The 115343-nt window shown below is 71.5% G+C and carries 91 protein-coding genes, 6 pseudogenes and 2 riboswitches (1 of these 99 cut by a window edge); of the genes and pseudogenes, 41 read left to right on the top strand and 56 right to left on the bottom strand.

Annotated elements, in window-relative coordinates; all coding sequences use genetic code 11:
* The 3 genes in view from V2W30_RS24425 to V2W30_RS24415 are tightly spaced (at most 19 nt apart) and all read left to right on the top strand, a layout consistent with a single transcriptional unit that may run on beyond the window.
* Positions 1-165: the 3' portion of a succinate dehydrogenase hydrophobic membrane anchor subunit gene (locus V2W30_RS24425; RefSeq protein ID WP_338699752.1), read on the top strand. 330 nt of this gene lie to the left of the window's left edge; only the last 165 of its 495 coding nucleotides appear in the window; its start codon lies beyond the left edge, outside the window; the stop codon is at positions 163-165.
* A gap of 19 nt (positions 166-184) precedes the next feature.
* A complete protein-coding gene (gene sdhA, locus V2W30_RS24420) occupies positions 185-1939 on the top strand; it encodes a succinate dehydrogenase flavoprotein subunit (RefSeq protein WP_338699750.1) in 1755 nt (584 codons plus the stop codon).
* On the top strand, positions 1939-2715 hold the full coding sequence (locus V2W30_RS24415) for a succinate dehydrogenase iron-sulfur subunit (protein WP_338699748.1): 777 nt from the start codon (positions 1939-1941) through the stop codon (positions 2713-2715). The genes sdhA and V2W30_RS24415 overlap by 1 nt, the downstream gene beginning before the upstream one ends.
* A gap of 65 nt (positions 2716-2780) precedes the next feature.
* Here the strand turns inward: V2W30_RS24415 and V2W30_RS24410 are convergent, their stop codons facing one another.
* Together V2W30_RS24410 and V2W30_RS24405 are read right to left on the bottom strand one after the other, a co-directional pair.
* Positions 2781-2903, bottom strand: coding sequence for a hypothetical protein (locus V2W30_RS24410; RefSeq protein ID WP_338699746.1), 123 nt, complete (start codon positions 2901-2903; stop codon positions 2781-2783).
* Between the two features lie 44 nt (positions 2904-2947).
* Positions 2948-3394 carry an Lrp/AsnC family transcriptional regulator gene (locus tag V2W30_RS24405; RefSeq protein ID WP_338703742.1) on the bottom strand — a complete coding sequence of 149 codons (447 nt, stop codon included), beginning with the start codon at positions 3392-3394 and terminating at the stop codon, positions 2948-2950.
* An 85-nt stretch (positions 3395-3479) separates the two neighbouring features.
* Here V2W30_RS24405 and V2W30_RS24400 point away from each other — a divergent pair, with 85 nt between their 5' ends.
* The 6 genes from V2W30_RS24400 (at position 3480) to V2W30_RS24375 (ending at position 7950) form a co-directional block, all read left to right on the top strand.
* Positions 3480-4409 (top strand): SMP-30/gluconolactonase/LRE family protein, encoded by a 930-nt coding sequence (locus V2W30_RS24400; protein WP_338699744.1) that lies wholly within the window; start codon positions 3480-3482, stop codon positions 4407-4409.
* A 40-nt stretch (positions 4410-4449) separates the two neighbouring features.
* A complete protein-coding gene (locus tag V2W30_RS24395; RefSeq protein WP_338699742.1) occupies positions 4450-4860 on the top strand; it encodes a VOC family protein in 411 nt (136 codons plus the stop codon).
* A gap of 108 nt (positions 4861-4968) precedes the next feature.
* Positions 4969-5376: a hypothetical protein gene (locus V2W30_RS24390; protein WP_338699740.1), complete on the top strand. Its 408-nt coding sequence runs from the start codon at positions 4969-4971 to the stop codon at positions 5374-5376.
* A gap of 63 nt (positions 5377-5439) precedes the next feature.
* Entirely contained in the window at positions 5440-5907 is a 468-nt protein-coding gene (locus V2W30_RS24385; RefSeq protein ID WP_425244697.1) for a thiol-disulfide oxidoreductase DCC family protein, read from the top strand.
* Positions 5908-5989: 82 nt separating this feature from the next.
* Positions 5990-6631 carry a TetR family transcriptional regulator gene (locus V2W30_RS24380; protein WP_425244696.1) on the top strand — a complete coding sequence of 214 codons (642 nt, stop codon included), beginning with the start codon at positions 5990-5992 and terminating at the stop codon, positions 6629-6631.
* A gap of 122 nt (positions 6632-6753) precedes the next feature.
* On the top strand, positions 6754-7950 hold the full coding sequence (locus tag V2W30_RS24375) for a D-alanyl-D-alanine carboxypeptidase family protein (protein ID WP_338699736.1): 1197 nt from the start codon (positions 6754-6756) through the stop codon (positions 7948-7950).
* A 156-nt stretch (positions 7951-8106) separates the two neighbouring features.
* Here the strand turns inward: V2W30_RS24375 and V2W30_RS24370 are convergent, their stop codons facing one another.
* Entirely contained in the window at positions 8107-10521 is a 2415-nt protein-coding gene (locus V2W30_RS24370; RefSeq protein ID WP_338703740.1) for an MMPL family transporter, read from the bottom strand.
* A 169-nt stretch (positions 10522-10690) separates the two neighbouring features.
* Here V2W30_RS24370 and V2W30_RS24365 point away from each other — a divergent pair, with 169 nt between their 5' ends.
* The gene (locus tag V2W30_RS24365) at positions 10691-11413 is read left to right on the top strand and encodes a response regulator transcription factor (RefSeq protein WP_338699735.1); all 723 of its coding nucleotides are present in this window, start codon (positions 10691-10693) and stop codon (positions 11411-11413) included.
* Complete coding sequence (locus tag V2W30_RS24360) at positions 11410-12909, top strand: ATP-binding protein (RefSeq protein WP_425244588.1); 1500 nt, start codon at positions 11410-11412, stop codon at positions 12907-12909. Before V2W30_RS24365 ends, V2W30_RS24360 begins: the two co-directional genes overlap by 4 nt.
* On the opposite strand, the gene V2W30_RS24355 is transcribed toward V2W30_RS24360, so the two are convergent.
* From V2W30_RS24355 to V2W30_RS41640, 6 genes and pseudogenes are all read right to left on the bottom strand, one after another.
* Positions 12873-13271 carry an ATP-binding protein gene (locus V2W30_RS24355; protein WP_338699732.1) on the bottom strand — a complete coding sequence of 133 codons (399 nt, stop codon included), beginning with the start codon at positions 13269-13271 and terminating at the stop codon, positions 12873-12875. The two genes, V2W30_RS24360 and V2W30_RS24355, sit on opposite strands and share 37 nt — an antisense overlap.
* 246 nt (positions 13272-13517) lie before the next feature.
* Positions 13518-15071, bottom strand: a complete 1554-nt coding sequence (locus V2W30_RS24350) for an ABC transporter substrate-binding protein (RefSeq protein ID WP_338699731.1) — start codon at positions 15069-15071, stop codon at positions 13518-13520.
* 133 nt (positions 15072-15204) lie between these two features.
* A complete protein-coding gene (locus V2W30_RS24345) occupies positions 15205-16461 on the bottom strand; it encodes a metallophosphoesterase (RefSeq protein ID WP_338699730.1) in 1257 nt (418 codons plus the stop codon).
* A gap of 9 nt (positions 16462-16470) precedes the next feature.
* Positions 16471-16713 (bottom strand): SCO4848 family membrane protein, encoded by a 243-nt coding sequence (locus V2W30_RS24340; RefSeq protein ID WP_338699729.1) that lies wholly within the window; start codon positions 16711-16713, stop codon positions 16471-16473.
* 395 nt (positions 16714-17108) lie between these two features.
* Entirely contained in the window at positions 17109-18851 is a 1743-nt protein-coding gene (locus V2W30_RS24335) for a recombinase family protein (protein WP_338699727.1), read from the bottom strand.
* A 54-nt stretch (positions 18852-18905) separates the two neighbouring features.
* A pseudogene (locus tag V2W30_RS41640) lies at positions 18906-18980 on the bottom strand (SCO4848 family membrane protein); the annotation flags it as partial.
* Positions 18981-19089: 109 nt separating this feature from the next.
* Here V2W30_RS41640 and V2W30_RS24330 point away from each other — a divergent pair.
* Positions 19090-20322, top strand: a complete 1233-nt coding sequence (locus tag V2W30_RS24330; protein ID WP_338699725.1) for a D-alanyl-D-alanine carboxypeptidase — start codon at positions 19090-19092, stop codon at positions 20320-20322.
* 15 nt (positions 20323-20337) lie between these two features.
* Here V2W30_RS24330 and V2W30_RS24325 read toward each other — a convergent pair whose 3' ends face one another.
* The 4 genes from V2W30_RS24325 to V2W30_RS24310 are packed head-to-tail and all read right to left on the bottom strand — an operon-like array spanning position 20338 to position 23181.
* On the bottom strand, positions 20338-21246 hold the full coding sequence (locus tag V2W30_RS24325; protein ID WP_338699723.1) for a YihY/virulence factor BrkB family protein: 909 nt from the start codon (positions 21244-21246) through the stop codon (positions 20338-20340).
* Positions 21234-21689 (bottom strand): GtrA family protein, encoded by a 456-nt coding sequence (locus V2W30_RS24320; RefSeq protein WP_338699721.1) that lies wholly within the window; start codon positions 21687-21689, stop codon positions 21234-21236. The genes V2W30_RS24325 and V2W30_RS24320 overlap by 13 nt, the downstream gene beginning before the upstream one ends.
* An 8-nt stretch (positions 21690-21697) precedes the next feature.
* A complete protein-coding gene (locus V2W30_RS24315) occupies positions 21698-22666 on the bottom strand; it encodes a decaprenyl-phosphate phosphoribosyltransferase (protein ID WP_338699719.1) in 969 nt (322 codons plus the stop codon).
* A complete protein-coding gene (locus tag V2W30_RS24310; protein WP_338699717.1) occupies positions 22663-23181 on the bottom strand; it encodes a phosphatase PAP2 family protein in 519 nt (172 codons plus the stop codon). Before V2W30_RS24310 ends, V2W30_RS24315 begins: the two co-directional genes overlap by 4 nt.
* A 111-nt stretch (positions 23182-23292) precedes the next feature.
* Between V2W30_RS24310 and V2W30_RS24305 the strand changes: the two genes are divergently transcribed.
* Both V2W30_RS24305 and V2W30_RS24300 read left to right on the top strand, forming a co-directional pair.
* Positions 23293-24684 (top strand): FAD-binding protein, encoded by a 1392-nt coding sequence (locus V2W30_RS24305; RefSeq protein ID WP_425244587.1) that lies wholly within the window; start codon positions 23293-23295, stop codon positions 24682-24684.
* Between the two features lie 28 nt (positions 24685-24712).
* The gene (locus V2W30_RS24300) at positions 24713-25468 is read left to right on the top strand and encodes a decaprenylphospho-beta-D-erythro-pentofuranosid-2-ulose 2-reductase (protein WP_338699714.1); all 756 of its coding nucleotides are present in this window, start codon (positions 24713-24715) and stop codon (positions 25466-25468) included.
* A 12-nt stretch (positions 25469-25480) separates the two neighbouring features.
* Here V2W30_RS24300 and V2W30_RS24295 read toward each other — a convergent pair whose 3' ends face one another.
* Both V2W30_RS24295 and trpS read right to left on the bottom strand, forming a co-directional pair.
* Positions 25481-26062 (bottom strand): 2'-5' RNA ligase family protein, encoded by a 582-nt coding sequence (locus V2W30_RS24295; RefSeq protein WP_338699713.1) that lies wholly within the window; start codon positions 26060-26062, stop codon positions 25481-25483.
* A 54-nt stretch (positions 26063-26116) separates the two neighbouring features.
* The gene (gene trpS, locus V2W30_RS24290; RefSeq protein WP_338703739.1) at positions 26117-27127 is read right to left on the bottom strand and encodes a tryptophan--tRNA ligase; all 1011 of its coding nucleotides are present in this window, start codon (positions 27125-27127) and stop codon (positions 26117-26119) included.
* A gap of 195 nt (positions 27128-27322) precedes the next feature.
* On the opposite strand from trpS, the gene V2W30_RS24285 reads away from it, so the two are divergent.
* The gene (locus tag V2W30_RS24285) at positions 27323-28000 is read left to right on the top strand and encodes a hypothetical protein (RefSeq protein ID WP_338699711.1); all 678 of its coding nucleotides are present in this window, start codon (positions 27323-27325) and stop codon (positions 27998-28000) included.
* Between the two features lie 20 nt (positions 28001-28020).
* Here V2W30_RS24285 and V2W30_RS24280 read toward each other — a convergent pair whose 3' ends face one another.
* Entirely contained in the window at positions 28021-29463 is a 1443-nt protein-coding gene (locus V2W30_RS24280; protein WP_338699709.1) for a glycine hydroxymethyltransferase, read from the bottom strand.
* Between the two features lie 29 nt (positions 29464-29492).
* A riboswitch (ZMP/ZTP riboswitch) is annotated at positions 29493-29579 on the bottom strand.
* Between the two features lie 128 nt (positions 29580-29707).
* Here V2W30_RS24280 and rocD point away from each other — a divergent pair.
* Positions 29708-30913 (top strand): ornithine--oxo-acid transaminase, encoded by a 1206-nt coding sequence (gene rocD / locus V2W30_RS24275; RefSeq protein WP_338699707.1) that lies wholly within the window; start codon positions 29708-29710, stop codon positions 30911-30913.
* A gap of 13 nt (positions 30914-30926) precedes the next feature.
* Here rocD and V2W30_RS24270 read toward each other — a convergent pair.
* A pseudogene (locus tag V2W30_RS24270) lies at positions 30927-32110 on the bottom strand (glutathionylspermidine synthase family protein).
* 5 nt (positions 32111-32115) lie between these two features.
* A complete protein-coding gene (locus V2W30_RS24265) occupies positions 32116-32442 on the bottom strand; it encodes a hypothetical protein (protein WP_338699705.1) in 327 nt (108 codons plus the stop codon).
* Between the two features lie 140 nt (positions 32443-32582).
* Here V2W30_RS24265 and V2W30_RS24260 point away from each other — a divergent pair.
* Positions 32583-33386: pseudogene (locus V2W30_RS24260) on the top strand (hypothetical protein); the annotation flags it as partial.
* 161 nt (positions 33387-33547) lie between these two features.
* Here V2W30_RS24260 and V2W30_RS24255 read toward each other — a convergent pair.
* Positions 33548-34981, bottom strand: coding sequence for a PLP-dependent aminotransferase family protein (locus tag V2W30_RS24255; RefSeq protein ID WP_338699703.1), 1434 nt, complete (start codon positions 34979-34981; stop codon positions 33548-33550).
* Between the two features lie 46 nt (positions 34982-35027).
* Between V2W30_RS24255 and V2W30_RS24250 the strand changes: the two genes are divergently transcribed.
* From V2W30_RS24250 to V2W30_RS24240, 3 genes are read left to right on the top strand one after another with little or no spacing between them, the layout of a single operon-like run.
* The gene (locus V2W30_RS24250) at positions 35028-35534 is read left to right on the top strand and encodes a carboxymuconolactone decarboxylase family protein (protein WP_338699701.1); all 507 of its coding nucleotides are present in this window, start codon (positions 35028-35030) and stop codon (positions 35532-35534) included.
* Positions 35531-35980: a carboxymuconolactone decarboxylase family protein gene (locus V2W30_RS24245; RefSeq protein WP_338699699.1), complete on the top strand. Its 450-nt coding sequence runs from the start codon at positions 35531-35533 to the stop codon at positions 35978-35980. Before V2W30_RS24250 ends, V2W30_RS24245 begins: the two co-directional genes overlap by 4 nt.
* On the top strand, positions 35974-36705 hold the full coding sequence (locus tag V2W30_RS24240; RefSeq protein ID WP_338699697.1) for an isocitrate lyase/phosphoenolpyruvate mutase family protein: 732 nt from the start codon (positions 35974-35976) through the stop codon (positions 36703-36705). The genes V2W30_RS24245 and V2W30_RS24240 overlap by 7 nt, the downstream gene beginning before the upstream one ends.
* Before the next feature lie 72 nt (positions 36706-36777).
* Here V2W30_RS24240 and V2W30_RS24235 read toward each other — a convergent pair whose 3' ends face one another.
* The 9 genes and pseudogenes from V2W30_RS24235 to V2W30_RS24195 all read right to left on the bottom strand — a co-directional run bounded on the left by V2W30_RS24235 (position 36778) and on the right by V2W30_RS24195 (position 48171).
* Positions 36778-37740, bottom strand: a complete 963-nt coding sequence (locus tag V2W30_RS24235; RefSeq protein WP_338699695.1) for an ABC transporter substrate-binding protein — start codon at positions 37738-37740, stop codon at positions 36778-36780.
* A 3-nt stretch (positions 37741-37743) separates the two neighbouring features.
* A complete protein-coding gene (locus tag V2W30_RS24230; protein ID WP_338699693.1) occupies positions 37744-39717 on the bottom strand; it encodes an ABC transporter permease in 1974 nt (657 codons plus the stop codon).
* Positions 39714-40850 carry a glycine betaine/L-proline ABC transporter ATP-binding protein gene (locus V2W30_RS24225; RefSeq protein WP_338699691.1) on the bottom strand — a complete coding sequence of 379 codons (1137 nt, stop codon included), beginning with the start codon at positions 40848-40850 and terminating at the stop codon, positions 39714-39716. The genes V2W30_RS24230 and V2W30_RS24225 overlap by 4 nt, the downstream gene beginning before the upstream one ends.
* Complete coding sequence (locus V2W30_RS24220; protein ID WP_338699690.1) at positions 40850-42412, bottom strand: GMC family oxidoreductase; 1563 nt, start codon at positions 42410-42412, stop codon at positions 40850-40852. Before V2W30_RS24220 ends, V2W30_RS24225 begins: the two co-directional genes overlap by 1 nt.
* A gap of 81 nt (positions 42413-42493) precedes the next feature.
* Positions 42494-43996: an aldehyde dehydrogenase family protein gene (locus tag V2W30_RS24215; protein ID WP_338699688.1), complete on the bottom strand. Its 1503-nt coding sequence runs from the start codon at positions 43994-43996 to the stop codon at positions 42494-42496.
* A 262-nt stretch (positions 43997-44258) separates the two neighbouring features.
* A complete protein-coding gene (locus tag V2W30_RS24210; RefSeq protein WP_338699686.1) occupies positions 44259-45251 on the bottom strand; it encodes a malate dehydrogenase in 993 nt (330 codons plus the stop codon).
* A 267-nt stretch (positions 45252-45518) separates the two neighbouring features.
* Positions 45519-46555: pseudogene (locus tag V2W30_RS24205) on the bottom strand (helix-turn-helix domain-containing protein).
* 346 nt (positions 46556-46901) lie between these two features.
* Positions 46902-47318 (bottom strand): DUF3017 domain-containing protein, encoded by a 417-nt coding sequence (locus V2W30_RS24200; protein ID WP_338699684.1) that lies wholly within the window; start codon positions 47316-47318, stop codon positions 46902-46904.
* Positions 47308-48171: a bifunctional methylenetetrahydrofolate dehydrogenase/methenyltetrahydrofolate cyclohydrolase gene (locus V2W30_RS24195; protein ID WP_338699683.1), complete on the bottom strand. Its 864-nt coding sequence runs from the start codon at positions 48169-48171 to the stop codon at positions 47308-47310. The genes V2W30_RS24200 and V2W30_RS24195 overlap by 11 nt, the downstream gene beginning before the upstream one ends.
* 141 nt (positions 48172-48312) lie before the next feature.
* Between V2W30_RS24195 and V2W30_RS24190 the strand changes: the two genes are divergently transcribed.
* Positions 48313-48966: an RDD family protein gene (locus tag V2W30_RS24190; protein WP_338699681.1), complete on the top strand. Its 654-nt coding sequence runs from the start codon at positions 48313-48315 to the stop codon at positions 48964-48966.
* Positions 48967-49061: 95 nt separating this feature from the next.
* On the opposite strand, the gene purH is transcribed toward V2W30_RS24190, so the two are convergent.
* Positions 49062-50636, bottom strand: coding sequence for a bifunctional phosphoribosylaminoimidazolecarboxamide formyltransferase/IMP cyclohydrolase (gene purH / locus V2W30_RS24185; RefSeq protein ID WP_338699679.1), 1575 nt, complete (start codon positions 50634-50636; stop codon positions 49062-49064).
* Entirely contained in the window at positions 50633-51262 is a 630-nt protein-coding gene (purN, locus tag V2W30_RS24180; protein WP_338699677.1) for a phosphoribosylglycinamide formyltransferase, read from the bottom strand. Before purN ends, purH begins: the two co-directional genes overlap by 4 nt.
* Before the next feature lie 312 nt (positions 51263-51574).
* Here purN and V2W30_RS24175 point away from each other — a divergent pair, with 312 nt between their 5' ends.
* The gene (locus V2W30_RS24175; RefSeq protein ID WP_338699675.1) at positions 51575-52405 is read left to right on the top strand and encodes a hypothetical protein; all 831 of its coding nucleotides are present in this window, start codon (positions 51575-51577) and stop codon (positions 52403-52405) included.
* A gap of 6 nt (positions 52406-52411) precedes the next feature.
* Here V2W30_RS24175 and V2W30_RS24170 read toward each other — a convergent pair whose 3' ends face one another.
* Positions 52412-53860 carry a DUF6350 family protein gene (locus V2W30_RS24170; RefSeq protein WP_338699674.1) on the bottom strand — a complete coding sequence of 483 codons (1449 nt, stop codon included), beginning with the start codon at positions 53858-53860 and terminating at the stop codon, positions 52412-52414.
* A gap of 122 nt (positions 53861-53982) precedes the next feature.
* On the opposite strand from V2W30_RS24170, the gene V2W30_RS24165 reads away from it, so the two are divergent.
* The gene (locus V2W30_RS24165) at positions 53983-55182 is read left to right on the top strand and encodes a sigma factor-like helix-turn-helix DNA-binding protein (protein WP_338699673.1); all 1200 of its coding nucleotides are present in this window, start codon (positions 53983-53985) and stop codon (positions 55180-55182) included.
* 66 nt (positions 55183-55248) lie between these two features.
* On the opposite strand, the gene sucD is transcribed toward V2W30_RS24165, so the two are convergent.
* The 6 genes from sucD to V2W30_RS24135 form a co-directional block, all read right to left on the bottom strand.
* Positions 55249-56130 carry a succinate--CoA ligase subunit alpha gene (gene sucD / locus V2W30_RS24160; RefSeq protein ID WP_338699672.1) on the bottom strand — a complete coding sequence of 294 codons (882 nt, stop codon included), beginning with the start codon at positions 56128-56130 and terminating at the stop codon, positions 55249-55251.
* 21 nt (positions 56131-56151) lie between these two features.
* Complete coding sequence (sucC, locus tag V2W30_RS24155) at positions 56152-57330, bottom strand: ADP-forming succinate--CoA ligase subunit beta (protein ID WP_338699671.1); 1179 nt, start codon at positions 57328-57330, stop codon at positions 56152-56154.
* A gap of 583 nt (positions 57331-57913) precedes the next feature.
* On the bottom strand, positions 57914-59065 hold the full coding sequence (locus V2W30_RS24150) for a hypothetical protein (RefSeq protein WP_338699669.1): 1152 nt from the start codon (positions 59063-59065) through the stop codon (positions 57914-57916).
* A 1315-nt stretch (positions 59066-60380) separates the two neighbouring features.
* On the bottom strand, positions 60381-61574 hold the full coding sequence (locus tag V2W30_RS24145) for a VWA domain-containing protein (RefSeq protein WP_338699667.1): 1194 nt from the start codon (positions 61572-61574) through the stop codon (positions 60381-60383).
* A 329-nt stretch (positions 61575-61903) separates the two neighbouring features.
* Complete coding sequence (locus tag V2W30_RS24140) at positions 61904-64168, bottom strand: DUF5682 family protein (RefSeq protein ID WP_338699665.1); 2265 nt, start codon at positions 64166-64168, stop codon at positions 61904-61906.
* Entirely contained in the window at positions 64165-65274 is a 1110-nt protein-coding gene (locus tag V2W30_RS24135; RefSeq protein ID WP_338699663.1) for an AAA family ATPase, read from the bottom strand. Before V2W30_RS24135 ends, V2W30_RS24140 begins: the two co-directional genes overlap by 4 nt.
* A gap of 190 nt (positions 65275-65464) precedes the next feature.
* Here V2W30_RS24135 and V2W30_RS24130 point away from each other — a divergent pair, with 190 nt between their 5' ends.
* Positions 65465-66940: an SWIM zinc finger family protein gene (locus V2W30_RS24130; RefSeq protein ID WP_338699661.1), complete on the top strand. Its 1476-nt coding sequence runs from the start codon at positions 65465-65467 to the stop codon at positions 66938-66940.
* 199 nt (positions 66941-67139) lie between these two features.
* Positions 67140-68727 (top strand): annotated as a pseudogene (locus tag V2W30_RS24125) (DUF5691 domain-containing protein).
* Between the two features lie 128 nt (positions 68728-68855).
* Here V2W30_RS24125 and V2W30_RS24120 read toward each other — a convergent pair.
* The gene (locus tag V2W30_RS24120) at positions 68856-69272 is read right to left on the bottom strand and encodes a cobalamin B12-binding domain-containing protein (RefSeq protein WP_338699659.1); all 417 of its coding nucleotides are present in this window, start codon (positions 69270-69272) and stop codon (positions 68856-68858) included.
* A gap of 347 nt (positions 69273-69619) precedes the next feature.
* Here V2W30_RS24120 and V2W30_RS24115 point away from each other — a divergent pair, with 347 nt between their 5' ends.
* Together V2W30_RS24115 and V2W30_RS24110 are read left to right on the top strand one after the other, a co-directional pair.
* Positions 69620-70534, top strand: coding sequence for a lipase family alpha/beta hydrolase (locus V2W30_RS24115; RefSeq protein ID WP_338699657.1), 915 nt, complete (start codon positions 69620-69622; stop codon positions 70532-70534).
* 231 nt (positions 70535-70765) lie between these two features.
* On the top strand, positions 70766-72214 hold the full coding sequence (locus V2W30_RS24110) for a peptidoglycan DD-metalloendopeptidase family protein (protein WP_338699655.1): 1449 nt from the start codon (positions 70766-70768) through the stop codon (positions 72212-72214).
* A 126-nt stretch (positions 72215-72340) separates the two neighbouring features.
* Here V2W30_RS24110 and pcrA read toward each other — a convergent pair whose 3' ends face one another.
* Both pcrA and V2W30_RS24100 read right to left on the bottom strand, forming a co-directional pair.
* The gene (gene pcrA / locus V2W30_RS24105) at positions 72341-74815 is read right to left on the bottom strand and encodes a DNA helicase PcrA (protein ID WP_338699653.1); all 2475 of its coding nucleotides are present in this window, start codon (positions 74813-74815) and stop codon (positions 72341-72343) included.
* Positions 74816-74919: 104 nt separating this feature from the next.
* Entirely contained in the window at positions 74920-76026 is a 1107-nt protein-coding gene (locus V2W30_RS24100) for a ScyD/ScyE family protein (protein ID WP_338699651.1), read from the bottom strand.
* A 269-nt stretch (positions 76027-76295) separates the two neighbouring features.
* Positions 76296-76477, top strand: a riboswitch (cyclic di-AMP (ydaO/yuaA leader).
* A gap of 8 nt (positions 76478-76485) precedes the next feature.
* On the opposite strand from V2W30_RS24100, the gene V2W30_RS24095 reads away from it, so the two are divergent.
* The gene (locus V2W30_RS24095) at positions 76486-77673 is read left to right on the top strand and encodes an NlpC/P60 family protein (RefSeq protein ID WP_338699649.1); all 1188 of its coding nucleotides are present in this window, start codon (positions 76486-76488) and stop codon (positions 77671-77673) included.
* Between the two features lie 92 nt (positions 77674-77765).
* On the opposite strand, the gene V2W30_RS24090 is transcribed toward V2W30_RS24095, so the two are convergent.
* Positions 77766-78119: a hypothetical protein gene (locus tag V2W30_RS24090; RefSeq protein WP_338699647.1), complete on the bottom strand. Its 354-nt coding sequence runs from the start codon at positions 78117-78119 to the stop codon at positions 77766-77768.
* 353 nt (positions 78120-78472) lie between these two features.
* Between V2W30_RS24090 and V2W30_RS24085 the strand changes: the two genes are divergently transcribed.
* Positions 78473-79570, top strand: coding sequence for a C40 family peptidase (locus V2W30_RS24085; protein ID WP_338699645.1), 1098 nt, complete (start codon positions 78473-78475; stop codon positions 79568-79570).
* 134 nt (positions 79571-79704) lie between these two features.
* Positions 79705-80585: pseudogene (locus tag V2W30_RS24080) on the top strand (sigma-70 family RNA polymerase sigma factor).
* A 211-nt stretch (positions 80586-80796) separates the two neighbouring features.
* Here the strand turns inward: V2W30_RS24080 and V2W30_RS24075 are convergent.
* Entirely contained in the window at positions 80797-81459 is a 663-nt protein-coding gene (locus V2W30_RS24075) for a TetR/AcrR family transcriptional regulator (RefSeq protein ID WP_338699643.1), read from the bottom strand.
* 169 nt (positions 81460-81628) lie between these two features.
* On the opposite strand from V2W30_RS24075, the gene V2W30_RS24070 reads away from it, so the two are divergent.
* From V2W30_RS24070 to V2W30_RS24045, 6 genes are all read left to right on the top strand, one after another.
* Positions 81629-82558, top strand: a complete 930-nt coding sequence (locus tag V2W30_RS24070) for an ABC transporter permease (protein ID WP_338699642.1) — start codon at positions 81629-81631, stop codon at positions 82556-82558.
* Positions 82551-83384: an ABC transporter ATP-binding protein gene (locus tag V2W30_RS24065; protein ID WP_338699641.1), complete on the top strand. Its 834-nt coding sequence runs from the start codon at positions 82551-82553 to the stop codon at positions 83382-83384. Before V2W30_RS24070 ends, V2W30_RS24065 begins: the two co-directional genes overlap by 8 nt.
* A gap of 93 nt (positions 83385-83477) precedes the next feature.
* Positions 83478-85598: a glycosyltransferase family 2 protein gene (locus V2W30_RS24060; protein WP_338699640.1), complete on the top strand. Its 2121-nt coding sequence runs from the start codon at positions 83478-83480 to the stop codon at positions 85596-85598.
* Between the two features lie 134 nt (positions 85599-85732).
* The gene (locus tag V2W30_RS24055; RefSeq protein WP_338703738.1) at positions 85733-87058 is read left to right on the top strand and encodes a CDP-glycerol glycerophosphotransferase family protein; all 1326 of its coding nucleotides are present in this window, start codon (positions 85733-85735) and stop codon (positions 87056-87058) included.
* 1 nt (position 87059) lies between these two features.
* Entirely contained in the window at positions 87060-89258 is a 2199-nt protein-coding gene (locus V2W30_RS24050; RefSeq protein WP_338699638.1) for a CDP-glycerol glycerophosphotransferase family protein, read from the top strand.
* Positions 89258-90931 (top strand): glycosyltransferase family 2 protein, encoded by a 1674-nt coding sequence (locus V2W30_RS24045; RefSeq protein ID WP_338699636.1) that lies wholly within the window; start codon positions 89258-89260, stop codon positions 90929-90931. The genes V2W30_RS24050 and V2W30_RS24045 overlap by 1 nt, the downstream gene beginning before the upstream one ends.
* Positions 90932-90961: 30 nt before the next feature.
* On the opposite strand, the gene V2W30_RS24040 is transcribed toward V2W30_RS24045, so the two are convergent.
* A complete protein-coding gene (locus V2W30_RS24040) occupies positions 90962-91819 on the bottom strand; it encodes an oxidoreductase (protein WP_338699634.1) in 858 nt (285 codons plus the stop codon).
* A gap of 73 nt (positions 91820-91892) precedes the next feature.
* Here V2W30_RS24040 and V2W30_RS24035 point away from each other — a divergent pair, with 73 nt between their 5' ends.
* Positions 91893-92528 carry a DNA-binding response regulator gene (locus V2W30_RS24035; RefSeq protein WP_338699632.1) on the top strand — a complete coding sequence of 212 codons (636 nt, stop codon included), beginning with the start codon at positions 91893-91895 and terminating at the stop codon, positions 92526-92528.
* Here the strand turns inward: V2W30_RS24035 and V2W30_RS24030 are convergent.
* The 4 genes from V2W30_RS24030 to V2W30_RS24015 all read right to left on the bottom strand — a co-directional run bounded on the left by V2W30_RS24030 (position 92518) and on the right by V2W30_RS24015 (position 100363).
* Positions 92518-94041: a hypothetical protein gene (locus V2W30_RS24030; RefSeq protein ID WP_338699630.1), complete on the bottom strand. Its 1524-nt coding sequence runs from the start codon at positions 94039-94041 to the stop codon at positions 92518-92520. The two genes, V2W30_RS24035 and V2W30_RS24030, sit on opposite strands and share 11 nt — an antisense overlap.
* Complete coding sequence (locus V2W30_RS24025; RefSeq protein ID WP_338699629.1) at positions 94025-94510, bottom strand: GtrA family protein; 486 nt, start codon at positions 94508-94510, stop codon at positions 94025-94027. The genes V2W30_RS24030 and V2W30_RS24025 overlap by 17 nt, the downstream gene beginning before the upstream one ends.
* Positions 94483-95265 (bottom strand): polyprenol monophosphomannose synthase, encoded by a 783-nt coding sequence (locus V2W30_RS24020; protein ID WP_338699628.1) that lies wholly within the window; start codon positions 95263-95265, stop codon positions 94483-94485. Before V2W30_RS24020 ends, V2W30_RS24025 begins: the two co-directional genes overlap by 28 nt.
* A 172-nt stretch (positions 95266-95437) precedes the next feature.
* Positions 95438-100363: an NAD-glutamate dehydrogenase gene (locus V2W30_RS24015; protein WP_338699626.1), complete on the bottom strand. Its 4926-nt coding sequence runs from the start codon at positions 100361-100363 to the stop codon at positions 95438-95440.
* A 435-nt stretch (positions 100364-100798) separates the two neighbouring features.
* Here V2W30_RS24015 and V2W30_RS24010 point away from each other — a divergent pair, with 435 nt between their 5' ends.
* Positions 100799-101365: a DJ-1/PfpI family protein gene (locus V2W30_RS24010; RefSeq protein ID WP_338699624.1), complete on the top strand. Its 567-nt coding sequence runs from the start codon at positions 100799-100801 to the stop codon at positions 101363-101365.
* A gap of 280 nt (positions 101366-101645) precedes the next feature.
* On the opposite strand, the gene V2W30_RS24005 is transcribed toward V2W30_RS24010, so the two are convergent.
* From V2W30_RS24005 to V2W30_RS23990, 4 genes are all read right to left on the bottom strand, one after another.
* On the bottom strand, positions 101646-103946 hold the full coding sequence (locus tag V2W30_RS24005; RefSeq protein WP_338699622.1) for an ATP-binding protein: 2301 nt from the start codon (positions 103944-103946) through the stop codon (positions 101646-101648).
* A gap of 156 nt (positions 103947-104102) precedes the next feature.
* A complete protein-coding gene (locus tag V2W30_RS24000; protein ID WP_338699620.1) occupies positions 104103-104780 on the bottom strand; it encodes an HAD family hydrolase in 678 nt (225 codons plus the stop codon).
* A 3-nt stretch (positions 104781-104783) separates the two neighbouring features.
* Complete coding sequence (locus V2W30_RS23995) at positions 104784-105740, bottom strand: IS481 family transposase (protein ID WP_338699619.1); 957 nt, start codon at positions 105738-105740, stop codon at positions 104784-104786.
* Between the two features lie 139 nt (positions 105741-105879).
* On the bottom strand, positions 105880-106395 hold the full coding sequence (locus V2W30_RS23990; protein WP_338699618.1) for a DUF6912 family protein: 516 nt from the start codon (positions 106393-106395) through the stop codon (positions 105880-105882).
* Between the two features lie 281 nt (positions 106396-106676).
* Between V2W30_RS23990 and V2W30_RS23985 the strand changes: the two genes are divergently transcribed.
* Entirely contained in the window at positions 106677-107099 is a 423-nt protein-coding gene (locus V2W30_RS23985) for an Rv3235 family protein (protein WP_338699617.1), read from the top strand.
* Positions 107100-107106: 7 nt separating this feature from the next.
* Here V2W30_RS23985 and V2W30_RS23980 read toward each other — a convergent pair whose 3' ends face one another.
* Both V2W30_RS23980 and secA read right to left on the bottom strand, forming a co-directional pair.
* On the bottom strand, positions 107107-107352 hold the full coding sequence (locus V2W30_RS23980) for a hypothetical protein (protein ID WP_338699616.1): 246 nt from the start codon (positions 107350-107352) through the stop codon (positions 107107-107109).
* 278 nt (positions 107353-107630) lie between these two features.
* The gene (secA, locus tag V2W30_RS23975) at positions 107631-110447 is read right to left on the bottom strand and encodes a preprotein translocase subunit SecA (RefSeq protein WP_338703737.1); all 2817 of its coding nucleotides are present in this window, start codon (positions 110445-110447) and stop codon (positions 107631-107633) included.
* Positions 110448-110644: 197 nt separating this feature from the next.
* Here secA and V2W30_RS23970 point away from each other — a divergent pair, with 197 nt between their 5' ends.
* Positions 110645-111217 carry a GNAT family N-acetyltransferase gene (locus V2W30_RS23970; RefSeq protein WP_338699614.1) on the top strand — a complete coding sequence of 191 codons (573 nt, stop codon included), beginning with the start codon at positions 110645-110647 and terminating at the stop codon, positions 111215-111217.
* Between the two features lie 87 nt (positions 111218-111304).
* A complete protein-coding gene (locus tag V2W30_RS23965; RefSeq protein WP_338699612.1) occupies positions 111305-112534 on the top strand; it encodes a winged helix-turn-helix domain-containing protein in 1230 nt (409 codons plus the stop codon).
* On the opposite strand, the gene V2W30_RS23960 is transcribed toward V2W30_RS23965, so the two are convergent.
* From V2W30_RS23960 to V2W30_RS23950, 3 genes are all read right to left on the bottom strand, one after another.
* Positions 112531-113286 carry a response regulator transcription factor gene (locus V2W30_RS23960; protein ID WP_338699610.1) on the bottom strand — a complete coding sequence of 252 codons (756 nt, stop codon included), beginning with the start codon at positions 113284-113286 and terminating at the stop codon, positions 112531-112533. The genes V2W30_RS23965 and V2W30_RS23960 overlap by 4 nt on opposite strands.
* Positions 113287-113516: 230 nt before the next feature.
* Positions 113517-114212, bottom strand: coding sequence for a ribosome hibernation-promoting factor, HPF/YfiA family (gene hpf / locus V2W30_RS23955; protein ID WP_338699608.1), 696 nt, complete (start codon positions 114210-114212; stop codon positions 113517-113519).
* A gap of 336 nt (positions 114213-114548) precedes the next feature.
* Entirely contained in the window at positions 114549-115331 is a 783-nt protein-coding gene (locus V2W30_RS23950) for a ComF family protein (RefSeq protein ID WP_338699606.1), read from the bottom strand.
* Positions 115332-115343: the final 12 nt, after the last annotated feature.

Here is a 115343-nt window from a genome sequence, read left to right as displayed (position 1 = left end):
CTCGCGATGCTGCACGGCGCCAACGGCCTGCGCACGGTCATCAACGACTACGCAGAGCGCCCCCAGACCCGCCTGTGGCTGAAGGGCCTGCTGTACGCCGCGACGGTCTTCACCGTCCTGCTGGGCACGCTGGTGATCTTCACCTTCGACCCGAACATCCGTTAAAGCCGAGGCGAGCGAACCCGTGAAGATTCACAAGTACGACACCGTCATCGTCGGCGCCGGTGGCGCGGGCATGCGCGCGGCCATCGAGTCGACCAAGCGCAGCCGCACCGCCGTGCTGACCAAGCTCTACCCCACCCGCTCCCACACGGGCGCCGCGCAGGGCGGCATGGCCGCCGCGCTGGCCAACGTGGAGGAGGACAACTGGGAGTGGCACACCTTCGACACGATCAAGGGCGGCGACTACCTGGTCGACCAGGACGCCGCCGAGATCCTGGCGAAGGAGGCCATCGACTCGGTCCTCGACCTGGAGAAGATGGGCCTGCCGTTCAACCGCACGCCGGACGGCACCATCGACCAGCGCCGCTTCGGCGGTCACTCCCGTAACCACGGCGAGGCGCCGGTCCGCCGGTCCTGCTACGCCGCGGACCGCACGGGCCACATGATCCTCCAGACGCTGTACCAGAACTGCGTCAAGGAGGGCGTGGAGTTCTTCAACGAGTTCTACGTCCTCGACCAGCTGATCGTCGAGGAGGACGGCGTCAAGAAGTCGGCGGGCGTCGTCGCGTACGAGCTGGCCACCGGCGAGATCCACGTCTTCCAGGCCAAGGCGGTCATCTACGCCTCCGGCGGCACCGGCAAGTTCTTCAAGGTGACGTCGAACGCGCACACGCTGACCGGCGACGGCCAGGCCGCCTGTTACCGGCGCGGGATCCCGCTGGAGGACATGGAGTTCTTCCAGTTCCACCCGACCGGCATCTGGCGCATGGGCATCCTCCTGACGGAAGGCGCCCGCGGTGAGGGCGGCATCCTCCGTAACAAGGACGGCGAGCGCTTCATGGAGAAGTACGCGCCGGTCATGAAGGACCTCGCGTCCCGTGACGTCGTGTCCCGCTCCATCTACACGGAGATCCGTGAGGGCCGCGGCTGCGGTCCCGAGGGCGACCACGTCTACCTCGACCTCACGCACCTGCCGCCGGAGCAGCTCGACGCCAAGCTCCCGGACATCACCGAGTTCGCGCGCACGTACCTCGGCATCGAGCCCTACACGGACCCGATCCCGATCCAGCCGACCGCGCACTACGCCATGGGCGGCATCCCGACGAACGTCGAGGGTGAGGTCCTCGCGGACAACACCACCGTCGTCCCCGGCCTGTACGCCGCCGGTGAGGTCGCGTGCGTCTCCGTGCACGGCGCCAACCGCCTCGGCACCAACTCGCTGCTCGACATCAACGTCTTCGGCAAGCGGGCCGGTATCGCGGCCGCCGAGTACTCCCACACGACCGACTTCGTCGACCTCCCGGAGAACCCGGCGTCCATGGTCGAGGAGCTCGTCGAGCACCTGCGGAACTCCACGGGCACCGAGCGCGTCGCGGTGATCCGCAACGAGCTGCAGGAGTGCATGGACGCCAACGTGATGGTGTTCCGCACCGAGCAGACGATCAAGACGGCCGTCGAGAAGATCGCCGAACTGCGCGAGCGGTACCGGAACGTGGCGATCCAGGACAAGGGCAAGCGGTTCAACACGGACCTCCTCGAGGCCATCGAGCTGGGCAACCTGCTCGACCTCGCCGAGGTCATGGCGACCTCCGCGCTGGCGCGCAAGGAGTCCCGCGGCGGTCACTACCGCGAGGACTTCCCGAACCGCGACGACGTCAACTTCATGCGCCACACCATGGCGTACCGCGAGGTCGGCGACGACGGCAGCGAGTCCATCCGTCTCGACTACAAGCCGGTCGTCCAGACCCGCTACCAGCCGATGGAGCGTAAGTACTGATGGCAACCCCGATCATGGACAAGGCGGAGGCGGCCGGCCAGGCCGAGCCCGGGTTCGCCGACTCCCCGTACATCACCGTCACCTTCCGGATCCGCCGGTTCAACCCGGAGATCTCGGCCGAGTCCACCTGGGAAGACTTCCAGCTGGAGATCGACCCGAAGGAGCGTGTCCTCGACGCCCTTCACAAGATCAAGTGGGACCAGGACGGCTCGCTGACCTTCCGCCGCTCCTGCGCGCACGGCATCTGCGGGTCCGACGCGATGCGCATCAACGGCAAGAACCGCCTTGCCTGCAAGACGCTCATCAAGGACCTCAGCCCGGAGAAGCCGATCACGGTCGAGGCCATCAAGGGCCTGACGGTCCTGAAGGACCTGGTCGTGGACATGGACCCGTTCTTCCAGGCGTACCGCGACGTCATGCCGTTCCTGGTGACGAAGGGCAACGAGCCGACGCGCGAGCGTCTGCAGTCCGCCGAGGACCGCGAGCGCTTCGACGACACGACCAAGTGCATCCTGTGCGCGGCGTGCACGTCGTCGTGCCCGGTGTTCTGGAACGACGGCCAGTACTTCGGTCCGGCCGCCATCGTGAACGCCCACCGCTTCATCTTCGACTCGCGTGACGAGGCCGGGGAGCAGCGCCTGGAGATCCTCAACGACCGTGACGGTGTGTGGCGCTGCCGCACGACCTTCAACTGCACGGACGCGTGCCCGCGTGGCATCGAGGTCACGAAGGCGATCCAGGAAGTGAAGCGCGCGCTCATCACGCGCCGCTACTGACCCGCACGATCGCACTGCCGGGCCGCGGGCCCCGCTCCTTCACGGGAGCGGGGCCCGCGCCCGTTTCACCGGCGTATCTGGCTGAGGATCGTCGGGTCGGTGATCTTCGTGTCGTCGGCGAGCATCAGCGCCTTGCTGAGCACGACGGCGAGGGTACGGTCGCCCTCGAAGGGCAGACAGCGACGCACGTCACCGTTGCCATGCCGAGGACAGTAGGACCCGGCACTGACAATCAGCCGGTGAGATCCGCGGCCACCCCGCGCTCGAAGAACGTCTCCAGCACCACCGTCGCCTGCGTGCCGCTCACGCCCTCGATCCCGTAGAGCCGTCGCAGCACGTCCTGGAGCCGCTCGGTCGTCGCCGCCCTGACCTTGACGAGGACCGAGGCGCTGCCCGCGATGACGTGGGCCTCGACGAGTTCGGGGATCGCCGCGAAGGCCGCCGCCGAGTCGCCCATCCAGGCCGAGGAGTCGACCATCACGTACGCGAGGACGCCCTGGCCGAGCGCGGCCGGGTCCACGTCCACGGTCGTCCGACGGATCACACCGCGCTCGCGCAGCTTCCGTACGCGCTCGTGGGCGGCGCCCGCCGAGAGGCCGACCTCCTTGCCGAGCGTGGCGTAGGCGGTGGTCGCGTCGCGTTGCAGCGCGGCGATCAGCTTCCGGTCGATGTCGTCCACGATCTCCATGGCGTAACCGTATCTCGTTCTGCCATAGTCGAGCACAGCTGAACGAGATTCTGCCTTGCGGCCTTGGAGGATGACTGTGTCCACAGAGCGTGTCCCCGTCTCGTACGACATCCTGGACGAGCGCTTCCGCACCGGACGGTGCGCCAACGGCGATGACTTCTTCGAGGTCCTGCACACCGGCGGGCGCTGGGCCGAGGGGCCCGTCTACCTGCCGGCCTGGCGGCAGGTCATCTGGAGCGACATCCCGAACGACCGGCTGCTGCGCTGGGACGAGACCAACGGCGTCGTGAGCGTCTTCCGCTCCCCCGCCGGGCACGTCAACGGCAACACCGTGGACCGCGAGGGCCGGCTGATCCACTGCGAGCAGGGCAACCGGCGCGTGACCCGGACCGAGCACGACGGAACGCTCACCGTGCTCGCCGACCGCTGGCGGGGCAAGCGGCTCAACAGCCCGAACGACGCCGTGGTGGGGTCCGACGGCACGGTGTGGTTCTCCGACCCCGACTTCGGGATCACCAGCGACTACGAGGGGTTCCGCGCCGAGTCCGAGATCGGCGCCAACCACGTGTACCGGATCGACCCCGGCAGCGGTGAAGTGACGCTCGCCGCCGACGGGTTCGGGGCGCCGAACGGGCTCGTCCTCTCGCCGGACGAGAGCCGGCTGTACGTCTCCGACACGCGCGCGGGCGCGATCCGCGTCTTCGACGTACGGGACGACGGGACGCTGTCCGACGGCAAGGTCTTCGCCGAGACACGCGAGGGGCTCGGGCGGTTCGACAACATCCGGTTCGACGACGGAGGGCGGCTGTGGGCGGCGGCCATGGCGGGCGGCGTGCACTGCTACGACCCCGACGGCACGCTGATCGGGCGGCTGCTCACCCCGGAACCCGTCGCCAACATCGCGTTCGGCGGCCCCCGGAACAACATCATGTTCCTCGCCGCGTCGACCTCCCTGTACTGCCTGATGACGGCCGTCACCGGAGCGCCACGCATTCGCCGCCGATGACATGAGGGGTGTTTGCCCGATGCATGGCTAATCTGACGGTATGTCACTTGAGACGCCCGATCTTCAGATCCTCGGCTTCGACAACACCCTGCTGCCGGTCGGCGACCTGCCCGAGGCCGTCGCCTTCTACGAGCGCGCCGGATTCCCCGTGAAGTTCCGGCTGGACGAGGCGGGGATCGCCCTGCTCGGCGTCGGCAAGGAGACACCGGGGCTGCTGCTGCGCGCCGAGGAGGGCTTCGGACACCGGCCTCCGTCGTGGCCGTCGGCCCGGCTGTGGCTCGAGGTCCCCGACGCCCGCGCCGCCGCCGACCGACTCTGCGCCGCGGGCATCGAGCCGCTCGACGCCCCCTTCTCCACCTCCACCGGGTACGTCGTGGAGATCGCCGACCCGTGGGGCAACGTCGTCGGGTTCACCGACTACCTCAAGCGGCCCGAGCTGGCCCGCAGTTGACCCTCTGAGACCCACGTCACGTACGACGACTCTCGCTTGAACGTGTTCAAAAACAGGTCTACATTCATGCCTGTCAGCGTTTTTGAACGCGTTCAAGGAGGGTGGGGCATGGACCTCACAGTCGTCGCATACGTCGTCTACCTCGTCGTCAGCATCGGGCTGACCATCTGGGTGGCGCGCACCCTGAGCCGCAACGGCCGGATCTTCCTGGCCGACGTGCTGCACGGGAACGAGAAGCTCGCCGACGCCGTGAACCACCTTCTGGTGGTGGGCTTCTACCTGGTCAACCTCGGGTTCGTCGCCCTCTACCTGAGCGGGGACGAGGACATCGCGACCACCCGCGAGGTCTTCGAGGCCCTGTCGACCAAGCTCGGCGTCGTCCTCCTCGTGCTCGGCGGGATGCACCTGGGGAACGTGTACGTCCTCAACAAGATCCGGCGGCGCGGCGTCATGGACCGCGAGCAGCAGCCGCCGGTCCCGCCGCAGGGATGGGCCGCTCCGGCGGCCCGGGCGTGACCGCGGCGGGCAGCACGGGGACGTGGTGGACCGGGGCGCCCGGGGGACGCCCCGGTCCGCCGGCTGACCGTGCTGTACGACGCCGAGTGCCCGCTCTGCACGCACCTGAGGGACTGGCTGGTGAAGCAGCGCCAACTGGTGCCGCTCGACCTGGTGCCCGCCGGGCACTCCCGGGCCCGGGAGCTCTTCCCCGGCCTCGACCACGCCGCCACGCTCAGCGACATCACGGTGATCGCGGACGGCGGGCAGGTCTACCGGGGCCCCGCCGCCTGGATCGCCTGCATGTGGGCGCTGCGCGACCACCGGGCCACCGCCCACCGGATGGCCACCCCCGCCGGGATGAGGATCGCCAAGCGGGTCGTCCTCACCGCCGCCAAGTACCGGACGGCGCGCTGGGAGGAACAGGCCTGGGGCGGCGCCCCGTACCGGCGCCAGGACGGGTGGACGTACGACCGCGAGGACGGCTGGCACTACGAGGGCCCCCGGGACGAACCGGCCGCCTGTGACAGCGACTGCCGCCCGGCCGATTAGGCTCGGGGCCGTGGCAGCAGAGAAAGCCGAGGGCAAGGGCGCGAAGAGCGAGCAGACGCGCGCGCTGATCCTGGAGACCGCGATGCGGTTGTTCCGGGAGCGGGGCTACGACAAGACCACCATGCGGGCCATCGCCCAGGAGGCGGGGGTCTCGGTCGGCAACGCGTACTACTACTTCGCGGGCAAGGAACACCTCATCCAGGGGTTCTACGACCGGATCACCGCCGAGCACCTGGCGGCGGTCCGGTCCGTCCTCGACACGGAGACCGATCTCCAGACGCGGCTCGCCGGTGTGCTGAAGGCGTGGCTGGAGATCGCGGAGCCGTACCACGAGTTCGCGGCGCAGTTCTTCAAGAACGCGGCCGACCCGGACTCGCCGCTCAGCCCGTTCTCGCAGGAGTCGGAGGGCGCGCGGGAGGTCGCCATCGGACTGCACCGCGAGGTGCTCGCCGGATCGAAGGCGAAGGTCCCGGCCGAACTGGCCGAGATCCTCCCCGAGTTGATGTGGCTCTCGCAGATGGGGCTCGTCCTGTACTGGGTCTTCGACTCGTCGGAGGGACGCGAGCGCAGCCGCCGGCTCGCCGAGCGCGGCGCCGCGCTCACCACCCGGGGCGTGGCGCTCGCCCGCTTCCGGGTGCTGCGGCCGCTCGTCCTGGAGGTGCACGAGCTCTTCATCGACTTCCTGCCGGGGATGACGCAGCGGGTGGCGGGGACGAAGGCGTAGCGCCGGCGGGCGCGATCGCCTCCGCGGGATCACCGGGACGCCTCCGTGTGATCCGGGGCCGCGGAAGGGGAGCGGAGGACCCCTCTTACCTTTACCTCAGCTTTGACCGGTACGTTCGCGGGATGCCCGGCACAGCCTCGTCACAGCAGTTCAGCCGCCGTACCGCCCTCGGCATCGGCCTCGGTACGGCCGCCACCCTCGCCCTGCCCGCGCAGTCGGCGTCAGCGGCCTCGGCCGTCGGGGGGTCGCGCCTCGCCGCTCCCGGGGTGCAGGTGCGCCGCGCGGCCGGGGCGCCGAAGCTGCCGAAGCTCGCCGCGAAGGCCTGGCTCGTCGCCGACAACGACACCGGCGAGGTGCTCGCGTCGTTCGGCGCGCACCGCGCGCTGCCGCCCGCCTCGACGCTGAAGATGCTGTTCGCCGACACGGTCCTGCCGGAGTTCGCGCACGACCTGAAGCACAAGGTGACGGCCGCCGACCTGGCCGGAATCCCGTACGGCTCCAGTCTCGTCGGCATCCAGGCCGGCACCACGTACACCGTCCACCAGCTGTGGCAGGGCGTCTTCCTGCGGTCCGGGAACGACGCGGTGCACGTCCTCGCCTCGATGTACGGCGGCGTGGGCAAGACGGTCGCCGCGATGCAGGCCCGCGCGAAGGACCTCCAGGCGAACGACACGCACGTCGTCAGCCCGGACGGCTTCGACCACAAGGGGCAGGTCTCCTCCGCGTACGACCTGACGCTCTTCGCCCGCGCGGGCCTGAAGAACAGCGACTTCCGCGGCTACTGCGCCACGAGGACCGCCGACTTTCCCGCGGGCGGCGGCAAGACGTTCCAGATCCAGAACACCGACCGCCTGCTCACCGGCCAGGGCGTCGCCGCGTACCAGGGCCTCATCGGCGTCAAGAACGGCTACACCTCGCACGCGGGCAACACCTTCACCGGCGCCGCGACCCGCGACGGCCGCACCCTCCTGGTCACCGTGATGCACCCGAAGTCCGGGTACGAGGCGGTGTACGAGGAGACGGCGGCCCTGCTCGACTGGGGCTTCGCCGCGGGCGACAAGGTGAGCGCGGTCGGCGAACTGGTCACGCCGCTGAGCGAGCGGCCCGCGTCGTCGTCCTCGGCGGCGTCGGCGTCGGCGTCACCGGCGGCGGGGCGCCGGCCGCCGCGGTGTCCTCCGGCGGCGGGGACGGATGGGCGTTCGGCGGGTCCGCGGCGCTCGCGGCGGTGGCGGGCGGGAGCCTGCTGGCGCTGCGGCGGCGGGCTCGCCCCAAGGGGCGGCGCCGGGCCTGAGCGGGTGCCTTTGGGCGGCTGTCTTTGAGGGGCCGTCTTTGAGGGCTGTCCTTGAGGGGGCGCCTTTGAGGAGCCGTCCTTAAGGGCCGTATTTGAGGACCGTCCTTGAGAGGCCGGTGGGCCGGTCGCGTCGTGTCCCGCGACCGGCCCGCCACGCCCCCTCCACCTCGTCGCCGCACGACGCCTACGGCGAGACGTCCACGTCGTCCGACAGTTCCACGTCGTACACCAGCGGCGCCTCCCCCACCGTGATGTGCCGTGCCACCGGCGCCGACTGACGGGCCGTCACCGCGAGGACGTACGCGCCGGGTTCCGGCACCGCCACGATGTACGAGCCGTCGGCCAGGGAGTCGACCCGGTCGAGCTGGCGGCCGCCTCGGGAGATCAGAGTGACGGTGGCGTCGCCCAGCGGCTCCCCGTCCGGGCCGCGCAGGAACCCGTGCACGACCGTCGCCCCCGTCGCGGCCGTGGCCTCCGGCTGCGGCGCCGCGGGCGTCTCGCGCGGCTCCACCGCCAGGTGCGGCAGGCGGCGGTCCAGTCCGGCGGGCAGCCACCAGTTGGAGCGGCCGAGCAGGTGCATCGCCGCCGGCACCAGCGCCGTACGGAGGATGAACGCGTCGAGGGCGACCGCCGCGGCGAGGCCGATGCCCGCCATCGCGCCCTCCATGTCGCCGCTGAGGACGAACGCGGAGAACACGCAGACCATGATCAGCGCCGCGCAGTTGATGACGCGGCTGGTCTCGGCGAGGCCGACGCGGACGGCGCGCGCGTTGTCCTTCGTGTGCACCCACTCCTCGTGCATCCGGCTGACCAGGAACACCTGGTAGTCCATGGAGAGACCGAAGAGGAGCGAGAGCATGATGACCGGCAGGAACGCCGTGATCGGGCCCTCCTTGCCGAGACCGAGCGCCTCCGCGCCCCAGCCCCACTGGAAGATCGCGACGAGGACGCCGAAGGAGGCCGCGGCCGCGATCAGGTTCATGAGGGCCGCCGTCAGCGGCACGACGAGCGAGCGGAACGCGATGAGCAGGAGCAGGAACCCGAGGGCGATGATCGTGCCGACGAAGTAGGGCAGCCGGTCACCGGTCACCGCCGCGAAGTCCTTGAAGACGGCCGTGACACCGCCGACGTGCGCTTCGACCCCGGCGGCCGGGATCACGTCGTCGCGCAGCCGGTCGATGAGTTCGTCCGTCCTGGCCGACTGCGGTGACGTCGTCGGGACCACCTGGATCACGGAGACGCCGTTCGCGGGCGGGGCGGCGGCGACCTGCGCGACGCCCTCGGTCGTACGGATCGTCGCGACGAGGTCCGTGGCGTCGGCGCCGCCGGGCACGACGACCTGGAGCGGGCCGTTGAAGCCGGGGCCGAAGCCCTCCGCGAGGAGATCGTAGGCCTGGCGGGTGGTCGTCGACTCCTTGTGGTTGCCCTGGTCGGTGGCACCGAGGCGCAGCGAGAGCACCGGGATCGCGAGCGCCAGCATGACGACGAGGGCCGCGGCGCCGATCGCGCGCGGCCGCTTCTGGACGTACGTCGCCCAGCGCGCCGCCAGACCGCTCGCCTCGGCCGACTCGGGCCCCTCCGCGGCCAGGCGACGGCGCTGCCGGCGGCTGAGGACGCGCGGGCCGAGGATGCCGAGCAGGGCGGGCAGCAGGGTGACCGCGGCGAGCACGGACAGGACCACCGTCAGGGACGTGGCGACGACGACACCGTCCAGGAACCGCATGTCCATCACGAGCATTCCGGCGAGCGCGATGCAGACGGTGCCGCCCGCGAACAGCACGGCACGGCCCGAGGTGTTGAGGGCCTGGACGGCCGACTCCTCCGGCTCCAGGCCGCGTTGGATACCGCGGCGGTGCCGGGTCACGATGAACAGGGCGTAGTCGATGCCGACGCCGAGCCCGATCAACGAGCCGAGCAGCGGCGCGACTTCGGGAACGTCGGTGACGTGGCTGAGCAGTGTCGTCGCCATCGCGCCGGTGCCCACGCCCATGACCGCGATGACGATCGGCAGTGCCATCGCGAACAGGGAGCCGAACGCCAGGAACAGGACCACGGCAGCGGCCGCGATGCCGACCAGCTCGGACAGGCCCTGCGGCGGCTCCTGGACGCGCGTGATCGCCTGGCCGCCCAACTCGACCTGCACGCCTTCCTGTTCGGCCTGCTGTGCCCGGTCGACGACATCCTCGACGAGGCCCTTGGGCACCGAGTTCGCCTGCTCGGCGAAGGTCACCTGGGCGTAGGCGATGGTGCCGTCCTCGCTGATCTGCGCCGCGCCCCGCGGACCCGCGTAGGGGCTCGCGACATCGCCGACGCCCTTCATCCCGGCGATGTCCTTGAGCGCGGGCTCGATCCGGGCCCGTACGGACGCGTCCCGTACCGTTCCGTCCCCGACCTTCCAGACGACGGTGTCCGTGTCGCCGGAGCGTTCGGGGAACGCCTTCGTCATCTCGTCGTAGGCCGTCGTGGAGTCGGTGTCGGGCAGCGAGAAGACGTTCGAGTAGTCGGTCCCCGCCGTCGTGCCCGCGGCCCCCAGGCCGAACAGTGCCCCCAGCCACAGCACAAGGACCACGAGCCGGTGCCGATAGCACCACCGTGCCAATGCCGTCACGTGCTCACTCCTGTCGATGCGTCGTTCGTCGGCCGTCCCCCGGGCCTGCGCCACAGCATCGACCGCGGAGCCCGCCGATTTCCGCGACGCGCCCATGACTCTCAAGGAACTCCAAGGAGGAGCGGGCCGGTTGACGCCGGGGCGCGCCGATACTGGGCTCATGACGGTCAACGGGACGGATCAGGAGCAGGAAACCCCCGCGACGGTGCTGGTCGTCGAGGACGAGCCGAGCATCGCCGACGTCCTCGCGATCGCCCTGCGCTACCACCGCTTCGACGTGATGACGGCGGGCACCGTGCGCCAGGCCCTCGCGCTCACCGAGCGGACCCGGCCCGACGCGGCGCTGCTCGACATCATGCTGCCGGACGGTGACGGCCGGGCGCTGGCACACGAACTGCGCTCCCGGCAGCCCGAGTTGGCGCTCGTGTTCCTGACCGCGCGGGACGCCCCCGCGGAGGTCGTCGGGGCGCTCGGCTTCGGCGACGACTACATCACCAAGCCGTTCAACATCGACGAGGTCGTCGCCCGGCTGCGTGCCGTGCTGCGCCGCACCCGCTCCGTCGACGTCCTGCCGCAGCGGCCGCCGCTGACGTACGGGGATCTGGAGCTGGACGAGGCCACGTACACGGCCCACCGGGCGGGCCGGAGCGTCCAGTTGACGCCCACCGAGTACGCGCTGCTGCGGTTCCTCGTGCGCAACGGCGGCCGGATCGTCACCAAGGAACAACTCCTGCGTCACGTCTGGCAGTTCGAGCACGCGGCGACGGCCGAGTCGACCGTCGTCGAGACGTACATCAGCTATCTGCGCCGCAAACTCGACGCGCTGGGACCGCCGCTGATCACGACACGGCGCGGTGTCGGGTACGGGCTCGCCGCCTCATGAGGGCGCTGATGAAGCACCACCGCCGCGGAGTGCACTCGCTGCGCGTGAAGCTCACCGTCGCGAGCGTGGGACTGCTCGCGCTCGGCATGATCGCCGCCACCGCGATCAGCCTGATGGCCATGCGGCACTACCTGATCGACAGCATCGACGAGGAACTGAAGGCGTCCCGCACCTCGATCCAGCGCACCGGGATCACCCTCAAACAGGTGCAGGCCCTCAGCGAGTTGGGAATCGCCCTCGACAAGATGCAGCCCTCGGACGGCGCGGGCGCCCTGCCGCGCTCCGGGTCCGTGTTCGTCGCCGTCGACCAGGACGGTCACCCGGTGCCCGTCGGCACGCTCCGGCCGACGCCGCGCCAGCGCGCGCTGGCCGGCGCCGTCGACGACCCGGCCGGTCTCGCCCGCCGCGACACACCCCGCGAGGTGTCGTTCGACGGCGGCCCCTACCGCGTGGTCGGCGCCCGGCTCGCCGACGACACCACCGTCCTGATGGCGACCTCCACCGGCGCCCTGCACTCCGGCATCCACAAGGTGCTGCGCGTCGATCTCGCCGCGGGCGTCGTCCTGTTGCTGCTGCTCGGGGTCCTCACGATGATCGGCGCGCACCGGCGGCTGCGGCCCCTGGAGGACATGGTGGAGACCGCGTCCGCCATCGCCGAGGGCGATCTGACCCGGCGGGTGCCGCAGCGCCGCGACCCCGTCCAGGAGACCGAACAGCTCCGCCTCGCCCTCAACTCCATGCTCCACCAGGTCGAATCGGCCTTCGAGACCCGCGAGCGCAGCGCCGCCCAACTGCGCTCGTTCGTCGCCGACGCCTCCCACGAGCTGCGCACCCCGCTGTCGGCGATCCGCGGCTACCTCCAGCTCTACGACAAGGGCATGCTCCGCGACCCCGACGAGCGGGCCCGCGCCTGGCGCCGGGTGAACGCGGAGGCCGACCGCATGCAGCGCCTCGTCGACGAACTGCTCACCCTGGCCCGCCTCGACCAGCAGCCCGAACTACGCCTGCGCAACGTCGACTTGAGCCGTCTCGTGCGTGACGCGGCCGACGACCTGCGGGTGCAGCAGCCCGAGCGGCCGGTGTCGGTGACCGCCGAGGGCGCGGTCCTCGTACAGGCCGACGAATCGGGGCTGCGGCAGGTCCTCGGCAATCTGCTCGGCAACGTACGCGTGCACACGCCCGCGGACGCGGCGGTCGCTCTGCGCGTCACGCGGGAGGACGGGGTGGTGCGGCTCGCCGTCGCCGACGAGGGGCCCGGACTCGCGGACGAGGACGCGGCGCGGGTCTTCGACCGGTTCTTCCGCTCCGGCGGGGCCGCGGGCAGCGGGCTCGGCATGGCGATCGTGCAGGGCGTCGTCACGGCTCACGGGGGCACGGTGGCCGTTCGGTCGGGCGACGAGGCGGGAGGGGGACTGACGGTGACCGTGTCCCTGCCCGCCGGTACGGACACGAGCGCGGGTCAGGAACGCACCAGCGCCCACACCGTCTTGCCGTAGCGGCCCCGGTGCCACACGCCCCACGCCTCGGCGAGGGCGTCGACGATGTGCAGGCCGCGGCCGTGCTCGTCGTAGGGGGAATGAGGCAGGCGCGGCTCGGGGTGCGCACCGGACTCGTCGGACACCTCGATGAAGCAGGAGCCGTCCGCGAGAACCGTCACCGCGACCTCGAACTCCCGCTCCCGCAGGGGCCCGTGGCGGATCGCGTTCGTCGCCAGTTCCGAGACGAGCAGGACCGCCGTGTCGAGACCGTCGGCCGGCCCCGTGTGCCCCCACACCTCCAGATGATCACGCACGCGCGTCCGCGCCACACCCACCGAGGCCGGGTGGCGCGGCAGCCGGAAAGCACTGCGCCGCAACACACGTAGCCACCTCCTCCGCATCTTCTTCCGTGCCCTCGGCAACTTCTCCCGCATTCACCCACATGGTGAACACGACGAACACGGATTTGACACATGATGCAGCGTGGCGACCGCCGTGTATGTCATGGCGGTCACTTTCCCCTCCGCGGAATCCGGACAGATCCAGAAGGGTCGGATCCAGCCTCTTCCGAACCGAAGCGGAGCGAACCCGAACCGAACCGGACGGGCCAGGTGAGCGAGGTCAGGTCAGATCCAGTCGAGGCTCCACAGCCGGAACACGCCCGTGCCGTCGGAGAGGTACTGGCCGCCGGTGATGTCCTCGATGCTGAGCACGTACTCCTTGCGCTGCCACAGCGGGATCAACGGCACGTCCCGCGCGACGAGTTCCTGGAGCGTGCGCAGGTCGCGCAGGGCGCGGCTGCGCTCCTCGTACTGCTGGCTCGCCACGATCAGAGCGTCGACCCGCTTGTTGCTGTACCCGTTGTGCATGCCGGAACCGGTGCGCACGAGCTGCGCCGTGAAGGTGTCCGGGTCCGGGAAGTCCGGCAGCCAGCCGACCGCGTACGCGTCCAGCTCGCCCGCCGTGTACCGGGCCTGGAACTTCTCCCAGTCGTAGTACGTCGTCGTCACCGAGAACAGCTTCGTGCCGTCCAACTGCCGTTTGATCTCGGCGGCTTCGGCCTTGGAGGCGGCGCCGCGCGAGTACGCGAACTCGAAGCGGACCGGTGTCGCCACCCCCGCCTCCCGCAGCAGCTTCCGCGCCCGTGCCACATCCCGCTTCGGGTACGCGTCGAAGAACGACGTCGTGTGCCCGGTGATACCGCGCGGCACCACGGAGAAGAGCGAGTCGACGGTCCCCTGGTACACCGACTCCACCAGCTCGTCGCGGTCGACGACCGACGCGAGCGCCTGGCGCACCCGCCGGTCGTGCAGCGGCTTGCCCTCGCGCACGTTCAGGACGAGGTTGCGGGTCTCGGCACCGTCGACCTCGGTGAGCCGCTGCTTCGGATCGCTCGTCGACAGCTTCGCGAGCGGACCGGGCGGCAACTGCCGCGCCGCGACGTCCACGGCCCGCTGCTCCCACGCGGACTGCAACGCGGCCGAGTCCTTGAAGTAGCGCAGGACGGTGGAGTGGGCGGGCACCTTCGCGGGGCCCCGGTACCGGGAGTTGGGCGCGAGCACGGCCTTGCTGCCCGGGGTGTACGACGTCAGGGTGTACGGGCCCGTGCCGTCGACACTGTCACCCCCGCGCAGCGCGTCCGCCGGGTACACGTTCCGGTCGACGAGCGACCCCGCGCCCGTGGCGACCTTGAACGGGAACGTGGCGTCCGGCGACGACAGGTGGAAGGTGACCGTGCGCCCGCTCGCGTCGATGGAGCCGAGCGTGTCGAAGAGCGAGGCCGGACCGACCTTCGCGTCGATCTTCCTGACCCGGTCGAAGGAGAACTTCACGTCGGTTCCGGTCATCCGGCGCCCGCTCGGGAAGCGCAGGTCGGCGCGGAGCGTGCAGCGGTACGTGCGCAGGCCGCCGCCGGTGAACCGGCAGGACTCGGCCGCGTCGGGCACCGGCTTGGTGCCGCCCGGGTCGAAGGTCAGGAGGGTCTGGAACACATTGCTGAACAGTGCCCACGACCCCGCGTCGTACGCGCCCGCCGGGTCGAGCGAGGTGACGGCGTCGGTCGTGCCGACCGTGACCGTCTTCCCCTCGGCGCGCTCCTGCGGCAGCAGTTGCCAGGCGCCCACCCCCGCCGCGACGAGCACCATCAGCGACGCGACGATCCGCATGCGAACCCTGCGCATGACACATCCTCCCCCGGCCACTCCCCAGTGACCGAGGTCACTGAACCACAGGAGTTTGATCGGTGGGAAGAGAGGTTGGTGAGGTATTCGAGGCGTGAGACGTGCGGGGCCCCGAAGGGCTCCGCACCAGGGATCAGGCCTGTTTCGAGGCGAGTTCGACGACCGTCACGTCGGAGGGCGCGCCGACCCGCACCGGCGGACCCCAGGCGCCCGCGCCCCGGCTGACGTAGAGCTGGGTGTCGCCGTAGCGCTCCAGGCCGGCGAGGGTCGGATTGGCCGCGTCGGCGATGAAGTTGCCGGGCCACAGCTGGCCGCCGTGGGTGTGCCCGGAGAGCTGGAGATCGACGCCGTGCTCGACCGCTTCGTGGATCATCACGGGCTGGTGGGCGAGGAGGACGGCGGCGCGGGAGCGGTCCCGGTCGCCGAGCGCCTTGCCGTAGTCGGGGCCGTCGCCGTAGCTCTCGCCCGCGACGTCGTTGACGCCGGCGAGGTCGAAGGCGCCCAGCTCGACACGGGCGTTCTCCAGCGGCCGCAGACCCAGGGCGCGGACGTGCTCCACCCATGGTTCGGCGCCGGAGAAGTACTCGTGGTTGCCGGTGACGAAGAACGTCCCGTGCCGTGCCCGCAGGCCGGCGAGCGGTGCGACGGCCGGGGCGAGATCGTCCACGGTCCCGTCGACCAGGTCGCCGACGACCGCGATCAGGTCGGGCTGCGTCGCGTTGATGGTGTCGACGACGCGCTCCGCGAAACCCCGGCCCAGCACGGGCCCGAGGTGGATGTCGCTGACCACCGCGATCCGGAACCCGTGCGCGGAGCGCGGGAGTTTCGCCAGCGGCACGGTGACCCGCTTCACCTTCGGCCCGCGCAGCACGCCGTACGCGCCGTTGCCCACGACACCGGCGGCGGCCACGGTCGCGGCGACACCGACGGTACGGGCGAGGACGAGCCGCCGGGTGGGGGCGGCGGCCTCCGGCTCCGAGGACGCCTCGGGCACCTCGGGCTCCGGCTTCGAGGCCGCCTCGGACTCGGCGGTCGCCGCCGCCTCCGCCGCCGTGGTCTCCGCCGCCGCCCCGCGCTCAAGGACGCGCCGCAGCAGTGGCCGTACGAACTCGCCCACCAGCAGCGCGATCACCAGGTACAGCGAGAACGCCATCCACAGGAACCCGGGCCACGCCAGCACCTGCTGGAGCGGGAACGGCGCCTCGGCCCGCTCGGCCACCAGCGCCCCGAACATCGCCACGGGCCCGGCCACGAACACCGCGGCACCGACGCGTCTGGGCCACCCGGGCCCCGCCGTCGCGTCCCGCACCAGCCGCCGCCAGGCGTAATAGTGCAGCCCGGCGAAGGCCGCGAGCACGGCGACGCCGATCAGTACATAGAGAACGATCACGCCGGCCGCCTATGCCGTACGACGCAGTGCGCGCACTCCGCGCAACCCGATGACCCCGACGATCGTCCCCAAGACAAAGGAAACGACGGCGAGCGTCAGGTGCACCCAGAAGTACGCGGTCGGATCCCCGGCGTCGTCGAAGGCGAGGCCGCTGCCGTCCTGCCACAGGTTCTTGACGAAAGTCACCCAGATCACCCAAGACCAGACGCCGAACGCGAGCAGGAACCAGGAGACGCGGCGGCTGAGCTTCATGGGGTGTCCTCCGGGGTGGGATGGCCGTGCCCTGCCAGTATCGAACGGGCCTGTGGTGATCTTGCGGCAGGGTCTCTGTACTGAGAGGCGTGCGAGCGAACGCGGGCAAGTAGAAGCCCCGCCCACGCGCCACGAGGGAAGCGCACGGACGGGGCCGCCGGGGAGTCGTCCCGCTCAGTGCTCGCGCCGCCGGACCGGCTGACGGGTGGCGGCGTCGCGCGACCACCGCAGCCCCGGCAGGCATCGCGAGACCGAAGTGCGCCCCGCGCGTGGTGCACGGGCAGAGCTGCGAGAGAGCGGGCACTCGGTCCGCCGAAGGGCCCCGCCCACTCCGTGTGCGGGCATCAGAAAGCCCCGGCGGCCCGGAAAGGGACTACCGGGGCTTGGCTTGGGCGTCAGAGGGCGGCCAGAGTCTCTTCGTCGTCCTCGTGGTCATCGTCCGACTCAAGGCTCCGCCAGTTGAGCGTCACCCGGTCCTCTACGGCGATGTACTTCCGGGTCTCCAGGTCCCTGCCGGGGCCGACCGAGACGCCCTCAAGGAAGAGGTCGAGGAACTCGCGGCGCTTGAACACATCCCACGTCGCCCAGGGCGAGCCGGGGCCCAACGGGTCCTCCCCCGGTTCGTGCCATTCCGTCGGGACCTGGATCGCTGCGGCGGTCTGTTCGTTCAGAACCTCAAGCCTGGCCGTGCACTGGTCCTCGAAGGTCCGGTACTGCTCCATCGTCGCGCGCCACATCGACAGTTCGTCGCGGCCTCGGTAGACGCCCGCCTTGCGGTCGGCCTGGAGTTCGGTGATGGAGTCGCGGACGTGCTCCAAGTGGGCTTCCGTTTCTCGCCGTTCCTCCTGGACTCCGGAGAGATCGCGCTGAAGCGCGAACCGGAGTGCCGCCTGCGCGAGCCACTCCCTGTCCGCGTCGTTGTCCGGGTCCGCCGTGGTCAGGCGCGCCCATACCGAGCGGGCCACGTGGTCGTCGGCGTCCTTGCGCTTGATGCTCAGCCCGCCATGGCCCTTCGGGTTGGCGCACATGTAGTAGTCCTGGCCGCCGTTGTTCTTGCTCTGGCCCACGGAACCCGTGCAGACCTCGCAGGTCGCGAAGCGCCAACCGCTGAGGAGAGTCGGTGTCGCCTCACCGCCGGGCTGCCGGTTGGCTTTGGTGCGCTTGTTTCGCTTCTCCTGGAGTGCGAGCCACCTGGCGCCCGCAACAATGCCCCGGTGAGGTGTCAGGGGTGCGCCGCCCTCATCCCGGGCGATCACGTTCACGTACGCCTTGCCCCGCTTCACGCGCTCGCTCGCGAAGCCTCCGACGGCCGGGTGGGAGAGGATCCAGCGGACCGTCTGGGCTCGCCACCGGATGGGGCTGTCGTCGTGCGACACACGGCGCTTCTTGATGGAGCTCATGCGCTTCTCCGTCGCCCGGCGCTCGGCCTCCCCCGGGGCCGGTACGTCCTCTGACTCCAGCGTCGTCGCGATCCTGTTGTCGGGGATTCCGGCGAACGACATCTCCACCATGCGCTCGACGATCGCGATGTGGTCCGGGTTGTCCTCGTCCGGCTCCAGGACGGAGACGACAAGGTTGCCGATCTTCTCGCGGACCGCCCGCATGCCGTACGGCGCGGAGCTGGAGTGCCGGCCGCCGACCGCCCTGATCTCGTCCTTGGCTCCGCGCAGGCGTTCCGCCTTGATGTCGCTGTCCTGCTTCGCGAGCGCCGCGATCAGCGCGAAGATCGCCACGCCGATCGGGTTCGAGGTGTCGAGGAACGGTTCGAGGACGGAGACGAACCGCACACCGTACTTCTTGAACTCCTTGTCGATCTCCAGGGCGTCGTGTGCGCCCTGCCTGGTCAGCCGGGACAGTTCGTTGACCACCACGGCGTCGACCTCGCCCGCGCGCACGGCGGCCATGAGGTTCTCGAAAGCCGGACGGACCACTTGTGGATCCCAACCGGACCTTCCGACGTCTTTGAAGGTGTGAACCACCTCCCACCCCCGGCTCGCGGCCAGCGCCTGGCCGGACGCCAGCTGCGCTTCCGGGGACGCCTCGGAGGAGTCCGGGCGGGCTGTGGACTGCCGTGCGTAGACAGCCACCCGCACCGTGTCCAGATGCTCGGCTCCCACAGGGGAGACGAAGGGAGTCATGGCCTCTCACCTGCTCTTCCGTGTCGTTGAAGCGCCAGCAATTAGTCACACGTAGAAAGTGATCCAGATGAACCAGCTCCACACCCCGAAGGCGAGCAGGAACCAGGAGACGGGGCGGCTGAGCTTCATGCGTTCAATATCGCCAGCGGGTATCGCGCACCGCCGCCGGGGTGGGGACAAGGAGACACAGAACACCTCGGCGGAGACTTACGGGCCGGGTACATGTACGTTCACGTCCGTGCCTGCCACCCATGCGTCGTATTTTTTGAAGAAGTCCGCGGTCACCGCCGCCGCCGTCGCGCTCAGCGCCTCCGGGCTCGCCCTCTCGGCGACGGCTCCCGCGGCCGCGGCCGACAAGCCCCCGGCTCGGATGTCGACGGTCGGTGGTGCGCAGCTCGGCAAGCCGGGCACCCAGGTGAACCTGGGGGCGGGCGCCCCCGTGCTGCCCAAGGAGCTGACGGCGAAGTCCTGGATCGTGTCCGACGCCGAGTCGGGCGAGGTGCTCGCCGCGCACAACGCGCACTGGCGGCTGCCCCCGGCGAGCACGCTGAAGATGCTGTTCGCGGACACGCTCCTGCACAAGTTCCCGAAGACGCAGAAGCACAAGGTGGAGCTGTCGGACCTCCAGGGCGTCGGCACCGGCTCCAGCGTCGCGGGCATCAAGGAGGAGTACACGTACACCGTCCGTGACCTGTGGCTCGGTGTCTTCCTGCGGTCCGGCAACGACGCGGTGCACGTGCTGTCCGCGATGAACGGCGGTGTTCCGCAGACCGTCTCGGACATGCAGGCCCACGCGGACGAGCTGGGGGCGAAGGACACGCATGTGGTCACCCCCGACGGCTACGACGAGAAGGGCCAGTACTCGTCCGCGTACGACCTGACGCTGTTCGCCCGCTCCGGTATGCAGAACGGCGACTTCCGCGAGTACTGCTCGACGGTCACGGCGAAGCTCCCCAAGAAGCAGAAGAAGGGGAAGACGACCGAGACCTTCGAGATCCAGAACACCAACCGGCTCTTCACCGGCGAGGGCGACCTCTCCCCGTACAAGGGCATCGCGGGGGTGAAGAACGGCAACACGACGAACGCGGGCGCCACGTTCACGGGCGTCGCCCAGCGCGACGGCAAGGTGCTGCTCGTGACGGTGATGACCCCGCAGAACAGCAAGGAGTCGCACGCCGTCTACAAGGAGACCGCGCGGCTGCTCGACTGGGGTTTCGCGGCGGACGGCAAGGTCACTCCGGTGGGGCGGCTCGTCGGGGCCGAGGGGACCGAGTCGCCGGCCGCGGGGGCGTCGAGTCCCACGGGTGACGCTGGTCCCGCCGCGAAGCCGGCCGCGCACGCGGCGGTGTCGACGTCCGGTGGCTCCAGCGGTATCGGGATCGCGCTGGCGATCACCGGTGGTGTGCTGGTGCTCCTGGCGGGTGCGGTGTTCGTGGTCCGCAAGAAGTGGCCGCTGCGGACGAACGACTGACGGGGCGGGGCGCCGTCAGTCGACGGGCGGCGCCGCCGCTTCCTCTTCGGGGTCCGCCGCTCCGGGAGCCGCGGACTCCTTCTTGTGGGTGGCTGTCCACGCCGAGCAGAACAGTACGAGCTTCGCCATGAAGTTGATCCACAGGAGCAGGGCGACCGGTGTGCCGAACGCGCCGTACATGCTCTTGGCCGCGACGCCCTTCATGTAGCCGCCGAGCAGCAGTTTCAGGAGTTCGAATCCGGCGGCGCCCATCAGGGCCGCGATGACCAGGTCCCGTCGTGGCGGGTGCACTCCGGGCAGGAGGGCCAGGACGTAGGTCAGGACCAGGAAGTCGGCGAGCACCGCGATCGCGAAGGCCGCCACCTGGAGCAGGACGCCGCCCCAGCCGTTCTCGTCGATGCCGAGCCGGTCCGCGGTCCAGCCGACGGCGGTGGACGCCGAGGTGGACGCGGCGACCGAGGCGAGTCCCGCGGCGCCGAGTCCGACGAGGACGCCGGCGTCCTTGACCTTGCGCAGGATCGGGTTCTCCTCGCTGTCGGGCATCTCCCACACGTCGCGCAGGCAGTCCCGCATGGAGCCGATCCAGCCGATGCCGGTGAACAGGAGCAGGGCGCCGGCGACGAGGCCGATGGTGCCCGCGTTGTCGACGAGGGAGGCGATGTCGAGCTGGTCGGAGATGCCCGGGACCTGGTCGCTGAGCTGGTCCTCCAGTTTCTGCTGCTGGGCCGTGCTGAGTGTGCCCGCGGCGACGGCGGCGGCCACAGTGAGCAGGGGGAACAGCGCGAGGAAGCTGATGAAGGTCATCGCGGCCGCGAGCCGTGCCCATTTGACCTCGTCGAGACGCTCGTACGCCTGCCAGGCGTGGGTCCGCATCAGGCGGACGACGAGCGGCCCGATGACGGGAAGATTCTTCAGCCAGTCCATGACCCCACCCTGTAGTGCGTCCGAGGTCCCGTGCGAAAGACCAGGGTCCGGGTACCCCAGAACCGCAGGACCGTGGCCAGTGCCATGCCGATGCCCGCGCCGGAGATCGTGTCGGCCCGCTGCGAGGTGAGGCCGAGGCCGTAGTGGGAGACGGCGATGCACAGCAACTGGACGAGCGCGCCCGCCACGTTGACCGCGAAGAAGACGCCGTACTGGCGCAGTCGTGACACCTGGGCGGTCTTGCGCCGGTAGGTGCCGAGGGCGTTGCCCACGTAGGCGACGGAGCAGCCGGCGACGAACGACAGGGCTTTGGCGGTGAGCGGGTCCATGCCGACGGGCCCGCGCAGCCAGATGAAGAGGCCCAGGTCGGCGGCGTACGCGCAGACTCCGGCGGCCGCGAAGCCGAGCAGTTCGGGGCCCAGTCGTCTGAGGCGTTCGCGCATGGGGTGCCTCACCAGTCCGCGACCGCGAGTCCGTACATGGCGATCCAGACGAGTCCGATCACGGCGAGGGCCCGGTCGCGCAGGACGACGTCCTCGGGTTCTCCGGCGGTGCCCCGGTCGGCGAAGACGGCGTAGCGCAGGACGGCGAGGAGGAACGCGACCACGGAGAGCTGGCGCCAGGGCAGCAGGCTGCTGCGTGCGACGCCGCCTTCCTCCATGGCCCACAGGCAGTAGGCGAGGACGGCGACGCCGGCCGCCAACTGCCAGACGAAGCGCAGGTAGCCGGTGGTGTACTCGGTGAGCAGGGCGCGGGTCGCGCCGTCCTTGCCCGCCATCTGGACCGCTTCGGAGTAGCGCTTGGCGGAGACCATGAACAGGGCGCCGAAGCCGGTGGTGATCAGGAACCAGCGCGAGAGCGGGATGTCGAGCGCGAGTCCGCCGATCATCGCGCGCATCAGGAAGCCGGTGGTCACCACGACGAGGTCGACGACGAGGACGTGCTTGAGGCTGACGCAGTAGGCGAGTTGCATGGCCACGTAGGCGGTCAGCAGGGCGGCGGTGGCCGGGTTGCAGAGGATCGCGGCGGCGGCCGGGGCGAGGACGGCGAGGGCGCCGCCGACGGCGTAGGCGACGGGTACGGGGACGTGTCCGGCGGCGACCGGGCGGTTGCGTTTCACGGGGTGGGCGCGGTCGGCGTCGGCGTCGCGGGCGTCGTTGACGAGGTAGACGGCGGAGGCGGCGGCCGTGAACAGGGCGAAGACCAGGGTGACTTGGTGGAGGGCGTGGCGGGAGAAGAGTTCTCCGGCGGCGGCGGGCGCGGCGACGACGAGGACGTTCTTGACCCATTGGCGTGGGCGGGCCGTCCTGAGCAGTCCGGCGGGCAGTGCGAGCGGTGTGACGCGTGGTGCGGTCCGCCGGGCTTCGCGTGGCCTGTCGAGGACGGCGAGTCGTTCGGTGCGTTCGGTGCGTTCGGTCATCGGGCCGCTCCCCCGGTCATCCAGCGTGCGCCCAGGCGTGCGGTGAGGGCGCCGAGTGCGGCGCCCGCCGCGACGTCGGACGGGTAGTGCACGCCGACGACCATCCGGGAGACGCACATGGCGGCGGCGAGGGGCGGTACGACGTGGGCGCCGACCGGGCGCAGCGCGCCGTAGGCGACGGTCGCGGCCGCCGCGGAGGTGGCGTGCGAGCTGGGAAGGAGTGCCGGCCCGCGGTCCGTACGAGGGGTCTCGACGCCGATGCCCGCTTCGGGGCGGGGCCTGCGTACGACGCGTTTCACGCCCATGCTCGCCAGGTGCGCGCCGGCGGTGAGTGCGGTGCCGCGCAGCCAGGCGGAGCGGCGTTCGCGGTCGGCGGCGGCGCCCACCAGGCCCGCCGCCAGCCAGAGCGCCCCGTGTTCACCGGCCCAGGACAGGGCGCGCGCGGTGGCCGCCACGCGCCGGTCGGTGCCACAGTCGCGCAGTGCCGACAGCAATCGGCGGTCCATGTCGTCCATGTGGCTCACTCTGGATCCCAAATAGCCCGTAGCTTGGGCAATTTAGTATGACACCCGATCAATCACCCATTTCGGTGAGGGATATGGAGGTTTCGGGCAAAAGCTCCTTGTATGGACGATACGGTCGCGGGCATGGCTGCCGACCCTGCTTCCGCCACCGTGCCCGTGACCGGCTGGGGCCGTACCGCCCCCACCTCCGCACACGTGGTGCGCCCCCGCTCCTACGAAGAGGCCGTGACCGCCGTCCGCGACTGCGCCGCGCCCGGACACCGCGGCGGCATCGCCCGCGGGCTCGGCCGGGCCTACGGCGACGCGGCGCAGAACGCGGGCGGCGCCGTCCTCGACATGACCGGCCTCGACCGGATCCACGCCATCGACGCGGACGGCGGCACCGTCCTGTGCGACGCCGGTGTCTCGCTGCACCGGCTGATGGAAGTCCTGCTGCCGCTCGGCTGGTTCGTGCCCGTGACCCCCGGCACCCGCTACGTCACGGTCGGCGGCGCGATCGGCGCCGACATCCACGGCAAGAACCACCACGTGTCCGGGTCCTTCGCCCGCCATGTCCTCGCCCTGGAACTCCTGACCGCCGACGGCGAGGTGCGGGTCGTCGAGCGCGGCACCGACCTCTTCGACGCGACGGCCGGCGGCATGGGCCTGACCGGCATCATCCTCACGGCGACCGTCCAACTCCAGCGCGTCGAGACGTCGTTGATGTCCGTCGACACCGAACGGGCCACCGATCTCGACGACTTGATGGCCCGGCTGACCGCCACCGACCACCGCTACCGCTACTCCGTCGCCTGGATCGACCTGCTGGCGCGCGGCACCGCGATGGGCCGCTCCGTCCTCACCCGAGGCGACCACGCCCCGCTGGACGCGCTGCCCGCCCGCGCCCGCCGCACGCCCCTCGCCTTCCGCCCCGGCCAACTCCCCGCGGCGCCCGCGTTCCTGCCCGAAGGACTCCTCGGCCGCACGACCGTGGGCCTCTTCAACGAGCTCTGGTACCGCAAGGCCCCGAAGGCGCGCACCGGCGAGATCCAGAAGCTCTCCACGTTCTTCCACCCCCTCGACGGCGTCCCGCACTGGAACCGGATCTACGGGCGCAGCGGCTTCGTGCAGTACCAGTTCGTCGTCGGCTACGGGAAGGAGGAGGCCCTGCGCCACATCGTCCGGCGCATCTCGGAGCGCGGCTGCCCCTCCTTCCTCGCCGTGCTCAAGCGGTTCGGCGACGGCGACGCGGGCTGGCTGTCCTTCCCGATGCCGGGCTGGACCCTCGCCCTGGACATCCCGGCGAACCTGCCGGGGCTCGGCGCGTTCCTCGACGAGCTCGACGAGGAGGTAGCCGCCGCCGACGGGCGCATCTACCTCGCCAAGGACTCCCGGCTCCGCCCCGAGCTGCTCACCGCCATGTACCCGCGCCTCGCCGACTTCCGGTCGCTGCGCGCGCGGCTCGACCCGCGCGGGGTGTTCCGCTCGGACCTGTCCCGCCGCCTCGGCCTGTAACCCGTACCTCCCCTCCCTGGAGCCCCTGTTGAAAGACGCCTTCGGTACCCCCCAGTCCCTGCTGATCCTCGGCGGCACCTCCGAGATCGCGCTCGCGACGGCCCGCCGGCTCATCGCCCGCCGCACCCGCACGGTGTGGCTCGCGGGCCGGCCGTCCCCGGCGCTCGACAAGGCCGCCGCCGCGCTGCGTGACCTCGGCGCGGACGCCCGTACCGTCGCGTTCGACGCGCTGGACTCGGCGTCCCACGAGGAGGTGCTCGGCAAGGTCTTCACCGAGGGCGACATCGACATGGTGCTGCTCGCCTTCGGCATCCTCGGCGACCAGGCCCACGACGAGGACGACCCCATGGCGGCGGTCCGCGTCGCGCAGACCAACTACACCGGCGCCGTCTCGGCGGGCCTGGTGTGCGCGCGCTCCCTCCAGGCCCAGGGGCACGGCTCGCTGGTGGTGCTCTCGTCGGTCGCCGGGGAGCGGGCGCGCCGCGCCAACTTCATCTACGGGTCGAGCAAGGCGGGCCTCGACGCGTTCGCGCAGGGGCTCGGCGACGCGCTGCACGGCACCGGGGTCCACGTGATGGTGGTGCGGCCCGGGTTCGTCCGGTCGAAGATGACGGCGGGAATGGCGGAGGCGCCGCTGGCGACGACCCCGGAGGCGGTGGCCCTGGCCATCGAGACGGGGCTGCGGCGCAGGTCGGAGACCGTGTGGGTGCCGGGCGCGCTGCGGGTGGTGATGTCGGCGCTGCGGCACGTGCCGCGCCCGGTGTTCCGGCGGCTGCCGGTGTAGGACCTCAGCCGCCTACGGGGCGCGCAGGCGGCCCTTCTTGAGCGAGGGCGGGGTCTGCGCCGGGAGCGTCCTGCCGCCGAAGGCGAAGTCGCGCAGCTTGCGCCAGATTCCGTCCACGCCCTGCTCGTAGAGGGCGAAGCCGGTGCACGGCCACGCCGCCTCGTACTCGGCGAGCTCGGCGTAGGCGCGGTCGAGGGCGTCCTCGGCGATGCCGTGCGCCACGGTGACGTGCGGGTGGTACGGGAACTGCAACTCGCGGGCGACCGGGCCCGACGCGTCGCGGACCTGCTTCTGGAGCCAGGCGCAGACCTCGGCGCCCTCGACGACCTGCACGAAGACGACGGGCGACAGCGGGCGGAAGGTGCCCGTGCCCGAGAGCCGCATGGCGAACGGCCGCCCCCCGCCGGCGACCTCCGCGAGATGCGCCTCGATCGCCGGCAGGTCCCCGCCGTCCACCTCGGTGGGCGGGAGCAGGGTGATGTGCGTGGGGATGCCGTGCGCCGCGGGGTCGCCGAAGCCCGCACGCCGCTCCTGGAGCAGGCTGCCGTGAGGCTCCGGGACCGCGATCGAGACACCGATCGTTACGGTCCCCACGTCGTACTCCTGTCGTCGTGTGGTGGGCGGGTCGGGACGTGCGGCGGTACGGGCTCAGTGCTTGGCGGGCAGGAAGCCGACCTTCTCGTACGCCTGGGCGAGGGTCTCGGCTGCGACGGCCCGTGCCTTCTCCGCGCCCTTGGCGAGGATCGAGTCGAGCGTCTCCGGGTCGTCCAAATACTCCTGCGTGCGGGTCTTGAACGGCGTCACGAAGTCCACCATGACCTCGGCCAGGTCCGTCTTGAGCGCACCGTACATCTTGCCCTCGTACTTCTGCTCCAGTTCCGGGATACCGATCCCGGTGAGGGTGGAGTAGATGGAGAGGAGGTTGCTGACGCCCGGCTTGTTCACCGCGTCGTAGCGGATGACCGTCTCGGTGTCGGTGACCGCGCTCTTGACCTTCTTGGCGGTGGTCTTCGGGTCGTCGAGCAGGTTGATGAGGCCCTTCGGCGTCGACGCCGACTTGCTCATCTTGATCGCCGGGTCCTGGAGGTCGTAGATCTTCGCCGTCTCCTTCAGGATGTACGGCGCCGGGAGCGTGAACGTGTCGCCGAACCGGCCGTTGAAGCGCGTGGCCAGGTCGCGGGTGAGCTCGATGTGCTGGCGCTGGTCCTCACCGACCGGGACCTGGTTCGCCTGGTACAGCAGGATGTCCGCGACCTGGAGGATCGGGTACGTGAACAGGCCGACGGAGGCCCGGTCCGCGCCCTGCTTGGCGGACTTGTCCTTGAACTGCGTCATGCGCGAGGCCTCGCCGAAGCCGGTGAGGCAGTTCATCACCCAGGCGAGCTGCGCGTGCTCGGGGACATGGCTCTGCACGAACAGCGTGCAGCGGTCCGGGTCGAGGCCGGCGGCGAGCAGCTGCGCGGCGGCGAGCCGGGTGTTCGCCCGCAGCTCCTTCGGGTCCTGCGGGACGGTGATCGCGTGCAGGTCGACCACCATGTAGAAGGCGTCGTGGGACTCCTGCAAGGCCACCCACTGGCGCACCGCGCCCAGGTAGTTGCCGAGATGGAACGAGCCCGCGGTGGGCTGGATCCCGGAGAGCACACGAGGAAGATTCTGCATGGCGAAGCCATTCCCCTGAGGGTGGTGGTGGGCGACGGGCGGGCGATCAGAGGCCATGCCCTCATTGTCTCAGGTGTCTCTCATGGATCGGGGGCAGGTACACGACAGCGCGAGGCGACCTGGTCGTTGTCCGTGCCCGCCGGTAGCTTGACGGCGTGACATGGGTCACGTGGGGCGGGGCTTCGGGAGTGGCCGATGGGCGGAACACGGGGAGGGCGGCGGGCGGCGTGTGCCGTGGTCGCGGCGTTGTCGCTGGTCCTGCTGGGGAGCGGTGGCGCGGCCGCCCGGCCGACGCGGCCCGGCGGCGTGGACCTGCCCGATCTCGCCGTGGTGATCGCGGGGAGCACCGGGCGCACCGTCAGCGTGCACGAAGGGGAGCGTGACTTCGCCCGTCTGGAGCGGCTGACCACGGACTTCGACACGGTCACCGAGCAGGTGCCCGAGGCCTGGCAGGAGGGGGATCTGCCGCCCGTGGTCGGCACCGTGGTGTGGGGTCTGACCGGCATCGGCGGCTGGCCCGAGACCCGGCGGGCCCCCGGCGGTGACACCGCCATCGAGCGCCAGGACCAGGTGTTCTACGCGCGGGACGGCACGCCGTGGATCCGTACGGACCCGGCGGTCGACGTGAACGACGACGACATCCGGTGGCACCGGGCGGCCCGCGCCGACGTCGACGTCCTGATCCGGCACGGAATGTTCACGGCCGGGCGCGTCGCGGCGCGTCCGACGGCGGAGCAGAAGGTGCGCTGGGCGCTGGTCGGCCTCGGCGCCGGAGCGGCCGCCGCCGGGGCGGCGGCCGTATGGCACGTACGACGGCGGTTCCCGCGGGAGCCGCGGGAACCGCGTCAGGAGCTCTACGAACTCGAACGCTGAGCCGAGGCCGGCGTCGGCTCTCAGCCGAGGTCGATCCGCCCGTACAGCGGGAACGGCTGGAGCAGGTCGGTGGCGCGGCGCGCGACCTCGTCGGCGATCTTCGGGTCCAGGACGTGGCTCGCCTTGGACGGGGCGCCGGACTTGGTGGTGCCCGGCTCGGCCGCGGTCAGGACCCGGTCGATGAGCGCGGCGATCTCGTCCATCTCCGTGGCGCCGAGGCCGCGCGTGGTGAGCGCCGGGGTGCCGATGCGGATGCCGGAGGTGTACCAGGCGCCGTTCGGGTCGGCCGGGATCGCGTTGCGGTTGGTGACGACGCCGGAGTCGAGCAGCGCCGTCTCCGCCTGGCGGCCGGTGAGCCCGTAGGAACTCGCCACGTCGATGAGGTTGAGGTGGTTGTCGGTGCCGCCGGTGACGAGCGTGGCGCCGCGGCGCATGAGGCCCTCGGCGAGGGCGCGGGCGTTGTCGACGATGCGCCGCGCGTAGTCCTGGAACGCGGGCTGCCGCGCCTCGGCGAGGGCGACCGCCTTCGCCGCCATGACGTGCGGCAGCGGGCCGCCGAGCACCATCGGGCAGCCGCGGTCGACCTGGTCCTTGAGCGAGTCGTCGCACAGGACCATGCCGCCGCGCGGGCCGCGCAGCGACTTGTGGGTGGTGGTCGTCACGATCTGGGCGTGCGGGACCGGGTCGAAGTCGCCGGTCAGGACCTTGCCCGCGACGAGACCCGCGAAGTGCGCCATGTCGACCATGAGCGTGGCGCCGACCTCGTCGGCGATCTCGCGCATGATCCGGAAGTTCACCAGGCGCGGGTACGCGGAGTATCCGGCGACGATGATCATCGGCTTGAACTCGCGGGCCTGGACGCGCAGCGCCTCGTAGTCGACGAGTCCGGTGACCGGGTCGGTGCCGTAGGACCGCTGGTCGAACATCTTTCCGGAGATATTGGGCCGGAAGCCGTGGGTGAGGTGGCCGCCGGCGTCCAGGGACATGCCGAGCATCCGCTGGTTGCCGAAGGCCTGGCGCAGCTCGGCCCAGTCGGCGTCGGTGAGGTCGTTGATCTGGCGGACGCCCGTCTTCTCCAGGAAGGGCGCCTCGACACGGTCGGCGAGGACGGCCCAGAAGGCGACGAGGTTCGCGTCGATGCCGGAGTGCGGCTGCGCGTAGGCGTGGCGGGCGCCGAACAGCTCCCGGGCGTGCTCGGCGGCGAGCGACTCCACGGTGTCGACGTTGCGACAGCCCGCGTAGAAGCGGCGGCCGACGGTGCCCTCGGCGTACTTGTCGGAGAACCAGTTGCCCATCGCGAGCAGCGTCGCCGGGGACGCGTAGTTCTCGGAGGCGATCAGCTTGAGCATCTCGCGCTGATCGGTCAGCTCCTGCGCGATGGCGTCGGCGACCCGGGGCTCGACGGCCCTCACGACGTCGAGGGCGGCGCGGTACGCGGTGGATTCGGGGGTGAGCTCGGACATGGGGGCAGCCTCCGGAAGCGGTCGGTTCACGGGTCGGCCCAGGCGCACGGCACACACTGCTCGGGCCGCTCCCTGATGGTCGATCCCATCCCAGCGCGCCAGTCACGGCCCTGCCGCCACATTACCGGGCGCGCCGTCGGGCGAGGTTTCCGCGTCCACGATCCGAGCCACGATAGGAACGGGCCACAAGCCCGCCTCGCGCAGAGCGCTACGAGCCCGTACGAACCGTACGAACGGAGATCCCGTGACCGCCACGCAGGACTACATCAGTGCCTCCGACGCGCACAGCGCGCACAACTACCACCCGCTTCCCGTGGTCGTCGCCACGGCGGAGGGGGCGTGGATGACGGACGTCGAGGGGCGCCGCTACCTCGACATGCTCGCCGGGTACTCGGCGCTCAACTTCGGGCACGGCAACCGGCGGCTCATCGACGCGGCCAAGGCCCAGCTGGAGCGGGTGACGCTGACCTCGCGGGCCTTCCACCACGACCGGTTCGCCGAGTTCTGTACGCGGCTCGCCGCGCTGTGCGGCATGGAGATGGTGCTGCCGATGAACACGGGCGCGGAGGCGGTCGAGACCGCGGTGAAGACCGCCCGAAAGTGGGGGTACCGGGTCAAGGGCGTGCCGGACGGGCGGGCCAGGATCGTGGTCGCGAGCGACAACTTCCACGGGCGTACGACGACGATCGTCAGCTTCTCGACCGACCCCGAGGCCCGCGCGGACTACGGGCCGTACACGCCGGGGTTCGACATCGTCCCGTACGGGGATCTGGAGGCGCTGCGGGCGGCCGTCACCGACGAGACCGTGGCCGTGCTCCTCGAACCCATCCAGGGCGAGGCGGGCGTGCTGGTGCCGCCGGCCGGATACCTCGCGGGCGTACGGGAGTTGACGCGCGAGCGGAACGTGCTGTTCGTCGCGGACGAGATCCAGTCGGGGCTCGGCCGCACGGGACGCACCTTCGCGTGCGAGCACGAGGGCGTGGTGCCGGACGTGTACGTGCTCGGGAAGGCGCTCGGCGGCGGTGTCGTGCCGGTGTCGGCGGTGGTGTCGAGCAAGGACGTGCTCGGGGTGTTCCGGCCGGGCGAGCACGGCTCGACGTTCGGCGGGAACCCGCTGGCGTGCGCCGTCGGGCTCGAAGTGATCGCGATGCTGGAGAGCGGGGAGTTCCAGCAGCGGGCGGCGGAGCTGGGCGAGCACCTGCACGCGGAGCTGGGCCTGCTCGCGGGCACCGGCAAGGTCACGCAGGTGCGCGGGCGCGGGCTGTGGGCGGGCGTCGACATCGACCCCGCGTACGGCACGGGCCGGGAGATCTCGGAGAAGCTGATGGACCGGGGCGTCCTCGTGAAGGACACCCACGGGTCGACGATCCGGATCGCGCCGCCGCTGGTGATCAGCAAGGACGATCTGGACTGGGGGCTCGATCAGCTCCGGGCCGTCCTGGGCGCCTGAGCGACAGGGGCGTTCAGAGGATGACGTGGGGCAGGAAGCGGGCGTACTCGTCCGTGACCGGCCCCGCGGACTCCCTGATGCCGAGGCCCGCAGCGGCGCCCTCGACGACCCAGGCGCCGAGGACCGTGCGGTTGCCGTCGAAGTCAGGCAAGGGGGCCAACTCCTGGTAACAGCAGGGCTCTTCGCGGAGGGGCACGGGATCGCCCGGTGCGTGGAGGGTGACACCCTCGCCCTCCCGGCCCAGCAGGGGCTTCGCCACGTAACCGGTGGTGGTGGCGAGGTCGCGGGGGCGTCGAGGTGGGCGGCGAGCAGGTTCGGGTGGCCGGGGTACAGCTCCCACAGGACGGCGAGCAGGGCCTTGTTGCTGAGCAGCATCTTCCAGGCGGGCTCGATCCACAGGGTGGTGCCGGTGCCGCCGCCGTTGTCGAGGGTGTCGAGGACGTGCTCGGCGAACGCGTCCGTGGTGAGCCACTCCCACGGGTAGAGCTTGAAGCAGCTGCGGATGAACCGGAGCCGGTTGTCGACGAAGCGGCCCGAGAGGCCGTCCCAGCCGATCTCCTCCATGGAGATCCAGTCGGTGGCGAGGCCGGCCTGTTCGGCGGTCTCCTTCAGGTACGCGACCGTCATGAGGTCCTCGCCGAGTTCGTCGGCGCTGGAGTGCGCGAAGTGCAGCGGGCTGCCGGGCGGCAGGAGCGCGGCCTGCGTCTTCCAGGCGTCGACGAGACGCTCGTGGAGGGAGTTCCACTGGTCGGCGCCGGGGAAGCGCTCCTCCATCCAGAACCACTGGGGGCTCGCCGCCTCGACGAGCGAGGTGGGGGTGTCGGCGTTGTACTCCAGGAGCTTCGCCGGTCCGTTGCCGTCGTAGCGGAGGTCGAACCGGCCGTAGAGGGACGGGAGTTCGGCGCGGCGGTGCCAGGACTCGGTGACGGCGCGCACGACGCGCGGGTCGGTGATGCCGAGGTCGGCGAAGCGGTCGTGGGCGACCATGTGCCCGGCCGCGGCCAGGCACATCGCGTGCAGCTCCTCGACGACGTCCTCCAGGGTCTCGATCTCGGGGAGCGAGAACGCGTAGTAGGCGCTCTCGTCCCAGTAGGGGCGCAGGGTGTCGTCGGGGTAGCGGGTGAGGGGGTAGATCAACCCCTGTTCCTCGACCGTGCGTTGCCAGTCGGGGCGCGGGGTGATGGTGTGTCGTCGCATCGTGGTCAGCCGCCCGAGCCGCCCTTGCCGCCGCCGAATCCGCCCCGGGAGACTCCGGAGCCGCCGCTCTTGCCGAACGACCCGTCAGAGACGCGGCTGCCGCTCTTGGAACCGCCGTAGTACCAGGTGCCGTGGGTGCCGGAGGACGACGAGCCGTCCTTGCAGTACTTGTCGTCGACGACCTTGTAGCCCTTCGCCGCGGTGTAACTGTCGCGGTCGACACAGCGCTTGTCGGGGTCGTCGTCGGAGCAGGCGGTCAGGGTGGCGGCGAGGAGCCCCACGCCGCCGAGCACGACCGTGCCGGAGCGCAGCCGTCGTCGCGTGTCCGTCATCGGATGTCCCCCGTGTGTCGTCGTCGGTCGTGTGCCGCCGGTGCTGCGGATGCGCCCGCCAGCGTAGAAGAAGGACGCGGGCGGGTGGCGGGCGGCTCCCGGGACGGGTGCGCTCCTAGAGTCGCTTTGTGGCTCTGGGAATGGTTTGTGCGCTGGGTTCGGCGGTCTGCTTCGGTACGGCGTCCGTGTTGCAGGCGATGGCCGCGCGGGCGGCCGTGCCGGGGAGCGGGTCGGGGGTCGACGCGGCGCTGCTGCTGCGGGCGCTGCGGCAGTGGCGGTACGTCGCCGGGCTCGGGCTCGACGGGGTCGGATTCGTGTTGCAGGTCGTGGCGTTGCGGTCACTGCCGATCTACGCGGTCGGGGCGGCGCTCGCCGCGAGTCTGGCGGTGACCGCGGTGGTCGCGGCGCGGCTGCTGCGGGTGCGGCTGAGCGGGGCCGAGTGGGGCGCGGTGGGCGCCGTGTGCGCAGGGCTCGCGATGCTGGGGCTGGCGTCGGGGGCGGAGGGTGACCGGGCCGGGTCGGACGCGCTGCGGTGCGCGATGCTCGCGGTGGCGGGCGGGGTGCTGCTGCTCGGGGTCGTCGCCGGGCGGCTGCCGGGGCGGGCGCGGGCCCTGGCGCTGGGGCTCGGCGCGGGGTTCGGGTTCGGGGTGGTGGAGGTGAGCGTGCGGCTCGTCGACGACGTCTCGCCCGGGGCGCTGCTCGCCAACCCGGCGACGTACGCGCTGCTGCTCGGCGGCGGCGCGGCGTTCCTGCTCCTGACGTCGGCGTTGCAGCGGGGTTCGGTGACGGTGGCGACGGCGGGGATGGTCCTCGGGGAGACGGTGGGCCCGGCGCTGGTGGGCGTGGTGTGGCTCGGGGACCGGACGCGGCCGGGCCTGGAGTGGCTGGCGGTCCTCGGGTTCGCGGTGGCCGTGGCGGGGGCGCTTGCGCTGGCCCGCTTCGGGAGGCGCCGGCCGACTCCGTCGGTTGAACGGGGGACGTGGGGGCGGCGCGGGCCGGCGGTCGCCCCGGCCTGGTCGGTCCCGGGGCGTGCGCGCTGGTCTCGCGGTTCCTCGCGCCACGCCGCACCCGCGGCCGATGCGCCGAGCCGACCGCCCCGCAGGCGCTACGGCAGGACCCGGCACAGCGCGTCCAACGCCCCCGCCCACGCGTGGTCCGGAGGCGTCCCGTACCCCACGACCAGGGCGTCCGGCGGCGTACCGGCCGCGGCCTCGTGGCGGAAGCTGGAGAGTCCGGCCACGCCGAGGCGGTGCCAGGCCGCGGCCCGGACGACGGACTGCTCGGTGCCGGGCGGCAGCCGCAGGACCGCGTGGAGACCCGCGGCGATCCCGGTGGCGCGGACCGCGGGGGCGCGCTCGGCGAGGGCCGCGACGAGCTGGTCGCGGCGGCGCCGGTAGCGCAGGCGGACGCCGCGCAGATGACGGTCGTACGCGCCGGAGTCGATGAACTCGGCGAGGGTGAGCTGGTCGAGGACGCCGCACGACCAGTCGCTGGCCCCCTTCGCCTCGACGACCTCGTCGGCGACGGAGGCGGGCAGGACCATCCAGCCGAGCCGCAGGCCGGGGGCGAGGGACTTGCTGGTCGTACCGAGGTGGACGACGCGGTCGGGGTCGAGGCCCTGGAGCGCGCCGACGGGCTGGCGGTCGTAGCGGAACTCGCCGTCGTAGTCGTCCTCCAGGATCAGCGCGCCGGTGCGCCGGGCCCAGTCGACGGCGGCGGCGCGGCGGTCCGGGTGCAGGGGGACGCCCATCGGGAACTGGTGCGCGGGGGTGAGCAGGGCGGCGCCGGTGCCGGGCGGCCAGGTGTCCAACGCGCCGATGTCCGTGCCGAGTTCGTCGAACGGGAGGGGGCGGGCGCGCAGCCCGGGGCGGGTCAGGACGTTCCAGTGCGCTTCGAGCCCGTACGACTCCACGGCGACGTCGCGGACGCCCCTGCGGTGCAGCACCTCGCCGAGCAGCATCAGGCCCTGGACGAACCCGGCGCAGACGACGATGCGGTCGGGGTCGGCGTGGACGCCGCGGGCGCGGGCGAGGTAGCCGGCGAGGGCGGTGCGCAGTTCGGGGCGGCCGCGGGGGTCGCCGTAGCCGAGGGCCTCGTTCGGGGCGGCGGTCAGGGCGCGGCGGGCGGCCTTGAGCCATGCGGCGCGGGGAAAGGAGGAGAGGTCGGGCGTGCCCGGGTGGAGGTTGTGGCGCAGGCCTGCGGAGGCGCGGCGGCCCGGGGCGGCGGCCGGGCGCGGGGCCTCGACGGGCCGCTCGGCGACCCGCGTCCCCGAGCCCTGCCGGGCGGTGAGCCAGCCCTCGGCGACGAGGTCGGCGTAGGCGTCGGCGACGGTGTTGCGGGCGATGCCCAGGTCGGCGGCGAGAGTGCGCGAGGAGGGCAGCCGGGTGCCGGGGGCGAGGCGTCCGCCGCGTACGGCCTCGCGGAGCGCGTCGGTGAGCCCGCGCCGCAGGCCGGAGCCCGTACCGGTGCCCGCCGGATCGATGTGGAGGTCGATGCCGAGCGCCTGCCCGGAGGGCGAAGTGGCCCAGTTTTCTGCCATGGAAATGGACCATACTCCTGGGCTAATGCGTTCGTAGAGTCGAACCATGACCACCACGAACGACACCACCGACACCGACTACGCGCACGAGCACACGCCCCGCCTCGACTGGGCCCGGCACGCCCCCGAGGTCTTCAAGGCGATGATCAAGCTGGACGCGGCGGCCCGCGCGGGCGTCGACCCGAAGACGGCCGAGCTGGTCAAGATCCGCGCCTCGCAGCTCAACCGCTGCGCGCTCTGCCTCGACATGCACTCCAAGGACGCGCTCGCGGCGGGCGAGAGCGTGGAGCGGATCATCCAGCTCAGCGCGTGGGAGGAGTCGAAGCACTTCTACACGGAGAAGGAGATCGCCGCCCTGGAGCTGACCGAGGCGATCACCGTCCTCACCGACGGCTTCGTCCCGGACGAGGTGTACGAGCGGGCGGCGAAGGTCTACGACGAGCGGGAGCTGACCCAGCTGATCGCCGCGATCACGACGATCAACGCCTGGAACCGCTTCGGCGTCTCGACCCGCCAGTCGCCCGGCCACTACACCCCCGGCGACTTCAAGTGACCGCGCGCACCACCTACTTGGACCCGGCCGTCCGGGGCGCGCTGGTCGCGCTGGGCGCGGCCGCGAAGAAGGGCCTCGGGGAACCCGGCCTCGCGGAGCTGGTGATGATCCGGGCGTCGCAGATCAACGCGTGCGCGTTCTGCCTGGACATGCACGTCGGCATCGCGGTCGACACGTACGGCGAGAGCGCGCGGCGGCTGGCGCTGCTCGACGCCTGGCAGGAGGCCGGGGACGTCTTCAGCGAGCGGGAGCGGGCGGCGCTCGCGCTGACCGAGGCGGTCACGGTCCTCACGGACGGCTTCGTGCCGGACGAGGTGTACGAGCGGGCCGCACGGCACTTCACGGAGGCCGAACTCGCCCACCTCATCGGGGCGATCGCCGTGATCAACTCCTGGAACCGGCTGATGGTCAGCCGCCGCATCGAGCCCGAAGGCCCCGCATGGTGAACTCCGCAGACCCCGCCGCCGTGTTCCGCGCCCTGCACCACGACCGTGCGCCCGGCGACGCCCTGGTCCTGCCGGGGCCGTGGGACGCGGCGAGCGCGCGGGTCTTCGAGGAGGCCGGCTTCCCGGCGCTCGCGACGCCGAGCGCCGGGGTCGCGGCGTCGCTCGGCCACGAGGACGGGTCGACGCCCGCGGACGAGATGTTCGCGGCGGTGCGGCGCATCGTGCGGGCGGTCTCCGTGCCGGTGTCGGCGGACATCGAGGGCGGCTACGGACTCCCGCCGAAGGAGCTGGTGGAGCGGCTCCTGGAGACGGGCGCGGTCGGCTGCAACCTGGAGGACTCCGGCCCCGACGGCACCCTCGACGACCCCGCCGAGCAGGCGAGCCGGCTGGCCGAGGTGCGTGCGGCGGCCGGTGACCGGCTGTTCCTGAACGCCCGTGTCGACCCGTTCATCAGGGGCGCCGCCGACCCGGTGGCCGAGGCCGTCGCACGGGCCCGGCTGTACGTGGCCGCCGGCGCCGACTGCGTCTATCCGATCGGCGCCCCGGCCGACGCGCTCCCCCGGCTGCGCGCGGAGATCGAGGGCCCGATCAACGTCGGCGCCCCGCCCGGCGGTCCCTCGCTCCAGGAATGGGGCGCTCTGGGCGCGACCCGGATCACCTTCGGCCCCGGCCTCCAGCGCAGGGCGACGGCGGCGCTGCGGGAGATCGCGGCCGAGCTGCGCTGAACCCGGGGCGGACGCAGTGGTGCCGGGCGCCCCCGTCAGGAAAAGCACCCGGCACCCAGAAGACCTGCCCGCCTAACGGGGCAGCCACGCCTCCCACGTCGAGCGATGCGCGTCGACCCACTTCTTCGCGGCCTGTTCCGGGGTCAGCTTCCGGTCGGCGATGAGGAGCGAGACCTCGTTCTGGTCCTCCGTCGTCCACCGGAAGTTCTTCAGGAGGGCCGCCGCCTTGCCGCCGCCCTCGGCGAAGTCGGCGTTGAGGTACTTCTGGAGCGGCGTCTTCGGGTAGGCGCAGGCCACCTTCTTCGGATCGGCGTCGCAGCCCTCCTTGTAGGCGGGCAGCTTCACCTCCGTCATCGGGACCTTCTTGAACAGCCACTGCGGCTGGTACCAGTACGTCAGGAACGGCTTCTTCTGCTTGGCGAACTGCTTGATCTGGGTGATCTGCGCCGCCTCGGAGCCGGAGAAGACGACCTGGTAGTCCAGCTTCAGGTTGTCGACGAGCGCCTTGTCGTTCGTGACGTACGAGGGTGAGCCGTCGAGCAGCTGGCCCTTGCCGCCGCTCTCCGCCGTCTTCATCCGGTCGGCGTACTTGTCGAGGTTCTTGTAGTCCGTGACATCGGGGTGCTGCTTCGCGAAGTACGTCGGGACGAACCAGCCGATGTGCCCGGTGACACCGAGGTCGCCGCCGTTCACGATCGTCTTCTTGTCCTTGACGTAGCGCTGTTCCTGCTCGGGGTGGCCCCAGTCCTCCATGATCGCGTCGACGCGGCCCTGGCTGAGGGCGTCCCAGGCGGGGACCTCGTCGACCTGGACGGTGTCGACGCGGTAGCCGAGCTCGTGCTCCAGGAGATACTGGGCGACGGCGACGTTGGCCTGCGCGCCGACCCAGGACTGGACGGACAGGGTCACCGTCCTCGCGCCCTGGGCGTTGGCGAACGGGGACGCCTGCTCGGTCATGTCGGCTGCTCCGCAGCCGGTGACGACCGTGAGCAGTCCGGCTCCCGCGACCGCGGTGAGAAGCTTGCGGGTGCGCATGGCTCAGGCCTCCGTTCCGTTGCGCGCGCGCCGTTGCGTCGGCTGTGTCACGCGGTCGAGCATCAGGCCGAGGCAGACGATCGCGGCGCCCGCGACCAGCCCGGTGGCGAGGTCGCCCTGGGCGAGGCCGAAGACGACGTCGTAGCCGAGCGCGCCGCCACCGACCAGGCCGCCGATGATGACGACGGCGAGGACCAGGACGACGCCCTGGTTGACGGCGAGGAGCAACGCCGGTCGGGCGAGCGGGAGTTGGACCTGGCGCAACTGCTGGCCCGGGGTGGCGCCCAGCGAGCGGGACGCCTCCATCGCGGCCGGGTCGACTCCTCGTAGGCCCTGCGTGGTGATGCGGACGACGGCGGGCAGCGCGTAGACGACGGCGGCGGCGACGGCCGGGGCGCGGCCGACGCCGAACAGGGCGACGACCGGGATCAGGTAGACGAACTGCGGCATCGTCTGGAAGACGTCGAGGACGGGCCGCAGTGTCTTCTCGACGCGTGCGCTGCGGGCCGCGGCGACGGCGATCGCGAAGCCGAGCACCAGGGTCACGGCGACGGCGGCGAGGACCTGGGACAGCGTGTCCAGCGACGGCTTCCACACGCCGAGCACGCCGATCGCGGCCATGGCGAGCACGGCGGTCAGGGCGGTGCGCCAGGTGCCGATCAGCCAGGCGAGCGCGGCGACGATCAGCAGCACCGACCACCACGGCAGCCAGGTCAGGCCGTCGCGGACCGGGTCGAGGATCCAGGTGGTGAAGTGGGCGGCCCAGTCGGCGGTGCCGCCGATGTAGGGGACGCCGGTGTAGAGGTGGTCGGTCATCCAGTCGACGGCGTCGTTGACGGGCGTGGCGATGGTGACGACCCAGGAGTCGGGCCAGTCGAGGCGGTCGGCGAAGCGGCCCGCGAGGGCGACGACCGCGGTGCCGACGACGACGGCGAGGACGTCCCGCTTCCCGCGCCCGGACGGCGTCTCGTGGGAGCCGATGCGCGCCCCCGCGGCGCCGGTGACGCGGTCGAGGACGACGGCGAGCAGCACGATCGGGATGCCCGCGGCGAGCGCGGCGCCGACGTCGACGGAGGCGAGGGCCTGGTAGACGCGGTCGCCGAGACCGGCCGCGCCGATCACCGAGGCGATGACGGCCATGGAGAGCGCCATCATGATCGTCTGGTTGAGGCCGAGCAGGATCTGCTTGCGGGCCAGCGGCAGGCGCGCCGTGAAGAGGCGCTGGCGGGCGGTCGCGCCGAGCGAGGCGACGGCCTCCATGACACCGCCGTCGGCGGAGCGCAGACCGAGCGCGGTGAGCCGGGCCATCGGCGGAGCGGCGTAGACGACGGTGGCGAGGACCGCGGCCGGCACGCCCATGCCGAAGACGAGGACGACGGGGAGCAGGTACGCGTACGCGGGGAGCACCTGCATGGTGTCGAGGACCGGGCGCAGGCCGCGGAACAGGCGGTCGTTGAGGCCCGCGCCGAGGCCGAGGAGGACGCCGAGGATCACCGAGGCGAGGACGGCGACCACCATCAGGGCGAGGGTCTGCATGGTGGGGATCCACATGCCGAGGGCGCCGCAGGCGAGGAACGCGACGACGGCGGTCGCGCCGAGGCGCGGGCCGGCGACGCGCCAGGCGACGAGTCCGGCGGCCGCGGTCACACCGGCCCAGCCGGCGGCCAGCAGCACGAGGTAGACGGCGCGGATGGAGACGACGATCGCGTTGCTGACGTGGCCGAGGAAGTAGAGGAACAGCGGGTGGCTGTCCCGGTTGTCGATGACCCAGTCGGTCGTCCTGCCGAGCGGCTCGGTCAGGTCGACGGTGAGGGCGTGCGGCCAGGTGCCGCTGGCCCAGTGGGAGTGGGCGAGGGGGACGAGGATCGCCGCGGCGACGGCGAGCAGCAGGAGCTTGCCGACGGCGCGGTTGCGGCGCAGGGCCACGAGGGGGCCCGCGCCCTTCTCCAGCGGGGCGGTGGTGGCGGCGGCGGTCATCTATTCCGCCTCCTCGCCCGTGGACTTCGCGGCGGCCGTGGCGGCCGGGCCGGGGCGCCGCCGCCGACCACGGAGATGAGCCGCTCGTGGTCGACGACGCCCAGGCACCTGCCTTCGTCCATCACACGCACCGCGAAACCGGTGCGCGCCACGGCCTCGATGGCCTCGGACACCGTGGCGTCGGGGGCGACGGCGGCGCCGCGCCGCGCCTCGTCCGCGTCGGCGGGCCGCATGGCTCTGCGGACCGTCATGACCTGCTCGCGCGGTACGTCACGGACGAACTCGCGGACGTAGTCGTCGGCGGGCGAGCCGACGATCTCCTCGGGGGTGCCGAGCTGGACGATCCGGCCGTCGCGCATGAGGGCGATGCGGTCACCGAGGCGCAGCGCCTCGTTCAGGTCGTGCGTGATGAAGACCATCGTGCGGCCCTCCTCACGGTGCAGCCGCACGACCTCCTCCTGCATGTCGCGGCGGATCATCGGGTCGAGCGCGCTGAACGGCTCGTCGAACAGCAGCACTTCGGGGTCGACGGCGAGCGCGCGGGCCAGCCCGACGCGCTGCTGCTGGCCGCCGGAGAGCTGCCCGGGGCGGCGCCCCTCAAGTCCTTCGAGGCCGACCTTGGCGACGACCTCGGCCGCCTTCGCGCGCCGCTCGGCGCGGCTCATGCCCTGGATCTCCAGGCCGTAGGCGACGTTGTCGAGGACGGTGCGGTGCGGGAGCAGCCCGAAGTGCTGGAAGACCATGGCGGCGCGGTGCCGGCGCAGGGCGCGCAGCCGGCTCTTGTCCATGGCGAGGACGTCCTCGCCGTCGATGGACAGGGTGCCCGACGTCGGCTCGATGAGCCGGGTCAGACAGCGCACCAGGGTCGACTTGCCGGAGCCCGACAGGCCCATGACGACGAAGACCTCGCCGCGCCGCACGTCGAAGGAGACGTCGCGCACGGCGGCGGTGCAGCCGGTACGCTCCCGCAGTTCGGCGGCGCTCAGCGCGGCCAACTCGGCGTCCCCGGGGACGCGTTCGGCCTTCGGTCCGAACACCTTCCACAGGTTGCGGACGGAGAACACGGCCTCGTTCTCGCCGCCCGCGCCGTCAGCGCCTTCGGCGCCCTTCAGGTTCGCGGTGGTCGTACTCATCACGCGTCACCACCCATCAGCTCGGCGCACTTCTCCCCGACCATGAGCACCCCGATCATCGGGTTCACCGCGGGCATCGTCGGGAAGACGGACGCGTCGGCGATTCGGATGGCTTGCAGCCCGCGGATCCTCAACTCGGGATCCACCACGGCGAGTTCATCGTCCGGGGCACCTATTCGGCACGTGCCCGCCGGGTGGTAGACGGTGTGGGCGATCTTGCGCGCGTACTCGCCGAGCGCCTCGTCGTCGACGACGTCGGGGCCCGGACAGACCTCGCGGCCCAGCCAGCCGGCGAGCGGTTCCGTCTTCGCGATCTCGCGGGCGATCCTGATGCCGTCGACCAGGGTGCGGCCGTCGTAGTCGTCCTCGTCCGTGAAGTAGCGGAAGTCGAGGGCGGGCTTGACCTCGGGGTCGGCGCTGGTCAGGTAGAGGCGGCCGCGGCTGCGGGGCTTGGGGATGTTCGGCGTCATGGAGACGCCGTGCTCGGGCTTCTCGTAGCCGAGCCGCTCCGGATTGTCCGTGAACGGGATCTGGTAGAAGTGGAACATCAGGTCCGGGCCCGCGGCCTCGGGGTCCCGCTGGACGAACAGACCCGCGTCGCTGTCCATGGCGCTGTTCTCGGGGATCGGCCCGTTCGTCTCCCAGACGATGACCGACTCCGGGTGGTCGAGGAGGTTCTCGCCGACGCCCGGCAGGTCGTGCAGGACGGGGATGCCGAGGGCCTCCAGGTCGGCCTTGGGGCCGATGCCGGAGTGCAGGAGCAGCCGGGGCGTGTCGACGGCGCCCGCGCACACGACGACCTCGCGCCGCGCGGAGACGAGCGACTCGGAGCCGTCCTTGGCGCGCACCCGCACCCCGCGCGCCCGCAGTCCCTCGTCGAACTCCAGCTTGTACGCCCACGTTTCGAGCAGGAGCGTCAGATGGGGCCGGTCACCGGCCTCCATGTGCGGATGCAGATACGCCACGGACGCGCTGGAGCGCTTGTTGTTCTCGGGGTGGTAGGCGAGGTCGAAGAAGCCGACGCCGTCCTTGAACGGGGCCTTGTTGAAGCCCTCGACGCGCGGCACGCCGGTCGCCGTCCGGGCGGCCTCGACGAAGTCGCGGGCGATGGCGTTCCGGTCCTTCTCGTCGACCGGCACGATGTTGTTGCGCAGCTTCCCGAAGTACGGGTCCATCGCCTTGTGGTCCCAGCCCTCGGCGCCCGCGGCCGCCCACTCGTCCCAGTCGCCGGGCAGCGGCTTGAACGAGATGAGCGTGTTGTGCGACGAGCAGCCGCCGAGCACCTTCGCGCGGCTGTGCAGGATGTGCGAGTTGCCGCGCGGCTGCTCGGTGGTGGTGTAGCCGTAGTCGAGGTCGCCGCCGAGCAGACCGAGCCAGCGGCGCAGCGTCAGCACGTCGTCGCGGTCGATGTCGCTGGGGCCGCCTTCGATGACGGCGACGGTGACGTCCGGGTCCTCGGTGAGCCGGGAGGCGATCACCGACCCGGCCGTGCCGCCGCCGACCACCACGTAGTCGTACACGGGATCCTGCGCGGTCTCGGCCATCTCGGGTATCTCGGGCATAGGTCAACTCCAAGGCGTTGCAAAGTACTTCGCGTAATGAGGGCGTACGAAGTCCAGGGCGGACGGGCTACGGGGACGAGCTCAGCCCGCGAACCAGCGCACCGGCTTCGGCGCGAGGTTCTGGTAGATGTGCTTGCTCTCGCGGTACTCGGCGAGCCCGGCGGGGCCCAGTTCGCGGCCCACGCCGCTCTTTCCGAAGCCGCCCCACTCGGCCTGCGGCAGATAGGGGTGGAAGTCGTTGATCCAGACGGTGCCGTGGCGCAGACGTCCGGCGACCCGGCGGGCGCGGCCCGCGTCGGTGGTCCAGACGGCGCCGGCGAGGCCGTACTCGGTGTCGTTGGCGAGGGCGACCGCCTCGTCCTCGGTGCGGAACGTCTCGACGGTGAGGATCGGCCCGAAGGTCTCCTCACGCACGACCCGCATCTCACGGTGGCACTGGTCGAGGACGGTCGGCTCGTAGAAGTAGCCGGTGGCGGGGCGCACGTCGCTGGGCTCGGGGCGCTTGCCGCCGCAGCGCAGGACGGCACCCTCGGCGAGCGCGGAGGCGACGTACGCCTCGGTCTTGGCGCGCTGCGGTTCGCTGACCAGCGGCCCGCACTCGACGCCGTCCTCGGTGCCGCGGCCGAGGCGGATCTTCTCGGCGCGCCGGGCGAGTTCGGCGACGAAGCGCTCGCGCACCGATTCCTCGACGATGAGCCGGGACCCGGCGGAGCAGACCTGGCCGCTGTGGATGAACGCGGCGTTGAGTGCCTGGTCGACGGCGGTGTCGAACCCCTCCTCCGTCTCGCAGGCGTCGGCGAAGACGACGTTCGGGTTCTTGCCGCCGAGTTCCAGGGCGACCTTCTTGACGTCGGCGGCCGCGGCCTGCGCGACCTTGGTGCCGCTGACCAGGCCGCCGGTGAAGGAGACCAGGTCGACGTCGGGGTGGTCGGCGAGCCGGGCGCCGACCGAACTCCCGGGCCCCGTCACGATGTTGGCGACCCCGGCGGGCAGCCCGGCCTCGACGAGCAGTTCGACGAGGACGACGGTGGTCAGCGGTGTGATCTCGCTGGGCTTGACGACGAAGGTGTTGCCCGCGGCGAGCGCCGGGGCGATCTTCCAACTCGCCTGGAGCAGCGGGTAGTTCCAGGGCGTGATCATCGCGCAGACGCCGACCGGCTCGTGCACGACGACGCTGTGGATCTCGTCGGACCCGGCGTCGACGACCCGGCCCGCGCCCTCACCGATGACGAGGTCCGCGAAGTAGCGGAAGGCGTCGGCGACACAGTCGACGTCGACGCGGCCCTCCTCGACGGTCTTGCCCGCGTCCCGGCTCTCCAGGAGACCGATCTTCTCCCGGTCCCTTACGAGGAGGTCGGCGACGCGACGCAGCAGCGCGGCCCGCTCGGCGACGGGTGTCGTCGGCCAGGGGCCCTCGTCGAAGGCGCGGCGGGCCGCGGCGATCGCGGCGTCCGCGTCCTCGGCACCGCCCTCGGCGATCACGGCGAACGGCTTGGCATCCGCGGGGTCGATGATGTCGCGGGTGGCGCCCGAAGCGGCACCACGCCACTGGCCGCCTACATGGATGGTCTTCTGTACTGACACGTCCTGCGTCGCCTTCCGTTCCTGAGCAGTCCCCCGAGCACGGCAGAGGAGGACGGACGGGGTCCGTCAGGTCCGCTCGAAATGTCTCCGCCGTGATGTCGGAAGCCCCTGCCCCGGGGCCTGGAAAGCATGCGCGATCGTCGTTCGAAAGTGGGCCGTGTCACTACGCCGGGTGCCCGGAAACACGACCGCCCGCGGCGGGTCGTGAGACCCGCCGCGGGCGGTCGGAAGCCTTGCGGCGACCGGTGACGAGAACCGGTGACTAGATGAGGCCGAGGGCGCGCACGGCCTCGCGCTCCTCCGCGAGCTCCGCGACGGACGCGTCGATGCGCGCACGCGAGAACTCGCTGATCTCCAGGCCCTGGACGATCTCGTACGTGCCGTTCTTCGTGGTGACGGGGAACGACGAGATCAGGCCCTCGGGAACACCGTACGAACCGTCCGACGGGATACCCATCGACGTCCAGTCGCCCTCGGCCGTGCCGTTGACCCAGGTGTGGACGTGGTCGATCGCGGCGTTGGCCGCGGAGGCCGCCGACGAGGCGCCGCGCGCCTCGATGATCGCCGCACCGCGCTTGGCGACGGTCGGGATGAACTCGTCGGACAGCCACTTCTCGTCGCCGCCGATCGCGTCGAAGGCCGGCTTGCCCGCGACGGACGCCTGGAAGATGTCCGGGTACTGGGTCGCCGAGTGGTTGCCCCAGATCGTCAGACGCTTGATGTCGGCGACGGTGGAGCCCGTCTTCTTCGCGAGCTGCGTCAGCGCGCGGTTGTGGTCGAGGCGCGTCATCGCGGTGAAGCGCTCGGCCGGTACGTCCGGGGCGGCGGCCTGCGCGATGAGCGCGTTCGTGTTCGCCGGGTTGCCGACGACGAGGATCTTGACGTCGTCCGCGGCGTTGTCGTTGATGGCCTTGCCCTGGGGCTTGAAGATGCCGCCGTTGGCCTCGAGCAGGTCGCCCCGCTCCATGCCCTTGGTGCGCGGGCGGGCGCCCACCAGCAGACCCACGTTCGTGCCGTCGAAGGCGACGTTCGGGTCGTCGGTGATGTCGATGCCCTGGAGGAGCGGGAAGGCGCAGTCGTCGAGCTCCATGGCCGTGCCCTCGGCGGCCTTGAGCGCCGGGGTGATCTCCAGGAGGCGCAGCTTGACCGGCACGTCCGCGCCGAGCAGCTGGCCGGAGGCGATGCGGAAGAGCAGTGCGTAGCCGATCTGGCCGGCGGCGCCGGTGACGGTGACGTTCACGGGAGTGCGGGTCATGGCGTTCTCCGTATGACAGCAGGTCTTTTGATCGATCTCTCTACATCAAGAGATCCGCTCGTCAGGCTATCGCGCCCCGCAGGGACCGGACCCCCGGGTTCGTGTGGCTCGCCCCACAGACGGGGGACGGGACGGCCGCCGGCCCGGGAGAGTGGGCTCGGCGGCCGCCGTGGGATGTCACTCGCGTGACCACTCCCGTGGGGGTACTGCTGCGCCTTCCCCGAAGCGCGGCCCCCATGCACGGGTCACCCGGTCCTGCCGTTCGCGCTACTCGGTGCAGCCCTTCTGCCCGGCGGCGAGGGTCGCGCAGGCCTTCGCGTCCGCGGCGGAGCCGACGGCCATCATCGGGGTGTACGCGTCCGTGTCCGCGTCGCCGACCAGGCCCTTCTTCGACGACTTGGCGCCCACGTCGAGCGTGACGCTGTCGCCGGGCGTGGCGCCCTGGATCCGGCCCCAGGCCGCCTTGCACGTCTTGCTGTAGCGGACCTCGACGGTGACCGTGCCCGCGCCGACCGTCGCCTTGGCGGAGCTGTCGGCGAGATCGCCGCCGCAGCCCATGGCCTCCGGGTCCTTGCCGGTGCAGTCGGCGCCCACACACTGCACCCCCGCGGGCAGCTGTGGCGCACTGGTCGTCGGGGACGGCGTGGGCTTCGCGTCGTTGTCCTTGTCGCCGTCGCCACCACTGGTGAGGACGTAGGCGATGAGCACGACGACGGCCGCGCCGAGGACCCCGGCCAGGAACATGGTCAGCCGGCGCCTGCCGCCGCTCGCCCCGGACGGGGCGGGCCGCGCCGAGGGCGCCGACGGTGCCGACGGCGGCCCGAACTGGTCCCCGCGCGGCGCCTGCGCCTGTGGCGGCACGGTCGGCGAGACCCCGCGGGTCCGGCGATCCCGGTGGGGCGGGCCGCCGTCGCGCTGCCGTTCTTGCCGCCGCCCTTGCCGGACGCCTGCGCGGCGGGCCCGCCGAACTCGCCGAGCGCGGCCCGCGCCTGGGAGATCCGGATGGCCTCCATGGTCATGTCGTGGCGCATCTCGGAGCGGCTCCACGCACGCTCCGCGAGCTCCCACATCGTGGTCAGGTGAACGGGACTGGTACCGGTCACCTCGGCGAGCGCGACGATCGCACCCTTGGGTGCGAGCAGTCGTCCGTTCAGATACCGCTCCCACGAGGTCTTGCTGTACCCGGTGCGGTCCGCCAGTGCGGCGATCCCGAGCCCGCTGCGGTCCACCAGCCGGCGCAACTGGCTGGCGAACTCCTTGACCTGCGGGTCGAGTTCGTCCGGTAGCGCCCTCCAACGAGGCATTGCGTTCCCCCTATTCCCCCCATACGTGCCTGAATTCCCCCTGCGCCGCGCCAGCGCACTCGCCTCCACTGGCTACCCAATGGGATGCGAGTAGCCAGGATGTCAGTTCCCCGGGTGAGGGCGCACGGGGGCATTCGACAGCGTTCGACGAGCAGACGGTGCCTGATCACGCCCCCTCGCATGATCCAGGCCCGGGACGTCCAGGAGAGTCCCGATTGTCCAGGCTAGGCGTCGTGTCCAACCTGGTACGAGAAAATCCCCGAAGTTGACCGGAGATCGCCACACGAGGACGGCGGGACTCCGGCGCGGGCGCCCCGTCCGTCACTCACGGCCGCTCCCGCAGCACTCATCGCACGGTGAAGTGCAGAGTGTCCTGAAGGAACGGGATAGTCAGCCACGGGTCGGGCTGCGCCATCATCGTCAACAGCACGATGGCGAGGCCCAGGATCCCGTACGTGATCATGTCGGTGAAGCGGGAGCGGACGGCGAGCATGCCGACGCCGGGCAGCACCCAGCGCAGCACGGCCCCGCCGAGCAGCGCCGCCCCGATCAGCAGGCAGCCGGCCCTGAAGTGGTCGAGCGCCGTGATCAGGAGTCCGACGCCGGTGACCGCGAGGACCGCGATCAGCGGCCACTGGCGGGCGGGCGCCGGCGCGTCGCTCGGGGCGGCACGGCCGCCGCCCTCGGGACGGGCGGTGTCCCGCGTCCACAGCGGGAAGCGCCGCGTGCCCCGCTTCTTGCCCCCCGACGCGTCAGCGAACACCGCGCGCGTTCCGCTCGGCGGCCTCGACGACGTTCACCAGGAGCTGGGCGCGGGTCATCGGGCCCACGCCGCCCGGGTTCGGGGAGATCCAGCCCGCGACCTCGGCGACGCCCGGGTGGACATCGCCGACGATCTTGCCGTTCTCGTCGCGCGAGACGCCGACGTCGAGCACGGCCGCGCCCGGCTTGATGTCCTCGGGCTTGATCAGGTGCGGGACACCCGCGGCGGCCACGACGATGTCGGCACGCCGCAGGTGCGCGGCGAGGTCACGCGTACCGGTGTGGCACTGGGTGACGGTCGCGTTCTCGGACTTGCGGGTGAGCAGCAGCGGCATCGGGCGGCCGATGGTGACACCGCGGCCGACGACCACGACCTCCGCGCCGTTGATCTCCACGCCGTGCTCGCGCAGCAGCGTGATGATGCCGAACGGGGTGCAGGGCAGCGGGCCCGGCTCGTTCAGGACGAGGCGGCCCAGGTTCATCGGGTGCAGGCCGTCGGCGTCCTTGTCCGGGTCCATCAGTTCGAGGATGCGGTTCTCGTCGATGCCCTTGGGCAGCGGCAGCTGGACGATGTAGCCGGTGCAGGCCGGGTCCTCGTTCAGCTCGCGGACGACCGCCTCGATCTCCTCCTGCGTGGCGCTCGCGGGCAGCTCGCGCTGGATGGAGGCGAGGCCGACCTGCGCGCAGTCACGGTGCTTTCCTGCCACGTACTTCTGGCTTCCGGGGTCCTCCCCCACGAGAATCGTGCCGAGGCCGGGCGTGACGCCCTTCTCCTTCAGCGCCGCCACGCGGGCGGTCAGATCGGACTTGATCGCGGCTGCGGTGGCCTTGCCATCGAGAATCTGGGCAGTCATGCCGCCCATTGTTTCAGGGCGGCACGGATTCACCCAAGTTGCACTTGCACAACGGCCCGGGAGAGCCGCTGGACAGGGAGGTGTCCGGCCCAGAAGCATGATCGACGCCGCTCCCCTCACCGTCCCCGGAGGAACCACGCCATGAGTTTCGGCGACCCGAACAACCCTTACGGACAGCAGCAGCCGCAGAGCAACCCGTACGGGCAACAGGCCCCGCAGGGGGTGCCGCAGCAGGGTTACGGCTACCCGCAACAGCAGCAGTACCCGGGCTACCCGCAGCAGGCCGCCCCGATGCCCGGGGTGCCGCCGCTGGCCGGAATGGGCCGCAGGCTCGGCGCGCGCCTGATCGACGGCGTGCTGCTCTTCGTCGTCTACGCGGTGTTCCTGGCGCCGAAGTTCACCACGCTGATCGACGACGTGCAGGCCTGCGACTCGACCTCGTCCACGTACGACACCTGTGTGAACGACGCGCTCTCCGACTTCCAGTCGACGATGCTGCCGGTCGCCGCCACGTTCATGGTCCTGATGCTGGCCTACGAGATCCTGCTGATCGCCTTCGTCGGCGCGACCCTGGGCAAGCTGGCCGTCGGCATCCGCGTCCTGAAGGCCGAGACGGGCGCGAAGCCGGGCATCGGCGGCGCCTTCCTGCGCTGGGTGATCCCGACGGTGGGCGCGTTCGCCTGCGGCATCGGCCAACTCGTCGTCTATCTCTCGCCGTTCTGGGACAAGTCGGGCCGCAAGCAGGGCTGGCACGACAAGGTCGCGAGCACGGTGGTCGTCCACGTCAAGGGCTGACGCCCAGGATCGCCGATGGCCGCGACTCCCCCTTCCAGCAGGGGAGTCGCGGCCATCGTTCGTGCCGGGACGTGGTGCCGTCCGGGCGGTGCGGATCAGTGGAAGAAGTGGCGCGTCCCCGTGAAGTACATCGTCACGCCCGCCTTCTTGGCGGCCTCGACGACCTGCTCGTCACGGATCGAGCCGCCCGGCTGCACGATCGCCTTGACGCCGGCGTCGATCAGGATCTGCGGGCCGTCCGGGAACGGGAAGAACGCGTCGGACGCGGCGTACGCACCGCGCGCCCGCTCCTCGCCCGCCCGCTCGACGGCGAGCTTGCAGGAGTCGACACGGTTGACCTGGCCCATGCCGACGCCGACCGAGGCGCCGTCCTTGGCGAGCAGGATCGCGTTGGACTTCACCGCGCGGCACGCCTTCCAGGCGAACGCGAGCTCGTCCAGCTCGCCCTGCGACAGCGCGTCGCCGGTCGCGAGGGTCCAGGTCGCCGGGTTGTCGCCGTCGGCCTGGAGGCGGTCGGTGACCTGAAGGAGCGCACCGCCGTCGATCTGCTTGGTCTCCACGAGGGCCGACGGGCCGTTCGGGGCGCGCAGCACGCGGATGTTCTTCTTCTTGGTGAGGGCTTCGAGGGCGCCGTCCTCGTAGTCGGGCGCGACGATGACCTCGGTGAAGATGTCGGCGACCTGCTCCGCCATCTCCTTGGTGACCGGCCGGTTGACCGCGATCACGCCGCCGTACGCGGAGACCGGGTCACAGGCGTGGGCCTTGCGGTGCGCCTCCGCGACGTTCGAGGCGACGGCGATACCGCACGGGTTCGCGTGCTTGATGATCGCGACGCACGGGTCGTCGTGGTCGTACGCGGCACGGCGCGCGGCGTCCGTGTCCGTGAAGTTGTTGTACGACATCTCCTTGCCGTGCAGCTGCTCCGCCTCGGCGAGGCCGCCCGTGCCGTCGACGTAGAGCGCGGCGCCCTGGTGCGGGTTCTCGCCGTACCGCAGGACGTTCTTGCGCTCGTACGTGGCGCCCAGGAAGTCCGGGTGACCGCTGTCGTCGGCAGCCGCGTAGTCGGCGGCGAACCAGGAGGCGACCGCCACGTCGTACGACGCGGTGTGCTGGAACGCCTCGGCGGCCAGACGCTTGCGGGACCGCAGGTCGAACCCGCCGTCCACGACGGCCTTCAGGACGTCCCCGTACGCGCCCGGGTTCACGACCACGGCCACCGACGGGTGGTTCTTGGCGGCGGCGCGGACCATCGAAGGACCGCCGATGTCGATCTGCTCGACGCACTCGTCCGGGGTCGCGCCCGAGGCGACGGTCTCCTTGAACGGGTACAGGTTCACGACCACCAGGTCGAACGGCTTCACACCGAGGTCGGCGAGCTGCTTCTGGTGATCCTCCAGACGGAGGTCGGCCAGGATGCCCGCGTGCACCTTCGGGTGCAGCGTCTTCACGCGCCCGTCGAGGCACTCCGGGAACCCGGTGAGCTCCTCGACCTTGGTGACCGGCACACCCGCACCGGCGATCTTCGCGGCGGTGGAACCGGTGGAGACCAGCTCGACACCCGCCTCGTGGAGCCCGCGCGCCAGCTCCTCCAGACCGGTCTTGTCGTAGACGCTGACCAGCGCCCGGCGAATGGGCCGCTTGCTGCTCTCGACAGTGCTTTCCGCGGTCACGGGATAACTACCTTTCGTCCCTCAATGCTGAAGCCGTTACGGGCCAGGCGCCCCACGACATCGACGAGCAGCGTGCGCTCGACTTCCTTGATGCGCTCGTGCAGAGCGCTCTCCCCGTCGTCCGTGTCCTCTTCCACGATCTCGACCACGCCCTGAGCGATGATCGGGCCCGTGTCGACGCCGTCGTCGACGAAGTGGACGGTGCATCCGGTGACCTTGGCGCCGTACGCGAGCGCGTCCCGCACACCGTGCGCACCGGGAAAACTGGGCAGCAGGGCCGGGTGCGTGTTCACGAACCGGCCGCCGAAACGAGCGAGGAACTCCTTGCCCACGATCTTCATGAAGCCCGCGGACACCACCAGGTCCGGCTCGTACGCGGCCGTCGCCTCGGCGAGCGCGCGGTCCCAGTCCTCGCGCGCGGCATGGTCCTTCACCCGGCACACGAAGGTCGGGATCCCGGCGCGCTCGGCGCGCTCCAGGCCGGCGATGCCGTCACGGTCCGCGCCGACGGCGACGACCTCGGCGCCGTACGCGTCCACTCCCTGGGCCGCGATGGCATCCAGCAGAGCCTGCAGATTCGTACCTGATCCGGAGACCAGCACGACGAGGCGCTTGGCCTTGGCCACGGCGGGGCCCTTTCTCGCAGAGCTTCTTTGTACGGTCGTACGAAGGCTTCGTGCTCCCCGATACGGGGAACCCTACGAAGCGGCCGACCGTCAGCAACGATACCGGCACACCGGACGGGCCCCACGGGACGGGGGCACAGCCGCCAGGTAGCGTCATCGTCACGGAACGCTGCGCGGCCATCGGGCGTTGCCCTAATGAACGAGACAGGCCGCACGAACGAACCAGCCGCGAACCACGCCGTACCTACCGACCGGGCCGCGCCACGACCCACGACGTAGGTGACCGCCGACCTAGGGGAAGACGCACACCTGATGCAGGACCGAAGCCTTCGCCACACGCTGTCCGCCGGCGCCGTCCTGCCGCGCGAAGGCCGACCGACGCCGCCGTCGCCGCCGTCACCGTCGCCGAAGGACTCCAAGGACTCCCGCGGCGGCGACGCCGACAACCCGTTCGCACCGCCGCCCGAGGACGCCCCGGACCGCCCGTGGCAGCCGCGCCGTCCCGAGGGCTCCGACGACCCGTCCGACTCCGACCGGTCCGGATCGTCCGGCAAGGGCGGTTCCCCGTGGGGCGGCCAGTGGAGCGACCGGCAGCCCGGCCGCTCCCAGGGCGGCGGCCTCTTCGGCGACCGCCCGGGGAACAACGGCACGGGACAGGGCGGCCCCGAGGGCCAGGGCCCCGGCCAGGGCGGCGGGATGCGCTGGGACCCGACGGACCCGGCCCAGCGCCGCGCCCGCTACGCGCTCCTGGCCGGCATGTGGGGCTTCTTCTTCGCCCTGTTCGACTGGCCCTCCGTGGCCCTGCTGCTCGGCGCGCTCGCCCTGTACTGGGGCATCAGCGCCCTGCGCGCCACGTCCGGCCCGGCGACGAACCCGGCCGCGTCGGGCACGACCGCCACGGGCACCGCGCAGCCCGCACCGGCCGCGCCCGGCACGGACTCCACGCGTCCGCAGACGACGGCCGCGGTCAGCGGCCTGGTCACCGGCGGCCTCGCCCTGGCGATGGTCGCGTCGATGTTCGCGGCGAAGCTGGCCTACAGCGACTACTACGAGTGCCGCGCGGACGCCCTGACGAACGCGGCGGAGAAGTCCTGCGAGGACCTCCTCCCGAAGGAACTGCGCCCGCTGCTCGGCACCCGCTGAGGCACCTCACACACCGGGTTCGCCCGGCTGCGACGGATCGCTGGACGCCTCCTTCAGAAGCGTCCAGCGCGCGTCCCGCGACGACTCGTCGAAGAAGTCGTAGGGCTCGAACCCGGCCGGATCCCGGCCGGGCTCGGGTTCCGCCGGAGCCGGGCGCCGCGCCGCCACCACCGACTCGGCCCACGCCGTCACCCGCGGCCGCACCGACGACTCGCGCCCCCGCCACCACCGCACCCCGAGCGCCACCGGCACCCCGACCCCGGCGATCCAGGCCACCGTGACCGCCCCGGTCAGCCACCCCACGGGCCCGAACTCGGCGAGCGCCGCGACACCGAGCGCACCGCCCGCCGCGGCCGCGAGCCCCGCCATCGCCGCCCCGCACAGCACGGCCGCCACCGCCGTCGCGCGGACCAGCCGCCCCCGCGACCAGTCCCGCAGCCGCGCCTCGCCCGCCACGAACCAGGCCACGGTCACCGCCGCGGCCACCGGTACCGCCCCGGCCGCCCAGGTCAGCGGCGACCCGGCACCGGCCGTGGGCAACGCCGCGAGCAGCGGGAACGCGGGCAGCAGCGACCCGCCCGAGGCCCCGAGCGGCCCCACCGTGTGGCCCGCGCCGATCACGACACCGGGACCGAGCGCGTACGCGGCCCCCAGATCACGGCGTTCGGCACCAGGGACAGGCAGAGCAGCAGCACCGCGAACCGCCCCGACCACGCCGCCGTCAGGTGCAGGAACGACTCCCGCGCCGCTCCCCGTGCACCGCGAGCCCCGCCGCGACCACCAGCGCGCCCCCGGCGACCAGGGCCAGGACCCCGGCTGCGGCGGCCCGCGCGGCGACCGGCAGCACCTCCTCCACGAGCTCCGGGGCAGCCGGTCCACGTGCCGCCGCAGCGCCGCGGGCAGCGGTCCGCGCGGCCGGCCGTGCGCGGTCCACACCCCGGCCGCGGCCGCCGCGACGGTCACCAGGACCAGATGCGCCGCGCAGCTCACCCACGCCGGTCGCAGTTCACCACCGGAGGCGTAGTACGCGGCCGCGGCGCCGACCAGCAGATATCCGAGGACGACCCCGCCCCAGGCGGCGCCGGCGGGCACATCGGGCTCGCCGTCCTCGGGGTCCGCGGCGTCGCGCGCGGCCCGGTGCACCAGCCACACCGGCACCGCGACGAGGAGCAGCGGGGTCACGCCGAGCGGGGCCGGCACCCCCGACAGGGTGTCCGTCCTGACGACGTCGGCGCCGTGCGCCAGCAGCCACAGCGCGGCGGCGGTGTGCAGGGCCCCGCCGGGCCCGCTGTCCGGGTACGGCGAACTGATCCACAGGGCCATCACCAGGACCGCGAACGCGCCGAGCCCGAGCCCCGCCGCCACCGCACCCCCGAACACTCCGGCGGCGGGTCCGGGCGAGCGTTCCCGCACCCGGGTCAGGAGCACGGGCAACGACAGTCCACGGCCGGTCATTTGGGTCACCGGCCCATGCTCCCAACGACACGCGCTTTCACCCCGTAACAGGCGAAGTATGGATGTGTCGCTCAAGATACGTTTATGTACTTTTTCGCGCGAAAGGGTGTGTGGAGTTCCCCATGACGCAGAGCCCTGCCACCCCACTGCCGACGCCGAAGGAGCGCCGCAGGCTCCGCGAGGCGAAGTCCCTGACACAGGCTCAGGTCGCCGCGAAGGTCGGCGTGACACGCGAAACGGTCCGGTCCTGGGAGACCGGCCGCACCTCCCCCAGAGGGCGCAAGCGGGAGGTGTACGCGAGGTTGCTCACGGAGCTGTCCAGCACACCGGAACGGACACCGGCCCACGACGGCCGGGATCGACGCGCGCACCGGAGACCCGAACTGGTGGCCGTAGCGGCATCCTCCGCACCTCCGGCCGACCGTACGGCCCAGACGGCCCAGCCGAACCGCGCGGGCCGGGCGGACCCGTCGAAGCCGCGACACACCGTGTCCGACCCCGCCCCCGAGCCCGAGCCGACGCGCCCGACGACCCCGGCCGAGGCCTTCGACGCGCTCTACACGCGCACCGCCCCGCTCCTCGTCCGCCAGGCCTACCTGCTCACCGGCCGCCGCACGCTCGCCCGCGAGTCCGTGGAGCGGGCGTTCCAGCTGGCCTGGCAGCGCTGGCCGGAGGTCGCGGTCGACCCGAACCCCGCGGGCTGGGTGCGGGCGGCGGCGTACGAGTACGCGATGTCGCCCTGGCACCGGATGCGCCGATCGCACCGCCACCCGGACGCGCCGCCCGCCGACCCGGACGACCGCAAGCTCCTCGACGTCCTCCTGAGCCTGCCGCCCGCCTACCGGCGCACGCTGCTGCTCTACGACGGTGTGGGCCTGGACCTGCCGGAGACCGCGGCGGAGACGGAGGCCAGCACGCCGGCCGCCGCGAACCGCATCCTGCACGCCCGTGAGGCCGTCGCCGAGCAGTTCCCCGAGCTGGCCGTACCGGAGCAGCTGCACCGGCGGCTGACCGAGCTGGCGGGCGCGGAGAAGCTCGACGCCCCGGGGTCGACGCTGGTGCGCACCGGCGGCGAGAAGCGGGTCCGGTTCTGGACGCGGGCCGCGATCGCGGTGACCGTCCTGATCGTCGGCACGACGGCGCTGACGCTGCGGGTGGCGCCGACCCAGTACGAGCCGGTGCCCGCGCCCGGCGCTCCCATCAGCGGGGTCCCGGCCCTGACCGGCCCCGGGCACCTGACGGAGCACGAGCGGGAACTGCGCCGGCAGCTGCGGGCCGAGCTGAGCGGCGGCCCGGAGCGGCTGGCACCGGTCGCCGAGTAGTCCCGTCTCACCAGTGGGCCCGCACCTTCGAGAAGGTGCGGGCCCACTGGTGAGACGGCGTACGGACTACGAAAGCAGCTCGCGGGCCAGCTTCGCGGTCTCGGTCGGGGTCTTGCCGACCTTGACGCCCGCGGCCTCCAGGGCCTCCTTCTTCGCCTGGGCGGTGCCCGACGAACCGGAGACGATGGCGCCCGCGTGGCCCATGGTCTTGCCCTCGGGGGCGGTGAAGCCCGCGACGTAACCGACGACCGGCTTGGTGACGTGGGCCTTGATGTAGTCGGCCGCACGCTCCTCGGCGTCACCGCCGATCTCACCGATCATGACGATCAGGTCGGTGTCGGGGTCCGCCTCGAACGCCTCGAGGGCGTCGATGTGCGTGGTGCCGATGACCGGGTCGCCACCGATGCCGACGGCCGACGAGAAGCCGATGTCACGGAGCTCGTACATCATCTGGTACGTCAGCGTGCCGGACTTCGAGACCAGACCGATGCGGCCCGGCTTCGTGATGTCGCCCGGGATGATGCCGGCGTTCGACTGGCCCGGCGTGATGAGACCGGGGCAGTTCGGGCCGATGATGCGGGTCTTGTCGCCCTTCGACTTCGCGTACGCGTAGAACGCGGCGGAGTCGTGGACGGCGATGCCCTCGGTGATGACGACGGCGAGGGGGATCTCGGCGTCGATCGCCTCGACCACGGCGGCCTTGGAGAAGGCCGGCGGGACGAAGAGCACGGACACGTTGGCGCCCGTCTTCTCGATCGCCTCGGCGACCGAACCGAAGACGGGGATCGACGTGCCGTCGAAGTCGACCTCGGTGCCGGCCTTGCGCGGGTTCACGCCGCCGACGATGTTCGTGCCGTCACCCAGCATGAGCTTGGTGTGCTTCATGCCCGTGGCACCGGTCATGCCCTGGACGATGACCTTGCTGTCCTTGTTGAGGAAGATAGCCATGGCTGTTCTGTCCCTCGTCCCTTACTTCGCGGCCGCGAGCTCGGCGGCCTTGTCGGCCGCGCCGTCCATGGTGTCCACGCGCTGCACCAGCGGGTGGTTGGCGTCGGAGAGGATCTTGCGACCCAGCTCGGCGTTGTTGCCGTCGAGACGCACGACGAGGGGCTTCTCGACCTTCTCGCCCTTCTCCTCGAGGAGCGCGAGCGCCTGGACGATGCCGTTGGCGACCTCGTCACAGGCGGTGATGCCGCCGAAGACGTTGACGAACACGGACTTGACGTCCGGGTCGCCGAGGATGATCTCCAGGCCGTTCGCCATCACCTGGGCGGAGGCGCCGCCACCGATGTCGAGGAAGTTGGCCGGCTTCACGCCGCCGTGGTTCTCACCGGCGTACGCGACGACGTCCAGCGTCGACATGACCAGACCGGCACCGTTACCGATGATGCCGACCTCGCCGTCGAGCTTGACGTAGTTGAGGCCCTTCTCCTTGGCAGCGGCCTCGAGCGGGTCGGCCGCGTCCTTGTCCTGGAGCGCCTCGTGGTCGGGGTGGCGGAAGTCCGCGTTCTCGTCCAGGGAGACCTTGCCGTCGAGGGCGAGGATGTCGCCGGAGGCGACCTTGGCGAGGGGGTTGACCTCGACCAGGAGGGCGTCCTCCTCGATGAAGGTCTTCCAGAGCGTCACCAGCACGTCGGCGACCTTGTCGGCCACCTCGGCCGGGAACTTCGCGTCCTCGACGATCTTGCGGGCGACCGCGGGGGTCACGCCCTCGTTGGCGTCGATCGGCGTCTTGGCGACGGCCTCCGGGCGGGTGGCCGCCACCTCCTCGATCTCCATGCCGCCCTCGACGGAGGCGATGGAGAGGAAGGTGCGGTTGGTGCGGTCCAGGAGGAAGGAGACGTAGTACTCCTCCACGATCTCCGGAGCGGTCTCGGCCATCATCACCTTGTGGACCGTGTGGCCCTTGATGTCCATGCCGAGAATGTTGGTGGCGTGCTCAACGGCCTCGTCGGGGGTGGCGGCGAGCTTCACGCCGCCGGCCTTGCCGCGGCCGCCGACCTTCACCTGGGCCTTGACGACAGACTTGCCGCCAAGACGCTCGGTCGCCTCGCGGGCTGCCTCAGGCGTGTCGATGACTTCACCGGCCAGCACCGGTACACCGTGCTTGGCGAAGAGGTCCCTCGCCTGGTACTCGAACAGGTCCACGCGCGTCCGTCCCTATCAGTGATCTCGCGGTTCGATCTTCCTGCGTGGGCGTGCCGCGATGGGCAACGTGACTCCGCTGTCACAAGGGAGGCGTACGAGGCGTACACAGTGGCCGAGTACGCGGCATGTCCGTCTCGCAGGTTATCGCCGCTCAGCGATGCCTTCTAAATCGCAGATCACACCTGAGCGGTGATACCGGTCACAGAGCGTCCTGTTTGTCGCGCTCTTCGCGGCTTGGCCGCCGTTGTATGCGGCCTCACCGTGCGGGGGTACGCACGGTGAGGCCGCCCGAAGAGCCCCGAGAATTCACAAAGGGGCCCAGGTCGGGCGGCCCGTCCCCACGGGCCGCCCGGCCTTGCGTCGGTCACGGCCGGGATCGGACCGATGGCTTTCGGCCGTCCGGGCCACCGACGTCGGTCTCGGTCCCTCCATCGGATGTCGACACGTTCGACGCGTTCGACGTACTCGGCAGGTTCGTCGTACTCGGCACGTTCGACGTACTCGGCAGGTTCGACGTACTCGGCACGTTCGACGGAGGAGTCGGGAGGATCCGGCGGAGGGATCAGATGTACTGGCGGAGGGATCAGAGGTTCTGGACGTAACCGCGGACGTAGCTGGGCGCGACGGAGCCCGCGACGCCCCGGACGCCGGTGACCGCGTGCCCCGCGAGCGGCTGGACGTCGGCGGTGACGGTGCCGGTCAGGTCCTGCGCGAACGGGGCGACGTCGCCGACGACCCCGCCCGCGAGCGGCGCCACACCGTCGCCGACCACGGTCCGCGCGAAGGGCGCGACGTCCTCGCCGACCACGGCGTACGCGAACGGCGTCACGTCACCGGTCACGCCGTTCGCCAGTCCCCGCGCGCTGGTGCCGACGCCGTCGACCACGGGCCTGACCTGGTCGGCGACGGTCTCCACGAGCGGCGACACCGCGCCCACGACGCCACCGGCGAACGGCGTCACGTCCCCGAGGACCACACCCTGCGCGAACGGGCCGACCTCGCCGACCACACCGTCGGCCAGCGGCCGCACCTGGCCGGTCACACCGGCGGCGAAGGGCGCCACGTCGTCCCCGACGACCCCCGTCACGAACGGGGCCACGTCCGCGACGGCGCCGTCCGCGAGCACGGTGACGTCACCGACGGCCCCACCCGCGACCGGGAGCACGCCGTGCACGGCGGTGGCGGCGACAGGCGGCAGAACGGCGGTGGCCGTCTCGTCGACGACCGGCCCCGCGGCGGCGCCCACCTGCGCCGGTGCGTCCTGAAGGTGCGGGGCGAAGGCGGACAGGGGGCCGAAGAGGTAGTCGACGTCGGCGTGGGAGGCGGCGGCGTGGGAGGCGGCGGCTTGGGCGCCGGTCCGGGCGTCGGCCTGGGCGTCGGCGACCTGCTCGGTGGCTTCCGTCCTGACGGCGTCGGTCTTGGCGGTGACGGTCTTGGCGGCGACGTGGGAGACGGCCGACTGGGCCTTGCCGGCGACGTTCGTGCGGGTGGTCTTGGTACTGGTGACCTTGGTGTTGGTGACCTTGTCCGTGAGCTGCGAGGCGGTGTCCTGGATGTGGGCGACGTCGGCGGCATCGGTGACATCGGCGACGCCCGCGACGGCATCGCCGGCCACGTCCGGTACGGAGACCGCGTGCGTGGGCAGCTCGTCGGCGCTGGCCGCGGCCGAGCCGAGGGCCCAAGCCCCGGAGACGCCGGCGGCTATGACGATCGAGCGGCGGATGTTCTTGTTCATGGGTACGTCAGTTCCTTCGAATTCCTGGCTGTCCCGGAGAGAGGGGTGTCCGGGGTGGGCAGACCTGTTCCGCCCCCGCGCGGCAGGTCACGAGTGGGGAACTGGCTGCCCTAGCCGGGGAATTCGGGAATGTCGCGATGCCGGTCGGCCACCGGCGCGGGCCGTCCTGACGCCAGAGCGCCGGGCGGCAGCAGCACGGGCACGCGGGCGCCGAACGCCGCCGCGTGCAGATCGCCGTGCCGGGTCGAACCGCCGTCCCCGCGGACGCGTTGGCCGCGGGCACTCCGTCGGGCCGCGCGGGAACGCCGGGCGCGGCAGGCGGTACGGCGAGATGCGCGGAGGCGTCCGCACGGTGCGCATGGGTCCCGCGTACGCCGCTGAACCACGCGGCGCCGAACGTCGTCGGGCCCGTCGACACCACGGGGTGCGACCGACCGGCATGCTTCCCGCCCGACGCCGGACGCGTCCCGGATTCCGGGGCTGCTTCGCGCGGCGACGCCGGGGCGGGCGCGGGCTGCGCGGCCGGGGTTCCGACCAGCCGGGCAGGGCGGGGAGTCCGGGCAGTTCCGGGGTGCCGGACGGCAGGGGCTCGGGGGCCACGGCGGCGAGGCCCCCGACGACGTCCCCGGTCACCCGTGACACCGTGCCGACCACGCCGACGACAAGGTCGGTGGTACGACCGACGACGCCACCGGTGACATCGGCAGTACCGGCAGCGCGGGCACCGAGATGGGCGGCGTCAGCGGTGACACGGGCCGCCGCGCCACCGACGGGTTCCGTCCCCTGCCGCACGGAGTCGACCGCGGGCCGCACGACCTTCTCCCGCACAGGAGCCATCTCCCCCACGGGGACCGTCTCTCGCACCGGGACCGTCCCCCGCACCGGGACGGCATTACGTTCCGGGACGACATTCCGCTCCGGGGCGGCATTCCGCTCCGGCGCCGTCTTCTGCACCGGGGCCGCATGCCGTTCCGGAGCTGTCTCCGGTACCGGGTCCGCGTCCCGCACCGGTTCGACGACCCGCGCACGCACCTCGCGTATGGGTTCGGCCACGTGCTCGCCGACCGTCGTGGAGCGGGGCGCGAGCGTGCCGGGGGTGTCGTCCGCGTGGGCCCGGCCGCCGCAGAGGAGGCCGAGGGCGATCAACCCGCCGAGCAGCAGCGCCAGTTGCAGCGCGCGCCGCCTGGCCGTCGCGCGCAGCGGGCGCGCGTCGGGTGCGGGAAGAATCAGCGGGGAGGTCACGGTGCCGCCGATCCTCGCACGGCACGCGGGAGGCTGCGCAAGCCCCGTGTGACCCCTTGTTACCGATGGGTACTCATATCCGGTTCGCCACCGCTCCCCCGCTTTCCGCCCCCGCGTCCGGTATCGGCAGGGGGCGCTTCTCGATGGCGGCGGCCATGACGTCGGGGAAGAGATCGGGCGTGCAGGCGAACGCCGGTGCGCCGAGCCCGGCGAGCGCCGCCGCGTGCTCCCGGTCGTAGGCGGGCGTGCCCTCGTCGGACAGGGCGAGCAACGTCACGAACTGCACGCCGGACGCCTTCATCGCGGCGACCCGCTTCAGCATCTCGTTGCGGATACCGCCTTCGTAGAGATCGGAGATGAGGACGACGACCGTCTCCGCGGGCCGGGTGATCTGCGACTGGCAGTACGCGAGGGCCCGGTTGATGTCGGTGCCGCCGCCGAGCTGGGTGCCGAAGAGGACGTCGACGGGATCGTCGAGCTGGTCGGTGAGATCGACGACGGCGGTGTCGAAGACGACCAACCGGGTCTGGATCGACCGCATCGAGGCGAGTACGGCCCCGAAGACGGAGGCGTAGACGACGGACGCCGCCATCGAGCCCGACTGGTCGATGCAGAGGACGACTTCCTTCTTCACGGACTGCGAGGCCCGCCCGTACCCGATGAGCCGCTCGGGCACGATCGTGCGGTACTCGGGCAGGTAGTGCTTGAGGTTGGCCGCGATCGTGCGGTTCCAGTCGATGTCGTGGTGGCGGGGCCGGGTGACCCGGGCGCTGCGGTCGAGGGCGCCGGTCAGCGTGGCACGGGTACGCGTGGCGAGCTTCTTCTCCAGGTCCTCGACGACCTTGCGCACGACGGCCCGTGCCGTCTCCTTCGTCGTCTCCGGCATCGCCTTGTTGAGGGAGAGCAGCGTGCCCACGAGGTGCACGTCGGCGTCGACGGCCTCCAGCATCTCCGGTTCGAGCAGCAACGCGGACAGGCCGAGGCGGTCGATGGCGTCGCGCTGCATGACCTGGACGACGGACGACGGGAAATAGGTGCGGATGTCTCCGAGCCAGCGGGCGACGGACGGGGCGGACGCCCCGAGGCCGGCGCGGCGGTCGGCTCCGCGTCCCTGTGCGTCGCCGCCGCCGTAGAGGGCGGTGAGGGCACCGTCCATCGCGGCGTCCTGACCTGCGAGCCGGCACCCGGTTCCCTCGGCCGCGTCACCCCCGAGCACAAGCCGCCACCGCCTCAGCCGCTCGTCGCTGTCATGTGTGGTCCCGGTCATCTGGCCGCCTCCAAAAGGTCGTTGCTGCACCACTCGTCCGCCACCTGCCAACCGCCACCTGCCACCTGCCACCTGCCACCTGCGCTGTGCGTCGCCGGATGGACGGGCGGTGGCTGGCTGATCGCGCAGTTCCCCGCCCCCCTGGGACACGCACCTGCGATGCGGCATCTCATCGGCGACATCGACATCTGATCGGCAGCGCCTGATCTGCGGCGCCTGATCTGCGACGCCCGCTCGGGGAAGGCCGCGCGCAGCGCCAGCCTTCGGGGCGCGGGAAACCGCGCGACCAGCCCCCACAACGGCCGTACCCGGCAACGCACCCCACTCCCTCACCCGGCACCGGCCCCCACACGCGCCCCGCCCCCCAGCAGCATCCGCACAACTGCCTCCACCGCATCCCCCCGCTCCACGTCGGTCTCCTCCCCGAACCCGTGCACGGCTCCCGCGCCCGGCACCGGCCCGCCCGCGGAGGGCCCACGCCGCACGAGCTCCCCCAAGGTGCGCCGCACCCCGGACTCGTACGCCGAGAACGTGCGCCGCAACAACGGCAGTACGTCGGTGAACGCCTCCGGGCCGACCCCCGTCAGCCACGCGTCCACCAGCGCGAGCAACCGCTCGTCGTGGACGAGGAGGAGCCCGCCGGAGCCGCCACCGACGAAGCCCTCGATCCACGCGGCGGCCTCGCCAGGGGGCGTGCCGGGCGAGAGGGCGAGGCTCATGAGGCGCGCGGCCTCCTCGTCGTCGAGTGCCCCTTCGTCGAGCAGGATCCGCGCGCACCGGCCCCTGACGATCCCGGCCACGCTGTCCCGTACGGCGAGCGTGCGCAGCACCGCCCGCCAGCGGTCGTGCAGTTCGGCGTCCTCCAGGAGCGCGACGGCGGAGTGCACGGCGTCGACGTGGCCGCGCATCGCGGTCGCCGCGTCGGCGTCGAGCCCCGCGCACGCCGGGGGCAGGCCGACGAAGACGCGGTGGGCGAGGCCCGCGGCGACGTCGGCGAGGGCTCCGGTGTCGGTGCCGCGCACGTCGCCGTAGCGCAGGGCGCGGACGAGGGCGGGCAGGGCGCGGGCGAGGTGGCCGACGTCCGTGTCCAGGGCGGCGCGGTCGGCGAGCACGCTCATGACGACGGGCAGCGCCCGTGACAGACCGGCGCGCAGGCAGAGTTCGGCGAGCCCCGTGACGTCGGCGAGGGCGGGCGCGGCGACGGCGTCGGCCTCGGCCTTGGCGGTCGCGGCGGCGTCCACGGTCGTGCCCCACACGCCGGCCTCGGCGACCCGCACCGACAACTCGGGCTCCCAGCGCAGCCGCCACGTCTCGCGGAAGGTGCCGGTCGAGCCGCGTGCGGACCTCGCCGGTTCCCCCCAGGCGACGCCGAGCAACCGCAGCCGGTGCAGCAGCCGGCTGCGCGCGGAGTCGGTGTCGCTTCGAAGATCGAGGTCCACCTCCTTCTCCAACGCGGCGGGTTTGAGTCGCAGGGTGCGCTGCTGCCGGGTGAGGTCGCGCTGCAACGGCACAGCGGGCGCACTCTCCGGCACCTCGCCCAGGACGTCGCCGACGACGAGCTTGTCGTGGATGAGCGACAGCGGGACGTCGGAGCCCTCGCACAGCACGGCCCGCACGGCGTCGGTCGTCTCGGTCAGCCCCGCGAGCGGCCGCCCCCGCATCACGGCGAGGGTCTCGGCGAGCCGCACGGCCTCGATGACATGGGCGGACGACACGATGCGGTCCTCGTCGCGCAGCAGCCCCGCGACCTTGGTCAGCCATCGCTCCACGGGCCGGTCGGGCACGCTGAACAGATGCCCGTACCAGCCGGGCGACTCGATTCCCGCGCCGTAGCCGCTGGCACGGGCGAGGCGGCGGTGGGTCCACGGCACCCAGGTCATGTCGACCTTCGCCTTGGGCAGCCCCTTGAGCAGGGCGCGGTCGGCGGTGACGGTCGTCCTCTGCCGCAACGCGGGCACGTGCCACGCCCCGCAGACGACAGCGACCTCCTCCCCTGCCCCGAACTCCTTCTGCGCGGCGCGTACTTGGAGCCTCATATAGGCCTCGCGCACCAGGTCACGGCCGTGCCCGCCGTCCCCGAACGATTCGCGTAGCGCGCCCATGGCCTCGCCGAGGGCGGTGAAGGCATCGCCCTCACGATGCTCGACGACGTCCTCCCACCACCGCTCCGCGTCGTCGTACCCAGCGGTCTCGGCGAGAACACGCAGCGGATCGACCCGCACATCGGGAGCCCCCGCCTCTCCCCCGACCTCCCCCTCTCCCTCCACCTCCCGCATCGCGAGACCGTGCGCCGCAGGCAGATCGATGAATCGAACCGGCACCTCGTGCTCCAAGGCCCACCGGAGGGCCACCCACTCGGGCGAGAACTCGGCGAACGGCCAGAACGCCGACCTCCCCGGCTCGTCCACGACGTGGGCGAGGAGCGCGACGGGCGGCCGCATACCCTCCTCGGCGGTGAGCGCGACGAGCCCGTCGGCCTCCGGCGGCCCCTCGATCAGCACCACGCGCGGTGAGGCGGCGACGAGCGCGCGCCGCACGGCTCGCGCGGACCCGGGTCCGTGGTGCCGCACGCCGAGCAACAGGGGCGCGGTCATGCGCTCACCTCGCGGCAGGCCCGGTAGAAGTCCTTCCACCCGTCCCGCTCACGCACCACGGCCTCCAGGTACTCCTGCCAGACGACCCGGTCCGCCGCCGGATCGCGCACCACGGCGCCGAGGATCCCGGCGGCGATGTCCGAGGGGCGCAGCACACCGTCCCCGAAATGAGCGGACAGAGCCAGGCCGTTGGTGACGACGGAGATGGCCTCGGCAGTCGACAACGTGCCGCTCGGGGACTTCACCTTCGTACGGCCGTCGGAGGTCACGCCGTCGCGCAGTTCACGGAAGACGGTCACGACCCGCCGGATCTCGTCGATGCCGTCGGGGGTGCTCGGCAACTCCAGCGAACGGCCCACCTGTTCGACCCGCCGCGACACGATGTCGACCTCCGCCTCCACGGTCGCCGGCAACGGCAGCACCACCGTATTGAAGCGGCGCCGCAGGGCACTCGACAGATCATTGACCCCCCGGTCCCGGTCATTGGCCGTGGCGATGACATTGAAGCCACGCACGGCCTGCACCTCCTCCCCCAACTCCGGTATCGGCAAGGTCTTCTCGGACAGGATGGTGATCAACGAGTCCTGCACATCGGCGGGAATGCGCGTCAGCTCCTCGACCCGCGCGGTCATCCCCTCCGCCATCGCCCGCATGACAGGACTCGGCACCAGCGCGTCCCGGCTGGGCCCGTGCGCGAGCAGCTGCGCGTAGTTCCACCCGTACCGGATGGCCTCCTCCGGCGTGCCGGCCGTGCCCTGCACGAGCAGGGTGGAGTCCCCGCTGACGGCGGCCGCGAGGTGTTCGGACACCCAGGTCTTGGCGGTACCGGGAACACCGAGCAGCAGCAGCGCCCGGTCGGTCGCCAGGGTCGTCACGGCGACCTCGACGATGCGCCGGGGTCCCACGTACTTCGGCGTGATCACCGTGCCGTCGGGCAGCGTGCCCCCCAGCAGATACGTGGCGACGGCCCACGGCGACAGACGCCAGCGGGCGGGCCGCGGCCGGTCGTCCTGCGCGGCCAGAGCGGCGAGCTCCCCCGCGAACGCGTCCTCGGCATGCGGCCGCAGCGCCTCGCCCACGGTCTGGTCCTCGACAGAAACGGTCATGACGTATCCCCCTCCAACTCACGCGACTCACGCAACGCGAACCACCACGACGAGACCGGGATCCCGCTCTCGTCGCGTGCTGGATCCCACCGTGCACCACGCCACTGACAATCGCCCTCGCCCCCACCATCCCCGCAGGTCAAGCCAGTTGAAGGCCCGATTGTCAGTGGCGGGATCTACCGTCGAAGACATGACTCAGCAGGGGGTGCGCTGGACGGCGGACCAGGTGCTTGCACTGGCACCTGACGCGGCGTCACGCAAGGCGGGAAGCAAGCTCGGGACGGCGGGACCCTGGTCGCAGACCGGGAGTTCGAACGAGGGGGCGGTATGGGGACAGTGCAAGGGGAGCGGCAGCAAGCCGTACCAGACGATCGTGGACATGAGCGGGGCGGTCCCGGCGTACAAGTGCAGCTGTCCCAGCCGCAAGTTCCCGTGCAAGCACGCACTGGGACTCCTGCTCCTCCGCACGGCCGGGGACACACAGGTACCGCCCGACCAGACACCGCCCGACTGGGCGGAGCAGTGGCTGGAACCCCGCCGAAAGCGAGCCCACCCGACGGACCACAACCCCACGACTCCCACCACCACCGACACTCCGTCCCCCGCGGACCCGGAGGCGGCGCGCCGCAGGGCGGAACGACGGGCGCAGCGCATCACGTCGGGCACCACCGAACTGGAGCAGCGCCTCGCTGACCTCCTCCGCGGCGGCCTGGCCCAGACGGAGCAGGCCGGCTACGGCCTGTGGGAGGAAGCGGCGGCACGCATGGTCGACGCCCAGGCTCCCGGACTGGCGTCGCGCATCCGCGAGTTGGGAGCGATCCCGGCGACCGGCCCCGGCTGGCCCGTCCGTCTCCTGGAGGAGTGCGCGCTCCTCCACCTTCTGAACCAAGGCTGGCTGCACCGCGAAAGGCTCCCTCCCGACCTGGCCACCACGGTCCGCACCCGCGTAGGCCTCCCGCCGACCCCCACCGCGCCCCCGATCCGGGACCGCTGGCTGGTCCTGTCCCAGTACGACACGACGGACGGCCACCTCACGACCCGCCGCATCTGGCTCTACGGCACGGAAACGACCCGCACCGCGCTGCTCCTCTCCTACGGGGCAGCAGGCCGAGCCCCCTCCCTGGCCCTACCCCCCGGCCAATTCCTGGACGCGGACATCCGCCCCCACCCCGGAGCAGCCCCCCTCAGAGCCGACCTGCACAACCACCCCACACCCACACCCACACGCCCACCCCAAACCCCACCCCCAACCCCACCTCCAACCCCAACCCAACCCACGACGCATCCCAGAACTCACCCCACGACGCATCCCGGGACTCACCCAAGGACCCACCCCGGGACTCATCCCGCGGGAGTCGACACAACCACAGCCCTAACCACCTACGGCACGGCACTCTCATCCGACCCGTGGCTGGAGTCCTGGCCGGTGACCCTCGGGGATGTCATACCGGTGCAGACCTCGGAGGGCGACTGGCAACTCGCGGACGCGGAAGGCAAATCGGCCCTCCCCCTCACCCCGCAGGCCACCGCACACTCCGGCTTGTGGCGCCTGGTGTCCCTCTCCGGTGGGACCCCGATCACCGTCTTCGGTGAATGCGGCCACAAGGGCTTCACCCCCTTGTCCACCTGGACGAGAGAAGCCGCAGGACTGATCCCCCTGCGCTGACCGGCGAAGCGCAAACGGCCCCGCGGCCGCCCACGAACGCGAGGGGACGTGTCGGGGTACCCCCGCAGGACTCCGCAGGAATGCAGTGCAGGACGCCGCGACATTGGTCGTCCGGAAACGACGAGACCCATCCGGCCGAGGAGGTACCCCGACACGGCCCCGCACCCCACCGAGCCCGAGGCGTACAACGGAGAGGCACATGACGACACCCACGCCCGCACCTCCCACCTGGGAAGACCTGGTCACCACAGCCCTGCTGGGCACCGACCGCCGCCCCGGCGTCACGACCCCGAGCACCCCCCAGGCCCTGCTGGACGAGGCCGCCCTACAGACCGTCCGCCGCCGCGCGGCCTGCGCCCCGCCACAGCCGCCCCCGCCCCGAGCCCGCCGCGAACGACCCCCGCCCACCCCTGCCCGCCCCGGCCCGCCACCGCCTGGCGATGCTGCTCACCGACCGCCCCGGCACCGGCACCACCCGCCGAGGCTCCACCCCCGACCTCCTGGAACTGCTCCCGCAGTGGCTCGCGGCGGCCAACAGCTACAACTACGCTCCCCCGCCCGAACTCCTACCGGCGCTCCTGGACGCGGCAAGAGGCCGCACGGACCTGCGCCCGCAGGCCCTCAGGTTCGCAGGACCGCGCGCCCTGTGGCTGGCGAGGCTCAACCCGGACTGGAAGTTCGCCCTGCGCGCGACCCCGGGTGCGGGCACCACCCTGCCCGCGCCCGATGACGCGGAACAGGTGGAACTCCTCTGGCAGGAGGGCCTGTTCGCGGAGAGGGTCGCGCTCCTGGCATCCGTCCGCGCCCACGCCCCGGCCACGGCCCGCACCCTCCTCGCCGCGACCTGGTCCACAGAGCGCGCCGAGGACCGCCTGATGTTCCTCGACTCCCTGCGCACAGGGCTGACCGACGCCGACGAGCCGTTCCTGGAGCAGGCCCTGACCGACCGCAGCCGCAACGTAAGAGCCACGGCGGCCGAGCTGCTCTCGGCGCTGCCGCACTCCGCCCTGGCCGCACGCATGGCGGACCGAGCCCTGTCCTGCGTAGCGCTGGACCGCACCACGCACACGGTCATCGTCGAGGCCCCGCACGAGTGCGACGCGGCGATGGAGCGGGACGGCATCGTGCCGAAGCCGCCGGCGGGCCGGGGCGAACGATCGTGGTGGTTCGGCCAGTTGGTGGAGGCGGCACCCCTGGACCGCTGGCCGGCGAGACTGGGCGGCCGCTCCCCGAGGGAGATGGTGGCGCTGCCGGTAGCCGACGACTGGCGCGGGGAGCTGCACGCGGCGTGGTGCCGGGCGGCGGTGAGACAGCGGGACACCGCCTGGTCGCGAGCGCTGCTGGGGGCGCCGACGTCACCCGACGCGGCGGGCCCGGGAGCGGTGTCGCTGGCGGAGCGGGCGAAGCTGCTGGGGGCGCTGCCGGGTGAGGAACGGGCGGAGTGGGTCGCACAGTTCATCGCGGCGCACGGCCTGTCCGAGGCGTTCCAGTTGCTCGGGGTGTGTGAGACGCCCTGGGCGCGGCCGCTGGGCAGGGCGGTGGTCGACGCGCTCAACATCGCGCGGGACGCGGGGAGTTACCCATGGAGTTTCAGCGGAGTGATGGGCCTGGCCGAGCGGTGCCTGGACCCCGAGGAGGCCGTGCGCCTGGAAGGGCTCACGGCCACGGTCGAGGACCCGCAGGACGCGGCACCGGGGGCCGGCGGCTACTGGGCGGAGGCGTTCCAACGCCTGGTCGGAACGCTACGCCTACGCAAAGCAATACAAACCGAACTGGCGCCCGCGTAACGGAACGACCTGACCAACAGGAGCAAAAGCGAGAACCCCAAAAACCCAAGGAGCACCAGAAACCCAAGGAGCACCAGGACCCCCAAAAGCCCCAGGAGTATCAGGAACCCCAGAAGAACAAGCGAGCCCTACGCCCCGGCAGGCTGCCGCACGTTGGCCCGAACCCAGTCCACGATGGAGGCGGTGGTGGCCCCGGGCGTGAAGATCTCGGCGACACCCTTCTCCTTGAGCGGAGCGATGTCGGCCTCGGGGATGATGCCGCCGCCGAAGACCTTGATGTCCTCGGCGTCACGCTCCTTGAGCAGCTCGATGACGCGCGCGAAGAGCGTGTTGTGCGCGCCGGAGAGGATGGAGAGCCCGATCGCGTCGGCGTCCTCCTGGATCGCGGTGTCCACGATCTGCTCGGGCGTCTGGTGCAGGCCCGTGTAGATGACCTCCATACCGGCGTCGCGCAGCGCCCGCGCGATCACCTTGGCCCCGCGATCGTGGCCGTCGAGTCCCGGCTTCGCGACGACCACGCGGATCGGACCGGCTGCCACACCCATCACTGCCTCCCTGAAGTGAACGAACGTTATCGACAGCATCCCGCAACCGGCCGTTTCACGGTGCGGACCGAGGGGGAAATCACACGGTGGGACACGTTCGCTGCGCGCCACGCACCCATCGGGCGGCATATGAGCCGTATTCGGGGCCGGCGCGAGGGGAGCCGCTACGAGGTCGCCGGGCCACCGTGCCGACAGCCGCACGGCACGGTGGCACGGTGTTTTCGGTTGTCGCGCGGGCCGATGAGTCGGCACTTCGGTCCGGGCCGTGGTCATTACTCCGATCGGCTCCCCATGAGTGCACACGGGGGACAGGGCTGCTCTCCCGCGTGCCGACGGGAGGTCGACCGATGAAGGTCACGAGGGCCCTGCCCTTTCGCTTTCGCCCGCTCTGCCCATTGATGCCCGCCAGACTGGCCGGACTCTCGATCGCCCTCCTGAAGGCGACCGCCCTGGAGCTGGCGATCCTCGCGGGGCATCTGCTCCTCTATCCCTCGGGCATCCTCCCGGAACGAAGGCATCCGCGTCCGCTGCCGTCCGGCGGCCCGTCCCGCGAGGAGGGCCCGGTGGCGGAGGACCTGACGGAGCTGGCCGAGGCACCGCGCCTGCCCGCTCCGGCGAAACCCCCGGTGCTGCTCCTGCACGGGTTCGTGGACAACCGCTCGGTGTTCGTACTGCTGCGCCGCTCCCTCGCGCAGCACGGCCGGCACCAGGTCGAGTCGCTCAACTACTCGCCGCTCACGTGCGACATACGGGCGGCGGCGGCGCTGCTGGCCCGGCATGTGGAGGAGCTGTGCGAGCGTACGGGCCGGGACCGGATCGACATCGTGGGGCACAGCCTCGGGGGCCTGATAGCCCGCTACTACGTGCAGCGCCTCAACGGTGACGCGCGGGTACGTACGCTCGTCACGCTCGGCACGCCGCACGCGGGGACGCGGGTGGCGCCGCTCGCCGACGCGCACCCGATCGTGCGGCAGATGCGTCCGAGCTCGTCGGTGGTCGAGGAGTTGAAGCGGCCGGCGCCGGGGTGCCGTACGCGGTTCCTCAGCTTCTGGAGCGATATGGACCAGTTGATGCTGCCGCTGGAGACGGCGTGCGTCGACCACCCCGACCTGGTCGTGCAGAACGTGCGGGTCACGGGGATCGGGCATCTGGCACTCCCGGTGCACCCGGCGGTGGCGACCGGTATCCGGCAGGCGCTCGACGCCGAGCCCACGGAAGGAGAGCTCGCCGCCGACTCGGTCGGCGGCCTGACGGTGGCCTGACAGCGGCGTGACAGCGGCGTGACAGCGGCGTGACAGCGGCCTGACGGTTCCCTGACCTCGAACGGATCTCGAACTCAGAGCCAAAGCTCTGCCCACAGTCCACCCAAAGGCGGCCGATTGCCCGTTTCCGCAAGGCGGGAAACCGGCCGAAGATTGTCGTGCCCGCGTACCGCCGGGTACAGTCACCGCACTGCTCTGGCAGCCCCTGTTGTCGAGGCGAAAGAGAAGTTGGTGAACGACCGTCATCCGTCGGGGACCGCGCACTACGCGACCCACGACGGTTACTCCACGACCAGCTTCGCCACCGATCCACTCTTCGGTGACCTTCCTGGCAACGACCCGTACGACACCGGCAGCTATGCCACTGGCTCCCACAACACCGGTTCCCACAACACGGGTTCTTACAACACCGGTTCTTACGACACGGGTTCCTACGACACGGGCCAGTGGTACACGCCCGACCCACAGCACCAGGCCGCCTACGCGGACCCGTACGCCGCTGCCTCGGCCGCGACCGCGACTGGCGCCACCACCGCGACGTACGACACCGGCGGCTACGACACGACCGCCGTCTGGGCGGGTGCCGGTTACGCGGAGCAGCAGACCGGCCAGTGGGACACCGGCCAGTGGGACACGCAGGCCTACGGCGGCGCGCAGAGCTACGAGACGCAGACTTTCGAGGCGCCGGTCTTCGGTGCGACGGCCTACGACACCGGCGCGTACGACGCCACGGCGTGGAACAGCGCCGGTTCCGGTGAAACGGTCGAGCACGAGCAGATCCCGGACCAGTACAGCCCGGTCGACCACGCCCAGGCCCACACCGAACCGGAACCCGAGCCCCACCCCGAGCCCGTCCCTGAACCTCAGCCCCACCCCCACCCCCACCCCGACCCTGAACCCGCATCCCCGGAAGCGGAGTTCACGCCGCGTGCCGCGTCGCGCGGCCGGGCCCGGCGCCGCACCCCCGCCAAGCGTTCCGCGCTGCTGACCGTCGCCGTGCCCTCGGTGTGCGTGATCGGCGTGGCCGGGGCCGCGGCGGCGTCCGTGATGGGCGGCGGCGACGAAGGCAAGGAGACGCAGGCGGCGTCGGCGCCCGACGCGAGCGCCGTGAAGCCGTCCGCGGTGAACAACAAGCTGGACACGCAGTTGCAGGACCTCTCCGCGGACGCGGGCGACTTCGCCGACCGGGCGAGCCGCACGCAGGAGCGGATCGACCTCAAGGCGAAGCAGGAGGCGGACCGCAAGAAGGCCGCCGAGGAGGCCGCCCGCAAGGAGGCGGCCCGCCCGAAGTTCGCGTTGCCGGTGAAGGAGCACGGCCTCAGCGCCTACTACGGCCAGGCCGGTATCAACTGGATGTCCGTGCACAGCGGCATCGACTTCCCCGTGTCGTACGGGACTCCGGTGATGGCGGCGACGGACGGGACCGTGCGCACGCAGTGGAACAGCGCGTACGGGAACATGGCGATAGTCACCGCCAAGGACGGTACCGAGACCTGGTACTGCCACCTTTCCGCGCACACCGTGATGAGCGGCCCGGTGAAGGCCGGGGACGTCATCGCGCGCTCGGGCAACTCGGGCAACTCGACCGGCCCGCACCTCCACTTCGAGGTACGGCCGGGCGGCGGTTCGGCGATCGACCCGCTGCCGTGGCTGCGCAGCCACGGCCTCGACCCGACCTGATCCCTCCCCCGTAACCCCGCAGAGCCGCAGGCCCCATAGAGCCGCAGGCCCCATAGAGCCGCAGCCCCATGGAGCCGCAGCCCCATAGGACCCTGGCTCCGTAGAGCCCTGGCCCCACGGAGCCGGCTACAGCTTCTCGACCGGCGCGTACCGCAGCAGCAGCCGCTTCGGCTTGGGGTCGCCGAAGTCGATCGTCGCCTCCGCGTTCCCGCCGGAGCCGCCCACGCCGACGACCGTGCCAAGGCCGAACTGGTCGTGCGTGACGCGGTCGCCGACGGCGAGGGACACCACCGGCTTCTCGTTGGCGCGGCGCGTGGCGAACGCCGGTGTCGTACGGGAGCGGGACGACGACAGGGACGCGGCGATGCCGCCGCCGATGCTCTTGGTCGAGGGCGCGGGGGCCGCACCGCCCTTGCGCTTCCACTCCAGGTGCGCTTCCGGGATCTCCTCCAGGAAGCGGGACGGCGGGTTGTACGAGGGCTGGCCCCAGGCGCTGCGCATCGAGGAGCGCGTCAGGTAGAGCCGCTCGCGCGCACGCGTGATGCCGACGTACGCGAGCCGCCGCTCCTCCTCCAGTTCCTTGGTCTGCCCCAGCGAGCGCATGTGCGGGAAGACGCCGTCCTCCATGCCGGTCAGGAAGACGACCGGGAATTCGAGGCCCTTCGCGGTGTGCAGGGTCATCAGCGTGATGACGCCGCTGCCGTCGTCGTCCTCGTCCGGGATCTGGTCGGAGTCGGCCACGAGTGCGACGCGCTCCAGGAAGTCGGAGAGCGTGCCGCCGCTCACCACGTCCTGGTTCTCCTCCGCCGCGCCGGACTCCTGCTCGAACTCCAGGGCCACGGCGGCGAGTTCCTGGAGGTTCTCGATCCGGGTCTCGTCCTGGGGGTCGGTCGAGGCCTGCAACTCGGCGAGGTATCCCGTCCGTTCGAGGACGGCTTCCAGGACCGTGGCCGGGCCCGCGCCCGACTCGACGATCGTACGGAGGTCCTCCATGAGGGTGTTGAACCGCTTCACCGCGTTCGTGGAGCGGGCCGCCATGCCGTACGCCTCGTCGACGCGGCGCAGCGCCTGCGGGAAGGAGATCTTCTCGCGCTGCGACAGGGCGTCGATCATCGCTTCGGCGCGGTCGCCGATGCCGCGCTTCGGCACGTTCAGGATCCGGCGGAGCGGGACGGAGTCCTCGGGGTTCGACAGCACGCGCAGATAGGCGAGGACGTCCCGGACCTCCTTGCGCTCGTAGAAGCGGACGCCGCCGACGACCTTGTAGGGCAGGCCGACGCGGATGAAGATCTCTTCGAAGACGCGGGACTGTGCGTTCGTCCGGTAGAAGACGGCGACGTCGCCCGCCTTCGCGTCGCCCGCGTCGGTGAGCCGGTCAATCTCCTCGGCGACGAACTGCGCCTCGTCGTGCTCGGTGTCCGCGACGTAGCCGGTGATCTGGGCGCCCGCGCCCGCGTTCGTCCACAGGTTCTTGGGGCGGCGCGATTCGTTGCGCTCGATGACCGCGTTGGCCGCGGTGAGGATCGTCTGCGTGGAGCGGTAGTTCTGCTCCAGGAGGATCGTCGTCGCGTCCGTGTAGTCCTCCTCGAACTGGAGGATGTTGCGGATCGTGGCGCCGCGGAAGGCGTAGATCGACTGGTCGGCGTCGCCCACGACGCACAGCTCGGCCGGGTCGGCGCCCTCGCCGTCGGTCGGGCCGACCAGCTCCCGCACCAGCGCGTACTGCGCGTGGTTCGTGTCCTGGTACTCGTCGACCATGACGTGGCGGAAGCGGCGGTGGTAGTGCTCGGCGACGTCGGGGAACGCGCGCAGCAGGTTCACCGTCGTCATGATCAGGTCGTCGAAGTCGAGGGCGTTGGCCTCGCGGAGCCGCGACTGGTACATCGCGTACGCCTGGGCGAGGGTCTTCTCGAAGCCGTCGGCGGCGGTGGCGGCGAAGTCCTCCTCGTCGATCAGCTCGTTCTTCAGGTTCGAGATCTTGGAGCTGAAGGACTTCGGCGGGAACTTCTTCGGGTCCAGATCCAGGTCGCGGCAGACCAGGGCCATGAGCCGCTTGCTGTCGGCGGCGTCGTAGATCGAGAAGGAGGACGTGAAGCCGAGCTTCTTCGACTCGCGGCGCAGGATGCGCACGCACGCGCTGTGGAAAGTGGACACCCACATCGCGTTGGCACGCGGGCCGACGAGCTGGCTGACGCGCTCCTTCATCTCGCCCGCGGCCTTGTTCGTGAACGTGATCGCGAGGATCTGGCCGGGGTGGACCCCGCGCTCGGCGAGCAGGTACGCGATGCGGTGGGTCAGGACACGGGTCTTGCCGGAACCGGCGCCCGCGACGATGAGCAGGGGCGAGCCGCCGTGCACGACGGCCGCCTTCTGGTTCTCGTTCAGCCCGTCCAGGAGCGCGGCCGAGTCGATCACCGGGCGCGGCGCACCGTCGCGGTAGTGGCCGTCCCTGGACGGCGGCACGTCGAACTTCCCGCCGAACAGGTCGTCCGGGATCGGCTCGGGAGCCGTCGCGGGGTCGGTGTCCTCGGGCGGCGGCGGGGGCTCCTGCGTACCGCTCTGGAGGCTGGCCAGGAAGTTGTCGTCAAAGAGGCTGCTCATCGCTCTACGAGTCTAGGCCGCCCCACTGACACCCCGCCGCCGCCTTCACGACACCGCGCGAAGACGGGCCGTCCGCACGTCCCCGGATTCGGAGAAGTGGCTGGTCAGAAGCCGAGGATCTGCCAGACCTGTCCGCCGGGCGACTTCTTGCCGCCCTCCATGACCGTCCCGTCACGGTCCGCGACCGACCATGCGGAGACGTACACCTTCTTGTCCCACGGGTCGACGGCGACGCCGGCCGGGAAGGGCACCTTCACGCTGGTCCGCTTCTTCGTGGCGTGGTCGATCCTGGTGACGGTCCCGGCGAAGAGCTGGCTGACGTAGAGATCGCCCCGCTCGGTGACGGCGACGCCGGTGATCGAGCCGAAGCCGGACGTCCAGCCGAGGATCCTGCCCCGCGGGCTGACCTTCCAGACGCGGGCGGTGGGTTTGGTGGCCTCGCCGTTCAGGTCGCCGACGTAGAGATTGCCGTCGGGCCCGAGGGCGATCGAGGTGGGTACGGCCTCGTGGCCGTTGTGGTTCGGGAAGACGGTGAACGGCTTCGCCTTGCCGCCCGGCGAGACCACGACGAGGTCGTTGCCCGCCGCGTCCGCGACGACGCGGCGCCCGTCGGGCAGCGCGAGCACGGCGTACGGGTTGGAGTCGACGGACGCCTTGTGCGGGTTGTACTTCAGTTCGACGGCCGAGATGTCGGCCGCGACCCGGTGGTGCCCCCAGTCCAGGTCGAGGAGTTTGCCGAGCGTGTTCCACGGTTTGCCTTTGGGGACCTGGCTCGGCGGCGCCCACGTCATGACGCCGGACGCGCGCCCGTCCCGTACGGAGACACCGTCGAGGCCGGTCGCGAAGCCGCCGTCCGCGGTGGCGGCCGACGGCAGCCCGGCGACGAACGTCGCCTGCCGCCACCGCCCGCCGTCCCGGTACAGCTTGGTGACGCCCGCCGAGGTGCCGAGGCAGGTGTCGCCCTCGGGGCCGCCGCCGCCCGGCAGGCACTTCTTGCCGCCCCGGCCGGCTTCGGCGACGTAGACGTGGCCGTGGTCGACGGAGAGCTGGCGCGGGTTGTCGAGCTTCGCCGCGATCACTTCGACCACCGGCTTTCCGGTGCCGTGCGCGTCGCCGGCGGCGGCCGGTCCCGCGCTCAGTCCGACCCCCACGGCGACCGCGGCTCCGGCGGTGGCGGCCACGGCCCTGCGTCCCTGACTGCTGATCGACATCTGCTACCCCCTCATCCTTCGGGAGCAGGACCCTAGTGCGGACATGTCGGCGGACTCCGTAACTCCGTGAAGACTCCGGCCAATCTACGGACAACTCGTCGCAGATCCTTCCGGATCGGCCAGGCATGGAGAGGCTCGGGCCGCAGGAGTATCCAAGGTCACGAAAATGTATCGGGCATATCGAACATCAACCTTCACAGCGGCAACACGAGTTGGCTACCGTGCTGCGCGGGCCGTCCGTCCCCCCGCCCGCGAACAACGCGGCGACCGGACAGCCCCCGCTGAGTTCCGTACGCCGCGAGGCAGGGAACCGGGGACCCACCGACCTTGGGGTGAATCGGACCAACGACCCGGCAGCACCGGGCAGTTGACCGTAGGGCAGCCTTCCGCACGACGAGCGTCACCCGCCCGAACCCGACAGCTAACCCGGTAGGCGGACCATGGAAGGAGTCGCCTGCCTTGGCGTCGCACCGCAAGCCGCGCAGCCGGTCCCGGATCTCCGGCGGCCTCCGTACGACACCCGCCGTCGGCATCACGACCGCCGCGCTCACCTCCGTCGCCCTGCTGTCGCAGACGGCCCAGGCCGCCCCCACGCAGCCCGACCGGCCGAGCATCGAAGAGGTGCAGAAGAAGGTCGACACCCTGTACCGGCAGGCCGAGGTGTCCACACAGAAGTACAACGCGGCCAAGGAGCGGACCGAGGGGAAGAAGAAGCAGGTCGACAAGCTCCTCGACGACATCGCGCAGCGCACCGAGAAGATGAACACGGCACGCCAGAAGCTGGGCCGGTTCGCCGCCGAGCAGTACCGCACGGGCGGCGTCAGCGACACGGCGACGATGTTCCTCGCGGACAACCCCGAGGACTACTTCTCGCAGCGCCAGCTGATGAGCCGGCTCACCGGTGAGCAGAAGAAGGCCGTCGACGACTACCAGGTCCAGCAGCGCACCACCGCGAAGAAGCGGACCGAGGCGCAGGCCGGCCTCGAGGACCTGACCACGTCGCAGGCCGAGCTGAAGACCACCAAGCAGGACGTGCAGACCAAGCTGTCCGACGCGCGCCAACTGCTCTCCAAGCTGACCGCCGAGGAGAAGGCGCGTCTCGCGGCCATCGAGAAGGCCAAGCAGGAGGCGGCCGCCAAGAAGGCCGCGGAGCTCGCCGCCCAGCAGAAGGCGGATGAGGAGGCGAAGCGCGAGGCGGCCGAGGAGGCCGCCCAGCAGGAGGAGGCCGCGGGCTCGTCGTCCGACACGGGCTCCTCGGACTCCGGTTCCTCGGCCTCCGACTCGTACGCCACCAAGGCCGCGAAGGCGCTCGCGTTCGCCAAGGCGCAGGAGGGCAAGCCGTACGTGTGGGGCGCGACGGGCCCGGACTCGTACGACTGCTCGGGGCTCACGCAGGCCGCGTGGAAGGCGGCCGGCATCTCACTGCCGCGCACCACGTGGGACCAGGTCGAGTTCGGCACGACGGTGCCGCTGTCCGACATCCAACCCGGTGACCTGGTGTTCTTCTACGACGACATCAGCCACGTCGGCCTCTACCTCGGCGACGGCATGATGATCCACGCGCCGAAGCCGGGCGCGTACGTCCGCGAGGAGTCCATCTACTACGACGGCACGTCGTCGATCCACAGCGTGGTGCGGCCGGCCTGACCCGGCCTGACTCGGGTCTCGTTCGGGGCGGTGCTGCACCGCCCCGAACGAGACCCACAGGTCTCTGAGCCCCCTCAGGACTCCCAGGCCCCTCAGGTCCAGAGAACGGCGATGAAGATGTTGGCGATCGTCAGACCGCCGACCGCCGCGAACAGGCCCTTCTCCGCCTTCTCCTCGTCGCGCTTCACGTACACGATGCCGAGGATGACGATCAGGATCGCCAGCTTCACGCCGATCTTGATGTTGTTCACGGTGTTGTCGTCGGCCTGATTGAGGCCGACGAGGGCGACGCCGGTCACCAGCATGGTCAGGGCGCCGTGCAGCATGGCCTTGTTGAAGCGGGCCGTGCCCTGCCCCATCGCGGACATCTGCGTGAGGAAGCCGCCGAGCAGGGAGGCGATGCCGATGATGTGCAGGCCGACGAAGATGTGGATGAGTACGTCCATGAGGCGGAGCGTAACCGGGCGGTGATCGTCGCCCGCCACCGCTCCCCCACGCACTTCCTCGCGCTCCCTCGCACTCCCCCACCTCTCAAGCGCCTCGCACGAGCATCCGCGGGCACGCGCCTGTCACTCTCTGACACCACCCATAACAAACGGACCAGTTGCGAACAATCCGCCGCCAACCCGTTACGCCCAGGTTTAGCGTCCTTCCTCAGGTGACCGGCTCCCCACCGCCGCCCGGGCCAGGGGCGGCAGTCGGACACCACCGCCGAGAAAGGTCCGGCGGCGGCCCGCTCCCCCTGTGCGGGCCGCCGCCGGACGCGTAAGCAGGACGTTCCGAAAGGACGTGGCGTCACGTGCCGGCAGCGCACCGCAAGCCCCGACAGCGCTCGCTCAGTGGCAGTACGGCCCGCACAGCGGCCACCCTCGCCCTCGCCTCCGCGGCGACCGCCACCGCCTTCGACGGCGGCGCGGCGCACGCGGAGCCACGGCTCTCCCCGACCGAGGTGAAAGCGAAGGTCGACAAGCTCTACCAGGAGGCGGAGGTCGCCACCGAGAAGTACAACGGCGCGAAGGAGAAGGCCGAGAAGGCCCAGAAGAAGGTCGACAGCCTCCAGGACGAGGCGTCCCGGCGCACCGAAGCCCTCAACTCCCAGCGGCAGAAGCTGGGTGCGGTGGCGGCGGCCCAGTACCGCACGGGCGGCGTGGACCCGGCCGTCCAGCTCCTCCTCTCCTCCACACCCGACCGCTACCTGGACGAGGCCGCGCTCGCCGACCGGGTCGGTACCCGGCAGGCCGCCACGGTCTCCCGGGTCCGCAAGGCGCTGCGCGAGATCGACCAGGTACGGGAGCGGGCCGACGGGACGCTCTCCGAACTGCGCGGCAAACAGCGGGAGTTGGAGCGCCAGAAGAAGACGGTCACGAAGAAGCTGGGCGAGGCGAAGCGGCTCCTCGACCGCCTGGACCCGGCCGACCGCACGCTCATCTCCGGCGGCTCCGGCGGCTCGGGCGGTTCGGGGGGCGCCGACGGTTCCGCAGACGCCGAGCACGCCTCTCGCGCCACCTCCCGTGACGACCTCGCCGCAGGCTCCGGCGCGTCCACCAACTCCCGGGCGGCGGCGGCCATCTCCTACGCGCGGGGCGCCCTCGGCAGCCCGTACGTCTGGGGCGCCACGGGGCCCAACGCCTTCGACTGCTCGGGCCTGACCCAGGCCGCGTACCGGGCCGCGGGAGTCTCCCTCCCCCGCACCACGTACGCGCAGATCAACGCGGGGCAGCGCGTCCCCAAGTCCCAACTCCAGCCGGGCGACCTGGTGTTCTTCTACTCCGGGATCAGCCATGTCGGCCTCTACATCGGCAACGGCCAGATGATCCACGCCCCCAACCCGAGTGCGCCCGTACGGATCGCGCCGATCGACGAGATGCCCTTCGCGGGAGCCACCCGCGTGGCCTGAACAGCGTGATCTACTCTCCTGAACGCACTGAACGCACTGATCGCATGGATCACGCTGATCGCATGGATCGCACGCGGGGCATCGGGGGAACGCACGTGACGGACAGGGCTGTTGGCGCGCCGAACGAGGACGAGCTGGCGCGGCGGTTCGAGGAACAGCGGCCGCGCCTGCGCTCGGTGGCGTACCGGATCCTCGGTTCGCTCAGCGAGGCGGAGGACGCGGTGCAGGAGGCCTGGATCCGGGCCGCCCGCGCCGACACGTCGGACGTGGCGAACCTCGCGGGCTGGCTGACCACGGTCGTCGCGCGGGTCTGTCTCAACATGCTGCGTTCGCGCGACACCCGCCGCGAGGACCCGCTCGACGAGCGCCCCGCCGACCCCGCGCTCGGTCCGGACGAGCAGGGCCACCCCGAGGAGGAGGCGCTGCTCGCCGACGAGGTCGGCGTGGCGCTCCTCGTCGTCCTGGACACGCTCTCCCCCGCGGAGCGCGTGGCGTTCGTCCTGCACGACACGTTCGCGGTGCCGTTCGAGCAGATCGCGCCGCTCCTCGACCGCACCACGGCCTCCGTGCGCCAGCTCGCCAGCCGCGCCCGGCGCCGGGTCAAGGGGCGCGGCCCGCGCCGGACCCGGATCTGACGCGGCGCCGCAGCGCGGTGGACGCGTTCCTCGCGGCGACCCGGGGCGGCGACTTCCAGTCCCTGCTCTCGCTCCTGGCGCCCGACGTCGTCCTGCGCGCGGACGCGGCGGTCATCCCGACCCCGCAGCCGGTGCGTCTCGCCGGGGCGCGGGCGGTGGCCGAGAGCGCGATGGCGGCGGTGTCCCGCGCCCGCCTCACCGGCGTGGCCCTCATCGACGGGGTCCCCGGCCTGGTCATGGCACGGGGAGGCCGCCTGGCCCTGGTCCTCACGTTCACGTTCGACACGCAGGGCGCGATCACCGGGATCGACGTCGTCGCGGAGGAAACGGCGCTAGCGAAACTGGAGATCGTGACGGCGGACGAGGAGGCCCGGCCCTAGACCCGCCCTGCTTCTGTCACGGGGCGGACGGCGGCCTGGCCCACACCGGGCCCATCACCACCGCCCCCGAAAAGACACCGGTACGCATCCGCCGACACCGGTGCGCATCCGCCAACGCCAACGCCAACGCCAACGCCAACGCCAACGCCAACGCCAACGCCAACGCCAACAAAAGGATGTCCACAAACGACGCCGACAGCGCCGCCAGCGCCTACAGCGCCTTGAGCGCCGCCGCCGTCGCCGCGGCGAGCCGCTTGAGGTGTCCCTTGGGCAGTTCCGGCGTACGGACGACGACCGAGCGCCAGTAGAGCGGGCCGGAGATCAGATCGAGGGCGAGTTCCTCGTCGAGGCCGTCGCGCAGGTCGCCCCGGGTCACGGCCGAGCGCACGATGCCGCTCGCCACCCCGTGCTGCCCCTCGCGCAGTGCCTTCTGCATGGCGTCGGCGATCTCGGGGTTGCGGGCCGCCTCCGCCTGGAGGTCGGGGATGATCTGGCCGGCCACCGGGTGCTTCAGGGCCCGTGACGTGACCTGGTAGAGCAGCAGCAGGTCGCCCTCCAGGCTGCCGGTGTCGGGGGCGGGCAGGCCCTGCACCGCTATGGCGGAGACCAGGTCGAGGACCAGGTGGAGCTTGGAGCGCCAGCGGCGGTAGACGGCCGTCTTGCCGACGCCAGCGCGGCGCGCGATGCCCTCGATGGACATGCGCGCGTAGCCGACGGCGGCGAGTTCCTCGAAGACGGCGGCGCGGATGGCTTCCGTGACGTCCTCACGGAGTACGGCGGCGCCCGCGGGGGCCCTGCGACGCGTCCGCGAAGGGGGTCCCCCCTGCCCGAGCGGAGCCGAGAGCTCGGAGGAGGAGTCGGCGTTGGTCGTCATATGGCAAAGCATAGGCGCGCGACGACGAAACGGTTGCGTTCCGACGTCGGATCGTCCTAGTCTCACGTCACGACGATACGGACCCGTTCCGACGTGAACGGGACGTTAAGGCACGGCGAAGACAGCCCTCCGGTCGCCCCGCCCCACCCCTCGAGCGAAAGCAGCGGATGTGAGTCAGGTCCTGGACACGCCTCCCGCACCGGCACCGTTCCCCCCTCGGGGAACCGACGCCGAGGACCCCGCCGTCCTCGCCGCCCGGTACGGTCTGACCGTCAGCGGCGCGCGCCCCTCGCTGCCCGCGTACGTGCGCCGGCTGTGGCAGCGGCGCCACTTCATCACGGCGTTCGCCACCGCCAAGCTCACCTCGCAGTACAGCCAGGCGAAGCTCGGCCAGGTCTGGCAGGTGGCCACTCCGCTGCTGAACGCGGCGGTCTACTTCTTCATCTTCGGCGTCCTGATGGGGACCAGCCGGGGTGTGCCCGACTACATCCCGTTCCTGGTCACCGGCGTCTTCGTGTGGACGTTCACGCAGTCGTCCGTGATGGCCGGGACGAAGGCGATCTCCGGGAGCCTCGGCCTGGTGCGGGCCCTGCACTTCCCGCGGGCGTCGCTGCCGGTCTCGTACTGTCTCCAGCAGCTCCAGCAGTTGCTGTTCTCGATGTGCGCGCTGGTCGTCATCCTGCTCTGCTTCGGCGTCCCGCCGACCGCGTCCTGGCTCCTGGTGGTCCCGGCGCTGCTGCTCCAGTTCGTCTTCAACACCGGGGTCGCCATGATCATGGCGCGGCTCGGCGCGCACACCCCGGACATCGCGCAGCTCATGCCGTTCCTGCTGCGTACGTGGATGTACGTGTCCGGAGTGATGTGGAGCCTGACCCATCTGACGGAGGGGAAGGGCTTCCCGCCGATCGTGATCACGCTGCTCCAGACCAACCCGGCCGCCGTCTACATCGACCTGATGCGGTTCGCGCTGATCGACAGCTTCACCGCGGACCAGTTGCCGGCGCACGTCTGGGCGTGGGCCGTGGGCTGGGCGCTGCTCGCCGGTGTCGGCGGGTTCATCTACTTCTGGAAGGCAGAGGAGACGTACGGCCGTGGCTGAGCACTCGAACGACCAGCGGGTTCCCACCGTCATCGTCGACGGCGTCGACATCGTCTACCGCGTCAACGGCACGGGTGCGGGCCGCGGCTCCGCGACCGCCGCCCTCAACCGCATCATCGGCGGCAGGAAGAAGGCCGAGAAGCGGGCGGGCGTACGGACGGTGCACGCCGTCCGGAACGTCTCGTTCACCGCCTACCGCGGCGAGGCCATCGGACTCATCGGCACGAACGGCTCGGGCAAGTCGACGCTGCTCAAGGCGGTCGCCGGGCTGCTGCCGACCGAGAACGGGCAGATCTTCACCGACGGCCAGCCCTCGCTGCTCGGTGTGAACGCGGCGCTGATGAGCGACCTCACCGGCGAGCGCAACGTCCGGCTCGGCGGCCTCGCGATGGGCATGACCCGCGAGCAGGTGCGCGACCGCTACGACGACATCGTCGACTTCTCCGGCATCAACGACAAGGGCGACTTCATCACGCTGCCGATGCGGACGTACTCGTCCGGCATGGCGGCCCGGCTGCGGTTCTCCATCGCCGCGGCCAAGGACCACGACGTGCTGCTGATCGACGAGGCGCTCGCCACCGGCGACCGGTCCTTCCAGAAGCGCTCCGAGGAGCGGATCCGCGAGCTGCGCAAGCGCGCGGGGACGGTCTTCCTGGTCAGCCACAGCAACAAGTCGATCCGTGACACCTGCGACCGGGTGCTGTGGCTGGAGCGCGGCGAGCTGCTCATGGACGGGCCGACGGACGCGGTGCTCAAGGAGTACGAGCGGTTCACGAATTCCCCCAAGACGGAACCTAAACGGGCTAAAGCCACTCTTCCCTCGTAAGGCCCACCAGAAGCACACCGAACTTACCCTTTTGTCCGTTTAGTGCCACTATGGTGCGCCTGAGCGGTCAGCAAATGAGGACAAGGAGTGCGTGTGCAGGCCACGGCCAACCCCCGGCTGAGTGTGATCGTCCCCGTCTACAACGTCGAGCTGTACCTCGACGAGTGCCTCAGGTCCCTGGCCGCCCAGACCTTCACCGCCTTCGAGGTGGTGATGGTCGACGACGGCTCGGCCGACGGGAGCGCGGCGATCGCCGCCGAGTGGGCCGCGCGCGACCCCCGCTTCCGCCTGATATCCCAGCCGAACCGGGGCCTGGGCGCCGCCCGCAACACCGGGGTGCGCGCCATGGACCCCCGGGCCGAGTACCTGGCGTTCGTCGACAGTGACGACACCCTCCCGCCGAACGCGTACGAGCTGCTCATCGAGACGCTCGACGAGACCGGCTCGGACTTCGCCGCCGGGAACGTGACCCGCTTCAGATCCGCGGGTCACGTCCAGTCCCCGGTGCACCGCACCCCCTTCGCGACGACCCGCCTGCGCACGCACATCTCGTCGTTCCGGCCGCTGCTGACCGACCGCACCGCCTGGAACAAGGTCTACCGCCGCGCCTTCTGGGAGCGGCACGCGCTCGCGTACCCCGAGGGGATGCTCTACGAGGACGCGCCGGTCAGCATCCCCGCGCACTACCTCGCCGACTCCGTCGACGTGCTCAGCGAGCCGATCTACCACTGGCGCGAGCGCGAGATCGGCGAGCGCTCCATCACCCAGAACCGCACCGACCCGCGCGGCCTGACCGACCGGGTGCGCTCGATCCGCATGGTGCGCGACTTCCTGAGCGAGCGGATCGGCTCCGACCCGATGTACGCGGACCACCTCGCGGTCTACGACCGCAACGCCCTGTACGAGGAGATGCCGCTGTTCTGGAAGGTGCTGCCGGGCTCGGACCCGGCGTACCGGACGGCGTTCCTCGACCAGGTGGGGCGGCTCGCGCGGGACATCGGGCAGGACAAGGTCCGCGCGCTGCCCGTACCGCACAAGCTCAAGATCTATCTGACGGTGCACCGGCGCGTCGACGAGCTGATCGCGCTCCTGGAGTACGAGAAGAAGCACGGCGGTTCGATCCCGGTGGCGGGGGTGCTGCGGCCGCGCGCCGCCTACCCGTTCCTGGACGCGGCGCGGCCCGTCCCCGACTCCGTACTACGCCTGGACCACCAGGAGTTGGGGCTGCGCAGCCGGCTCGACACGGTGACGTGGGACGAGGACGGGAAGCTGCGGCTGAGCGGTTGGGCGTTCGCCCGGCAGCTGGGGGCCGAGACGCGCGGGCAGTCCCTGAAGACGCTCGTCCTGAGCGAGAAGGGCGGCCGCAAGAAGGTCGTCGTCCCGGCGCGCAGCCACTACGACCCGGAGGCCACGGTCGCCTCGGGCGCGGAGTTCCGGCACGCGGACTGGGCGGGGTTCACGGCCACCGTGAACCCGGACCGGCTCAGGCGGCGCGGCCGGTGGACCGACGGCATCTGGCATGTGCGGATCGCGGTCGGCGGCACGCGCGCGACGCCGCGCCGCGGCCCGCTGCACGGCGCCCGCACCGGCACCGGTCAGACGCCGCCCGCCCACTGGGTCTCCCCGACGTCCGCGTCGCCCCGCAGATCCAGGACGGCATCCTGCACCTGCGCGTGGAGACGGCACAGGCCCGCGCCCTCGAAGTCCGTTACGCGGACGGCGACCTGGTCGTCCGCGGTGTGCTGCGTACGGCGCCGGAGGGCCCGGCCGCCCTGCGACTGCGCTACCGCGAGGCCGGGCGGGTGCTGCTCGCGCCGCTGGACCTCGGGCTGCCGGACGCGGACGGCCGGGTGCCGTTCACGGCCCGCGTGCGGGAGACGGACCTGCGCGCGGCCCGCGACCACCACGAGCGGCTGCGCCCGACACAGGCCGAACGCTCGATCGCCCGCTGGGACACCTCGGTCCTGCTCGGGCCCGAGGACGCCGAGCGGCCCGTCCGTCTCGCCCTCGTGCTCGACGACCGCGAGGGCTACAGCGGGGCCCAGTTCCCCAACGGGGAGCGCGCGTTGTACGCGCGGCGCTCGCCGGGCGGCTACCTCCAGCTCGTCGACCAGCCCGCGCAGCCGCTGGTCGAGCGGGTCACCGCCCACGCGGACGGCACCGTCACCCTCAGCGGCAGCTACCCGGCGCCCGGTACCCACGCCCTGCGCCTGATCCTGCGCCAGACGTGGTCCGGGCACGAGTACGCGTTCCCCGCGCAGGCCGCGGACGGCACGTTCCGCGCGAACTTCACCCCGGCACCGCCGCACGCCGGGCTCCCGCTGCGCTCCGGGTTCTGGTGGCCGTCCGTGGAGCGCGCGGACGGCACCCGCAGTTCGGTGCAGCTCGCCCCGGCGGCGCAGCGGGACCTGCCCCTCGACGTGACCGCGGGCGGCAAGCGGATCGAGCTCCAGGCCCGCCAGTACGACCAGCTCGCCCTCCTCGCCCACTCGGAGCTGCGGCCCGCCGAGCGCAGCCGCCACCGCCAGACCCGGCTGCGTGAGCACGCGTACCCGCTGGCCCGTCACGAGCCGCTGCGCGACGCCGTCGTCTACGACGTGTTCGGCGGCCGCATGTACGGCGACTCGCCGCGCGCCGTCCACGAGGAACTGGTGCGCAGGGGCGAGGAGCTGGAGCACCTGTGGGTGGTGCGGGACGGGCAGTGCGAGGTGCCGCCGACCGCGCGGGCGCTGCGCGTGCACAGCCCCGAGTACTACGAGGCGATGGCCCGCTCCCGGTACATCGTGGGCAACACGCACTTCCCGAAGTGGCTGGAGCGCCGCCCCGGACAGCAGATCGTGCAGACCTGGCACGGCACCCCGCTCAAGCGCATCGGCTTCGACTTCGACAACGAGCACTTCGCGTCGACGGCGTACCTGGAGGACCTGGACCGCGAGCGCCGCCAGTGGTCGATGCTGCTGTCCCCGAACAGCTTCTCGACGCCGATCCTGCGCCGCGCCTTCCGCTACGAGGGCGACCTCGTCGAGGCCGGCTACCCGCGCAACGACGTCCTCCTCTCCCCCGACCGCGCCAAGCGTGCCGCCGAGGTCCGCGAGCGGCTCGGCCTGCCCGAGGGCAAGAAGGTCATCCTGTACGCGCCGACCTGGCGCGAGGACAAGCAGCGCCACCGGGGCGGCTTCCTCCTCGACCTGCGGATCGAACTGGACGCGGCCGAGCGGGCGTTGGGCGAGGACCATGTGCTGCTCGTCCGGCCGCACGCGCACGTCGCCGAGCCGGTGCCGGGCGCCGGCGACGGGTTCGTCCACGACGTGTCGGCGCAGGCCGGCGTCACGGACATGATGGATCTGCTGCTCGTCGCGGACGTCCTGGTCACCGACTACTCCTCGGTGATGTTCGACTTCGCGGTGACCGGCCGCCCGATGCTGTTCTTCACGTACGACCTGGAGCACTACCGGGACCGGCTGCGCGGCTTCTACTTCGACTTCGAGGAGCGGGCGCCGGGCCCGCTGCTCGCGACGTCGGACGCGCTGATCGCGGCGCTGCGGGACACCGCGGCGGCGACGGCCCCGTACGAGCGGGCGTACGCGGACTTCCGCGCGGCGTTCTGCGACCTGGACGACGGGCGGGCGGCGCGCCGCGTGGTGGACCGGATGCTGGAGAAGGGCGGGGCGTGACATGCCGAAGCTCAGCGTGATCGTGTACGGCCGGGACGTGCAGGGCCTGCTCGGGGTCTGCCTGGACAGCGTGGCCGCCCAACTCGACGACGAGGCAGAGCTGTTGACGGCCGCGGTCGGCGACGACGCGCAGGACGTCGCCGTGCGGCGGGGCGGCACCGTGGTCCCGCTGCCGGCCGGGACACCGGACGCCGCGGCGCGGGCCGCCGGGGCCGAGCGGGCCCGGGGCGAGTGGCTCTGGTTCGTGCACGCGAAGGACCGGCTGCCGGTGGGCGGGGTGCGGGCGCTGCTCGACCGGCTCGCCGAGACGCCGGACCCGGTGGACGTGGTCGTCGCCGACCACGCCCGCTCCACGTGGCGCTCCAGCGGCGGGCTCAGCCCCGACGCACGGCAGTTGACCCGGGTCGGCCGCCGCGACCTGCCGCTGGCCGAGGCGCCCGACCTGCTGCGTGTCACCCCGCTCCTCGGCAACCGCGCCCTGCGCGCCTCCTTCTGGCGGACGCACGCGCCCGAGCTCGGCGCCCTCGACGAGATGTCCGCCTCCCGCGCCGCCCTGATCCTCGCCGACCGGATCGCCTGCCTGGAGCAAGTGATCGTCGACGTACGCGAGTTGCGCCCCGAGAGTCTGCCGCCGGTGACGGCCGAGGAGCGGTACGCGCTCGTCGACGCGTACGAGAAGCTCCAGGTGCTGATGCGCGGTCGCGGGACGGCGGCCCGGCCGCGGGCCGTCCTGTACGACCTGATGGCCACGGAGACGATGCGGGTCGTGGCGCGCGAGCCGATGCCGGACGACGTGGCGCGGGAGTTCTTCCACCGCGCGTCGGCGGCGGCCGTACGCTGGGCGCCCGAGGACCACCGCAGGCCGGGCGGCCTGGAGGGGATCAGGCGCCGGCTGCTCGAAGAGGACGCGTACGCGAAGTACCGGGCGTTCCAGGCCGCGAACCACAAGCGGCGCGACCTGAAGGCCGCCGTGCGGGACCGCAAGCGGCTGGTCGGCGCGAAGGTCCGCGACCACTCCTACCGGAAGGCGCTGCGCGAGCCGATCGACCCGAACCTGGCGGTCTTCAGCGCCTATTGGGACCGCGGCGTGGCCTGCAACCCGGCCGCGATCGCCGCGAAGCTCGCCGAACTCGCCCCGCACATCCGGCCGGTCTGGGTCGTGTCGAAGGCGACCGAGCCGCTGCTCCCGCCCGGCACCGCCCGCATCGTGCCCGGCACGCGCCGCTACTGGGAGGTGATGGCCCGCGCGAAGTACCTCACCAACAACGTCAACTTCCCGAACGCGGTGGTGAAGCGCCCGGACGCGATCCACCTCCAGACCCACCACGGCACCCCGCTCAAGAAGATGGGCCTCGATCAGCTCGACTATCCGACGGCGTCGAAGGGGCTCGACTTCGACGCGCTGCTCGCGCGCGTCGACAAGTGGGACTACAGCGTCAGCGCCAACAGCCACTCCACCCGCATGTGGGAGCACGCCTACCCGGCGCGCTACACGTCCCTCGACCACGGCTATCCGCGCAACGACGTCTACTACAGCGCGAGTGCGGCGGACATCCGGGCCGTCCGCGACCGCCTCGGCATCGCGCCCGGCAAGCGGGCGGTCCTGTACGCGCCGACCCACCGGGACTACGAGGCGAACTGGAACCCGCGCCTGGACCTCGCCGCCCTCTCCGCCCGCCTCGGCGACGACACGGTGCTGCTCGTGCGCGGCCACTACTTCTACGGCGGCGCGGCGTCCCCGCTGTCCGGGCTGCGGCGCAGCGGCCACGTCATCGACGTGTCCACGTACGACCCGGTGGAGGAGCTCGCCCTGGCCTCCGACGCGCTCATCACGGACTACTCGTCCATCATGTTCGACTACGCGAACCTGGACCGGCCGATCATCAGCTACGCCGACGACTGGGAGACGTACGCGAAGACGCGCGGCGTCTACTTCGACCTGATGGCCGAGCCGCCCGGCCATGTGGCGCGCACCGAGGACGAGTTGACGGAGATCCTCGCGACCGACGCGTGGCGCGACGAGTCGTCGGCGAAGGCCCGCGCGCACTTCCGGCGCCGGTTCTGCGAGTTCGACGACGGGCACGCCGCCGAGCGGGTCGTCCGCCGCGTCTTCCTCGGCGAGCCGGAGGAGGCGCTGCCGCCGGTCGTCCCGGTCGACTCCCGCACCCCCGCCCCGACGCCCGAGGAGGCGACCCGCTGATGCCCGCGCGCACCCCCGACGTGACCGTCACGGTCATCGTCTTCAACGACGCCGAGCGCCTCCCCCGCGCCGTCGCCTCCCTCCAGGCGCAGACCCACACCGACATCGAGATCGTCATCAGCGACGACCACTCGACCGACAACACCCCGCAGGTGGCACGGGAGCTGGCCGCCGCCGATCACCGCATCACCTATCTGCGGCTGCCGGAGAACAGCGGCGGGTGCAGCGCCCCGCGCAACCGGGCGCTGGACATCGCCCGCGCCCCGTACCTGATGTTCCTCGACAGCGACGACGAACTGCCGCCCCGCGCCGTCGAGTCGCTGCTGGCCGCGCACCGCGAACGCGAGATCGACTTCGCGATGGGCGCGGTGGAGCGCGTACGGGTCGACACGGGCCGCACCTCGCTGTGGATGCCGCACCTGGTCGCCGAGCGGCGCACGGTCGACGGCATCGAGGCCGAACCCGGCCTGTTCTTCGAGCACCTGTCGACCAGCAAGATGTACGCGCGCGCCTTCCTCGACCGGCACGGCCTGCGCTTCCCCGAGGGCATCCACTACGAGGACCAGCTCTTCTCCGCGCAGGCGTACTGCCTCGCGAAGTCCTTCACGATCATCCCCGAGCCGGTCTACCGCTGGTACATCGCGCCGTACGTCGCCGAGACCGCCGCCTCCATCTCCAACCAGCGGCACAAGCTGAGCAACGTCCGCGACCGCGTCCACGTCCAGGAGCTCATCGACGACTTCCTGGCGGCGGGCGGGTACAGCGCGGCGCTGCGCGAGGCGAAGGACTACAAGTTCCTCAAGCACGACTTCCGGATGTACGCGGGCGATCTGCCGTTCCGCGACGACGCGTGGCTCACCGGGTTCGCGGACCTCATGAACCCGTACCTGGCACGGCTCGCCCCGGGCGCCTTCGCCCGGCTGCCGCGCGCCGAGCGGGTCGTCGTCCAGCTGGTGCGCGACGGACGCCTCGACGACGCGCGGCTCGCGGCGCGGGGCCTCGGCCACGGGGTCGCCCCGCGGGTCACCGTGAGCGACGCGCGGGGCGCCGTCTACTGGGGCGACCGGGTGCCCGACACCGCGGACGGGCGGCGCGAACTCGCCCTGACGGAGCTGGCGTTGGGCGAGCGCCCGTTTCCCCGGGCCCAGTTCCGGCACGAGATCCTGTCCGTCGAGCGGGGCCCCGGGCCCGCGTCGGTGGCGCTGCGCGTCCGCACGTACGACCCGGGGCTGCGGCTGCCGGTCGGCCCGCAGATCGCGTCGCTGCTCCTGTCCCCCGGCCGCAAGCGGATGACCGTACGGTTCCGGCTCGATCCGGTGCGGCCGGGGATCTTCGAGGGGCGTGTGCTGCTCGACCTGAGCACGGCACCGCTGCCTGCGCAGGGCTTCGACGGCGTCCGCCACCCGCTGCTCCAGCTCCAGGCGCAGGGCGGCCTGCGCAACACGGGACTGCTGCTCGCCCCGCTGGACTTCCCGGCGTTCACGGCCCACGTCCACCGGCACAAGGTGACCGTGGAGCCGGAGGGGCGGGGTGCCGGGCGGCTCCAGACGCGGTTCGAGCCGGTCGGCGTGACCGCGAAGGTCGTCCAGCCGCTCACCCGGCGGCTGGGACGCGGCCCGGTGGGGCGGCGGGTGCGGCGGACGGCACGGCTGGTGGCGAGCGCGACCCGCTGACGGCCCGCCCGTGCCGCCGCCCTCGCCTGCTCAGCCGAGGTCGGCCAGGTCCTCGTCCGTCAGCGTCAGCGAACCCGCCGCCACGTTCTCCTCCAGGTGCTCCGTGGACCCCGTCCCCGGGATCACCAGCGTCACCGGTGACAGGGACAGCGCCCAGGCGAGGGCGATCTGGTGGACGGTGGCGCCGTGCCGTGCCGCGACCTTCTCGATCGCCGCCGAGGAGACATCGGTCATGCCCATCCCCAGCGAGCCGAACGGCACGAAGGCGATCCCCGCGTCCGCGCACGCGGCGTGCAGTTCGGTCGCGGCCCGGTCGACCGGGTTGAAGTGGTTCTGCACGGCCGCGACGGGGGCGATCGCCCGAGCCTGCGCCAGATGCGCCGTGTCGACGTTGCTGATGCCCAGATGCCGGATCAGCCCCTCCTCGCGCAGCGCGGCGAGCGCCTCGAAGCGCTCGGCGAGCGAGTCGCCGTGCGGCACCTCCAGGGAACTGCCGATCCGCAGATAGACGAGGTCGAGCCGGTCGAGGCCGAGGTTCTCCAGGTTGGTCTCGACCTGCGCGCGCAGCTGCGCCGGGGCCGCCTCGCCCAGCGGGCCCTCGGGGCCGAAGACCGGCCCGACCTTGGTCGCGATCGTCAGGCCGTCCGCGTACGGGTGCAGGGCCTCGCGGATGAGGGTGTTGGCGCGCACCGCCCCCTCGCCGCCGCTGCGGTAGAAGTCGGCGGTGTCGATGTGGTCGACGCCGAGCTCGACGGCGCGGCGCAGCACGGCGCGGCCGGTCTCCGGGTCGCGGGCGGGGCCGGTGAAGCTGTTGCGGGGCAGGCGCATCGCGCCGAAGCCGACGCGGTGGACGGTGAGATCGCCACCGAGGCTGAGTGTCTGGATCATGGCTCCACCCTGCGCCGCCGCGGGCCCCGGTCGCGACCGGTGGCAGCAACCTGCCATGGGGCACACTGGGGTGATGGCCGAGACCGTGACCCTCCATGGCGAACAGGAAATGCTCGCCCGTACGGCACCCTTCTTCGACGCGGTGTCGCAGGAGTTCCTCGTCGCCGCCTGCGACCTCGACGCCTGGCGCGGCGTCCGGCGGACCATCGGCGCACGGACCCGGCCCCACCAGGTGCGGCGCTCCCGCAAGCTGGTCAGCCCGGCCGCCCTGGCGAACGAGGAGCACCGCGCGCATCTGCGCGAGATCGCCGACCAGGGCACGCGGATCAGGGTCGCGGCGACACCGCTGCCGCGCAGCACGATCATCCTCGACCAGCGCACGATGATCCTCACGGGCCCGCGTCAGGAGTACACGCTGACCGTCTCCCCGACGCTGGTCGGCGGGGTGTACGCGCTCTTCGAGGCGGCCTGGGAGTCGGCCACCGACCTCGCCGACCTGCTGCGCACCGAGCAGCCGGAGTTGACCCCCGCCTCCCGCCGGATCCTGCGGGCGCTCGGCTCGGGCGCCACCGACGAGACGGCCGCGCGCGAGCTCGGCATGTCCGTGCGCACGTACCGGCGCCGGGTCGCCGAGCTCCTCGACACGCTGGGCGCGGACTCCCGGTTCCAGGCGGGGCTGCGGGCCGGCGCGCTGGGCCTCACCCTCTGAGCGCCGCTTCCCCGACCTGGTACAGCACCTGCCCGCGCGGCCCCACCGCCACCTTCGCGAGGGCCGGGTCCGAGCCCGCGAGGCCCCCGTCGCTCCGGTACGCCACGACCCACTTCACGTCGTAGCGGCGCAGGACGGCGAGCCGCTCGGCCCGGGTCGAGCGCGCGGCGAAGTACGTCCGCACCGCCGCGTCACGGGCGCCCTCGTCGCCGAGGAAGAAGTCGGGATAGCCGGGGGCGACGGTGTACGGCCCGTACGCGGGGATCTGCCGGGCCGGGAACGTCTTGGCGAGGACCACGTCCCCGTACGCCGTCCAGGGCGTGATCCAGTGGTAACCCGTCCACGGTGTGCGGTACTTGGCGGCGATCGCGGCCGGGAGCGTGCCGCGCGGGACGACGTGGCCGAGCGTCCCTGACTGCGTCCACGCCCCCACGACGAGAGCGGCGGCGACCACCCCTGCGAAGGCGGTGCGTACGGCGCGGCGCGGCGCGAAGAACACCTCCAGGGCGGCAGCGACCTGCGCGGGGATCAGCACGGCGGGCAACACCCGCCCCCACGACCAGTGCCCGCTCGCCCCACCCGCCACGAACACCACGAGCCCCAGCAGGCAGAACAGCACCAGCGGGTCCCGCCGCTCACGCCGCCACCGCAGCACCAGCGCGGCCCCGCCGACCACCGCGACCAGCCAGAACCGTCCGGCCAGGTCCCGGTACAGGGGCCGGTGGATCTCCTCCAGGCCGTCGACGCCGAACAGCGAGAAGAACGGGTAGTACGGCCACCCGGCGAGCAGGACGAGGCCCAGCGCGAGCCCGCCGCCGAGCCGGAGCCAGTACGCCCGCCCCGGCCACGGCCGCACCCCCACCACCATGGCGAGGGCCCCCAACGACGCGACGACGCCGGTGAACTGGTGACTGAGCAGAATGACCGCCCACAGCGCGCCCGCACCGAGCAGGTGCCACAGCTCGGTGGCCCGCCGCAGCAGCGCCCACAGCCAGAAGGACGCGCCGAGCGCGAACGTGCTGGGGTAAGCGACCGTCAGAGCCAGGGAGTTGAGGCCGAGGAACCCGCTCCAGTTGAACAGGGCCGTGCCCCACAGCAGTACCAGGCACAGCAGCACGAGAGCGGCGACGGCGGCGCGCCGCGCCCTGCCGCCCTCCCCTCGCCCGAGCCCGCCCGCGCCCCCGCCCATGAATCCGCCGACGAAGGCCCACACGCCCGAGGCGAGCACCGCCAGCGACACGAGCGCCGCGATCCGCAGCACCACGAACACCCCGAGCCCGCTCGCCTTCGCCAGGCACCCGAGCAGCAGCGTCCACGGCGTGTAGTACGGGGACGGCGTGTCGGCGGCGACGAGCGGGTCGCCGGGGTCGAGCGGATCGTGCCGCAGCCGCTCGATCGTCGCCGCGTGCACGCCCAGGTCACCGGCCCACGGCAGGCGTACGACGACCCCGAGCAGCAGCACGAGGACGAGCAGGGCGCCGATCCGCGCGACCGCGCTACCCGTGCCGCGCATGCTGCCGATGCTGGAAGACCCACGTCCGGTAGACCAGGAAGCGGAACGCGGAGGCCAGCAGGATCGACAGGGCCTTGGCCACGTTCGAGGCGAGCGGCCCGGTCATGCCCGCGCCGTGGTAGCCCGCGTAGAACAGCGCGCTCTCCATCAGCACACCCAGGCCGCTGAAGACGAAGAAGAGCAGGATCTGGCGGCGGGTGCGGGCCGCCCGGTCGCGGTAGGCGAAGTAGCGAAAGCCCAGGTAGTTGGTGCCCATGGCGACACAGCTCGCGACGACCGTGGCCGCCATGGCGCCCGAACCCAGGCCCTGGAAGAGGAAGTTGAAGACGACGAGGTTGACGAGGACGCCGCTGCCGCCGACCACACCGAACTTCACGAGTTCGTAGGACAGGCGGCGCAGGCGCAGCAGGGCGGGGCGTGGCTGCATGTACGAGGCGACCGTCACCGTGCCCTCGCGCGCAGCTTCCACGGCATCGCGACGGACTCCAGTTGCACCATGAGGCTCATCTTCGACTCGCCGATCGTGCGGTCCTCGAAGTGGATCGGCACCTCCACGATCCCGTAACCGCGGCGCAGCGCCCGGTACTTCATCTCGACCTGGAAGCTGTAGCCGGCGCTGTCGACGGAGCCGAGGTCGATGGCGCGCAGCGCGTCCTCGCGCCACAGGTTGAAGCCGCCGGTGATGTCGCGCACCCGGGTGCCGAGGATGGTGCCCGCGTACGCGTTGGCCCAGCGGGACAGCAGGCGGCGGTGCGCGCCCCACGCGTCGGAGAGGGTGCCGCCCTGGACGTACCGGCTGCCGATGGTGACGCCGGCGCCGGTGGACAGGGCAACTCCGAGCATCTCGGCGACCTTTGACACCGGGTGGCTGCCGTCGGCGTCCATCTGGAGCACGTACCGGGCGCCGTCGGCGACGGCCCGCGACATGCCCGCCGCGTAGGCGCGGCCGAGCCCTTCCTTGCCGGCCCGGTGCAGGACGGAGATCCGCTCGGGCCCGAATCTGCGCACGTACTCCTCGGCGATGTCCCCCGTGCCGTCCGGGCTGGAGTCGTCGACGACGAGCAGCCGCAGCCCCGGCAGGTCCAGGGCCATCAGCGCCTCGGCCATTCCGGGCAGGTTCCCCGCCTCGTTGTACGTCGGCATGACGACGGTGAGCGGCGTCGCGGCCCAGTCGTGGGGCAGCGCGGCGGCGCGGCTCGTCGGCTTCGGCGACTTCGACGGCATCGGCTCTCCCTGATCAATCAGTCAGACAATCAGGTCCACTTTAGACGTAATGCCCGGTTTCAAGGCATATCCGGAGGCCATGGCGAGCGTCATGACCCGCAAAAGAAACGCGAAAGAGGGTGGGGCGCGTCGAGCCGACCGGCCCGACGCGCCCCACCCTCTCCTACGACGGTTACGAATGCGTGCGCAGCAGCGTCCGCATCGTGCGCATCGCCACCGACAGGTTCGCCAGGTCGAAGGCGTCCGAGCCCTGGATCTCCTCCAGGGTCGAGCGGGCCCGGCCCAGGATCGGCGCGTTCTTCTCCTCCCACGCCTTGAACCGCTGCTCCGGCGTCGACGTGCCGTTCCCGGCGGCCAGCACATCGGCCGTCAGCGCGGCGTGCGCCGCGTACAGGTCCTCGCGGATCGACGCGCGGGCCATCGACTGCCAGCGGTCGGCCCGCGGCAACTCGATGATCCGGTCCATGAGTTGGGTGATGGCGAGCCGGTCACCGAGGTCGTAGTACACCTCGGCGACGGCCAGCGCGTCCTTGCCCGTGCGGTCGGCGATCTGCACGATGTCGAGCGTCGGGAACGCGGACGAGAACCCGGCGACGCGCTGCGCCAGCTCCTCCGGCACCCCCGCCCCGGTCAGCTCGTCGAGGATCGACTGGTACCACTCGGCGTCGGCGCCGCGCAGCATCTTCGGCATGGCCGCCCAGACCTCGGCGACACCGGCCTTGAAGAAGTCGATCGTCTCGGCCAACTGGAGCGGCTGCGGGCGGTTGTTGAGCAGCCAGCGGGTGCCGCGCTCGACAAGTCGCCGCGAGTGCAGGCGGATCCGGGTCTGGACGTCGGCGGCGACGACATTGTCGAGCGCCTCGACGGCGTCCCACACCTCGCTCAGGCCGAAGATCTCGCGCGCGGCGAGCTGCGCCCGCACGATCTCCTCCAGGGACGCGCCCGTCTCCTCCCGCAGCCGGTGCAGGAAGGTCGAACCACCGGTGTTCACCGTGTCGTTGACCAGCACCGTCGTGATGATCTCGCGGCGCAGCGCGTGCCCGTCGATCGCGTCGCCGTACTTGTCGCGCAGCGCCTGCGGGAAGTAGGCGTGCAGCAGACGGCGCAGGTACGGGTCGTCCGGCAGCGGCGTCTGGATCAGCTCGTCGGCGGCCGTGATCTTCGTGTACGCGAGGAGGACGGCGAGCTCGGGCTGGCTCAGCCCCCGGCCGGTGTTGAGGAGCTCCTTGATCTGCCGGTCGTTCGGCAGGAACTCCAGGCCCCGGTCGAGGTGGCCCTGCTTGCCCAGGCGGCGCATGAACCGCTGGTGGGCGTGGAGCAGGGACGGCGACTGCGCCTCGGCGTTCCCGAGGGCGGTGTTCTGCGCGTAGTTGTTGCGCAGCACCAGGTGCCCGACCTCGTCGGTCATCGCGGCGAGCAGCTTGTTGCGCTGCTTGACGGTCAGGTCACCGTCGGCGACCAGACCGTTGAGCAGGATCTTGATGTTGACCTCGACGTCGGAGGTGTTCACGCCGGCGCTGTTGTCGATCGCGTCGGTGTTCACCTTGCCGCCGGTCCGCGCGAACTCGATCCGGCCGAGCTGCGTGGCGCCGAGGTTGCCGCCCTCGCCGATGATCTTGGCGCGGACGTCCTGGCCGTCGACGCGGATGGCGTCGTTGGCCTTGTCGCCGACGTCGGTGTTCGACTCGACCGACGACTTCACGTACGTACCGATGCCGCCGTTCCACAGCAGGTCGACCGGCGCCTGGAGGATGGCCTTCATCAGCTCGGCCGGCGTCATCTTCTGCTGGCCCGACTCGATGCCGAGGGCCTCGCGGATGTGCGCGTTGAGCTGGATCGCCTTGGCGGAGCGCGGGAAGACGCCGCCGCCCGCGGAGATCAGCTCCTTGTCGTACTCGGCCCACGACGAGCGCGGCAGCTCGAACATGCGGCGCCGCTCGGCGTACGAGGTGGCCGCGTCCGGCTTCGGGTCGATGAAGATGTGCCGGTGGTCGAAGGCGGCGACGAGCCGGATGTGCTCGCTCAGCAGCATCCCGTTGCCGAACACGTCACCGGACATGTCGCCGACGCCGACGACCGTGAAGTCCTCGGACTGCGAGTCGACGCCGAGCTCCCGGAAGTGCCGCTTGACGGACTCCCAGGCACCGCGCGCCGTGATGCCCATGGCCTTGTGGTCGTACCCGGCCGAGCCACCGGAGGCGAAGGCGTCCCCGAGCCAGAAGTTGTACGAGTTCGCGACCTCGTTGGCGATGTCCGAGAACGTCGCCGTGCCCTTGTCGGCCGCGACCACGAGGTACGTGTCGTCCTCGTCGTGCCGCACGACGTCGGCGGGCGGCACGACCTCACCGGCGACCAGGTTGTCGGTGATGTCGAGGAGCGCGGAGATGAAGGTCCGGTACGAGGCGACGCCCTCGGCGAGCCACGCGTCGCGGTCCACCGACGGGTCGGGGAGCTGCTTGGCGACGAACCCGCCCTTGGCGCCGACCGGCACGATGACGGTGTTCTTCACCATCTGCGCCTTGACCAGGCCGAGGATCTCCGTACGGAAGTCCTCGCGCCGGTCGGACCAGCGCAGACCGCCGCGCGCGACCTTGCCGAAGCGCAGGTGCACGCCCTCGACGCGCGGCGAGTACACCCAGATCTCGAACGCGGGCCGCGGTGCCGGCAGGTCGGGGATGGCCTGCGGGTCGAACTTCATGGAGACGTACGCGTGCGGCCTGCCGCCGCCCGCCTCCTGGAAGAAGTTGGTGCGCAGCGTCGCCTTGATGACGGTGAGGAAGGACCGCAGGATCCGGTCCTCGTCCAGGCTGGCCACCTGGTCGAGCGCGCCGTCGAGCTCTTCGAGGAGCCCGTCGGTCAGCTCGGTCCCGGCGCGCTGCCGGTCCGGCGACATCCGCGCCTCGAACAGCGACACCAGCAGGCGCGTGGTGTGGACGTTGTTGCGGAGGGTGTCCTCCATGTAGTCCTGGCTGAAGGTGGACCCGGCCTGACGCAGGTACTTGGCGTACGCGCGCAGCACCATCGCCTGACGCCAGTTCAGACCGGCGCCGAGCACCAGGGCGTTGAACCCGTCGTTCTCGGCGAGCCCGGTCCAGGTCGCGGCGAACGCCTCCTGGAAACGCTCGCGGCCGTCGGCCCCGAGGTCGTCGCCGTTGCCCGACTTCGGCAGCCGAAGCCCGAAGTCGTAGATCCACGCGGTCGTCCGGTCGGCGCAGCGCAGCTCGTACGGGCGCTCGTCGGTGACCTCGACGCCCAGGCGCTGGAGCACCGGCAGCACGGCCGACAGGGAGACGGGCGCGCCGGTCCGGTAGATCTTGAAGCGGCGCTCGCCGGGGGCCGCGCCCACCGGCTCGTACAGGGAAAGCGCGAAGTCCTTCTCGCCGCGGTTGAGCTGCTCCAGGTGGACCAGGTCGGCGACGGCGGCGCGCGGCGTGTGGTCCGCCTTGTAACCCTCGGGGAACGCGTGCCCGTAACGGCGGAGCAGTTCGGCGGCGCGCTCCTCGCCGCACTCGGCGTTCAGCGCCTCGGCGAAGCCGTCGGCCCAGGAGCGGGCGGCCTCGACGAGACGGGCCTCGATGCGGTCCTTGTCGGCGTCCGAGAGCCGCGGCAGCTCGGTGCCGGGCGCGACGCGGACGACGAAGTGCAGCCGGGCGAGGATCGACTCGGTGTTCCACGCGGTGAAGTCGACGGTCTCGCCGCCGAGCTCCTCCTTGAGGATGTCGATGATCCGCATCCGGACACCGGTGGTGTACCGGTCGCGCGGCAGGTAGACGAGGGCCGAGTAGTAGCGCCCGTACTCGTCCTTGCGCAGGTACAGGCGCAGCCGGCGCCGCTCCTGGAGGTACAGGACGGAGGTGACGATCTCGCGCAGCTCGTCGGCCGGGGTCTGGAAGAGCTCGTCGCGCGGGTACGTCTCCATGATCTGCATCAGGTCGCGGCCGTCGTGGCTGTCGGGCGTGAAGCCCGCGCCCTTGAGGACCTCGGCGACCTTGCGGCGGATGACGGGGACGCGGCGCACGGACTCCGTGTAGGCGGCGCTGGAGAACAGGCCGAGGAAGCGCCGCTCGCCGATGACGTTGCCCTCGGCGTCGAACTTCTTCACGCCGACGTAGTCGAGGTACGACGGGCGGTGCACGGTGGCGCGGCTGTTGGCCTTGGTCAGGACGAGCAGCTTGTGCTCGCGCGCCTTGGCGCGGGCGTCGGCAGGCAGCCGGTTGAAGGACGGCGAGACCGGGTGGTGGTCGTCCTCGGCGTGCTGCGGGTCGGAGCGCAGGATGCCGAGTCCGGTGCCGGGCACGGCGGCCAGCGAATCGTCGTCGGTGAGGTCGTACTCGCGGTACCCGAGGAACGTGAAGTGGTCGGCGGACAGCCAGCGCAGCAGCTCGCGCGCCTCCTCCATCTCACGGTCGCGCAGGTCGTCGGCGGTCGGCTCGCTCGGCAGCTCGTCGGCGATGCGCAGCGCCGAGTCGCGCATCTTCTCCCAGTCCTCGACGCACTCGCGTACGTCGGACAGGACGCGCAGCAGGTCGGCGGTGATCTGCTTGAGGTCGGCGCGGTCGGTCTCGCGGTCCATCTCGACGTGGATCCACGACTCGGTGAGCACGTCGTGGCCCTCGGTCGAGGACCCGGCCGGAAGCACTTCGAGGAGCTTGCCGGTCACGTCGCGCCGGACGACGACCTGCGGGTGGATGACCACGTGGATGCCGCGGCCCTGCCGGGACAGCTCGTTGGTCACGGAGTCCACGAGGAACGGCATGTCGTCGGTGACGACCTCGACGACGGAGTGGCTGCACGTCCAGCCGTTCTCCTCGACGGTCGGCGTGTGGACCTTGACGTTCGCGGTGCCCTGCGGTCGGGCCTCGGCGAGACGGTAGTGCGAGTACGCCGCTCCGAAGACGTCGACCGGGTCGCGGTCCGTGAGGTCCTCGGGTGCGGTGTGCAGGTAGTAGCGCTGGAGGAACGTGAGCACGGTGTCCCGGTCAGGAGTGCCCTCGTCCGTCGCCCCAGTCGGTAGGTGCCCCCCTACCGGGCTGTTCTCAGCTACCCGGGCGGCCCGTGCGAGCAGCTCGGCCTTGGCTTCGTCCAGCTTGGTCTGCATTGTCCTCTGGCTCCTGTCGCGCGCCGTTGCGAGACGTAGAAAAGATCGGTTCGACGTAACGCCGCGACGCGGGGTCTCCGGTCTGCGACGACGTTATGCCGGAATGAGAGAAGAGCGGACGGGAATGCGCCATTTTCAACGTACTGGCCATCCGCCGGAAACGATCAGCGTCTGAGCGCCGGGCACGGGCGCTGTGGCGTCCCGTGAGCTCCCGGCGCGGGCAGGGGGCGACGATGCCCCCGCGAGATATCGCGCTGATCACGTGCCCAGGCTATCGCCCTCCCCGGGGGAGCCGTCATGAGCCGTATGTGTACAAAACCTGGGGTCGAACTTTGACACTCTGCACAGAACCGCGGTCGGGCCCGGCCTCTTGCCAGGAGAGCGGGGGTGGCGGCACGTTGGGCAGACCAGTCCGGCGAGGGGAGTGTGTGACCCATGGCACCCAAAATCCTGATCGTCACCGGCGACGCGGCGGAGTCGCTGGAAGTGCTCTACCCGTACCAGCGGCTGCGCGAGGAGGGGTACGAGGTCCATATCGCGGCGCCCGAGGTCAAGACACTGCGGTTCGTCGTCCATGACTTCGAGCCCGGTTTCGACACCTACACGGAGAAGCCCGGCTACACGTGGCCGGCCGACGTGGCCTTCTCCGAAGTCGATCCCGGCCAGTACGCCGCTCTGGTGATCCCGGGCGGCCGGGCCCCCGAGTACCTGCGCGGCGACCCCGAGCTCCGCAAGATCGTCAAGTCCTTCTTCGACACCGACAAGCCCGTCGCCCAGATCTGCCACGGCCCGCTCCTGACCGCGTCCGTCGACGGGCTGCGCGGGCGGCGCGTCACCTCGTACCCGGCGCTCGAACCGGACATGCAGGCGGCCGGTGCCACCTTCCAGGACGCGGAGGCGGTCGTCGACGGCACCCTGGTCTCGGCCCGCGCCTGGCCGGACCACTCCGCGTGGATGCGGGAGTTCCTCACGGTGCTGCGGGCGAAGACGCCGGTGGTCTGAGGGCGGCCCGAGGGCCCGCGGGGTCCGGGCGGGCCATGAGAAGGCGGCTGCCCCGCCGACGAGGGCAGCCGCCCGGTTGTGCCGTGCTCCGGGCGTCACGGCGGAGGTCCGTTGCCACGACAGCCGTGGGGAGTTGACCATTACTGCCCGACACCCCGCCGCACCGCTTCTCCCGGAGACCCGGCACACGTACAGCTTGGCGGCGGGTGGGTGGCCAGGGCATCGGTATACCGGAAGACCCGTATACGCATAAGGACGTCAGCCCCACCTGTCCGTATACCTAGGGCCTGGGGCTCTCCACCCGCTCGCCGCCGGAGACGATCACCGGGACCTCGGTCCGCGAACCGACGCCCAGCTTGGCCAGGATGTGCTCCACATGCGCGTCGGCGGTCCGCTTCGAGATCACCAGCTGCTCCGCGATCTCCCGGTTGGACAGCCCCTGCGCCACCAGCGCGGCGACCTCCCGCTCGCGCCGGGTCAGCGCGTCGACCCCGGCCCGCCGCGCCGCGGGCACCGGCTCGCCCGGCACGTCGGCCCCCGAGCGGACGGCTTCGAGCACCCGGTGCCCGGCGAGCCGCGCCCCCACCTCGGTCCACCGCCGGAACTGCTCGTCGCCCAGCGCCCGCAGCACCGCCTGCCGCGCGTTCTCCTGCTCCTCGAAGACCGACGGCAGCATCCCGACCGGGTCGCCGCCGCCGAGCCGCCGCGCGTTCTCCGCGTACCCGATCAGCCAGGCCGCCCGCACGAACCGCTTCTCGTGCGCCGCCGCCCACGCGAGCACGAGGCAGCACATCGCCGCGATGAGCACCTCACCGATCTCGGCGACGGCCTCCAGGCCCCGGCACAGGGACGCGACGGCGTCCTCCCGCTCACCCGTCAGCCACAGGATCAGGCCCTGGACCATGAGCGTCGACCCGTACAGCTGCCGCTCGCCGGTGCCCTCCAGGTACGCGAGTCCGGTACGGCACAGCTCCAGGGCGCCGTCCGTGTCGCCGAGCACCCCGAGCACCAGCGCGCCCTCGTAGTGGATGACTCCTATGCCGAGCCCGTCGCCGCGCGCGAGGATCCGCTGCCGCGCGTCCTCCAGTGCGGGGAGTCCGTCGGGGTCCCCGCACAGCGCGTTCAGACCGCCGAGATACGCCTCGCAGAACAGCTCCACCCGGTCGTTGCCCGCCTCGCGCGCCACGCCGATCGCCCGGTGGAACAGTTCGAGGGCGCCGGGCAGATCGCCGGTCCACACGGAGAACAGGGCGCACATGAACCGCCCCCACGCCTGCTCCTCGCCCGTCTCCGGCAGCAGGGCGAGCCCCTTGCCGACCCAGTACCGCCCCTCCGAGAGCGCGCCGACGGCCCGCCAGTACGGCCCGAGCTGCGCGGCGAGCCACAGCCCCTGCGCCGCCGTCTCCTCGCTCCGGTACGCGTATTCGAGGGCGGCGCGCACATCGGCGCACTCGGCGCGCAGCACCCGGTAGTGGCCGGGCTGGGCGGCCGTGAGGAACTCGTCCCAGTAGCGCTGTCCGAGGTCGCGGTAGTACGCGAAGTGCCGCGCCCGCACGGCGGCCGCCTGCCCGGACTCCTCCAGCCATTCGGCGCCGTACTCGCGGATGGTGTCGAGCAGCCGGTAGCGGCTGCCGTTCTCCCCGATGCGCTGCACGACGGACTTGTCGACGAGCCCGATGAGCTGCTCCAGGACTTCGCGGGGGCCCAACTCGCCGCCCGCGCCCACGTATTCGGCCGCGGGCAGCTCGAAGGAACCGGCGAAGACCGACAGCCGCGCCCAGAGCAACCGCTCCTGCGGCGTGCACAGTTCGTGCGACCAGCCGATGGCCGTGCGCAGCGTCTGGTGCCGCGTCAGCGCGGTGCGCCGTCCGCCGGTGAGCACCTCGAAGCGGTGCCCGAGCCGCTCCACCAACTGCTCAAGGGGCACGGCCCGCAGCCGTACGGCCGCCAGCTCAAGAGCGAGCGGGATGCCGTCCAACCGGCCCGCGAGAGCGGCGAGTTGGTCCCGGTTGGCATCGGTCACGGCGAAGCCGGGGACGACGGACGCGGCCCGCTGCACGAACAGCTCCAGGGCGTCGTCGGGCCCGAGCGGCGCGATGGCGCAGCAGTGCTCGCCGGGCACGTCCAGGGGCTGCCTGCTGGTGGCGAGGACGCTCACGCCCGCGGCCTCGCGCAGCAGGACGTCGGTCAGCATGGCGCACGCGTCGACGAGGTGCTCGCAGGTGTCGAGGACGATGAGCTGGCGCCGCCCCTGGAGATGCGCGACGACCGCGTCGAGCGGCTCCATGCCCGCTTGCTCGGGGAGTTCGAGCACGGCGGCGAGGGTGGCCGGGATGAGCTCGGGGTCGCGCAGCGCGCTCAGTTCGACGAGCCAGACCCCGTCCGGGAACCGCTCGGCGAGCCCGGCCGCCGCACGCATCGCCGTACGGCTCTTGCCGACGCCGCCCGGACCCACCAGCGTGACCAGTCTGGCCCGCCCGAACGCCTCTCCCACCTGGGCGAGTTCGGTCGCCCTGCCGACGAACGTGGTGACTTCGACGGGGAGTTGACCGCCGCGCCGCTGCCCGAAGCCGAAACCCATGGTTGCCGTCCCCCGTCACGTATGCCCGTGCCACCGATCCCACCACAGCGTACGCAGCCACACGCGGAGCGTGAACGAAGTCCGCCCAAAAGCAGACCTGGAGCGGAACTTCCGGCTCGGGTTGACGGGGGCCGACCCGGGCCTGCCGCAGCCGGCTCAGGCGGCCGCGGCGAGCTCCTTCGCCGTCCGCACCGCTTCCGCGAGGGTGTCCACGACGGGCGCGCCCACGCCCTCCAGGCTGGCCCTGCTGTGCGAGCCGCCGGTGTAGAGCACGGCGCGTGCGCCCACGTGCAGCGCGGCGACGGCGTCGTCGGCGGCGTCCCCGATGACGACGGTCCGCTCGGGCGCGACGCCCTCCCGGGCGAGCTCGCCGATGTGCCGCACCATGTGCTCGGCCTTGCTGCCGCCGGACGGACCGGTCCGCCCGTCGACCCGCACGAACCGCTCCGCGATCCCGAACCGCCGTACCAGCGGCACGAGTTGCTCGTGCCCGTACATGCTGAGGATGGACTGGCTGCGCCCGGCCTCCTGCCATCCGGCGAGCAGCGTCTCGGCCCCGTCGGCGAGCCCGCACACCACGGAGTGCAGGGTGTAGTGCCGGTGGAACGCCTCGTCCATGACGAGCCACTCGCTGTCGGTGGGCAGGCGCCCCATCAGGCGCTCGTAGAACCTGGGGACGGGCACGCAGTACAGCTCGCGGTACTTCTCCAGGGTGATCGGGTCGAGTCCGATCTCCGCGAAGGCGGCGTTCGTGGCGCGGATGATGGCGTCGTTGTCGTGGAACAGCGTCCCGTTCCAGTCCCACACGATGTGCGCGGCTATGTGCTTCCCCATGTTCTAGATGTATTGACCCGCAGGGTTGTTGACGCGGGTGATGGGTGGCTGGCCGCCGAGTGCGGTGTGGCTGCGGTGGTGGTTGTAGGTGTGCAGGAAGTCTGCCAGGGCCGCGGTGCGTTCGTCGTTTGAGGTGTAGAGCCGCAGGTAGGCCCATTCCTCGAGCAGGGTGCGGTTGAAGCGTTCGACCTTGCCGTTGGTCTGGGGCCGGTAGGCGCGGGTGAGCTTGCCACTCGCGCCGAGTTCGGCCAGGACGTTCTTCCAGGCCAGGCCCTTGCGGTAGGCCCAGGCGTTGTCCGTCAGCACGCGTTCGATGCGGGTGATGCCCATCTCGGCGAAGAACGCGGCCGCGCGGGTGAGGAAGGCCGCGCAGGTCGCGGCCTTCTCGTCCGGGTGGATCTCGCTGTAGGCGAGGCGGGAGTGGTCGTCGACGGCCGAGTGGATGTAGTCGTAACCCATGTTGTTGCGGGTGACGCGGCCGGCCTGGCGGCCCAGGGCCTTGTGGCCGCCGCCGTCGGGAATCCGGCCGAGTTTCTTCACGTCGATGTGGATCAGTTCGCCGGGCCGGTCGCGTTCGTAACGGCGGATCACGGTGCCGGTCGGCCGGTCGATCCAGGACAGCCGGTTCAGCCGGTGGCGGGTCAGAACGCGGTGCACGGTCGAGGCGGGCAGTCCCAGGATCGGGCCGATCCGGGCCGGCCCGAGCTTGCGGTCGGTCCGCAGCCGGCAGACGTCGGCCTCGATACTCGCCGGGGTCCGATGCGGTGTCGTCAAAGGCCTGCTGGAGCGGTCGGCCAGGCCCGCCCCGCCCTCGGCTCGCCACCGCCGGAGCCATTTATGGGCGGTCGCCCGCGAGATGCCCATCTCGGCGGCGACATGGGCGACGGGACGGCCGGACGCGACACGTTCGACCAGCAGGCGCCTGCCGTGCACGGTCAGCCGGGCATTACGGTGGGACACGAAGACCTCCGTGTGGTGCAGTCCTAGACAGCTCCACCACACCGGAGGTCTTCGCCATGATCAAGACCCGCCAGTGTCAACAACGCTCGTGATCAATACATCTAGAACGTACCCCGCGCGTCCGCCGGTCCCACGGGCGTCAGTCGCCGAGCCCCACCAGGTTGGGGATCTCCTGCGTCGCGAACCACAGGAGTTCGTGGTCCTCGGCCCCGTCGACCACGAACTGGGCGTCGTCGTCGCCCTGGTCGGCGGCGCCGAGCGCGTCCGCGGCGGCGGTGACATCGGCCTCGGCGTCGTCGGCGTCGACGTGCACGGCGGCGGCCCTGGAGAGCCGGACGGTCTCGCGCACGGACACCTCGCCGAGGGCCGTGGGGTCGAGCCCGCGGTCGGGGTCGGCGACGGCGATCTTGTCGGCGACGTCCACGGCGACGACGACCCGGCGCCGCGCGGCGTCCGGCTCGCCCGCCAGCATCCGCAGCGAGGCGAGCGCGGCCCGGTTCAGGGCGGCGTACTCCAGCTCCTCGATGTCGTCGGAGAGGTACCACTCGCGCAGCGCCGGCGTCACGGCGTAGGCGGTGAGCGGCGCGGGCCCCAGCTCGCCCGCCTTGTACGCCTCTGCGAGTCGAGGCAGGGACAGAGGTACGTACACACGCATGGGCCAGCCGCTTTCGTAGTCGACGAGATCCTCAGGATACGTGCGGGAGTCCCCCTTCGGGCTTGCGGGCCGAACGCCCCGGCCGTCATCCGGGGTCCGCCCGGTCACCCGGCCGCACCCCGCGCGGAGGGGCTCTCCGCCGCCGCTCGCCATCCTGATGGGTGAAAGCGCCCTGGGCCGCTCACCCTCCCCGAGGGACCTTGCCGCCCCGCCGCCGGCCCCCGTACAAGATCCTCACCAGAAGTTACCGACGGGTATCCGGAGGCGGCGTGCAGAAGGTCATGAACAGGCAGGGACCCCGGCGGTCGACGCGGCCGCCGACGCGCCGCGACTCCCGGCGCCCGGTCCGCGTCGCACCCCAGCCACCGCCGCACCCCACCGAGCTCTTCACGGACCGACTCCTCCTGGTCCTGACCGGCCACAAGCCCCTGCACTGGTTCGCCCGGCACGCGACCGGCCACGGCTTCGAGGACCTGCTGTGGCTCCTCGACCACCGCCCGCTGCCCCGCACGGGCCCTCAGCCCACGATCCACGACATCGGCCGCTTCGAACCGGACCCCGGCGTCTACGAGGTCTTCGCCCGGATCTCGGTGGGCCCGCGCCTGCACGCCCTGGCGTTCCGCATGGCCCGCGCGGAGGACCGCCGCTGGCGCTGCACGGCGGTGGAACTGGGCGGCCGCCCTCCGCGGGACAGCGACGAGTAGCGCGCCGTCAGCGCGCCAGCCGTCCGTCGAGCCAGGCGTTCACCTGGTCCAGAGCGGTCACCGGCAGCGAGCGATGATCCACGCCCGCGTACGGCGTGTACGTCACACGCGTACCGGCCGCCGCCAGTGCCGCCGCCGTCTCGCGGGCCGTGACGGGCGGCACCGTCGTGTCGGCGGTGCCCTGCACGATCGGCACCGGCTCGCGGTAGCGGGTGATGGGCGGCTCGGCGTGCTCGACCAGCAGCCGCGTCATCTCCGGGGCGCCGTTACGCGGCGTGCCGTACGTGAAGTCAGTGTTCTTGAGCCCTTCGCCCGCCGTGAACAGCGCCGCGCCCCCTGCGAGTGCCCGTACACCGCCCAGCGGCGGCCCGCCTCGCCAGGTAGGCGTGCTCGCCGTCCGTGCCCAGACCCTGGTAGTCGGTGGCCGCGACCGCGTACCCACGGGCGAGCCAGCTGTCGAACATCACAAGAAGGCCGGGCACCACAAGAAAGGGCCGGGCACACCGTGCCCGGCCCTTCCTCAGCGCTGCGTCACTTCTTGCGACGGCGCCCCTTCTGCTGCTTGCGCCGCTCGGCCCGGGTCAGGCCGTCGGCCTCGGAGCGCGTCGGACCGTCCTCGGTCAGGAAGTCACCCTCGTCGACACCGCCCTCGGCGTTCGGCGCCTGGAAGTGCAGGCGGTCCGGACGCTGCGGGGCGTCGAGGCCCTTGGCGCGGATCTCCGGACGGGACGCCCCGGCCTGCGCCGGCACGGTGTCCTCGGCCTTGTCCAGGGACGTGGCGGGCGCGGCGTCCTCCACCGGCACCTCCTCGACCTGCTGCTCGACCTGGACCTCCAGGTTGAACAGGTAGCCGACGGACTCCTCCTTGATGCCCTCCATCATGGCGGTGAACATGTCGAAGCCCTCGCGCTGGTACTCGACCAGCGGGTCCTTCTGCGCCATGGCCCGCAGGCCGATGCCCTCCTGGAGGTAGTCCATCTCGTAGAGGTGCTCACGCCACTTGCGGTCGAGCACGGAGAGCACCACGCGACGCTCCAGCTCGCGCATGATCTCGGACCCGAGCTGCTCCTCGCGCTCCTCGTACTGCGCGTGGATGTCGTCCTTGACGGCCTCGGCGATGAACTCGGCGGTGAGCCCGGCACGGTCGCCGGCCTCCTCCTCCAGCTCCTCCACGGTCACCTTGATCGGGTAGAGCTGCTTGAAGGCGCCCCACAGCCGGTCGAGGTCCCACTCCTCGGCGAAGCCCTCGGCGGTCTCGGCGCCGATGTACTCGTCGATGGTGTCGTCCATGAAGTGCTGCACCTGCTCGTGCAGGTCCTCGCCCTCCAGGACGCGGCGGCGCTCGCCGTAGATGACCTCACGCTGGCGGTTCAGGACCTCGTCGTACTTCAGGACGTTCTTACGCGTCTCGAAGTTCTGCTGCTCGACCTGCGACTGGGCGGAGGCGATGGCGCGGGTCACCATCTTGTTCTCGATCGGGACGTCGTCCGGCACGTTGGCCATCGACATCACGCGCTCGACCATCTGCGCCTTGAAGAGCCGCATCAGGTCGTCGCCGAGCGACAGGTAGAAGCGCGACTCACCGGGGTCGCCCTGACGGCCGGAACGACCGCGCAGCTGGTTGTCGATACGCCGCGACTCGTGCCGCTCCGTACCGAGGACGTAGAGGCCGCCGAGCTCCTTGACCTCTTCGAACTCGTCCTTGACGGCCTGCTCCGCCTTCGCCAGGGCGGCGGGAAGGGCCGCGGCCCACTCCTCGACGTGCTCGACCGGGTCGAGCCCGGCCTGGCGCAGCTCGGCCTCGGCGAGGTCGTCCGGGTTGCCGCCGAGCTTGATGTCGGTACCACGGCCGGCCATGTTCGTGGCGACGGTGACGGCGCCCTTGCGGCCGGCCTGCGCGACGATCGTCGCCTCACGGTCGTGCTGCTTCGCGTTCAGCACCTCGTGCTGGACACCGCGCTTGGAGAGCTGCTGCGAGAGGTACTCGGACTTCTCGACCGAGGTGGTGCCGACCAGGATCGGCTGGCCCTTCTCGTGCTTCTCCGCGATGTCGTCGACGACCGCGTCGAACTTGGCGACCTCGGTGCGGTAGATCAGGTCGGGCTGGTCCTTGCGGACCATCGGCTTGTTGGTCGGGATCGGGACGACACCGAGCTTGTAGATCTGGTGGAACTCGGCGGCCTCGGTCATCGCCGTACCGGTCATGCCGGACAGCTTGTCGTAGAGGCGGAAGAAGTTCTGAAGGGTGATGGTGGCCAGGGTCTGGTTCTCGTCCTTGATGTCCACCCCTTCCTTCGCCTCGATCGCCTGGTGCATGCCCTCGTTGTAGCGGCGACCGGCGAGGATACGGCCGGTGTGCTCGTCGACGATCATGACTTCGCCGTCGATGACGACGTAGTCCTTGTCCTTCTTGAAGAGTTCCTTGGCCTTGATGGCGTTGTTCAGGTAACCCACGAGCGGCGTGTTCACCGACTCGTACAGGTTGTCGATGCCCAGCCAGTCCTCGACCTTGGCGACGCCCGACTCGTGGATGGCGACGGTGCGCTTCTTCTCGTCGACCTCGTAGTCGCCGGTCTCCTCGATGCCCTTCATGGTGTTGCCCGCCTCGCCCTTCTTGAGGCGGGTGACCAACTTGGCGAAGTCGCCGTACCACTTGGTGGCCTGGTCGGCGGGGCCGGAGATGATCAGCGGCGTACGGGCCTCGTCGACGAGGATGGAGTCGACCTCGTCGACCACCGCGAAGTTGTGGCCGCGCTGGACGAGCTCGTCCTGGGACCACGCCATGTTGTCGCGCAGGTAGTCGAAGCCGAACTCGTTGTTCGTGCCGTACGTGATGTCGCAGTTGTACTGCTCGCGGCGCTGAGCCGGCGTCATGTTCGCCAGGATGCAGCCCACGGTGAGGCCCAGGAACTTGTGGACGCGGCCCATCATCTCGGAGTCGCGCTCGGCCAGGTAGTCGTTCACCGTGATCAGGTGGACGCCCTTGCCGGACAGCGCGTTCAGGTATGTCGGCAGCGTGCCGACGAGGGTCTTGCCCTCACCGGTCTTCATCTCCGCCACATAGCCGAGGTGGAGGGCGGCGCCACCCATCAGCTGCACGTCGTAGGGCCGCTGGCCCAGCACGCGGCGAGCCGCCTCGCGAACGGTGGCGAACGCCTCGGGAAGCAGGTCGTCGAGGCTCTCGCCGTCCTCGTAACGCTGCTTGTACTCGTCCGTAAGCGCGCGCAGCTCGGCGTCGGAGAGGCTCTCGAAGTCCTCTTCGATGGAGTTGACCTGGTCCGCGATGCGGTGCAGCTTGCGCAGGATCTTGCCTTCGCCTGCACGCATGATCTTCTGGAGGACGGACACGCGGTTGGTCTCCTTGCCGGTCGGGCCTGGCACGGTCGGTTACTCGGGCGACAGCCGGAGCAACGGCCATCGTATGCGAGGACCCCGCCGCGCCGGGAGGTCTGCCATGAGGTCCAACGGCCGGGGCCCGCGGAAGGTGCCGGTATGGGCCACGAAAAGTGATGGCGCCCCCGCCCGTACCCGAGCAGAATCGGGCAATGGACCCCGTGACGCTGACCACCGGCCGCCTGAAACTGCGCACGTTCGCGCCCACCGACATCGACGAGGTGTGCGCCGCGGTCCAGGATCCCGAGATCCAGCGCTGGGTCCCGGTCCCTTCGCCGTACGCGCGCGAGGACGCCGAGTACTTCGTGCACCGGGTCGTCACGGACGGCTGGCGCACCGACGCCGAGTACACCTTCGCGATACGCGCCGAGGAGGACGGCCCGATCCTGGGCGCGATCTCCCTGCACCACCCGCGCGTGGGCACGTGGGAGGTCGGCTTCTGGGCGGCCAAGGAGCACCGCGGCCGCGGCTACGTGACGGAGGCGGTCCTGGAGCTGGCCCGCTGGGCGTTCACCGACCTCGCCTGTACGCGCCTGGAGTGGCGGGCCGAAGTGGGGAACACGGGCTCGCGCACGGTCGCCGAGAAGGCCGGCTTCACCGTCGAGGGCGTCCTGCGCTCGGGCCTCCTGAACAAGGGCGTGCTCCGCGACTGCTGGATCGGCGCCCTGCTCCCGTCGGACCTGGGTCTGCCGTGCCCGCTCCCGTACCTGCCGGCGCCCGCCTGACCGCTCCCCCGCGCCGACCCGGTCGCCCGTGAACGTTCTTGATCGTTCCGAGGAGGATTGTCAGTGTCGCCGCCTAGGGTTCGACCCATGACGACGACCTCGCCGCGTCCCGCCACCACCGTCGCCCTGTCCGCCGACGAAGCCCGCCGTATCGCGCTGCGCGCCCAGGGCTTCCTCGGCGCCCCGGACCGCAGATCCGGGGTGCGCGGCGTCCTGCGCCACCTCGGCGCGGTCCAGCTCGACACGATCTCGGTCCTGGCCCGCTCGCACGAGCTGATCCCGTACGCGCGCCTGGGCGCCGTGGGCCGCAAGAAGGTCGAGGCGGCGTACTGGACGGAGGGTCACGCCTTCGAGTACTGGTCGCATGCGGCCTGCATCCTGCCCGTCGAGGAATGGCCGCACTTCGCGTTCCGGCGCCGCGCCTACCGCACGCGCCCGCACTGGCACCACCACCTTCCCGACGGCGCCTACGAGCAGGTCATCAAGCAGCTGCGCGCCGAAGGCCCGCTCACCGCCACGGAGTTGGGCGGCGCGAAGAACAAGGGCGAGTGGTGGGACTGGTCCGACTCGAAGATCGCCGTCGAGCGCGCGCTGATGTACGGGGACGTGGTGTGCGTGGAGCGCCGCTCCTGGAAGCGGGTCTACGACCTGGCGGAGCGCGCGATCCCGTCCGCCCTGCTCCACGACGACCTGGACGACGCGGAGTGCGTGCGCCGTCTGGTCCTCCAGGCGGGCCAGGCGCTGGGGGTCGGCACCCGCTCGGACATCGCCGACTACCACCGCCTCAAGAGCGAGCAGTTCGACGCGGTGATCGAGGACACCGGCCTGGTCCCGGTGACGGTGGAGGGCTGGGGCGCCAAGCCCGCGGAGAGGAGGGGCGGCGCGAAGCGCCTCACCGGAAGGGCGGCGGCGGGAGACGGGTGGGCGGACCCGGCGGCGCTGGAGTCGGCCCCGCGCGGCCGCCACCGTACGACGCTCCTGTCGCCGTTCGACTCCCTGGTCTGGGAGCGGGCGCGCACGGAGCGGATCTTCGGCTTCACGCACCGCCTGGAGGCGTACGTCCCCAAGCCGAAGCGGATCCACGGCTACTTCGCGATGCCGGTCCTGGCGGGCGGCCGCCTGGTGGGCCGCGTGGACCCGGCCCGCGAGGGCACCACGCTCGTCGCCAAGCAGGTGTCTTTGGACGGCCCGAAGGCCGTACCGGCGGTGGCCCAGGCGCTGGTGGAGGCGGCGAGCTGGGTGGGCTGCGACAGCGTGCGCGTGGAGCGCATGGAGCCCGCGGCCCTGAAGCCGGCGCTGATCAGGGCGCTCGGCTAGCGGATCTCGAGGATCTTCTCGCGCATCGCGTAGACCACGGCTTCCATCCGGGAGTGCAGCTGCAACTTCTCCAGGATGTTGCGCACGTGGTTCTTCACGGTGTTCTCGGAAATGAACAACTCCTTGGCGATGTCCCGGTTGTTCATTCCGGTGGCGACGAGCTTGAGGACCTCCAGCTCCCGGTCGGTCAGCCGGGGCGCGGGCACGAGCCGGCGCTCGTCGGTGCGCTGGATCATCGACTTGAATTCCGTCAGCAGCTTGGACGCCATGGACGGGCTGATCTGCGACTGCCCGTCGGCGACGGCCCGAATCGCCGTGGCGACCTCGTCGGTCGAGATCTCCTTGAGGAGATATCCCGTGGCGCCCGCCTTGATCGCGTCGTAGAGGTCCGCTTCCTCGTCGCTGATCGTCAGCATGATGATTTTGGCGCTGGGTGCCACCTCCTTGATGGAGGTGCACGCCTCGATGCCGCCCCGCTTGGGCATCCGTACGTCCATGAGGACGATGTCCGGCAGCAGGTCGGCCGCCTTGTCCACCGCCTCCGCGCCGTCGCCCGCCTCACCGACGACCTGGATGTCCTCCTCGGCCGCGAGGACGATCTCCAGGCCTCGCCGGAACAGGGCGTGGTCGTCCACGACCAGGACCCGGATGGGCTCCTTGCGCGAGGAGCCCGCGTCCGGCGCCGGTCCCGCGACGCCGCCGTCGGCAGCGCCGACGTCCTCGCCCCGCATCGGTCCGAAGCTGTCCGCCATCGTTCCTCCCCCTGAAGGCCGTGGCCCGTCTTCCTGTGCCGGGCCAACCCGAGGCGCCAGCACACCGGTTGACCCGGCGTGGCCATGATTTCATGCCGCGGCGTGCGCGCGCGGACGGTGCGGTTCACCGGGGGGTCGCACGAGGGTGCCCCCGGGGGCGCACGCGCACTCCAGGGGCACCGGATGAGTAGGTTTTCGGACAGCCTCGGTTCCGCGGCCGTCCGGCCGGCTCAGCCGCCGATGGCATCGCCCGCGTCGGCGCCGTGCGCCTCGGTCACCATGGGGTCGGTGCTGAGGTGGATGACGCCGTAGTCGTAGGCGTGACGACGGTAGACGACGCTGGGTTCCTTGGTCTCGGAGTCGACGAACAGATAGAAGTCGTGCCCGACCAGCTCCATCTCGTAGAGCGCCTGGTCGAGCGACATGGGTGCCGCCACGTGGGTCTTCTCGCGGACGACGAGCGGGCCCTCGCCCTGGACCTCGAGCGGTCCCACCTTGGTGGTCGGTACGCCGTCGGTCTCGGACTCGTCCCTGGCGATCGAGCCGTCCCCGTTCAGCCGGGCGGCGTCCGGGACGCGCTCGGCGACCTCGGCGGCCGAGATGCGCTTCGCGCCGCGCCGCGTGGACCGCTTGCTGTGCTCCTTGCGCAGACGCGCGTCCAGCTTTTCCGTGGCCAGGTCGAGCGCCGCGTACGGGTCGTTCGCAGCGGCTTCCGCCCGGATCACGGGGCCGCGCGTGCGCAGCGTGATCTCCACGCGGTCGCACCGGTCGGCCTGCCGGGGGTTGGGCTCCTTGGACACCTCGACGTCGAGGCTGATCACCTTGCCGTCGAGCTTCTGGATCTTCTCCAGGTTCAGCTTCTCGGCCACGTGCTTGCGGAACCGCTCCGGTACCTCGGTCTTGCGGCCCTTGACGACGATGTCCACGCAGAACTCCGTTCCCGGATAGCTCCGCTCCTATGGCGGAGCATCTCCCTCTTGCACCAGGCTCCGGCCACTTCCGGAGCCTCGGACTCGGTGACTTCCACCTCCTCCTCCCCCGTGGACAAGATCTCCACCCCATCGCGTCGGATGATTGCGAAAATCTCTGTGCAAACCCACGGCGCGGCATTCCGATATGCGAGGTGCAGCACCCGGTTTTCACGCCGAGTTCCTCACAACCGAACATATCTCGCCCGGACGGATGTCGTCACCCTCTACCGCCGTGTACCTCCATTCAGGTGAATGAATCCTCTCGCTACCTGCAACGAAGCAGATACCCGGTCAGTTCCGGTTTATTTCGAAAGAATCCGGAGATCCGGCGACTACAGCCGCTTGCACAGTGACCGGCCCCGGCATTTCGGGGCCCACTGCGGAGTGCGCTGACTCCATCCTTCCCGCCCTTCTGCCCGTTCGCGAACTGTCGGCCGCGACGCGCAGGGCGCGCGCCGCCTCCGCCAGGGACGCGCCGGTCGTCATGAGGTCGTCGACCAGCGTGATTCGGCCAACTTCGGCGAGCAGCCCAGATCCACCGCCCACCACCTCCATCGCACCCGTCACGTTCGCCATCCGCTGCCGGGCGTCGAGCCCCGACTGGTCCGCCACGGGGCGCCGCTGGCGCAGCACGGCGAGCACCCTGACCGGCACGCCCGCCCGGCGCAGCTCGGCGGCCGCCGCGTACGCGATCCGCCGCGTCGGATCGTGCCCGCGCGCCCGCACCGCACGCGGCGAGGACGGCACGGGGACGAGCGCCACGGAGCCCGCACCGCCGGGTATCCGCAGCCCTTCACGCACCGCTGAGGCGAGCGCCGCGCCGAGCGGCCCGGAGAGCCCCAGCGCGCCCCGCTCCTTGTGGGCGAGGAGCACGGCCCGCACCGCGTCCCGGTAGGGCGCCGCCGCGTGCACGACGGGCAGCCCCGGCGGCTCGGGCCGCGGCCGCACCCGGCTCGCCGCAGCGCCGAGCAACGCCGCTGAGCACCGCGCACACAGCGTCGTACGCGACCTGCCGCAGCCTGCGCACTGGGCCGGCAGCACCAGGTCGGAGAGGTCCTGCCACCACCCCCGCATACCGAACACTGT

This window comes from Streptomyces sp. Q6, assembly GCF_036967205.1.
GTDB classification, from domain to species: domain Bacteria; phylum Actinomycetota; class Actinomycetes; order Streptomycetales; family Streptomycetaceae; genus Streptomyces; species Streptomyces citrinus.
Note: the sequence above shows the minus strand (reverse complement) of the source record. Positions and strands in the feature narration are given on the sequence as shown.

Excerpts from the sequence above, each read along its gene's own strand:
- V2W30_RS24415 (WP_338699748.1), top strand. The coding sequence starts at position 1,939 with ATGGCAACCCCGATCATGGACAAGGCGGAGGCGGCCGGCCAGGCCGAG.
- V2W30_RS24395 (WP_338699742.1), top strand. The coding sequence starts at position 4,450 with ATGTCACTTGAGACGCCCGATCTTCAGATCCTCGGCTTCGACAACACC.
- V2W30_RS24390 (WP_338699740.1), top strand. The coding sequence starts at position 4,969 with ATGGACCTCACAGTCGTCGCATACGTCGTCTACCTCGTCGTCAGCATC.
- V2W30_RS24380 (WP_425244696.1), top strand. The coding sequence starts at position 5,990 with ATGCGGTTGTTCCGGGAGCGGGGCTACGACAAGACCACCATGCGGGCC.
- V2W30_RS24375 (WP_338699736.1), top strand. The coding sequence starts at position 6,754 with ATGCCCGGCACAGCCTCGTCACAGCAGTTCAGCCGCCGTACCGCCCTC.
- V2W30_RS24365 (WP_338699735.1), top strand. The coding sequence starts at position 10,691 with ATGACGGTCAACGGGACGGATCAGGAGCAGGAAACCCCCGCGACGGTG.
- V2W30_RS24360 (WP_425244588.1), top strand. The coding sequence starts at position 11,410 with ATGAGGGCGCTGATGAAGCACCACCGCCGCGGAGTGCACTCGCTGCGC.
- V2W30_RS24350 (WP_338699731.1), bottom strand. The coding sequence starts at position 15,071 with ATGCGCAGGGTTCGCATGCGGATCGTCGCGTCGCTGATGGTGCTCGTC.
- V2W30_RS24340 (WP_338699729.1), bottom strand. The coding sequence starts at position 16,713 with ATGAAGCTCAGCCGCCGCGTCTCCTGGTTCCTGCTCGCGTTCGGCGTC.
- V2W30_RS24335 (WP_338699727.1), bottom strand. The coding sequence starts at position 18,851 with ATGACTCCCTTCGTCTCCCCTGTGGGAGCCGAGCATCTGGACACGGTG.
- V2W30_RS24325 (WP_338699723.1), bottom strand. The coding sequence starts at position 21,246 with ATGGACTGGCTGAAGAATCTTCCCGTCATCGGGCCGCTCGTCGTCCGC.
- V2W30_RS24320 (WP_338699721.1), bottom strand. The coding sequence starts at position 21,689 with ATGCGCGAACGCCTCAGACGACTGGGCCCCGAACTGCTCGGCTTCGCG.
- V2W30_RS24315 (WP_338699719.1), bottom strand. The coding sequence starts at position 22,666 with ATGACCGAACGCACCGAACGCACCGAACGACTCGCCGTCCTCGACAGG.
- V2W30_RS24310 (WP_338699717.1), bottom strand. The coding sequence starts at position 23,181 with ATGGACGACATGGACCGCCGATTGCTGTCGGCACTGCGCGACTGTGGC.
- V2W30_RS24305 (WP_425244587.1), top strand. The coding sequence starts at position 23,293 with ATGGACGATACGGTCGCGGGCATGGCTGCCGACCCTGCTTCCGCCACC.
- trpS (WP_338703739.1), bottom strand. The coding sequence starts at position 27,127 with ATGCAGAATCTTCCTCGTGTGCTCTCCGGGATCCAGCCCACCGCGGGC.
- V2W30_RS24285 (WP_338699711.1), top strand. The coding sequence starts at position 27,323 with ATGGGCGGAACACGGGGAGGGCGGCGGGCGGCGTGTGCCGTGGTCGCG.
- V2W30_RS24280 (WP_338699709.1), bottom strand. The coding sequence starts at position 29,463 with ATGTCCGAGCTCACCCCCGAATCCACCGCGTACCGCGCCGCCCTCGAC.
- V2W30_RS24265 (WP_338699705.1), bottom strand. The coding sequence starts at position 32,442 with ATGACGGACACGCGACGACGGCTGCGCTCCGGCACGGTCGTGCTCGGC.
- V2W30_RS24255 (WP_338699703.1), bottom strand. The coding sequence starts at position 34,981 with ATGGCAGAAAACTGGGCCACTTCGCCCTCCGGGCAGGCGCTCGGCATC.
- V2W30_RS24250 (WP_338699701.1), top strand. The coding sequence starts at position 35,028 with ATGACCACCACGAACGACACCACCGACACCGACTACGCGCACGAGCAC.
- V2W30_RS24240 (WP_338699697.1), top strand. The coding sequence starts at position 35,974 with ATGGTGAACTCCGCAGACCCCGCCGCCGTGTTCCGCGCCCTGCACCAC.
- V2W30_RS24235 (WP_338699695.1), bottom strand. The coding sequence starts at position 37,740 with ATGCGCACCCGCAAGCTTCTCACCGCGGTCGCGGGAGCCGGACTGCTC.
- V2W30_RS24230 (WP_338699693.1), bottom strand. The coding sequence starts at position 39,717 with ATGACCGCCGCCGCCACCACCGCCCCGCTGGAGAAGGGCGCGGGCCCC.
- V2W30_RS24225 (WP_338699691.1), bottom strand. The coding sequence starts at position 40,850 with ATGAGTACGACCACCGCGAACCTGAAGGGCGCCGAAGGCGCTGACGGC.
- V2W30_RS24220 (WP_338699690.1), bottom strand. The coding sequence starts at position 42,412 with ATGCCCGAGATACCCGAGATGGCCGAGACCGCGCAGGATCCCGTGTAC.
- V2W30_RS24210 (WP_338699686.1), bottom strand. The coding sequence starts at position 45,251 with ATGACCCGCACTCCCGTGAACGTCACCGTCACCGGCGCCGCCGGCCAG.
- V2W30_RS24195 (WP_338699683.1), bottom strand. The coding sequence starts at position 48,171 with ATGACTGCCCAGATTCTCGATGGCAAGGCCACCGCAGCCGCGATCAAG.
- V2W30_RS24190 (WP_338699681.1), top strand. The coding sequence starts at position 48,313 with ATGAGTTTCGGCGACCCGAACAACCCTTACGGACAGCAGCAGCCGCAG.
- V2W30_RS24175 (WP_338699675.1), top strand. The coding sequence starts at position 51,575 with ATGCAGGACCGAAGCCTTCGCCACACGCTGTCCGCCGGCGCCGTCCTG.
- V2W30_RS24170 (WP_338699674.1), bottom strand. The coding sequence starts at position 53,860 with ATGACCGGCCGTGGACTGTCGTTGCCCGTGCTCCTGACCCGGGTGCGG.
- V2W30_RS24165 (WP_338699673.1), top strand. The coding sequence starts at position 53,983 with ATGACGCAGAGCCCTGCCACCCCACTGCCGACGCCGAAGGAGCGCCGC.
- sucD (WP_338699672.1), bottom strand. The coding sequence starts at position 56,130 with ATGGCTATCTTCCTCAACAAGGACAGCAAGGTCATCGTCCAGGGCATG.
- V2W30_RS24150 (WP_338699669.1), bottom strand. The coding sequence starts at position 59,065 with ATGAACAAGAACATCCGCCGCTCGATCGTCATAGCCGCCGGCGTCTCC.
- V2W30_RS24145 (WP_338699667.1), bottom strand. The coding sequence starts at position 61,574 with ATGACCGGGACCACACATGACAGCGACGAGCGGCTGAGGCGGTGGCGG.
- V2W30_RS24140 (WP_338699665.1), bottom strand. The coding sequence starts at position 64,168 with ATGACCGCGCCCCTGTTGCTCGGCGTGCGGCACCACGGACCCGGGTCC.
- V2W30_RS24135 (WP_338699663.1), bottom strand. The coding sequence starts at position 65,274 with ATGACCGTTTCTGTCGAGGACCAGACCGTGGGCGAGGCGCTGCGGCCG.
- V2W30_RS24130 (WP_338699661.1), top strand. The coding sequence starts at position 65,465 with ATGACTCAGCAGGGGGTGCGCTGGACGGCGGACCAGGTGCTTGCACTG.
- V2W30_RS24120 (WP_338699659.1), bottom strand. The coding sequence starts at position 69,272 with ATGGGTGTGGCAGCCGGTCCGATCCGCGTGGTCGTCGCGAAGCCGGGA.
- V2W30_RS24115 (WP_338699657.1), top strand. The coding sequence starts at position 69,620 with ATGAAGGTCACGAGGGCCCTGCCCTTTCGCTTTCGCCCGCTCTGCCCA.
- pcrA (WP_338699653.1), bottom strand. The coding sequence starts at position 74,815 with ATGAGCAGCCTCTTTGACGACAACTTCCTGGCCAGCCTCCAGAGCGGT.
- V2W30_RS24100 (WP_338699651.1), bottom strand. The coding sequence starts at position 76,026 with ATGTCGATCAGCAGTCAGGGACGCAGGGCCGTGGCCGCCACCGCCGGA.
- V2W30_RS24090 (WP_338699647.1), bottom strand. The coding sequence starts at position 78,119 with ATGGACGTACTCATCCACATCTTCGTCGGCCTGCACATCATCGGCATC.
- V2W30_RS24075 (WP_338699643.1), bottom strand. The coding sequence starts at position 81,459 with ATGACGACCAACGCCGACTCCTCCTCCGAGCTCTCGGCTCCGCTCGGG.
- V2W30_RS24050 (WP_338699638.1), top strand. The coding sequence starts at position 87,060 with ATGCCGAAGCTCAGCGTGATCGTGTACGGCCGGGACGTGCAGGGCCTG.
- V2W30_RS24045 (WP_338699636.1), top strand. The coding sequence starts at position 89,258 with ATGCCCGCGCGCACCCCCGACGTGACCGTCACGGTCATCGTCTTCAAC.
- V2W30_RS24040 (WP_338699634.1), bottom strand. The coding sequence starts at position 91,819 with ATGATCCAGACACTCAGCCTCGGTGGCGATCTCACCGTCCACCGCGTC.
- V2W30_RS24035 (WP_338699632.1), top strand. The coding sequence starts at position 91,893 with ATGGCCGAGACCGTGACCCTCCATGGCGAACAGGAAATGCTCGCCCGT.
- V2W30_RS24030 (WP_338699630.1), bottom strand. The coding sequence starts at position 94,041 with ATGCGCGGCACGGGTAGCGCGGTCGCGCGGATCGGCGCCCTGCTCGTC.
- V2W30_RS24020 (WP_338699628.1), bottom strand. The coding sequence starts at position 95,265 with ATGCCGTCGAAGTCGCCGAAGCCGACGAGCCGCGCCGCCGCGCTGCCC.
- V2W30_RS24015 (WP_338699626.1), bottom strand. The coding sequence starts at position 100,363 with ATGCAGACCAAGCTGGACGAAGCCAAGGCCGAGCTGCTCGCACGGGCC.
- V2W30_RS24010 (WP_338699624.1), top strand. The coding sequence starts at position 100,799 with ATGGCACCCAAAATCCTGATCGTCACCGGCGACGCGGCGGAGTCGCTG.
- V2W30_RS24005 (WP_338699622.1), bottom strand. The coding sequence starts at position 103,946 with ATGGGTTTCGGCTTCGGGCAGCGGCGCGGCGGTCAACTCCCCGTCGAA.
- V2W30_RS24000 (WP_338699620.1), bottom strand. The coding sequence starts at position 104,780 with ATGGGGAAGCACATAGCCGCGCACATCGTGTGGGACTGGAACGGGACG.
- V2W30_RS23990 (WP_338699618.1), bottom strand. The coding sequence starts at position 106,395 with ATGCGTGTGTACGTACCTCTGTCCCTGCCTCGACTCGCAGAGGCGTAC.
- V2W30_RS23985 (WP_338699617.1), top strand. The coding sequence starts at position 106,677 with ATGAACAGGCAGGGACCCCGGCGGTCGACGCGGCCGCCGACGCGCCGC.
- V2W30_RS23980 (WP_338699616.1), bottom strand. The coding sequence starts at position 107,352 with ATGACGCGGCTGCTGGTCGAGCACGCCGAGCCGCCCATCACCCGCTAC.
- V2W30_RS23970 (WP_338699614.1), top strand. The coding sequence starts at position 110,645 with ATGGACCCCGTGACGCTGACCACCGGCCGCCTGAAACTGCGCACGTTC.
- V2W30_RS23965 (WP_338699612.1), top strand. The coding sequence starts at position 111,305 with ATGACGACGACCTCGCCGCGTCCCGCCACCACCGTCGCCCTGTCCGCC.
- V2W30_RS23960 (WP_338699610.1), bottom strand. The coding sequence starts at position 113,286 with ATGGCGGACAGCTTCGGACCGATGCGGGGCGAGGACGTCGGCGCTGCC.
- V2W30_RS23950 (WP_338699606.1), bottom strand. The coding sequence starts at position 115,331 with ATGCGGGGGTGGTGGCAGGACCTCTCCGACCTGGTGCTGCCGGCCCAG.